The sequence below is a fragment of the Paenibacillus sp. FSL M7-0896 genome (assembly GCF_037975415.1).
GTDB lineage: Bacteria > Bacillota > Bacilli > Paenibacillales > Paenibacillaceae > Paenibacillus_AQ > Paenibacillus_AQ silagei.
Genome location: NZ_CP150250.1, coordinates 3,920,776 through 4,036,118, shown reverse-complemented (window position 1 = coordinate 4,036,118; position 115,343 = coordinate 3,920,776). Strand labels below are relative to the sequence as shown.

At 53.8% G+C, this 115,343-nt stretch carries 102 protein-coding genes (2 of these 102 only partly in view); 71 read left to right on the top strand and 31 right to left on the bottom strand.

The window, feature by feature from the left end:
• Nucleotides 1–403, top strand: the end of a protein-coding gene (locus MKY12_RS17270; RefSeq protein WP_339310123.1) for a DEAD/DEAH box helicase. Its footprint begins 1,127 nt before the window's first position; 403 of the gene's 1,530 nt are visible here — the last part of the coding sequence; its start codon lies off the left edge, out of view; the stop codon is at nt 401–403.
• Nucleotides 404–515: 112 nt separating this feature from the next.
• On the opposite strand, the gene dapA is transcribed toward MKY12_RS17270, so the two are convergent.
• A complete protein-coding gene (gene dapA / locus MKY12_RS17265; protein WP_339310121.1) occupies nt 516–1,421 on the bottom strand; it encodes a 4-hydroxy-tetrahydrodipicolinate synthase in 906 nt (301 codons plus the stop codon).
• A gap of 119 nt (nt 1,422–1,540) precedes the next feature.
• Between dapA and MKY12_RS17260 the strand changes: the two genes are divergently transcribed.
• The gene (locus MKY12_RS17260) at nt 1,541–2,437 is read left to right on the top strand and encodes a LysR family transcriptional regulator (RefSeq protein WP_209879570.1); all 897 of its coding nucleotides are present in this window, start codon (nt 1,541–1,543) and stop codon (nt 2,435–2,437) included.
• A gap of 130 nt (nt 2,438–2,567) precedes the next feature.
• On the opposite strand, the gene MKY12_RS17255 is transcribed toward MKY12_RS17260, so the two are convergent.
• Complete coding sequence (locus MKY12_RS17255) at nt 2,568–3,437, bottom strand: CYTH domain-containing protein (RefSeq protein ID WP_339310118.1); 870 nt, start codon at nt 3,435–3,437, stop codon at nt 2,568–2,570.
• A gap of 119 nt (nt 3,438–3,556) precedes the next feature.
• Nucleotides 3,557–4,447, bottom strand: coding sequence for a LysR family transcriptional regulator (locus MKY12_RS17250; protein WP_339310117.1), 891 nt, complete (start codon nt 4,445–4,447; stop codon nt 3,557–3,559).
• A gap of 169 nt (nt 4,448–4,616) precedes the next feature.
• On the opposite strand from MKY12_RS17250, the gene MKY12_RS17245 reads away from it, so the two are divergent.
• The 5 genes from MKY12_RS17245 to MKY12_RS17225 all read left to right on the top strand — a co-directional run bounded on the left by MKY12_RS17245 (nt 4,617) and on the right by MKY12_RS17225 (nt 10,179).
• Nucleotides 4,617–5,621, top strand: coding sequence for an ABC transporter ATP-binding protein (locus MKY12_RS17245; protein ID WP_339310116.1), 1,005 nt, complete (start codon nt 4,617–4,619; stop codon nt 5,619–5,621).
• A 2-nt stretch (nt 5,622–5,623) separates the two neighbouring features.
• Nucleotides 5,624–6,709, top strand: coding sequence for an ABC transporter substrate-binding protein (locus MKY12_RS17240; protein ID WP_339249014.1), 1,086 nt, complete (start codon nt 5,624–5,626; stop codon nt 6,707–6,709).
• 39 nt (nt 6,710–6,748) lie between these two features.
• On the top strand, nt 6,749–8,419 hold the full coding sequence (locus MKY12_RS17235; protein WP_339310115.1) for an iron ABC transporter permease: 1,671 nt from the start codon (nt 6,749–6,751) through the stop codon (nt 8,417–8,419).
• A complete protein-coding gene (locus MKY12_RS17230) occupies nt 8,416–9,786 on the top strand; it encodes an MBL fold metallo-hydrolase (RefSeq protein ID WP_339310114.1) in 1,371 nt (456 codons plus the stop codon). Before MKY12_RS17235 ends, MKY12_RS17230 begins: the two co-directional genes overlap by 4 nt.
• 243 nt (nt 9,787–10,029) lie before the next feature.
• A complete protein-coding gene (locus MKY12_RS17225) occupies nt 10,030–10,179 on the top strand; it encodes a hypothetical protein (protein ID WP_339310113.1) in 150 nt (49 codons plus the stop codon).
• A gap of 501 nt (nt 10,180–10,680) precedes the next feature.
• Here the strand turns inward: MKY12_RS17225 and MKY12_RS17220 are convergent.
• Nucleotides 10,681–11,139, bottom strand: coding sequence for a GyrI-like domain-containing protein (locus MKY12_RS17220; RefSeq protein WP_339310112.1), 459 nt, complete (start codon nt 11,137–11,139; stop codon nt 10,681–10,683).
• Between the two features lie 229 nt (nt 11,140–11,368).
• Between MKY12_RS17220 and htpG the strand changes: the two genes are divergently transcribed.
• Nucleotides 11,369–13,252, top strand: coding sequence for a molecular chaperone HtpG (gene htpG / locus MKY12_RS17215; protein ID WP_036724793.1), 1,884 nt, complete (start codon nt 11,369–11,371; stop codon nt 13,250–13,252).
• 198 nt (nt 13,253–13,450) lie between these two features.
• Here the strand turns inward: htpG and MKY12_RS17210 are convergent, their stop codons facing one another.
• Nucleotides 13,451–14,320 carry a LysR family transcriptional regulator gene (locus MKY12_RS17210; RefSeq protein WP_339310111.1) on the bottom strand — a complete coding sequence of 290 codons (870 nt, stop codon included), beginning with the start codon at nt 14,318–14,320 and terminating at the stop codon, nt 13,451–13,453.
• 162 nt (nt 14,321–14,482) lie between these two features.
• Between MKY12_RS17210 and MKY12_RS17205 the strand changes: the two genes are divergently transcribed.
• The gene (locus MKY12_RS17205; RefSeq protein ID WP_339310110.1) at nt 14,483–16,222 is read left to right on the top strand and encodes an ABC transporter ATP-binding protein; all 1,740 of its coding nucleotides are present in this window, start codon (nt 14,483–14,485) and stop codon (nt 16,220–16,222) included.
• On the top strand, nt 16,219–17,958 hold the full coding sequence (locus MKY12_RS17200) for an ABC transporter ATP-binding protein (RefSeq protein WP_339310109.1): 1,740 nt from the start codon (nt 16,219–16,221) through the stop codon (nt 17,956–17,958). The genes MKY12_RS17205 and MKY12_RS17200 overlap by 4 nt, the downstream gene beginning before the upstream one ends.
• A gap of 76 nt (nt 17,959–18,034) precedes the next feature.
• On the opposite strand, the gene MKY12_RS17195 is transcribed toward MKY12_RS17200, so the two are convergent.
• The gene (locus MKY12_RS17195) at nt 18,035–18,907 is read right to left on the bottom strand and encodes an AraC family transcriptional regulator (protein ID WP_339310107.1); all 873 of its coding nucleotides are present in this window, start codon (nt 18,905–18,907) and stop codon (nt 18,035–18,037) included.
• A 190-nt stretch (nt 18,908–19,097) separates the two neighbouring features.
• Between MKY12_RS17195 and MKY12_RS17190 the strand changes: the two genes are divergently transcribed.
• The gene (locus MKY12_RS17190) at nt 19,098–21,176 is read left to right on the top strand and encodes a beta-galactosidase (RefSeq protein WP_339310106.1); all 2,079 of its coding nucleotides are present in this window, start codon (nt 19,098–19,100) and stop codon (nt 21,174–21,176) included.
• Nucleotides 21,177–21,282: 106 nt separating this feature from the next.
• On the opposite strand, the gene MKY12_RS17185 is transcribed toward MKY12_RS17190, so the two are convergent.
• The gene (locus MKY12_RS17185; RefSeq protein ID WP_339310104.1) at nt 21,283–21,918 is read right to left on the bottom strand and encodes an NUDIX domain-containing protein; all 636 of its coding nucleotides are present in this window, start codon (nt 21,916–21,918) and stop codon (nt 21,283–21,285) included.
• Nucleotides 21,919–22,153: 235 nt separating this feature from the next.
• Between MKY12_RS17185 and MKY12_RS17180 the strand changes: the two genes are divergently transcribed.
• Nucleotides 22,154–22,684 (top strand): hypothetical protein, encoded by a 531-nt coding sequence (locus MKY12_RS17180; RefSeq protein ID WP_339310102.1) that lies wholly within the window; start codon nt 22,154–22,156, stop codon nt 22,682–22,684.
• Nucleotides 22,685–22,778: 94 nt separating this feature from the next.
• Here MKY12_RS17180 and kduD read toward each other — a convergent pair whose 3' ends face one another.
• From kduD to kduI, 3 genes are read right to left on the bottom strand one after another with little or no spacing between them, the layout of a single operon-like run.
• Nucleotides 22,779–23,534 (bottom strand): 2-dehydro-3-deoxy-D-gluconate 5-dehydrogenase KduD, encoded by a 756-nt coding sequence (gene kduD / locus MKY12_RS17175; RefSeq protein WP_339310100.1) that lies wholly within the window; start codon nt 23,532–23,534, stop codon nt 22,779–22,781.
• A gap of 37 nt (nt 23,535–23,571) precedes the next feature.
• The gene (locus tag MKY12_RS17170) at nt 23,572–24,327 is read right to left on the bottom strand and encodes a DeoR/GlpR family DNA-binding transcription regulator (RefSeq protein ID WP_209878561.1); all 756 of its coding nucleotides are present in this window, start codon (nt 24,325–24,327) and stop codon (nt 23,572–23,574) included.
• Nucleotides 24,328–24,361: 34 nt separating this feature from the next.
• Entirely contained in the window at nt 24,362–25,195 is an 834-nt protein-coding gene (gene kduI, locus MKY12_RS17165) for a 5-dehydro-4-deoxy-D-glucuronate isomerase (protein ID WP_036724811.1), read from the bottom strand.
• A 225-nt stretch (nt 25,196–25,420) separates the two neighbouring features.
• Here kduI and MKY12_RS17160 point away from each other — a divergent pair, with 225 nt between their 5' ends.
• The 4 genes from MKY12_RS17160 to ybaK all read left to right on the top strand — a co-directional run bounded on the left by MKY12_RS17160 (nt 25,421) and on the right by ybaK (nt 29,596).
• Nucleotides 25,421–27,091 (top strand): hypothetical protein, encoded by a 1,671-nt coding sequence (locus MKY12_RS17160; protein ID WP_339310099.1) that lies wholly within the window; start codon nt 25,421–25,423, stop codon nt 27,089–27,091.
• 239 nt (nt 27,092–27,330) lie between these two features.
• Nucleotides 27,331–28,755 carry an aspartate ammonia-lyase gene (aspA, locus tag MKY12_RS17155; RefSeq protein WP_339310098.1) on the top strand — a complete coding sequence of 475 codons (1,425 nt, stop codon included), beginning with the start codon at nt 27,331–27,333 and terminating at the stop codon, nt 28,753–28,755.
• A gap of 85 nt (nt 28,756–28,840) precedes the next feature.
• Nucleotides 28,841–29,113, top strand: coding sequence for a YolD-like family protein (locus tag MKY12_RS17150; protein ID WP_268748447.1), 273 nt, complete (start codon nt 28,841–28,843; stop codon nt 29,111–29,113).
• Between the two features lie 12 nt (nt 29,114–29,125).
• On the top strand, nt 29,126–29,596 hold the full coding sequence (gene ybaK, locus MKY12_RS17145; protein ID WP_339310097.1) for a Cys-tRNA(Pro) deacylase: 471 nt from the start codon (nt 29,126–29,128) through the stop codon (nt 29,594–29,596).
• A 52-nt stretch (nt 29,597–29,648) separates the two neighbouring features.
• Here the strand turns inward: ybaK and MKY12_RS17140 are convergent, their stop codons facing one another.
• Together MKY12_RS17140 and MKY12_RS17135 are read right to left on the bottom strand one after the other, a co-directional pair.
• Nucleotides 29,649–30,464: an aminoglycoside phosphotransferase family protein gene (locus MKY12_RS17140; protein WP_339310095.1), complete on the bottom strand. Its 816-nt coding sequence runs from the start codon at nt 30,462–30,464 to the stop codon at nt 29,649–29,651.
• 61 nt (nt 30,465–30,525) lie between these two features.
• Nucleotides 30,526–31,278 carry a YdcF family protein gene (locus MKY12_RS17135; RefSeq protein ID WP_339314894.1) on the bottom strand — a complete coding sequence of 251 codons (753 nt, stop codon included), beginning with the start codon at nt 31,276–31,278 and terminating at the stop codon, nt 30,526–30,528.
• Nucleotides 31,279–31,512: 234 nt separating this feature from the next.
• On the opposite strand from MKY12_RS17135, the gene MKY12_RS17130 reads away from it, so the two are divergent.
• The 6 genes from MKY12_RS17130 to MKY12_RS17105 all read left to right on the top strand — a co-directional run bounded on the left by MKY12_RS17130 (nt 31,513) and on the right by MKY12_RS17105 (nt 39,724).
• Entirely contained in the window at nt 31,513–33,111 is a 1,599-nt protein-coding gene (locus tag MKY12_RS17130) for a response regulator (RefSeq protein WP_339310093.1), read from the top strand.
• Nucleotides 33,112–33,134: 23 nt separating this feature from the next.
• Complete coding sequence (locus tag MKY12_RS17125; protein WP_339310091.1) at nt 33,135–34,904, top strand: sensor histidine kinase; 1,770 nt, start codon at nt 33,135–33,137, stop codon at nt 34,902–34,904.
• A gap of 37 nt (nt 34,905–34,941) precedes the next feature.
• Nucleotides 34,942–36,270, top strand: coding sequence for an ABC transporter substrate-binding protein (locus MKY12_RS17120; RefSeq protein ID WP_339310089.1), 1,329 nt, complete (start codon nt 34,942–34,944; stop codon nt 36,268–36,270).
• A gap of 240 nt (nt 36,271–36,510) precedes the next feature.
• Nucleotides 36,511–37,863: an extracellular solute-binding protein gene (locus MKY12_RS17115; RefSeq protein ID WP_339314892.1), complete on the top strand. Its 1,353-nt coding sequence runs from the start codon at nt 36,511–36,513 to the stop codon at nt 37,861–37,863.
• Nucleotides 37,864–37,947: 84 nt separating this feature from the next.
• Entirely contained in the window at nt 37,948–38,886 is a 939-nt protein-coding gene (locus tag MKY12_RS17110) for a sugar ABC transporter permease (RefSeq protein ID WP_039294669.1), read from the top strand.
• 1 nt (nt 38,887) lies between these two features.
• Nucleotides 38,888–39,724 (top strand): carbohydrate ABC transporter permease, encoded by an 837-nt coding sequence (locus MKY12_RS17105; RefSeq protein ID WP_173133509.1) that lies wholly within the window; start codon nt 38,888–38,890, stop codon nt 39,722–39,724.
• Nucleotides 39,725–39,768: 44 nt separating this feature from the next.
• Here MKY12_RS17105 and MKY12_RS17100 read toward each other — a convergent pair whose 3' ends face one another.
• Complete coding sequence (locus tag MKY12_RS17100) at nt 39,769–40,755, bottom strand: AraC family transcriptional regulator (RefSeq protein WP_339310086.1); 987 nt, start codon at nt 40,753–40,755, stop codon at nt 39,769–39,771.
• A gap of 176 nt (nt 40,756–40,931) precedes the next feature.
• Between MKY12_RS17100 and MKY12_RS17095 the strand changes: the two genes are divergently transcribed.
• Nucleotides 40,932–43,049 carry a glycoside hydrolase family 52 protein gene (locus MKY12_RS17095; protein WP_339310085.1) on the top strand — a complete coding sequence of 706 codons (2,118 nt, stop codon included), beginning with the start codon at nt 40,932–40,934 and terminating at the stop codon, nt 43,047–43,049.
• Nucleotides 43,050–43,494: 445 nt separating this feature from the next.
• Here MKY12_RS17095 and MKY12_RS17090 read toward each other — a convergent pair whose 3' ends face one another.
• Nucleotides 43,495–44,601: a glycoside hydrolase family 88 protein gene (locus MKY12_RS17090; protein ID WP_339310084.1), complete on the bottom strand. Its 1,107-nt coding sequence runs from the start codon at nt 44,599–44,601 to the stop codon at nt 43,495–43,497.
• 102 nt (nt 44,602–44,703) lie between these two features.
• Complete coding sequence (locus MKY12_RS17085) at nt 44,704–45,564, bottom strand: AraC family transcriptional regulator (RefSeq protein ID WP_339310082.1); 861 nt, start codon at nt 45,562–45,564, stop codon at nt 44,704–44,706.
• 163 nt (nt 45,565–45,727) lie between these two features.
• Between MKY12_RS17085 and MKY12_RS17080 the strand changes: the two genes are divergently transcribed.
• Entirely contained in the window at nt 45,728–47,335 is a 1,608-nt protein-coding gene (locus MKY12_RS17080; RefSeq protein ID WP_339310081.1) for a glycoside hydrolase family 43 protein, read from the top strand.
• A 9-nt stretch (nt 47,336–47,344) separates the two neighbouring features.
• On the opposite strand, the gene MKY12_RS17075 is transcribed toward MKY12_RS17080, so the two are convergent.
• Entirely contained in the window at nt 47,345–48,445 is a 1,101-nt protein-coding gene (locus tag MKY12_RS17075) for an endospore germination permease (RefSeq protein WP_339310079.1), read from the bottom strand.
• 176 nt (nt 48,446–48,621) lie between these two features.
• Between MKY12_RS17075 and MKY12_RS17070 the strand changes: the two genes are divergently transcribed.
• The 9 genes from MKY12_RS17070 to MKY12_RS17030 all read left to right on the top strand — a co-directional run bounded on the left by MKY12_RS17070 (nt 48,622) and on the right by MKY12_RS17030 (nt 58,354).
• Nucleotides 48,622–50,130, top strand: coding sequence for a spore germination protein (locus MKY12_RS17070; RefSeq protein WP_339310078.1), 1,509 nt, complete (start codon nt 48,622–48,624; stop codon nt 50,128–50,130).
• Between the two features lies 1 nt (nt 50,131).
• A complete protein-coding gene (locus tag MKY12_RS17065) occupies nt 50,132–51,355 on the top strand; it encodes a Ger(x)C family spore germination protein (protein WP_339310076.1) in 1,224 nt (407 codons plus the stop codon).
• Between the two features lie 6 nt (nt 51,356–51,361).
• Nucleotides 51,362–51,592: a hypothetical protein gene (locus MKY12_RS17060; RefSeq protein ID WP_339310074.1), complete on the top strand. Its 231-nt coding sequence runs from the start codon at nt 51,362–51,364 to the stop codon at nt 51,590–51,592.
• 186 nt (nt 51,593–51,778) lie between these two features.
• Entirely contained in the window at nt 51,779–53,317 is a 1,539-nt protein-coding gene (zwf, locus tag MKY12_RS17055) for a glucose-6-phosphate dehydrogenase (RefSeq protein WP_339310072.1), read from the top strand.
• A gap of 65 nt (nt 53,318–53,382) precedes the next feature.
• Nucleotides 53,383–54,276 carry a phosphogluconate dehydrogenase (NAD(+)-dependent, decarboxylating) gene (gnd, locus tag MKY12_RS17050; protein ID WP_076078758.1) on the top strand — a complete coding sequence of 298 codons (894 nt, stop codon included), beginning with the start codon at nt 53,383–53,385 and terminating at the stop codon, nt 54,274–54,276.
• A gap of 50 nt (nt 54,277–54,326) precedes the next feature.
• Complete coding sequence (locus MKY12_RS17045) at nt 54,327–54,530, top strand: hypothetical protein (RefSeq protein ID WP_339310070.1); 204 nt, start codon at nt 54,327–54,329, stop codon at nt 54,528–54,530.
• Nucleotides 54,531–54,778: 248 nt separating this feature from the next.
• Complete coding sequence (locus MKY12_RS17040; protein ID WP_339314890.1) at nt 54,779–56,338, top strand: IS1182 family transposase; 1,560 nt, start codon at nt 54,779–54,781, stop codon at nt 56,336–56,338.
• A gap of 429 nt (nt 56,339–56,767) precedes the next feature.
• Complete coding sequence (locus MKY12_RS17035) at nt 56,768–56,962, top strand: hypothetical protein (protein WP_339310069.1); 195 nt, start codon at nt 56,768–56,770, stop codon at nt 56,960–56,962.
• A 99-nt stretch (nt 56,963–57,061) separates the two neighbouring features.
• On the top strand, nt 57,062–58,354 hold the full coding sequence (locus MKY12_RS17030) for an L-serine ammonia-lyase, iron-sulfur-dependent, subunit alpha (protein WP_339310068.1): 1,293 nt from the start codon (nt 57,062–57,064) through the stop codon (nt 58,352–58,354).
• A gap of 31 nt (nt 58,355–58,385) precedes the next feature.
• Here MKY12_RS17030 and MKY12_RS17025 read toward each other — a convergent pair whose 3' ends face one another.
• Together MKY12_RS17025 and MKY12_RS17020 are read right to left on the bottom strand one after the other, a co-directional pair.
• Entirely contained in the window at nt 58,386–59,441 is a 1,056-nt protein-coding gene (locus tag MKY12_RS17025; protein ID WP_339310066.1) for an ankyrin repeat domain-containing protein, read from the bottom strand.
• Nucleotides 59,442–59,479: 38 nt separating this feature from the next.
• The gene (locus MKY12_RS17020) at nt 59,480–60,235 is read right to left on the bottom strand and encodes a DeoR/GlpR family DNA-binding transcription regulator (protein WP_036724867.1); all 756 of its coding nucleotides are present in this window, start codon (nt 60,233–60,235) and stop codon (nt 59,480–59,482) included.
• A gap of 264 nt (nt 60,236–60,499) precedes the next feature.
• On the opposite strand from MKY12_RS17020, the gene MKY12_RS17015 reads away from it, so the two are divergent.
• The 6 genes from MKY12_RS17015 to MKY12_RS16990 all read left to right on the top strand — a co-directional run bounded on the left by MKY12_RS17015 (nt 60,500) and on the right by MKY12_RS16990 (nt 67,815).
• Entirely contained in the window at nt 60,500–61,651 is a 1,152-nt protein-coding gene (locus MKY12_RS17015) for an iron-containing alcohol dehydrogenase (RefSeq protein WP_339248982.1), read from the top strand.
• 29 nt (nt 61,652–61,680) lie between these two features.
• Nucleotides 61,681–63,156: a rhamnulokinase gene (rhaB, locus tag MKY12_RS17010; RefSeq protein ID WP_339310064.1), complete on the top strand. Its 1,476-nt coding sequence runs from the start codon at nt 61,681–61,683 to the stop codon at nt 63,154–63,156.
• 11 nt (nt 63,157–63,167) lie between these two features.
• Complete coding sequence (gene rhaA, locus MKY12_RS17005) at nt 63,168–64,424, top strand: L-rhamnose isomerase (RefSeq protein WP_339310063.1); 1,257 nt, start codon at nt 63,168–63,170, stop codon at nt 64,422–64,424.
• Nucleotides 64,425–64,511: 87 nt separating this feature from the next.
• Nucleotides 64,512–65,357 (top strand): rhamnulose-1-phosphate aldolase, encoded by an 846-nt coding sequence (gene rhaD, locus MKY12_RS17000; RefSeq protein WP_339310062.1) that lies wholly within the window; start codon nt 64,512–64,514, stop codon nt 65,355–65,357.
• A gap of 121 nt (nt 65,358–65,478) precedes the next feature.
• Nucleotides 65,479–66,573, top strand: a complete 1,095-nt coding sequence (locus MKY12_RS16995; protein ID WP_339310061.1) for an NADH:flavin oxidoreductase — start codon at nt 65,479–65,481, stop codon at nt 66,571–66,573.
• 225 nt (nt 66,574–66,798) lie between these two features.
• On the top strand, nt 66,799–67,815 hold the full coding sequence (locus tag MKY12_RS16990; protein ID WP_339310059.1) for a hypothetical protein: 1,017 nt from the start codon (nt 66,799–66,801) through the stop codon (nt 67,813–67,815).
• A 402-nt stretch (nt 67,816–68,217) separates the two neighbouring features.
• Here the strand turns inward: MKY12_RS16990 and MKY12_RS16985 are convergent, their stop codons facing one another.
• Nucleotides 68,218–68,694, bottom strand: coding sequence for a hypothetical protein (locus MKY12_RS16985; protein ID WP_339310057.1), 477 nt, complete (start codon nt 68,692–68,694; stop codon nt 68,218–68,220).
• A complete protein-coding gene (locus MKY12_RS16980) occupies nt 68,687–69,472 on the bottom strand; it encodes a MerR family transcriptional regulator (protein WP_339314888.1) in 786 nt (261 codons plus the stop codon). The genes MKY12_RS16985 and MKY12_RS16980 overlap by 8 nt, the downstream gene beginning before the upstream one ends.
• Before the next feature lie 169 nt (nt 69,473–69,641).
• Here MKY12_RS16980 and miaB point away from each other — a divergent pair, with 169 nt between their 5' ends.
• From miaB to MKY12_RS16925, 11 genes are all read left to right on the top strand, one after another.
• The gene (gene miaB / locus MKY12_RS16975) at nt 69,642–71,192 is read left to right on the top strand and encodes a tRNA (N6-isopentenyl adenosine(37)-C2)-methylthiotransferase MiaB (protein ID WP_339310055.1); all 1,551 of its coding nucleotides are present in this window, start codon (nt 69,642–69,644) and stop codon (nt 71,190–71,192) included.
• Between the two features lie 24 nt (nt 71,193–71,216).
• Nucleotides 71,217–71,669, top strand: a complete 453-nt coding sequence (locus tag MKY12_RS16970; RefSeq protein ID WP_076086829.1) for a YlbF family regulator — start codon at nt 71,217–71,219, stop codon at nt 71,667–71,669.
• Nucleotides 71,670–71,808: 139 nt separating this feature from the next.
• Complete coding sequence (locus MKY12_RS16965) at nt 71,809–72,579, top strand: NUDIX domain-containing protein (protein WP_036699096.1); 771 nt, start codon at nt 71,809–71,811, stop codon at nt 72,577–72,579.
• Between the two features lie 48 nt (nt 72,580–72,627).
• Nucleotides 72,628–73,179 carry an isochorismatase family cysteine hydrolase gene (locus MKY12_RS16960; RefSeq protein ID WP_209878497.1) on the top strand — a complete coding sequence of 184 codons (552 nt, stop codon included), beginning with the start codon at nt 72,628–72,630 and terminating at the stop codon, nt 73,177–73,179.
• A 56-nt stretch (nt 73,180–73,235) separates the two neighbouring features.
• Nucleotides 73,236–74,687: a nicotinate phosphoribosyltransferase gene (locus MKY12_RS16955; RefSeq protein ID WP_036724857.1), complete on the top strand. Its 1,452-nt coding sequence runs from the start codon at nt 73,236–73,238 to the stop codon at nt 74,685–74,687.
• A 381-nt stretch (nt 74,688–75,068) separates the two neighbouring features.
• Nucleotides 75,069–76,301 carry a glycosyl hydrolase family 8 gene (locus MKY12_RS16950; RefSeq protein WP_235191857.1) on the top strand — a complete coding sequence of 411 codons (1,233 nt, stop codon included), beginning with the start codon at nt 75,069–75,071 and terminating at the stop codon, nt 76,299–76,301.
• A gap of 345 nt (nt 76,302–76,646) precedes the next feature.
• Nucleotides 76,647–77,153 (top strand): hypothetical protein, encoded by a 507-nt coding sequence (locus MKY12_RS16945; RefSeq protein WP_339310051.1) that lies wholly within the window; start codon nt 76,647–76,649, stop codon nt 77,151–77,153.
• A gap of 540 nt (nt 77,154–77,693) precedes the next feature.
• Nucleotides 77,694–78,704: a 2-oxoacid:acceptor oxidoreductase family protein gene (locus MKY12_RS16940; RefSeq protein ID WP_036724606.1), complete on the top strand. Its 1,011-nt coding sequence runs from the start codon at nt 77,694–77,696 to the stop codon at nt 78,702–78,704.
• A 26-nt stretch (nt 78,705–78,730) separates the two neighbouring features.
• Nucleotides 78,731–81,037 carry a thiamine pyrophosphate-dependent enzyme gene (locus MKY12_RS16935; protein WP_209878488.1) on the top strand — a complete coding sequence of 769 codons (2,307 nt, stop codon included), beginning with the start codon at nt 78,731–78,733 and terminating at the stop codon, nt 81,035–81,037.
• A gap of 244 nt (nt 81,038–81,281) precedes the next feature.
• The gene (locus tag MKY12_RS16930; RefSeq protein ID WP_339310050.1) at nt 81,282–82,493 is read left to right on the top strand and encodes an MFS transporter; all 1,212 of its coding nucleotides are present in this window, start codon (nt 81,282–81,284) and stop codon (nt 82,491–82,493) included.
• Nucleotides 82,493–83,092 carry a DUF1349 domain-containing protein gene (locus MKY12_RS16925; RefSeq protein ID WP_339310049.1) on the top strand — a complete coding sequence of 200 codons (600 nt, stop codon included), beginning with the start codon at nt 82,493–82,495 and terminating at the stop codon, nt 83,090–83,092. Before MKY12_RS16930 ends, MKY12_RS16925 begins: the two co-directional genes overlap by 1 nt.
• Nucleotides 83,093–83,197: 105 nt before the next feature.
• On the opposite strand, the gene MKY12_RS16920 is transcribed toward MKY12_RS16925, so the two are convergent.
• Together MKY12_RS16920 and MKY12_RS16915 are read right to left on the bottom strand one after the other, a co-directional pair.
• On the bottom strand, nt 83,198–83,413 hold the full coding sequence (locus MKY12_RS16920; protein WP_081751113.1) for a hypothetical protein: 216 nt from the start codon (nt 83,411–83,413) through the stop codon (nt 83,198–83,200).
• A gap of 109 nt (nt 83,414–83,522) precedes the next feature.
• The gene (locus tag MKY12_RS16915; RefSeq protein ID WP_143803890.1) at nt 83,523–84,038 is read right to left on the bottom strand and encodes a MogA/MoaB family molybdenum cofactor biosynthesis protein; all 516 of its coding nucleotides are present in this window, start codon (nt 84,036–84,038) and stop codon (nt 83,523–83,525) included.
• Between the two features lie 185 nt (nt 84,039–84,223).
• Here MKY12_RS16915 and MKY12_RS16910 point away from each other — a divergent pair, with 185 nt between their 5' ends.
• The 5 genes from MKY12_RS16910 (at nt 84,224) to MKY12_RS16890 (ending at nt 88,136) form a co-directional block, all read left to right on the top strand.
• Nucleotides 84,224–85,225 carry a GTP-binding protein gene (locus MKY12_RS16910; RefSeq protein ID WP_339310046.1) on the top strand — a complete coding sequence of 334 codons (1,002 nt, stop codon included), beginning with the start codon at nt 84,224–84,226 and terminating at the stop codon, nt 85,223–85,225.
• 95 nt (nt 85,226–85,320) lie between these two features.
• Nucleotides 85,321–85,668, top strand: a complete 348-nt coding sequence (locus MKY12_RS16905) for a four-helix bundle copper-binding protein (RefSeq protein ID WP_036699084.1) — start codon at nt 85,321–85,323, stop codon at nt 85,666–85,668.
• 205 nt (nt 85,669–85,873) lie between these two features.
• The gene (locus MKY12_RS16900) at nt 85,874–86,818 is read left to right on the top strand and encodes an ABC transporter ATP-binding protein (RefSeq protein ID WP_339310044.1); all 945 of its coding nucleotides are present in this window, start codon (nt 85,874–85,876) and stop codon (nt 86,816–86,818) included.
• 20 nt (nt 86,819–86,838) lie between these two features.
• Nucleotides 86,839–87,525: a hypothetical protein gene (locus MKY12_RS16895; protein WP_339310042.1), complete on the top strand. Its 687-nt coding sequence runs from the start codon at nt 86,839–86,841 to the stop codon at nt 87,523–87,525.
• Nucleotides 87,526–87,671: 146 nt separating this feature from the next.
• Nucleotides 87,672–88,136, top strand: a complete 465-nt coding sequence (locus tag MKY12_RS16890) for a hypothetical protein (RefSeq protein WP_339310040.1) — start codon at nt 87,672–87,674, stop codon at nt 88,134–88,136.
• 327 nt (nt 88,137–88,463) lie between these two features.
• Here MKY12_RS16890 and MKY12_RS16885 read toward each other — a convergent pair whose 3' ends face one another.
• The 3 genes from MKY12_RS16885 to MKY12_RS16875 form a co-directional block, all read right to left on the bottom strand.
• Complete coding sequence (locus MKY12_RS16885) at nt 88,464–89,783, bottom strand: winged helix DNA-binding domain-containing protein (RefSeq protein ID WP_339310038.1); 1,320 nt, start codon at nt 89,781–89,783, stop codon at nt 88,464–88,466.
• Nucleotides 89,784–89,966: 183 nt separating this feature from the next.
• Nucleotides 89,967–92,060, bottom strand: a complete 2,094-nt coding sequence (locus MKY12_RS16880) for an ABC transporter ATP-binding protein (RefSeq protein ID WP_339310036.1) — start codon at nt 92,058–92,060, stop codon at nt 89,967–89,969.
• A 22-nt stretch (nt 92,061–92,082) separates the two neighbouring features.
• Entirely contained in the window at nt 92,083–93,831 is a 1,749-nt protein-coding gene (locus tag MKY12_RS16875; RefSeq protein WP_339310034.1) for an ABC transporter transmembrane domain-containing protein, read from the bottom strand.
• A 519-nt stretch (nt 93,832–94,350) separates the two neighbouring features.
• On the opposite strand from MKY12_RS16875, the gene MKY12_RS16870 reads away from it, so the two are divergent.
• Nucleotides 94,351–94,653 (top strand): hypothetical protein, encoded by a 303-nt coding sequence (locus MKY12_RS16870; protein WP_339310032.1) that lies wholly within the window; start codon nt 94,351–94,353, stop codon nt 94,651–94,653.
• A 133-nt stretch (nt 94,654–94,786) separates the two neighbouring features.
• On the opposite strand, the gene MKY12_RS16865 is transcribed toward MKY12_RS16870, so the two are convergent.
• Complete coding sequence (locus MKY12_RS16865) at nt 94,787–95,302, bottom strand: ADP-heptose synthase (protein WP_076085194.1); 516 nt, start codon at nt 95,300–95,302, stop codon at nt 94,787–94,789.
• A gap of 119 nt (nt 95,303–95,421) precedes the next feature.
• On the opposite strand from MKY12_RS16865, the gene MKY12_RS16860 reads away from it, so the two are divergent.
• Nucleotides 95,422–97,170 (top strand): ABC transporter ATP-binding protein, encoded by a 1,749-nt coding sequence (locus MKY12_RS16860; protein ID WP_339248944.1) that lies wholly within the window; start codon nt 95,422–95,424, stop codon nt 97,168–97,170.
• Between the two features lie 105 nt (nt 97,171–97,275).
• On the opposite strand, the gene MKY12_RS16855 is transcribed toward MKY12_RS16860, so the two are convergent.
• Both MKY12_RS16855 and MKY12_RS16850 read right to left on the bottom strand, forming a co-directional pair.
• Nucleotides 97,276–97,719 (bottom strand): DUF441 domain-containing protein, encoded by a 444-nt coding sequence (locus MKY12_RS16855; protein WP_036724588.1) that lies wholly within the window; start codon nt 97,717–97,719, stop codon nt 97,276–97,278.
• A 21-nt stretch (nt 97,720–97,740) separates the two neighbouring features.
• Nucleotides 97,741–98,727, bottom strand: a complete 987-nt coding sequence (locus MKY12_RS16850; protein WP_339310029.1) for a YpdA family putative bacillithiol disulfide reductase — start codon at nt 98,725–98,727, stop codon at nt 97,741–97,743.
• A gap of 199 nt (nt 98,728–98,926) precedes the next feature.
• Here MKY12_RS16850 and MKY12_RS16845 point away from each other — a divergent pair, with 199 nt between their 5' ends.
• The 3 genes from MKY12_RS16845 (at nt 98,927) to MKY12_RS16835 (ending at nt 100,939) form a co-directional block, all read left to right on the top strand.
• On the top strand, nt 98,927–99,523 hold the full coding sequence (locus MKY12_RS16845; protein ID WP_036724591.1) for a metalloregulator ArsR/SmtB family transcription factor: 597 nt from the start codon (nt 98,927–98,929) through the stop codon (nt 99,521–99,523).
• 120 nt (nt 99,524–99,643) lie between these two features.
• Nucleotides 99,644–100,111, top strand: a complete 468-nt coding sequence (locus MKY12_RS16840; protein ID WP_339310028.1) for a DUF3939 domain-containing protein — start codon at nt 99,644–99,646, stop codon at nt 100,109–100,111.
• 156 nt (nt 100,112–100,267) lie between these two features.
• Nucleotides 100,268–100,939 (top strand): HAD family hydrolase, encoded by a 672-nt coding sequence (locus MKY12_RS16835; protein WP_339310027.1) that lies wholly within the window; start codon nt 100,268–100,270, stop codon nt 100,937–100,939.
• 115 nt (nt 100,940–101,054) lie between these two features.
• Here the strand turns inward: MKY12_RS16835 and MKY12_RS16830 are convergent, their stop codons facing one another.
• The gene (locus tag MKY12_RS16830; protein WP_235191851.1) at nt 101,055–101,300 is read right to left on the bottom strand and encodes a hypothetical protein; all 246 of its coding nucleotides are present in this window, start codon (nt 101,298–101,300) and stop codon (nt 101,055–101,057) included.
• 162 nt (nt 101,301–101,462) lie between these two features.
• On the opposite strand from MKY12_RS16830, the gene rsgA reads away from it, so the two are divergent.
• Nucleotides 101,463–102,566 (top strand): ribosome small subunit-dependent GTPase A, encoded by a 1,104-nt coding sequence (gene rsgA / locus MKY12_RS16825; protein ID WP_339310026.1) that lies wholly within the window; start codon nt 101,463–101,465, stop codon nt 102,564–102,566.
• 443 nt (nt 102,567–103,009) lie between these two features.
• Here the strand turns inward: rsgA and MKY12_RS16820 are convergent, their stop codons facing one another.
• On the bottom strand, nt 103,010–103,636 hold the full coding sequence (locus tag MKY12_RS16820; RefSeq protein ID WP_339310024.1) for an FMN-dependent NADH-azoreductase: 627 nt from the start codon (nt 103,634–103,636) through the stop codon (nt 103,010–103,012).
• Between the two features lie 329 nt (nt 103,637–103,965).
• Between MKY12_RS16820 and MKY12_RS16815 the strand changes: the two genes are divergently transcribed.
• The gene (locus tag MKY12_RS16815; RefSeq protein WP_179090468.1) at nt 103,966–104,103 is read left to right on the top strand and encodes a hypothetical protein; all 138 of its coding nucleotides are present in this window, start codon (nt 103,966–103,968) and stop codon (nt 104,101–104,103) included.
• Between the two features lie 142 nt (nt 104,104–104,245).
• Here the strand turns inward: MKY12_RS16815 and MKY12_RS16810 are convergent, their stop codons facing one another.
• A complete protein-coding gene (locus MKY12_RS16810) occupies nt 104,246–104,485 on the bottom strand; it encodes a hypothetical protein (RefSeq protein ID WP_036699054.1) in 240 nt (79 codons plus the stop codon).
• Nucleotides 104,486–104,668: 183 nt separating this feature from the next.
• On the opposite strand from MKY12_RS16810, the gene MKY12_RS16805 reads away from it, so the two are divergent.
• The 9 genes from MKY12_RS16805 to mutS form a co-directional block, all read left to right on the top strand.
• On the top strand, nt 104,669–105,313 hold the full coding sequence (locus tag MKY12_RS16805) for a hypothetical protein (protein ID WP_339310022.1): 645 nt from the start codon (nt 104,669–104,671) through the stop codon (nt 105,311–105,313).
• Between the two features lie 228 nt (nt 105,314–105,541).
• On the top strand, nt 105,542–106,552 hold the full coding sequence (locus MKY12_RS16800; protein WP_339310021.1) for an ABC transporter substrate-binding protein: 1,011 nt from the start codon (nt 105,542–105,544) through the stop codon (nt 106,550–106,552).
• A 14-nt stretch (nt 106,553–106,566) separates the two neighbouring features.
• Nucleotides 106,567–107,346 carry an ABC transporter ATP-binding protein gene (locus tag MKY12_RS16795; RefSeq protein ID WP_076085221.1) on the top strand — a complete coding sequence of 260 codons (780 nt, stop codon included), beginning with the start codon at nt 106,567–106,569 and terminating at the stop codon, nt 107,344–107,346.
• Nucleotides 107,343–108,179, top strand: a complete 837-nt coding sequence (locus tag MKY12_RS16790) for an ABC transporter permease (protein WP_339310019.1) — start codon at nt 107,343–107,345, stop codon at nt 108,177–108,179. Before MKY12_RS16795 ends, MKY12_RS16790 begins: the two co-directional genes overlap by 4 nt.
• A 95-nt stretch (nt 108,180–108,274) precedes the next feature.
• A complete protein-coding gene (locus MKY12_RS16785; RefSeq protein WP_339310017.1) occupies nt 108,275–109,264 on the top strand; it encodes an aromatic acid exporter family protein in 990 nt (329 codons plus the stop codon).
• Nucleotides 109,265–109,400: 136 nt separating this feature from the next.
• Nucleotides 109,401–110,420, top strand: coding sequence for an HD-GYP domain-containing protein (locus tag MKY12_RS16780; protein ID WP_036699042.1), 1,020 nt, complete (start codon nt 109,401–109,403; stop codon nt 110,418–110,420).
• A gap of 260 nt (nt 110,421–110,680) precedes the next feature.
• On the top strand, nt 110,681–111,238 hold the full coding sequence (locus tag MKY12_RS16775) for an outer spore coat protein CotE (protein ID WP_076085230.1): 558 nt from the start codon (nt 110,681–110,683) through the stop codon (nt 111,236–111,238).
• A gap of 408 nt (nt 111,239–111,646) precedes the next feature.
• Nucleotides 111,647–113,404 carry a hypothetical protein gene (locus MKY12_RS16770; RefSeq protein WP_339310016.1) on the top strand — a complete coding sequence of 586 codons (1,758 nt, stop codon included), beginning with the start codon at nt 111,647–111,649 and terminating at the stop codon, nt 113,402–113,404.
• A gap of 1,445 nt (nt 113,405–114,849) precedes the next feature.
• Nucleotides 114,850–115,343 carry the beginning of a DNA mismatch repair protein MutS gene (gene mutS / locus MKY12_RS16765; protein WP_339248927.1) on the top strand. 2,365 nt of this gene lie beyond the right edge of the window, so only the first 494 of its 2,859 coding nucleotides appear in the window; its start codon is at nt 114,850–114,852; its stop codon lies beyond the right edge, outside the window.

Below are 115,343 nucleotides of genomic sequence, written 5' to 3'. Positions count from 1 at the left end.
TCCGATGTCTAAGAGCAATCTGGCATTGCTGGCAGACCGTCCTGGCAAAGCGCCGGTCAAACCGTCGCAGAAAGCCAAGACGAATCCGCCCCGCAAGCCGAAGTCGGAATGGTTTGCGCAAGGCAAACAGCAGAGCGGCGGCAACACAGGTGGCGCTAAAGGCGCTTCTGGAAGCGGTCAAGCAGGCAGTGGAGCTAGAAGCGCATCGGGCAGCAGTTATGCTGGCGGTGGAGCGAGAGGTGCTTCGGGGGGCCAGGCTAATGCCAACGGGCGTCCAGGCGGCAGCCAGAGCCAGAAATCGTCCAGCGGTTCATACGGCCGTTCAAACCCTTCGGGCAGCAGACCTGGCGGTCAGAGCGGACGTCCGTCCAGCCGTCCAGCGGCTAAAGCGGGCCGCTCGTAATTCGATTTTGTAAGGTGCAGTAATGCTTGACCTTATCTAACATAAACACCCGCCATTCTCAGTATCTCACTGAAAATGGCGGGTGTTTGTCTGCTCCATGGCCTCTTAACGGTTATATCGCTTCTTGTCTGCCGCTGACAGCTTCCTCTGCAAGGTAGGCGCCCAGTTCCTCGCGCAGCGCGGTGCTAATGGAAGTCATTGGCAAGCGGAGCGTATCCGAGGAGAGCTCTCCGAGTTCGCTGAGCAGCCATTTGATCGGGGCTGGGTTGGACTCCTTGAACAGCAGCTTCATCAGCGGCACTAGCTGATCATACGCAGCCTGTGCAGCCTCAATCTGACCGGCTCTGTACTGCTCGTAGATGCTTAGGAAGCGGCCGGTATGTACATTGGCTGAGGCCAGCATGCCTCCGGCGGCCCCGTAGCCCAGCATGTCGAAGAAATGCAGATCGTCGCCGCAGAGCACAGGCTTGCTGCCGCTCTTGGACAGCTCGGAGACGAGCAGGGGGGAGCCGGAGCAGTCTTTTAACCCTACGACATTGTTCATCTCCAGGATCGTACGGGCGGTGTCCAGCGTCATGCCGACTCCAGTGCGGCCCGGGATATCGTAAGCCATAATGGGCAGACCCACTTCTGCCGCCTTGCGGAAATGGGCGATGATGCCTTCCTGGGACGGACGGCTGTAATAAGGGACAACCACCAGTGCGGCATCGGCACCTGCGTTCGCCGCCAGCTCAGTACGGGCCACGGTAGAGTAGGTATCATTTGTACCTGTGCCCACCACGAGCGGGATAGAGCTGGACTTCAGAAGTTCCCGTGAGGTATCCACGAGCGACTGTAATTCCTGTATATTGACTGTCGGCGATTCTCCAGTGGTTCCATTGACGACCAGACCATGAATATTGTTCTTGATGATGTTGTTCACATAACGCTGATACGATTCCAGATCAAGCTCACCAGCAGCATGGAACGGGGTGACCACGGGAACATAAATTCCATAAATCTGTTCTTCTGTTAACATGAATATCGTCCTCCAAAAATGTAAAATCCGTTTGTTCTACTGTACCATGGATTATTGCATCGTTGTTAGCTATAATAAATGATGTAGGTTATCAATAATATTGATGTTAGGGTGAGACGATGGACTTAACGTATATGCGGACCTTCCGCGAAGTGGCCAAGCGGCAGAGCTTCACGCGTGCGGCTGAAGAGCTGGGCTATGCACAGTCCAGCGTCACGACGCAGATACAGAAGATTGAGAAGGAATACGGCGTGCCGCTTATCGAACGGCATGGCCGCGCCTTGCGCCTGACACCGCCGGGAGAAGAACTGCTTAAGCTGTTCGTGGAGATTCTGGATCTCTATGACCGCTCTAAGGAAACAATCGCCCAGCAGATCGGCGGAACGCTTACGATTGGAACGATTGATTCGCTCGCAGCCTTCTATTTGCCGCCGTTCCTGCAGCAGCTGCGGACGATGTTCCCTGGTCTGAATATTCATCTGCAGACCGAGCAGGAGGCCAATCTGATCTCTAAAATCAGGGACGGAGAGGTTGATATCGGTCTTCTGCTGGACCGCAGCACGGTGGATAGCGCACTTACGCGAACGATTATCCGTGATGAGCCGCTTGTCCTCGTGGCACCAGCCAGCCATCCGCTGGCCCGGCTGGAGCAGGTGACCCTCCAGGATCTGAACAACTGCGAGCTGATTGTCTCCGAGGAGAGCTGCATTTACCGCAGCCTGTTCGAGAACCTACTCCGGGACCACGGGATCGTGTTCCGGATTGGTTTTGAGCTGTCGAATCTGGAGGCGATTAAGCGTTGTGTACGCAATGGCCTGGGCATAGCGCTGCTGCCGCGGATTGTGGCGGAGGAGGAGATCGAGCGGGGGAACCTGTCCGAGCTGTCTTTTGCCCACCCGGAGATTCATTTCGATCTGCAACTGCTGCTGCATCCGAAGAAGTGGAAGTCCCTGCCGCTCCAGTCGCTGATTCAGATGCTGCTTGAGGATGCCAAGGCGAAGACTGTTGCGCTGTAATGGTAACGTACCGGGCAGCGGGGAGCCGTCTCGTAACAAATTCATATCAGCAGAAGAGCACTGCCGTATCGCCCTCATGAAGGGTGCGGCAGTGCTCTTTTTGAGTTATAAGCTAATATTGATGATTACTTTAATACCTTTCCAGAATCAGCTGGGTCTTGAGGCCATCAGCAGGAAGAAGCCAGCCCTCGGCGTTCAGCAGGCTCATCAGCCCGGCACGTAACCCGGTTACACTGGTGCTATCGGTGGTTTTGAACGAAATTTCCACGATATTCTGGATGCCGCTTCCCGCCTCATCACGCACTGGCCATACCTCAAGAGTGATCTCCTGATTGTTCCAGGTGCCTGTATACCGCTCGAAGGTCAACGGGCCATGCGCCCGGGAGGCTGCCAGCTTCTGCTTCCCCCAGTTCGATGCAGACCAGTTCTTCAATTTGCCCGGCAGCTTGTCCAGCAGCAGCTTCAAGGCTTCTTCCTCAGAAGGGAGTACGGCTCCGGTAGCTTTGGTGCTGACCTTCTTGGTATTGGAGAAGCTGAGGGTCTGCTTACCATACCCCCAATCCACCTCTGCTTCATAGTTGTCATCTGAAGCGTCGAAGCCCTCCTGATTCGCCAGGGTGAGCGCTGCCTGGATATTTCCGTTCACGACAGGATAACGTTTCTTGTAGGTCAATTCATAATCGGATTTGTTCTCTTTTTTGCGCAACCGCACATCCCACCCCTTGCTGTTCAGCTCAAGCGTGTCGGTATCGAAATACCCGACTCGAATTGCCTGTGGAGTAGAATTCAGGTCGAACGTATCCACGACCTCGCTGCGCGGTGATCCGCTGCTGTCCAGTACAAGATCAGGGTCTGCCAGAAACTTCACCTCATAGGCTGGAACGGCGTTAGCTGCGGCTGAGACGCGCTCCGGCAGCAGAATACCCTGTCCGGCCATTCCACCCCCTACTGTCACAATACTCAGCATGAAGGACAGGGTAAGCTTTTTCCATTTTCTCAAGCATCATCACTCCTATGATCAGGTTTGAGTACATGACCCACTTTACGGGTTGAGTATATGGGAGCAGTTAAAGTGAAAGGGGAATTGCGTTAATCCTGCATAGACTTACTCAATGACGGCTAACAGTTTTTGGTGGCCAGCAGGCTGCTCCGGAAGCTCTCCATCTGCACTGAAGGATGCCGGTCCTTGTTATGCACGGCATAGATATAACGCGGTGACATCTCCCCTTGAATAGGCAGCACTTGAATTAGACCTTGCTGCTGCTCCCACTGTACCGCCATCCGGGACATCACGGAGATGTGGCCGCCCAGCTGCACGAGCTGCTTGATGGCCTCCAGTGAATCGACCTCAATCGTATTGCGCAGCTGCAGCCCTTGCTGTCCGAACCAGCGCTCCGTCAGGCGGCGGGTACTGGATTCGCTTCCGTGCAGCGCAAAGGGAGTCTTACTCATCTCCTCCATAGTAAGCTGAGTCTTGCGGGCGAGAGGATGCTTAGGAGAACAGATCAGGACGAGGTCATCTGTAATCAGCGATTCAGCCTGCAGAGCAGGCTCCGTGAAAGGCTCGGAGGAGATCACACCTAAGTCGATTTCGTGGCGGATCAGCATCTCCCGGATGACCGGGGAGGGCTTCACAGACAGAGCCATGCGGATGCCGGGGAACTCCTGGGAGAACGCATGTAATATGGATGGCAGCAAATAGGTTGCAGGTACATAACTGGCCCCAATCAGCAGCGTTCCCCGGTAGAGGGTGTCGAATTCTCCGGCTACCCGGCGGGCCTCACGGGCAAGCGCATTAATCTTCACGGAATAATGAAGGAGGGCTTGTCCTGCCTCGGTGAGAAAGGTTTTGCCGCTGCGGGCCTCGAACAGCCGGACCCCGAGCTCTTCTTCAAGCGACTTCATATGAAAGGTTACGGTCGGCTGCTTGATCCCGAGTACCTCGGCTACGCTGGTCATATGGTGCAGCTGGTCGATCAGTTCAATAATTTGCAGTTTCATCAGATTCATGGAGTTACCTCTTCCAATCGTTAGTGGGATATCCCCCACCGTAGATTTTATCTATGAACGTTAACAGAATTCATATATAAAGTTAATTACGTGTTTACATGAAAAATAAACAACCTGCGAATACAGACGTTAGACTGAGGACAGCTCAAGAAGACAGGCAGGGATCGAAATGAATATTCAGATAAAGGGGATTCATAAAAGCTTTGGCGGACAACCGGCGCTGCTGCCTGCCGGGCTTGAATTGAAGCACGGTAAGTTCACTACCTTACTGGGGCCTTCCGGCTGCGGCAAAACCACGCTGCTGCGGATGTTAGCGGGCCTTGAGCGCCCGGATGGCGGGGAATTATACGCTGACGGGAAATGTTATTTCTCCGCTGCGCAGCGGATCGATGTTCCGGTGCACAAGCGGAATTTCGGGATGGTGTTTCAGGATTTTGCACTCTGGCCGCATATGACGGTGTATGAGAATGTGGCTTTCGGGCTGAAGGCCTCAGGGCAGCGTGCGCAGCTGCGGAGCAAGGTACTGGAGACACTGGAGATGGTCCGGCTGCAGGGGATGGAGAACCGGTATCCGCATCAGCTGTCGGGCGGTCAGCAGCAGAGGGTTGCTTTTGCCAGAGCGGTAGTTGTCCGTCCGGGTGTGGTGCTCTTCGATGAGCCGTTAAGCGCGCTTGATGCCGTACTCCGGGAAGAGATGAGAGTGGAGATGATGTCGCTGGTGCGGGACATGGGTCTCACTGCACTCTACGTGACCCACGATCAGATCGAAGCGATGTCGATGTCCGACGAGATTGTCGTTATGAAAAGCGGGCGGATATTGCAGACTGGAACTCCTGAAGCGGTATACGAGACACCGTCAGAACCGTTCGTGGCCTCATTCATCGGCAAGTCGAACTGGCTTACGCCGGAGCAGGAGATGGTGCGGCCTGAGCATATCGGCTGGAGCCGGACGGCGGGCGATGATCTGTGTTATTCCGCTGTTGTACGAAGTGTCAGTTATGCCGGAGAACGTTATGAGATCCGTGCGGAGGTGGAGGGGGCCGGAATATGGACAGCCTATCTGAACAACCGGATTCCTGTAGGAGAAAGGGTTCAGCTCTATGTCTCACCGCGGCGGATATGCCGGATGAATTCGAATTCAAATGAAGAAGAACCTAAAAGGAGCGAATCATAACCATGAAATGGAACAAACCGCGTAAACAAGGGGCAGTGCTGCTGTTATCTGCTGTGATGAGTATGAGTCTGGCGGGTTGTGGTACGGGCAACAGCACCAGTGCCGGCGGGGCCAGCACGAGTACACCTGAGGCAACTGGGGCAGCCTCGTCAACTCCTGAAGCTACAGAAGCTGCGTTAAGCGGCAAGCTGGTGCTGTATTCCGCCGGACCGCAGGGCCTGGCAGACGATATTGTGAATGGCTTCAAGGCCAAGACAGGTGTCACGGTGGAGATGTTCCAGGGAACGACCGGCAAAATCCTGGCCCGGATGGAAGCGGAGAAAGCAAATCCGGTGGCCGATGTGGTGATTCTGGCTTCCCTGCCTTCCGCACAGGCTCTTAAGGCGGAGGGGCTGACGCTGCCCTATCCGGAAGCGGCCAATAAGGACAAGCTGATTCAGGACTGGTCGGATGCAGAAGGCAATTATTTCAGCTCAAGCGCATCAGCACTGGGAATTGTCTATAATACGAAGCTGGTAGCGAATCCGCCCAAGACCTGGGCAGAGCTGGCAGATGCGGAGTGGAAGGATGCCGTTAACATTCCTGATCCGACACTGTCAGGCTCGGCGCTGGATTTCATCACAGGTTATCTGAGTGTGAACGGCGAACAGGGCTGGGAACTGTTCAAGAATTACAAGGCGAACGGTGTTGCCATGGCTGGAGCGAACCAGGAGGCGCTTGATCCGGTGATTACAGGAGCTAAGAGTATTGTGGCAGCAGGAGTAGATTATATGGCCTACAAGGCCAAAGCCAAAGGAGAGCCGCTGGATATTATCTATCCTGAGGAGGGTACGGTGGTAAGTCCGAGACCGGCAGCCATTCTGAAAACGAGTCCGAATGTGGCCAATGCTAAAGCATTCATTGATTATCTGTTGTCTGATGAAGCTCAGCAGCTGGTAGCGGATGCGTATCTCATACCGGGCCGCGAGGATATTGAAGCTTCGAACCGGACCAATCTGAAAGACATCCCGCAGCTTAAGGCAGACTGGACCTGGATGAGTGAGCATGGAAATGAGACGGCTTCGAAATTCGCGGAAATTTACAAATAAAGGCTTAAGGTTGAGGTGAAAGCAATGAGTCCAGTCTCCATGGACAGTAACCGGATACTTCGGAGAGCGGGCTTGCTGCTCTCCTTCTTTTTGCTGGCGGTCAGCATCGGCATTCCGCTTCTGCTCATCTTCTGGCAAAGCGTTACCCCGGATCAGCGGCTGGACTGGATGGCCCCCCTCCGTACGATCACCGGACAGAGTCTGTCCGGGGTGCTGCTGAACTCGGTATGGCTTGGTATATGCGTAGTGGCAGGAACTACGCTGCTTGCGATGCCGCTGGCCTGGATGATGGCCAAGACCCGCATGGGGCTGCACCGCTGGATTGATGTTATTCTGCTGATTCCGTTCATGACCCCGCCGTATATCGGCTCCATGGGCTGGATTCTGTTCATGCAAAAAGGCGGATATCTTCAGCAGTGGCTTCCGGGTGCGGGTGCGTTAAGTGATTCTTTCTTCAGCTTCTGGGGAATGGTCTTCATTATGAGCATGCATCTGTTCCCGTTCCTGTATCTGCTGCTTCGGGATGCGCTTATCCGCATAGGCGGCAATCTGGAAGAGGCGGGAGCGGTGCACGGGGCAAAGGCAGGCTACCGCTTCCGGCGGATCATCATGCCGCTGCTGCTGTCGGCCTATGGCATGGGGGTGATGCTCGTCTTCGTCAAGACGATTGCGGAGTTCGGAACACCGGCTACCTTCGGCCGCAAGATCGGCTATTATGTCATGACCTCGGAAATTCATAAATACATTTCCAGCTGGCCGATTGACTTCGGCAAGGCTACATCGCTCGCATCCGTGCTGTTGTCGGTCTGTCTGGTCATCTGGTACATGCAGTCGGCGGTCAGCCGCCGGTTCACTTACCGTCTGGTGGGGGGCAAGGGACAGCGCTCCAAGATGTATTCCCTGCGCGGCGGTGCAGGCTGGCTAGCGGGCCTGTATCTGGCTGTCCTGCTGCTATTATCCATAGGCATCCCCTACTTCTCGATTATCGCCGCCTCGCTGATGAAGCTGCGCGGTTCCGGGCTGTCGCTGGACAATCTGACGCTGGATCATTACAGGGAGCTGCTCTCCTGGGGATCGGCGAGCCTGAAGGCGATTGGGAACAGTCTGGGGCTGTCGCTTGCCGCAGCATCGGTGGCTGTCGTGCTTGGAGCCGGCCTTGCCCTGGCCATCGGCAGGTCTTCGGGGCGGCTGCAGCGGATCATTGATCTGCTGAGTCTTTTGCCTAATACGGTTCCGGGCATTGTAATGGTGGTGGGGCTGATTCTGCTCTGGAATGCGCCATGGATGCCCTTCACGCTCTACAACACCTACGGGATGGTAGTGCTTACGTATGTGGTGCTGTTTCTTCCTTATACCGTGCAGTATGTGAAGTCCAGCTTCTCGCAAATTAACGGGTTGCTGTTTCAAGCGGCCCAGGTGAGCGGAGCAGGCCCGTTCTATATCTTGCGGCGGATTCTGCTTCCGCTCATTATGCCCGGTATGCTGGCAGGCTGGATGATGACCTTCACCATATCTGTACGGGAGCTGGTTGGATCGCTGCTGATTCTGCCGCCTTCGATGCAGACCTCGGCTACGTATATTTTTGCCCAGTTCGAACAGGGGCAGGTATCGCTTGGCATGGCAATGGCGGTGGTATCGGTTGGCTTGACGGTGCTGCTGCTGCTCGGCATTGAACTGCTGAATTCCAGAACAAAGTGGACCGGATTATGACGAAGCTGACCATATGGGGCGGAGCCGGTGAACACGGGCGTTCCGCTTACCTCCTGAGTGGAAGGGGCTACCGTCTGCTGCTTGATTGCGGCGTCAAAAAAGGCGGAGCCGGACAATATCCCCTCATCGAACCCGGGCAGGCGGCCTTGCTGGACACGGTACTACTCTCCCATGCCCATGAGGATCATTCGGTAGCACTGCCGCTGCTATATGCGCAGGGTTACAAGGGTGAGGTATGGACAACGCGGGAAACGCGGGCGCAGCTGGATGCCTATTTCCGCTCCTGGCGTTCGAATATTAACCGTGAGGGCCATGAGCTGCCATACACTGAAGCAGATGAACAAGCGATCCGTTACCGGTATCTGGAGGAGGAGGGCAACTGCCTGTCCTGGTTCAGACTGATTCCCGGGGTTCAGGTCATGTGGGGACGAAGCGGGCATCTGGCGGGATCTGTATGGTTCCTGATCGCTGCGGAAGGGCACTCAATGTTCTATTCCGGCGACTATACGGCGGAATCCCTGTTACTTGCGGCTGATTCACCAGCTGAGGCGATACAAGCAGCCGGAGGCATCCCGGATGCGGACCAGAGGCTGAGGGTATGGTCGTGCGGCCAGCGTCTTGATCTGGCGGTTGCCGATGCAGCCTATGGAATGGACGAGGAGAGCCAGTCTGATAAGCTGAGGCAGCTGGAGCAGGCCATCCGCAGGACTGCGGCACGGGGGGGCAAGGTGCTGCTCCCGGTTCCGGCAGGCGGACGCGGCCAGGAGATGATGTTGTGGGCCGCCAAGCTGTTCGGTGATCTGCCGATGGTAGTGGAGGCGAAGCTGATAGAGGGGATGGGGCGGCTGGCAGCCTCGCCGTTCTGGCTTAGGAGTGCTGAGCGAACAGGAGGGTATTCCGCAGCGGATCACATAGCAGACTTTCTTGCCGCCCGCCGCTGGACGATGCCGCAGAGCGAGGTGGAACGGGAGGAGCTGCTGTCAGGCTCCGGCCCTTCCCTGTGGTTCGTGCCGGATGGCATGATGCAATCGTCCTTGTCCCGCTGGTACTATGCGAGGTGGGCGTCCCATTCAACCTATTCCGTGCTGATCACCGGTCATGTAGCGGCCGGTACCTTCGGATACAAGCTGCTGCATGAACCGGGACAGCATGGAGTATGCGAAGTGCTTAAGCTGCGTTACAAGGTGCATCAGGGCCGGGAAGATGTGCAGCGTATGCTGAAGTCTCTTCCGGTCCGGCACGCCGTACTGGTTCATGCCGCGAAGCCGGAGACCGACAAGCTCCGTGAAGCCTTGATTCAGGGCGGGCAGCTGACGGGCTGCACGCTGCATTCTATGGCGGCGGGGGAAACGCTGGATTTGGGTTAACTATGAAAAGATGAAAGAGGCTGTCTCGTAAGCGGAATTTTGCTTATAGAGATGGCCTCTTTTCTTATTTTTTAGGAAATTATGAATTTCTTCGGATGTCTAAAGGGGAGCGGATGGAATGTATATGAAAAACCGAATACAATTTGCTGGGGGGCGGCGCGTGGACTAAATGTATGCGGAAAACCGAACACATTGGGCAGGCGCGAGGCGTGAGGTCCAAATGTAGGCGGAAAACCGAACACATTGGGCAGTGCGGAGGCGCCCGGTCCAAATGTAGGCGAAAAACCGAACACAATGGGCAGTGCGGAGGTGCGGGGACCAAATGTATCCGGAAATCCGAACACAATCGGTGCTGCTGTGATGTGGATGGGCCTCATGCTCCGCAGTCCGTAACATTGTAGAGAAATCCTGCAAGAAGTGCAGTAATACTGCCCAATAGAAACGACTGATGCTGAAATCCTGCATAAAATGCAACAAAGCCAGCGCTAACTTGCTCCAAGCACCGGAATTCCTGCAATTGATGCAACAATGTACAATAGCCAGTAACATTTTTAGAGAAATCCTGCAAAATGTGCAAAAATGCTGCTACCCAAGCAAGCGGTCGGTGAGAGAAGACGCTCTAAATTGGTGAGAGATGGGCGGAGCACCGCCAGGCTCGTTAGGATCATTTTGTCCGCCCCCCACTTAAACAGCGGAGCGGGCAGAATGATTGTGGAAAAGCGGAGCGTTCGCCTTTGTGTCCGGATTTTCACCGCTAAAGGGGAATGAAAAAATCTGGACACAACAGCGATGGGAACAACGTTCTGTTTGCGGAGCGTCTACACAAGCGCCTATGTTGATCCTGCCTCGTTCATGGCATTTGGGACTTCCGCTTTTCAAAGCGCCTTCCTGCCTTTATTCAAATACAGGAAAACAAAGCTCACAAAGATGCCTGCTGACCATGTCTTCCGTGTATCTCTCCATAACCGGCCGCCCGGGATCAAGCTTATGGCCGCTGCGTGACAACGCCGGGAGAATCTCGGCCCATGCTTGTCCGACAGCTTCAGCCGTATGCTGGAGGGTTACCACTGCGTAGACTCCGCCGGGAAGCTCACCGTAAGGTACTGAGGCCTCTTCGGGAGGATTCTCAGGCAGGCTGATGCAGGCATCATATCGGCAAAGCTCCGGCCCTGTAGTTGCAGGGTTGTCCTGCGGAATGCCGAACAGCACCGCCGAGCCTTGAAGCAAGCCTTGTTCCCGCGCCCAACCTTTCAATTGATCCATCGCCTGAGCGTTGCCGGGGCCGTAGGGGCCTGTCTGCCGTACATAAGCTATACGTGTTGCCGGAATGCTTTCGAGCTGAATGTTCATCATTAATCATTATCCTTTCTGTGGTTAAGTGGTCAAATGAAGTACAACCCGAATGCTAACATGGACTAAAATAGAATGCATTTCTTTTTTTGTGGGCTTCCTAGGCGGCAAGATGTTGACATCAAAAACTAGAATATGGTATATAAAAGGGAGTGTTAGCACTCAAGTGAGTGGAGTGCTAAACGATGCTCCGCAATCCGAAGGTTACTTTTGAAAGGAGATTTATTTATTCATGGCTAAAAAAGAGTTTAAAGCTGAATCCAAAAGACTGCTGGAAATGATGATTAACTCCATTTATACGCAGCGCGAGATTTTTCTGCGGGAGCTGATCTCCAATGCAAGTGATGCCATCGATAAAATCTATTACAAGGCACTGGCCGATGATAGTCTGGTGTTCAATAAAGAGGACTACTACATTAAAGTAAGCGCCAACAAGGATAGCCGAACGTTAACCATTGCCGACACCGGCATCGGGATGACGCAGGAAGAGCTGGAGAACAATCTGGGGATTATCGCGAACAGCGGCTCGTTTGCTTTTAAGAAGGATAATGAAGCCAAGGACGGACACAACATCATCGGACAATTCGGGGTCGGCTTCTATTCCGCATTCATGGTGGCGGACGATGTGACCGTAATCAGTAAGGCGCTGGGCAGCGAGCAGGCGTTCAAATGGGAATCCCAGGGTGCGGACGGCTACACGATTGAGCCATGTGAGAAGGATACGGTCGGTACCGAAATTACGCTGAAGATCAAAGAGAACACCGAGGACGATAACTACGACGAATTCCTGGAAGAATACCGTCTGAAATCAATCATCAAGAAGTATTCGGACTTTATCCGCTTCCCGATCAAGATGGACATTACCAGCAAACAGCCTAAGGAAGATGCTGAGAATGAATTCATCGATGTCACCGAAGAGCAGACGGTCAATAGCATGGTGCCGATCTGGCGCAAGAACAAGAAAGAGCTGACCGAAGAAGATTACAACAACTTCTATGCAGAGAAGCGCTACGGGTTCGACAAGCCGCTGAAGCACATCCACATCAGTGCGGACGGCGCAGTGGTCTACAACGCGATTCTGTTCATTCCGGAGAATACTCCGTTTGACTACTATACCAAGGAATATGAAAAAGGCCTGGAGCTCTACTCCAACGGCGTGCTGATTATGAACAAATGCGCCGATCTGCTGCCGGATTACTTCAGCTTCGTCAAGGGGATGGTCGATTCCGAGGATCTGTCGCTCAATATCTCCCGTGAGATGCTGCAGCATGACCGCCAGCTGACGATGATTGCTAAGAACATTAAGAGCAAGATCAAGAGCCAGCTCCTGAGCCTGCTGAAGGATGAGCGTGAGCAGTATGAGACGTTCTATAAGTCTTTTGGCAGACAGCTGAAGTTCGGGGTCTATAACGACTACGGTATGGAAAAAGAAACACTGCAGGACCTCCTGATGTTCCACTCCTCCAAGGAGAAGAAGCTGGTGACGCTGGCTGAATATGTTGAGAGAATGCCGGAAGACCAGAAATATATCTACTACGCTTCGGGTGAATCGGTAGAGCGCATCGAGAAGCTGCCGCAGACCGAAATGGTGCTGGACAAGGGCTATGAGATTCTCTACTTCACTGATGATATCGATGAATTCGCAATCAAGATGATCATGGCTTATAAGGAGAAGGAGTTCAGAAATGTCTCCAGCGGCGACTTGGGGATTGAAGAGAGTGCCGAGGATAAGCCATCCGAAGAGGAAGAGAACGAGAACAAGGGATTGTTCGAAGCTATGCAGGGCATTCTGTCCGGCAAAGTGAAGGCAGTCAAAGCCTCCAAGCGGCTGAAATCCCATCCGGTCTGCCTGTCCACTGAAGGCGAGCTCACGATCGAGATGGAGAAAATCCTCAAGGCCATGCCTAACGGCGGCCAGGATGTGCAAGCGGACAAGGTGCTGGAAATCAACATTCACCATGATGTCTTCAAGTCCCTGAAAGCGGCTGCCGAAGGCGACAAGGAGAAGCTGGGTCTGTACACCAACCTCTTGTATAACCAGGCGCTCCTGATCGAAGGACTGCAGGTTAATGATCCGGTGCAGTTCACGAACGATATTTGTAAAATCATGGTCTAACACCGGCGCTGCCGCCGGGCTGTTGACCTTGACTGATTAAAAGACCCCGCGACTGGCTGCTTAGGCCGGCGCGGGGTCTTTTTGGAAAGAATTTATATGTTTTGTGGGGTTATTTAGTGCATATATGGAAAGCGTCCTGCGGCAGGATGACCGGCGCAGATAATGGACATCCTCCAGAAGGAAGGGGCCTGAGCGTGTTCACAGTGACTTGAAGGTCTCGATGAACTTGGTAGCCATAGACGACAAATACTTATCCTTCATCCATACGGCGGCCACGCGGGTGCGCAGGGTCTCGCAAAGGATCTCTTTGTAGATCAGGTTGCTGTGATTAGCCAGCTCGAACGCCGACTTGGGCACGATGCCGATCCCGAGTCCTGCATTGGCCCAGAGCAGCGTGGTCCGGGCATCATCATTCATACAGAAGATCTGTGGCCCAAAGCCGTGCTCCAGGCAGGTCTCGCGGATGAGCTGCTCGAAGCGGCGGTAGATAATCAGCGGTTTGTCCTGCAGCTCGCCAAGCTGAGCAGCACTCTGGCTAGGGGCCCAGTCATAATCAGCGGCCATCACCGCGATCATCGGCTCCGAATGGAAATACAGGCATTCCAGATTGCTGGTGTTGAACGGGGTGCGGATAATGCCCACCTCAACAATGCCCTTGTTCAACAAGTCGATAATCATGAACGTATTGCCTTCATGAATCTCAAAGGTTACGCCCGAATACCGCTTATGGAACGCTGTCAGCGGCTCGTGCAGCAGGGTAGCGCCTGATGAAGAGACCGTTCCAATGGTAAGGCTCCCCTTTAGTCCTTTGGCATAGTCGCTGATCTCCCGGGCGGTGGAGTCCGTTAACTCCAGGATCTGCTGGGCCCGGTTACGCAGAATGATTCCGGCATCCGTCAGCTGGATGCTGCGCGGTCCGCGCTCCACCAGCTTGACTCCGAGCTCCTCCTCCAGCAGCTTGAGCTGCTGGCTGAGCGGGGGCTGGGCCATTTGCAGCTTCCTGGCTGCGGATGTAATTTGTCCTTCCTCGGCAATGGCCAGGAAATATTTTAATTGGCGGATATCCATAGTACAGCCTCCGTTCCTACAGGTTATGACATACGTTATCCATATGGGATAGATACGAAACCAATATTATGAATATGTAAGCGGGTATGACATAATCATAACGGGTCTTTTATTTTTTTCAAGAAGGATTACATACTACGCTTAAGTTAGGTGAGGATGAATGTGCGCAAAATTGCAGTATTCTTAAAACCGTACAAGAAAGAAGTGACAATCGGGCCGATTTTCAAGCTGCTGGAGGCGGTTCTCGAGCTGCTGCTGCCGACGATTGTAGCCCTGATCATCAACAACGGAATTGGCAAGCAGGATAGCAGCTACGTTTACCGGATGGGGTCCCTGATGGTGCTGATGGCTATTCTGGGCTTCGGCTGCTCCATGGTATGTCAATATTATGCGGCGCGGGCCTCACAGGGGTTCGGCACCACGTTGCGCAACAAAATGTTCAAGCACATCTCTTCGCTGTCGTATGCCGAGCTGGATGTCATCGGCACGCCTTCGCTGATCAACCGGATCACTAACGACGTTAACCAGCTGCAGGTGGCAGTAGCTATGCTCATCCGGCTGGTCATCCGTGCGCCATTCATCTGTATCGGGGCTATTATTATGGCGATGATTCTGGATTTCCGTCTGTCGCTGATCCTGATTGCCGCTACTCCCGTATTCGCAGTAATTCTATACTTCATCATTACGCGCAGTTCACCGATGTACCGTAAATATCAGGCTAAGCTGGACCGTCTTGCGCTGGTGCTCAGCGAGAATCTCTCTGGCATCCGGGTGATCCGGGCCTTCGCCGAGAGCCGCCGCGAGAAGCAGCGCTTCAATGAAGCCTCTGAGGATCTGACGCAGACGGCCATCCGTGTCGGACGGATCTCCGCTTGGCTGGGACCGATGACGACACTGGTAGTGAACGCAGCAATTATTGCTATTCTATGGGTAGGCGGCATTCACATTGAAGCCGGGAGTCTGTCGCAGGGTGAGATTATTGCATTCATTAACTATGTAACCCAGATCCTGCTGGCTCTGATCGTAGTCTCCAATCTGGTCATTTTGTTCACCAAAGCTTCGTCGTCTGCCAGCCGCATCAATGAGGTGTTGGCGATGACAGCTTCGGTTGTTGAAGTGCCTGCTCATGCCCCTGCTGCGAAGCGGGACGGTGCAGCACCGGTGATTTCCTTCCGCAATGTCTCTTTCGGCTATAACACGACCGGTGAACTGGCCCTGGAGAATATCTCTGTAGATATCCTCAAGGGGCAGACGGTTGGATTAATCGGCAGTACCGGTTCAGGCAAGAGCACCTTCGTGAATCTGATTCCGCGCTTTTATGACGCTGTGGAAGGAGAAGTTAGAGTCGAGGGTGTAAAGGTACGGGATTACCGGCTGGAGCAGCTGCGCAGCAGAATCGGCATTGTGCCGCAGAAGGCGGTGCTGTTCACCGGCACGATTGCCGAGAATATCCGCTGGGGGAAGGCGTCTGCTACCCGGGACGAGATCATGGCCGCAGCGGCGGTTGCCCAGGCTGAGGAGTTCATCACCCGGCTGCCGGAAGGACTGGATACGCTGGTGGTACGCGGCGGGCATAACCTGTCCGGTGGCCAAAAGCAGCGCCTGACCATTGCCCGCGCTGTCGTCGGACGTCCGCCGATTCTCATCCTGGATGATTCCTCCAGTGCGCTGGACTTCGCTACGGATGCGTCACTGCGCCGCGCACTAAGCAAGAACAGTACAGATATGACCGTACTGCTTGTATCCCAGCGGGTGAGCACAGTAAGGCAGGCCGATCAGATTATCGTCTTCGATGAAGGCCGGATTGCCGGAATCGGTACGCATGAGGAACTGCTGGAGAGCTGCGCAGTCTATCAGGAAATCTGCATGTCACAGCTCTCAAGCGAGGAGGCTTTACAATGACCAGTACAATGACCTGGAAACGTCTGTTTCAATATACCCGTGAGTACCGGAAAATAACGTATGGAGCTATCTTCTGCGCCATCCTGAGCGTGGTTGCCAGCCTGATCGGGCCGCTCCTGATTGGCCGCGCCATCGACCATATGATCGGACCGGATCGGGTGGAGTTCCCGGAAATTCTGCGCCTGCTGCTGATTCTGGGCAGTGTATATCTGGTCGGCAGCTTCTTCGGCTGGCTACTCACTTATTATACGAATAAGCTGGCGTTCCGCACGGTCTATGACCTGCGCCGCGAGCTGTTTGACAAGCTGGACGCCCTGCCGCTGAAGTTCCATGATAACCATCCCCAGGGCGACAGCATCAGCCGGTTCGTGAACGACATGGATGCCGTCTCTGACGGGCTGCTGCAGGGCTTCTCCACGCTCCTGACCGGACTTGTCACCATCGCCGGAGCCATCGGGCTGATGCTCTATATCAGCCCTGTAATGACGCTGGTGGTGCTGCTGTCTGCCCCGGCAACCTTCTTCGTTGCCCGCTTCATTACGATGCGCTCCCAGCAGCTGTTCCGTGAGCAGGCCAAGATTCTCGGGGGGCTGAACGGCTATGTCGAGGAAATCGTCGGCGGGCAGAAGGTGGTGCAGGCTTATCATTACGAGGACCGCTCCTTTGCAGGCTTTGCCGAGCGGAATAATGAGCTGTACAAGACAGGGACAAAATCGCAGTTCTATGGCTCGCTCTCGAACCCGACTACGCGGCTGGTTAATAATATCACCTTCTCGCTGATTGCGATGATCGGAAGTGTGCTTGTTATCGGAGACCTGTTCTCCGTAGGGGATCTGTCCAGCTTCCTGATCTACTCCAGTCTGTTCGCCAAGCCGTTCAATGAGATAACTGGTGTGATCACACAACTGCAGTCCGCCACAGCTTCGGCGCAGCGGATCTTCTCAATACTCGATCTCCCGCAGGAGGCCCCGGACCAGCCGGATGCCTACGTGATGGAGAACAGCCGGGGAACGATCACCTTCGACAAGGTAAGCTTCGCCTATACACCGGAGCGCCCGCTGATCAAGGATTTCAGCCTGGAGGTGAAGCCGGGCACGCGCGTGGCGATCGTCGGCCAGACCGGGGCAGGCAAGACCACGCTGGTCAACCTGCTGATGCGCTTCTATGAGGTAGACAGCGGAACGATTCGGATTGACGGCGTAGATATTACCTCCATCACCCGCGACAGTCTGCGGCGCAATTTCGGCATGGTGCTGCAGGAGACCTGGCTGTACGGGGCTTCCATCCGCGACAATATTGCTTACGGCAAGCCGGGGGCCTCCGAAGCGGAGGTGATTGCAGCCGCCAAGGCCGCGAATGCGCACAGCTTCATCAAGCGCCTGCCTGAAGGCTATGACACCAGGATCAGCACCTCGGGCGATAATCTCTCCCAGGGTCAGAAGCAACTCCTCACCATTGCCCGCGTCATGCTGGTTGATCCGCCGATGCTCATTCTGGATGAGGCGACCAGCAGCATTGATACGCTGACAGAGGCGCGGATACAGAAGGCCTTCCTGGCGATGATCACCGGGCGGACCAGCTTCGTCATTGCCCACCGGCTGTCCACGATCCGCGAGGCGGACCTCATCCTGTTCATGAAGGATGGAGATATCGTGGAGAGCGGAACGCATGATGGGCTGCTGGAGAGCGGAGGCTACTACGCCCGCTTGTACAACAGCCAGTTTACGGCGGTGTAGGAATACGGTTAATTTTAATAGCTGCGGCAGCACTTCTCTGGAAGTGCGCCGCAGCTATTTTTTAGCCCGGCGCAGATCAGGATTGATCCTTGCCCGGATGTAGGCGGCTGCGCATCACCCCGGGAGTCACTCCATGGGCCTTGCGGAAGACCCGGATGAAGTAATTGGTCTCCATACCAAGGTTGAGGGCGATGTCCTGCACGGGGCGCTCCGGGTCCTCGGTCAGCATCTGCATGGCGCGCTGCAGCCGCAGGTTCTGCAGATACTTGTGGGGAGTGACCCCGTATTCCTGCAGGAACAGACGCTGGAAATGCTGGACGGAATAACCGACAGCCGCCGCCAGATTGGTGATCAGCAGCGGCTCGGTGAAATGCTCGTTGATCAGGCTGACGGCTTTGTTCAGCGCCTCGTTGCGGACGTTTTCGTTCTCCAGCCGGGTCGCTGCACCTGTGGAGACTTCACTTCTGCGCAGCATCAGCAGCAGCCGGTACAGCGTCACCGACAAGTCCTGCATCGACTGCTCCTCCTGACGCGCCGAGCTGTTCCCATTCACCGTGTGCCAGATCCCGCCCAGCATCTCCCAGCACGCCTCGAACCGTTCGAGGCGGAACGGGGCTGGCGGCAGCAGGCTGAGACCCTCCAGAACGGAGGCAGACTGGCTGCCGTGGAACCCGATGAAGCCGACATGCCACGGCTCGTGGGATAACGGATAATATTCATGCCCGCGGTCAGGCGGAAATGCATAGGCCATCCCAGGCTGCAGCACTGTTTCGGTGCCGTCCTCCAGGTCACGGAACCGCCCGCTGCCGCTGCGGATCAGGAAAATCTGATGCACCGGGAATCCGGCAGGACGCACATGGTGATACTGGATATGACGGCCGACAGAGTACGGATATAGAGGGAAAGCATTCAGGTCACGCGGCATTTCAATCAGAGAGAAGGGGAGCATACGAACACCTCATATTCATTTTGTGCTATGCAAACGCTATTATTATCCTACCATTGATCATAGATTATCCTTTATTATAAATAGTATAAATCGTTATAAGCAAGAGGGACAGAGCCACAAAAGAAATTGTATCAGTGAAAAGTCCCATCCTGACATCTACCATCACACATAAACGAGAGGATGAAATCATATGAGCAGCAAAGTTCCTGCAATCAGCAGCAAGGCTCCTGTAATGCTTCATGGCGCCGACTATAGTCCCGAGCAATGGCTGAAATATCCGGGGGTGCTGGAAGAAGATATCCGTATGATGAAGCTGGCAGGCTGTAATGTCATGTCTGTCGGGATTTTCTCCTGGGTCTCCCTGGAGCGCGAAGAAGGGGTATTTAACTTTGAGTGGATGGACCAGCTGCTGGACCGTTTTGCGGCGAATGGTATTTATGCGTTCCTGGCTACTCCGAGCGGTGCGCGTCCGGCATGGATGTCCGAGAAGTATCCTGAGGTGCTGCGGGTGGAACGGAACCGGGTGCGCAACCTGCACGGCGTCCGTCATAATCACTGCTTCACTTCTCCGGTCTACCGTGAAAAAACAGCGCTGATCAACTCCAAGCTTGCTGAGCGTTATGCGCATCACCCGGCAGTGATCGGCTGGCATATCTCTAATGAATTCGGCGGCGAATGCCATTGTAATTACTGTCAGGATGCCTTCAGAGACTGGCTCAAGGCGAAGTACAATAATGATCTGGATGAGGTGAACCACGCTTGGTGGGCTACCTTCTGGAGCCATACGTATACTTCTTGGGAACAGATCGAGTCCCCTGCTCCGCATGGTGAAATGCAGGTTCATGGGCTTAACTTGGACTGGCGCCGGTTCGTAAGCGATCAGACGATCAACTTCTGCCAGCATGAGATTGACGCGGTGCGGGGCTGTAACCCTGACCTGCCGGTGACCACCAACATGCATATGATTGACGGCGTAGACTACCGTAACATGGCGAAGATTCTTGATGTGGTATCATGGGATGCTTACCCGGACTGGGGATATACCGAGGACGATGATGACGCCCGTCTGGCCGCTTGGACAGCGATGCACCATGACATGTACCGCAGCTTCAAAAAGAAGCCGTTCCTGCTCATGGAAAGCACACCTTCCCTCACGAACTGGCAGATTGTCAGCAAGCTGAAGCGTCCGGGGATGCACAAGCTGTCCTCACTCCAGGCAGTAGCGCATGGTTCAGATTCTGTACAGTACTTCCAGTGGCGTAAAAGCCGCGGCTCCAGCGAGAAATTCCACGGCGCGGTGATCGACCATAGCGGACACACGGAGACCCGTGTCTTCAGGGATGTAGCTGAGGTAGGCCGTACCCTGGCGGGACTGGAGGATGTTGTAGGTACAACAACTCCTGCTGAGACAGCCATTCTGTTCGACTGGGATAACCGCTGGGCGGTGAAGGATGCCCAAGGTATCCGCAATTCCGGCCTGAAATATGAAGAGACTGTGCTTCAGCATTACCGGGGTCTGTGGGAGCTGGGAATTCCGGTGGATGTGGTAGGCTCAGGCGATGATCTGTCCGGCTATAAGCTGGTGATTGCTCCGATGCTGTACCTGATCAGCGAAGAGAACGGGAAGCGGATTGAGAAATACGTTGAGCAAGGCGGAACCTTCCTGGCCACCTATTGGTCGGGAGTGGTCGGCGAGACCGATCTGTGTCACCTGGGCGGTTTCCCTGGACCGCTGCGCAGAACGCTGGGCATTTGGGCCGAAGAGACAGAAGGACTGCATAGCCGCGATCTGAACGGTTTAGTAATGGACCCAGGCAACAGCTTGAAGCTGAGCGGGGAATACGATGCGCATGAGATCGCCGAGCTGATTCATCTGGAAGGCGCGGAGGCGCTGGGCCATTACCGCAGCGACTTCTACGCCGGACGTCCTGCACTCACTGTGAATAAGCTGGGAGCGGGTAAGGCTTATCATCTGGCAACACGTGTGAAGGACGCGCAGTTCTATGTGGATCTGTACGCCGCAATTACCGGAAAAGAGCGGATCAGCCGCACGCTGAACAGTGAGCTTCCGACCGGAGTAACCGCCCAGCTGCGTTCCGATGGTGAGTATGAGTATGTATTCGTACAGAATTTCAGCGGTTCCGAGCAAGTAGTGACGCTGGACGGACAAGCCTATACTGATGTAGAATCCGGCGCAGCGGTTCCGGCCGAGCTGAAGCTGGCAGTGAATGGACTGGCAATTCTGAAGCGTGCAGCGGCCAAAGCATAAGTGAAGCAGCTAAATCGCGTAATATAGTTACAAGTATCAGCACAGATAGAGTGAGTTACAAAAGAAGGCAGAACCCTATCGACGGGTTCTGCCTTTTGAGTATGCTTTAGGTTGTGGCTGGACCGTACAACCGCTCAATCCCCTCAATCACCTGCCTGAAGTATTCACGCTCATGCGGGACAAAGTGCGTGAAGTTCACCAGCTCGTCGATGTCCGTTCGTTCACCGTTCCCGGTGACCTGGAAGCCCTGCACATGAAGCTTGCTGTTTGCTCCCGAGATGAAGCTGCGGAAGTCAGCGAAGCGGGCCTCTACGATTCCAGCCACTTCTTCCAGCTGCGGGGTGAATTCACTTAGTGCATAGCGGTTCTCGTAGACAAATACATGCGCCCGTTCACGGTCCATGAATCCGGCGGAATCCATCTGGTAGGGGATGACCCCCAGCGGCTGCAACTCGTCAAAAGCAATTGAAAGTCCCAGTTCCTCCTGTACCTCGCGGATACCGTCCATAACGGTCTCGTCAGCCAGCAGATGTCCGGCGGCAGTGATATCGAGCAACCCGGCATAATCTCTCTTCTGCTGACTGCGCAGCTGGAGGCAGATCCTCAGCCCGCTGTCATCCTTGCGGATGAACCAGCAGTGGAAGGTCTCGTGCCAGAGACCTTGGCGGTGAACCTCGTCGCGGGGAGCCATCCCCGTCCGGTTCCCTTGTTCATCAAACGTAGTAAGTATTTCCTGGACCATAATAGTTGCTCCTTCACAAAATGCTAATTGATCCCGTGCACGATACCGCGCAGGGGTTGACGATAAGTTATAAACAGCTTACCATAAATAAGGAAATACAATAATATCCAGTAAATTAGAGGATAGAGCCCTAGAGCATATGATGGATGAACGGGGGCGCCATGAAGGCTGTGGCTTCGGCTTCGCTCTGGCCGGATTCCTGTTCTATATGTATAACAATTGAGGAGGAACATTATTGACGCTGGTAACGATGGACCGTATTACTTTCGAATCCCTAAGCGCCGAGCGGCTCGGCTGGGCCTGTATGGAGCCGACCTTCCAGCAGATCCGCGCGAAATCTCCGGAGGTGAAGAATGAGGCGATCTCGCATCTTGGAAGAGGACAGAAGGCACTCTGTATGTTCCGGATTCTGTATGGCCATAGTTCTAACTCTGCCGAAGAATACTATGGGTGGATTTGCTATCTGCTGGATCAGCCCGGGCATTGGGAGGGGGTGCTAGAGGGACTGCAGTTTTTTGGAGACTCTGCACTTATTCAGCTTCTGGAAGAATCTAAGGGGATATTCGCAGCGAGGAACCGGCGGGTAGGACGAGGCTGGGGCGAGGCGGCGATCCCAGACCTGAACACAGATAGTGAGCTTCAAACTGCGGTAAGCGGACTCTACACCCGGTATCAGCAGATCACAGCAGGCAGCCTGCGGATCATCGCGGAGTACATCCGTGCGAATCCGGAACAATTCGTGGTCTTCAGCGACCCGACAGCCTGATCCTTATAAGCGGCAAAAGACCCCCCGAGCTTCAATCGAAGCCCCGGGGGTCTTTCTCTATTAAATCTTGTAATGGCCGTATACTAGCCTATACTTATCTAGCCAACCAGCCGCCATCCACATTCAGAATGTGGCCGTTCAGGTAGTCGGATGCTGCGGAGGCCAGGAATACGGCAGGGCCCTTCACATCTTCAGCAGTTCCCCAGCGTCCGGCTGGAATACGCTCAAGGATGGAGTCGGAGCGGCCCTGGTCTGCACGGATTGGAGCGGTGTTCTCGGTAGCCATGTAGCCCGGAGCAATCGCGTTGATGTTAAGGCCCGAGCCTGCCCATTCATTGGCGAAGGCTTTGGTCAGACCGGCTACGGCATGCTTGCTTGCGGTGTAGCCCGGCACGTTGATGCCGCCCTGGTAGGAGAGCATGGAGGCGATGTTGATGATTTTACCGCTCCCCCGTTCCAAGAAGTGACGTCCGGCAATCTGCGACAGCAGGAAGACAGTGTTCTGGTTGAGGTTAATGACATCGAACCAGTCTTTCTCACTGTGGTCCTTGGCCGGAGTACGGCGGATCATGCCTGCACAGTTGACGAGGATATCCACTTTGCCGGTGAAGGCAACGGCTTCGTCGAACATGCCTTGAAGCTTGGAATGGTCGCTGAGGTCTGTGGCGATACTCAGTGCTTTGACGCCAAAAGCTTCACAGGCTGCTACGGTCTCGTCACTGGAATTAAGAGATACGGAGACTACGTCTGCACCGGCTTCTGCGAAGGCGATGGCAATGCCTTGTCCAAGACCTTGCGCTGCGCCTGTTACGATTGCTGTCTTACCTGCCAAGCTGAATAAAGATGACATATGATTATTCTCTCCTTTGAGCGATTTGATTGTGAAATTAGCCGCATTCAATGTTGACGCCGGCCTTGCGGAACAGCTCTGCGGTCTCCGGGGCAAGCCCGCTGTCTGTCAGCAGCACATCGACCTCCTGCAGGGAGGCGAAGGTGCGCAGCGCGGTCTGTCCGAACTTGTGATGATCGCAAGCGGCGAACACCTGACGGGCGGTGGAGACTAACGCCTGTTTGAAATCTATAAGATCGCCGGTATAGATGGACAGGCCGTGTTCAATATGAACGGCTGTGGCCGAGAGAAAGGCTTTTTGAATATTAAGCTTCTGTACATAGGACACGGCTTCGGGACCGGCCAGCATATTGCGGACACGGTAGCCGCCGGGTACGACCAGACGGATGTTATCTCTCTGGACCAGCTCACTGATGATGTAGACATCATTGGTAATGACCGTAAGAGGCATATTCGTAAGCCGCCGGGCAATCTCAAGCGTTGTGCTTCCGCCGTCCAGGGCAATGATGTCATCCGGAGCGATATGCGCCAGCGCACGCCGGGCAATCTCCGTCTTCTCCTCGGCGTATTTATCCAGCGGATTGCGCAGGGGCAGAATGCCGAACTGATCGCTCTGTGCCAGCACGGCACCGCCGTGGACGCGCATAATCAGTCCCTGCTCCTCCAGCTTGCTTAAGTCCTCGCGGATCGTTTTGCCCGTGACCTGGAGCTTGTCGCTCAATTCATTCACGGTTACATCCTTCTGGTTCAGCATAACTTCCATAATCATCTCGTGCCGCCGTATCGGGTTCATCCGCCTGCCTCATCTTTCCGTAGTTGATTTGCTACTATTGTAATTCTTTCATCCCTACGGGGTCCATATCATCATACCGCTTGTTGTCTCCGGCCATGCTCCAGATGAAGGTATAGTTATGCGTACCGACACCGCTGTGAATGGACCAGCTTGGCGAGATGACAGCCTGTTCATTGTGCATTACGATGTGGCGGGTCTCGGTCGGCTCGCCCATCAGGTGGAAGACGATGGAATCGTCCGGCAGATCGAAATAGAAGTAGGCCTCCATCCGGCGCGGATGCGTGTGGGATGGCATGGTGTTCCACATGCTGCCCGGCTTCAGCTGAGTCATCCCCATTACAAGCTGTGCGCTCTGCACGCCGTTCGTGTGGATGAAGCGGTGAATCGTCCGTTCGTTGGAATTCTCCAGACCGCCCATGGCTCCGGATTCGGATTCAGCCAGCGTAGTCTTCGTAGTCGGGTAAGACTGGTGTGCCGGAGCGGAATTCAGATAGAATTTTGCCGGCTTGGCGCTGTCCGCGCTTTTGAAAATAACATCCTTCGACCCTTGGCCTACATACAGGCATTCCTTGAAATCAACCTCATATTCAGTACCGTCCACAACAACCGAACCCGGGCCGCCGACATTGATGATTCCCAGCTCGCGGCGTTCCAGGAAGTAAGTTACGCCAAGCTCCTTGAGGTCCGTAGTCAGAGTTACCTCTCCGTTCACCGGATTCGCTCCTCCAACGATCATGCGGTCTTCATGGGTCAGGACAAGCTTCAGCTCGTCTGGTGCAAAGATAACCGGGATATGGAACTCCTTACGCAGGCGCTCAGTGTCAAACTGCTTCACTTCATTCGGATGTGATGCAAAACGTCTTTCCATCGAATATTCAGTCTCCTTAGAAAATATATTTTCGTTCGTATAGGTACAACTTAATCCATTTACGTTCATTTATCAAGCATAATCTTTTTTAGTATGTTTATTTTAGTTTATTTGTTCGGGAATAAGATTGCCATCTGAACTGAAAGCGTGCACAATAGAGCTGGAGTACAGGGGAATTATTCAGGATTGAAAATATGGAATTCATACCTACGGAGGGTGAACGAGATGGCAGATATGCCTCAGCAACAGACGACTTCTAAAATACGCCAGCGGCAGATTATATCCGCTATCGCGGTGGAGGCGGAGCGCCGCCCGCTGCTGTACAGCGGACTCTGGTTCCATGATGATGTGCGGAACAACTTCTATTATGCGTCTTATCTGTTTGCCGCTGCGGTGGATGACACCCTGGAGCTGCCGTTTGGCAAGGAGGATGCCAAGCGGAAAGCCGAGTCTGTACTATTAGAAACCGTTAGGCTCCAGAACCGGATGCCGGGGACCCCCCTGTATGGACATTGGCCGCTGGGGCTGCATCCCACTCCGGGAGAGGCTGCACCGCATGAGCTGCCGGTTGAGATTATGGGCAGCCTGATGGTCTGGTTCAACCGGCAATATTGCGACCGGTTCAGCGCGGGACTGCGGGTGGCGTTCCATACGGCTATCGGCCATATCTACCGCAGCGCCTTCTTCCGTAAGCAGGTAGCGACCTTCGGCCATCATGAAGCCAAATATACGGCCGCCAAGCTGATCTTCGGAAAGCTGTTCGAGGATGATCTGCTGAGGGAGGACGGGCGGCACAGTCTGGAGCTGACGCTGGCGCATATCCGGGCGAAGGGAATGCCGGAATATGGCAGCCTGCCGTGGTTCTGGCACTGGGTGCAGGCGTTCACCTGTGCCTGGGAGCTGGAAGAGGACAGCAGCCTGAAGTCTACACTTGGGGAAATGCTGGACTACCTCTGGAGCGAACGGAGCCTGTGGTACCTTAAAGGCGCCTGGGCAGGCGCCCATTCCCGGGGCTGGCCGCATGATGTTCCGGCAGACGGCAATCTGCTGCATGATTATGTCCAGTTCGGCGATTTCGCGCTGCCGGAGGAGATGCCGCGCACCGAATATGCAGGGTTCCTCTATTATGAAGCGCCGGAGGAGGTGCGTTCCGCTGCCCTGAACCGCCGGTTACCGGCAGAAGTCTGCAAGAAGACTGAGAAAGTAGTTGCCGGTTCCACGGAGCGCCAGCCGGCGCTGCATTCTTACGCCTATATCTGCAAGGATTACGCGGCAGGCGGGATGTGGGAGCGGGTGGAGGAATTCGACAATGAGCAGCTGCGCTGGGCCTTCTCGCTCCCGGTTCCGGCGGCGGGCGTGAACCGGCTTTATTTTTTCCATCCGGGTCAAGGCTATCAGCCAGGAGATCCCCGGCACCAGAGTCCTTATATGGAGGTGCTGTATCATCAGAACACGATCCTGTCGCTGTTCCCGGTGCCCGAAGGAGAGGATACGGCCATCGTCGGGGTGCTTCCGTTAGGCGAATGGATCAGGCAGCCCAAGGCGCTGCTTGGCTATGCGGGCAATGTGTATTTTGCCGTCTATGTATCACAGGAATATGAACTGCTGGAGCGGCCATCCTATCTGGAGGTAACGTCCAAGAACATGCCCGGAGCCGTCGTGGTTGAAGCGCTAAGCACAGATCAGGCGGCGGAGCTGGGGATACACTGTCTTGAGGAATTTGCCGCAGCCGCTATACAGCGGGCACCGGAATTTACGGAAGGAGAGATCCTCTCGGCAGCGTATACGGCTTGGAGCGGGAATGAGCGCCTACAGCTCAGGATAGACAATAAGCATACGGGAATACAGGCGTTGATTAACGGGAAACCGGTATCATTTGAACATTATAAGGTCTAAACGGGACACTTCGCTCCCTGGGGACATTAGGATTTTTTCGGATTGGAACTATCTTAAATTTTAAGCTACAATGACATAGAGCCCGGGGGTCAGCAATGGCTGCCGGGTTCTTTGCGCTACCCGCATTGGCCTTAAGCATGGCGCAGCAATGAAGGTAATATCTTTGGTGCTGCAAGGAAAGAATAAGTTGACTAATTTGCAGCAGAGGATCTACTACTGAAGACATGGGGGAGAGCAGGATGACAGAGACGGAATATCGGCTGGAGAAGGATTTTTTGGGCAGCAAGCAAGTGGAGCATCAGGCCTATTACGGGATACAGACCCTCCGGGCGGTGGAGAATTTCCCGATTACAGGCTACCGTGTGCATCATGAATTAATCAAGGCGATGGGGATTGTCAAAAAATCCGCTGCGCTCGCCAACATGGAAATCGGCCGCCTCTATAAGGGCCTGGGTGAGGTCATCGTCCAAGCGGCAGACGAGGTGATCGCGGGGAACTGGGATGAGCAGTTCATCGTTGATCCGATTCAGGGCGGCGCAGGTACCTCGCTGAATATGAATGCCAATGAAGTGATTGCGAACCGTGCGCTGGAGCTGCTGGGCAAGGCCAAGGGGGATTACCTGCAGCTCAGTCCGAACACTCATGTGAATATGGCGCAATCGACGAACGATGCTTTTCCGACGGCGATTCATATTGCCACGCTATCGCTGCTGGAGCAGCTGCTGATTACGATGCGGACGATGCACGGTGTGTTTTTGCAGAAGGCGGCTGAATTCGATTCTGTGATTAAAATGGGGCGGACCCACCTGCAGGATGCGGTGCCGATTCGTCTCGGACAGGAATTCGAGGCGTACAGCCGGGTGCTGGAGCGTGATATTCAGCGGATCGAGCATACGCGCGGTCATCTGTATGAGGTGAACATGGGCGCGACCGCCGTAGGTACCGGACTGAACGCCGATCCCCGGTACATCAAGCGGGTCGTCGAGCTGCTGGCCGAGATCAGCGGTCTGCCGCTGGTCAGCGCGGAGCATCTGGTGGATGCTACGCAGAATACGGATGCCTATACCGAAGTCTCGGCCTCGCTGAAGGTCTGCATGATGAATATGTCCAAAATCGCCAATGACCTGCGCCTGATGGCCTCGGGCCCGCGTTCCGGCTTCAATGAAATTACGCTGCCGGCCCGCCAGCCGGGATCGTCCATCATGCCCGGTAAGGTGAATCCTGTGATGGCCGAGGTGATTAACCAGGTGGCTTTTCAGGTGATTGGCAATGATCATACGATCTGCCTCGCTGCTCAGGCCGGTCAACTGGAGCTGAACGTTATGGAGCCGGTGATGGTGTTCAATCTGATTCAGTCGATCAGCATCATGAACAATTCCTTCCGGGTGTTCACCGACTATTGTCTGGCAGGGATTGAAGCCAACAAGGAGAAGCTTGCGCGTGAGGTGGAGAGAAGCGTCGGTATCATTACCGCCGTGAACCCGCATCTGGGGTATGAGGTCGTCTCGCGGATTGCCAGGGAAGCCATTCTGACCGGAGAATCGGTGCGGGCCTTGTGTCTGAAGTACAATGTGCTTAGCGAGGAAGAGCTGAACCTGATTCTGGACCCGTATGAAATGACCCATCCCGGCATCGCGGGGGCAGCGCTTTTGAATCATGAATAATAATCGTGATTTGTGTAAAATCAGGCTTGCTCTCATGGTATAATAGACACGAGCATTTACACCGGGCATTATCCTATATTCTGTAATGGCTTACTGGAGGCAAAGTGTGGCGAAGGCAAAAGTGGCAAAACGTCCCACCCGCGACGAATTCGTGCTTGAGGAGCTGGGCAACCAGCTGGTAGAGGCGAAGCAGGAGGATTCCGAGATTCTGCTGACGGTCTGGGGGAAGGAAGAAGAGGTGCGCGGGGTGATTGTAGAGATGGATTCGCGTACCGGCAGGGTGCATGTCAGAAATAACGAAGAGATTATCAAGGTGCCGTTCATGGACATTATGCAAATCAATTATCCCCGGGATTAGGGGGAGCGGCAGATGAACAAAACGAATGCCATGCGCATACTGGATGCAAGGAAGATAAGCTACACCATTCATAGCTACGACAATGAGGACGGGCTGATTCACGGAACAGCGGTTGCTGAGAAGATTGGCCTGCCTCCTGAGGTAGTATTCAAGACACTGGTCGCACACAGCGGACCGCAGCCGTATGTCTATGTGATCCCGGTTGCTGAGGAGCTGGATCTGAAGAGAGCCGCCAGAGCCGCGGGAGTGAAGAAGATTGAGCTGCTGCCGCTGAAGGACCTGCTGAAGCACACGGGATATGTTCGCGGGGGCTGTTCCCCTGTCGGGATGAAGAAGCTGTACCCTACGTTCATTCACAGCAGTGCGGCGGAGCTTGAGACAATCGCGGTCAGCGCAGGCCGGATCGGCGTTCAGATGGAGCTTGAGCCGAAGCTGCTGGGCGAAGCGGTGTCTGTGGTTGTTGCAGAGTTGATTAAAGAGTAAATGTAACGAATAAAGCCGGAACTCCTATGTGTGTAGGGTTCCGGCTTTTGCTTCAAGCAGTAGTCCATTCGCTGTAATGGTCAGCTATGAATTGCAGCTCGCGCTCGTAGTGGGCCAGGTGGCCTTCTTCCACCATTTGGACAAAAGCAGGATTGCCCGCCTCGGCCTCCTTCTTCAGCGTATCGCACATAGCCGTGAGCCGCCGGGTCAACCAGTCGTGCAGATCTTCCGGGACAGGGAGTCCATAGGCTTCAAAAAACAGCTGAATCCGCCGCTGCCGGTCTGCTGCATGGAGGTCTGCCTGGTAAGGTACCGTGGAGCCTGTCAGATAGTCAGGAGCAAAACCGGCGAGCGGAACTGAGGTGTAGAGGCTATAGGCAATGTCCCATAGGCGCGGGCCTGGACCAGCCATATCGAAATCAATCAGCGCCACAGGCGCACCATGCTGAAACACCACGTTGTACAGCGCCGCGTCATTATGGCAGATCACTTCATGTGCGGCAGGATCGGCATAGGGAAGCTGCCACTCCGTATGTATACTATTCGGTACAAAGCCCTCTGTTGCATCATGATAGCTGCGTAACAGGCGTGCCAGGCCCGTAAGGGTCTCTTCAGACCACATGTACGGCTCCAGCTCAGGATAAGCGTTGCCCGGAACCTCGCCGGGAAGAAAGGATAGAATCTCGCGCCCTGCTTCATCTACGCCTAGGAATCTGGGTGCTCCTGCGAAATTCTGCTGCACCAAATGCTGTAGAAGTGCATGAATACTTGTGCTCCAGCTCCCTGTGGGACGGCGGACGGTGTCTGCCTTGCGGATGATCTCATTTACATTTCCGCCGGTTAATTTCTCTTCCTCGTACGGGTTCATTGGTTAAAGGTACCTCGCTTTCTTTGATGAGCGTACAGCCGCGTGACGCCAACTGCAGGGGTCAAGGCAGCAGCTTCGCAGCGATTAACCCCAGATACTCCTTCAGCGCCAGCCCGGTTGTGGAGACGGCTCCGGCGGACGGAGTGAATTTGCTTACATAGAGTGACATAGGACGGCTGGCCTGGAAATCTACCGGAAAAGCCTGCGGCGTAAGTCCGGCATGTCCGAACTGGACCATGCTGCGCGGCATATGGAAGCCCGAGGTCACCAGAACGGGACGGCTGAAGCCATGCTCCTGCATGAGCTTTGCGGTGTTGACCGCATTCTGCTCTGTATTGAGCGAGCGGTTCTCCGGCAGGATGTCCTCTGCGGGGATGCCGAGGCCGATGAGCTGCCGCCGGGCGATATCCGCTTCATTGCCGCTGTCGGCGAATACCTGTCCCCCGGAGAAAATAATCGGCAGGCCGGTCTCGCGGTACAGCCGCGCAGCTGCCAGCAGCCGGTTCGCTGCCGGACCGGACATATTGCCCTGCCCGTCCAGATCCGGGGTGCCGGAGGTGGCCCCGCCGCCGAGGATTACGATCACATCCCCCTCTGCGGAAGCAGGCTGAGGGTACTTCCGCTCCAGGCTTCCGATCAGCGTGTCGCTGACAGCAGAGGTCATCGACAGATAGAGCAGGAGCGTGACCGCCAGCAGCACGATTGCGGGACGGCGGCTGCTTCTCCACAGCCAGACCACCATTGCCAGCAGCAGCAGGACGAATAACCCGGGCGGGAGGACAAAGCTGTATACGAATTTAATGAGGTAGATCAAGCGTTCACCAACTTTTTCGAGGATCATATCAGATATTGTACCACGAGTCCGGCGGGAGTTCCCAGCTTCACAATTGTCTTAAAAAACTGCGCTTTCCTCTTAAAAAGCTTCACCCGGCTGCCGGAGGTGTCATGATACAGTATAATTGGATGCATCTCTTCAATAATGAATACAGACTGAAACAGCCGCAATCCTGTAATAATATATCAATGACAACCATGCGGAGGTGCAGCAATGAACAGAACCATACGGGTGCTGCTTGCGGATGACGAGCCGGTTATTCTGCGCGGGCTGAAGAAGCTCATAGCCTGGGAGAGGCTCGGGCTTGATATAGTAGGGGAAGCATGTGACGGGATAGAGCTGAATGCGATGATCGACAGCTGTCATCCCGATCTCATTATCAGTGACATCAGCATGCCGGGTTATTCGGGTATAGATATTATCCGTGAAATTCATCATTCCGGGCGTCCGATCAAAGTGGTCTTTATCAGCGCCTATCAGGAATTTAGTTATGCCCAGCAAGCGGTACAATACGGGGCGCTGGATTATCTGGTCAAGCCGGTGAATACGGGACAGCTGGAGCAGGTAGTGATCCGCGCAGTAACGGTGATCCGCCAGGAGTCCGAAGAAGAGCGCAACAAGGAAATGCTCAAATCCTATGAGCGGAAGAACCTGTCTGTTACGGTTGAGGAGCAGTTGGAGCAGCTGACCGACGGCAATAAGGCTGCGGCAGCTACGCTTGCCCGGATGGGCAACACGGCGATTACCCGCTATGCCAGCGTATGTGTCATTGAGACGGATGAATACAGCGGCCAGCCTTCGCGCTGGGAGGAACGGGAACGCAAGCTGGTGGAATTCGCATTGCTGAACATCATCAAGGAGACAGTGGACAGCAGGGGCAACGGGTATGTGTTCCGCAAAGGAGAGCGTTTCGGGGTGCTGCTCCAGCATGAGCATCTGAATGAACCGCAGCAATTAATGGAGGATCTGCATCACAAAATCAACAGCTTTCTGAAGCTGCAGGTGTCGGTAGGCATCGGGCGCCCGGCCAGCGGCATTGAAGAGGCGGCGGATTCCTACCAGTCAGCGCTGAAAGCGCTAAGATTCAGATATTTCGCCGGATTGAACCGGGTAATTCCCTATCCCGAAGAGTCATTGGAGGCCGCTGTACCTGTATCTGCACTTGCTGCCATCCAGGGCAGCCTGCCGGAAGCGCTCAAATCACTCGACAAGGAGCGGCTAACGGCATTAACGGGCGAGCTGCTGGAGACCGTGCGGCTGCTCTCTGGAGATAGCCGGAACCAGGCGGTGTCCTATGTGTATAATGCCGTGATCCAGCTTGAACAGGATATGGCTGACTTCGGCGCGGATGCGGGGCTGTTGAATCAGGGAGAGAAGCCGCTGCTGGAAAAGCTGGCGGATGCCCCGACCTTCGGCGCACTGCAGCAGGAATTTGAAGCGGTCCTGTCCAAAATGTCCGAGCAGCTGATCTGCCGGATCTCCAGCAAGGAAATGCCGCAGCTTGCGCAGGTGAAAACCTATGTGGAGGAGCATTATGCCGAGAATATTACGCTGGAGTCCATAGCCGCCATGGTGTATATGAATCCCTATTATTTCAGCAGCTTCTTCAAGAAGCATACCGGCCAGAACTTCAAGAATTATGTTACCGAAGTGCGGATGGGTCATGCCCAGCGGCTGCTGCTGCAGAGTGATCTGATGGTCTACGAGATTGCCGACCGGGTCGGCTACAACAACGCGCGGCATTTCAGTGACATGTTCAAGAAGCAATTCGGCAAGCTGCCGCAGGAATACAAGCAATCGGTCAGGAGCTAAGCGGATTGGAGGGGGATCATAGAGTGACAAGACGATGGCCTGTGCCGGTCTGGGGACGGGGACCGAAGAGTATTTTTGTTAAATTTTCTGCATCCTTCCTGCTGGTCGGGCTGATTCCGCTCTTTGCGCTGAGCTTCTTCTCCGTCCAGACCTTCTCGGGTTATGTGGAGCGGTATACCACCAGCAATCTGCAGCAAATGGTGCTCTATATGAGCTATAATCTGAATTCAGCATTCAATCAGTATAATGAAGTATCCAAATTAATGTATACAGGGCGTTATGAAGGGTTCATCGAGAGCTATTCGCAGAATCAGACACAGAATGTGAATGAGCTGGAGAGAATCAACACCATTCCGATAGAATCCTTCCTGAAGACGATTCTGTTCAGTGATTCTTATATATCCAGTGTCCAGTTTATCCGCCAGTCTGACGGTAAGCTGTATGTTCAGGAGCGCGGCAACCGGTCGCTGAATATGGAGACGGTTCCAAGTGCGGAGTGGCTGTCCGCCATGGCAGGTGATCCTGCGAAGGTGGCTATTTTCCCGACCCATCAGGACAGTTATTTCTATGGCTCGGACCGCCGGGTGTTCACGATCGGGCGCAGCCTGATTGATACCTCCGGGCGTGTGACCAAAGAGCCCAAGGTAGTCGGAACGCTGTTCCTCGATATTGATACCTCGTTATTCCAGCAGTTCTTCCGTGAGCTGAGTCTCGGGGAGAAGGATGAGCTGTATCTGCTGGACGGGGAGGGGCGGACGTATTTCACCAACCAGCCTGCCGGTGCGGCGGGAGCCGGGGCTGCTGAGCTAACTAACAATGAGATGATTGTGCTCAGTGAGCCGATCCCTTTTTTGAATGGCCAGGTTATCGCCAAAATACACCGCGGCAACCTGTTCGAGCAGCTGCTGTCGGCCCGGGCAACGGTATATATCGCTATCGGCATGTGTGCCTTTGTGATGGTTGTAATGGGGGCCTGGTTCTCCAGACGTCTCGCCGCTCCCATCCGGGAGCTGATCCGGCAGATGGCGGTGGTGGAGTCGGGCAAGCTGGATATCCAGCTCTCGGTGAACAGCAATGATGAGATGGGCAGGCTGGCCCACGGGTTCAACCGGATGGTGGAACGGCTGCAGGTCTACATTGATGAGGCCTATGTGGCCCAGATCAAGCAGAAGCAGACCGAGCTGAATGCACTGAAGAGTCAGATCCGGCCCCATTACCTGTACAACACCCTTGAGGTGATCCGGATGAACGCGGTGGATAAGGAAGCGGGCGAGGTGGCGGATATGATTCTGGCGTTATCCAATGAGCTGAAGTATGTCATTGATTACGGGGAAGACCGTGTAAGCCTTGCCAGCGAGCTCGCCCATCTGCAGAATTACTTCTATATCATTTCTGTGCGGTATGAGAACCGCTTCGAGCTGCATCTGGATATTGCCCAAGATGTTAACCTGGACTGGCCCATCCTGAAGCTGTCCCTGCAGCCGATGGTGGAGAATGCAGTTCAGCATGGGCTGCGGGGGCAGGGAAGAGGAACCGTTGGCGTTACGGTCGAACGGAGAGAGCAAGTGCTGGCGATAACGATATATGACGATGGCGTGGGGATGAGCAGGGAGACGCTGTCCCGCATGAATAAGATTCTGGAAGACCCGGAGGCCCCAAGCAAGAATGTTGGCATGAAAAATGTGCATGAGCGCATCCGCTCCAGCTTCGGCGAGGAGTATGGCCTGTCTGTGAACAGCAGAGAGCATGTCGGGACCTCTATTACGCTGACATTCCCGGTTATCACAGAATGAGGAGGTCACAGGGGTGCAAATGCCGAGGATATCAGGTGTGAAAATAACAATAGTGTCGCTTGCGGCCGCGCTGATCCTGTCCGGCTGTGGAGGCAAAACCGGATCAGGCGGAATCGGAGGGAGCCAGGCGGTTGATCAGGGGAGCCACCCGGATACACCATCCCAGAGCGGTAAAATAAGCTTTACTATAGGGTATGCCTCCGGTGATCCGGCGACGAAGCAGGCTATCGAGGATACCATTAAGGCCTTCATGCAGGCCAATCCGGACATAATCGTCCAGGATGTCAGTGAGACAAGCTCCTCTGCTTATTTGGATTGGCTAAAGGTTAAGGATGCCGTGGGCGAGTTCCCCGATCTGGTAGAGATGAGGGATACTGAGGCCTTCGCCGATGCGGAAAAGATCGTTCCGCTCCCCGATGAACTGGCGGAATTATTCGATCAGCCGCCGCGGATCGGCGGCAAGGTGTGGAATGCCCCGCTGTTTGTCTCTGCTCCGCAGGGTATTATTTATAGTAAGAAGGCTTATGCCAAGGCAGGCATTAAGACGCTTCCGGCAACCTACGAGGAGTTTCTGGAGATCCAGAACAGACTGCGGGCAAGCGGGATCACCCCGCTCGTTGTAGGCGGCAAGGATATTTTTCATATGGGCTTCTGGATTAATAAATTTCTGATAGATGAGGTATATGCCGCTGATCCCGGCTGGAACGCGAAGCGGACGGCCGGAGATGTTAGCTTCGCCGATGACAATGTAGTCCGGGCCATGACTGATTTCAAACAGCTGTTCAGGAATGATGTGGATACAGGCTGGCTGGGCACAGGGGATAACCAGACGGCGTTGATTCTGGTATCCGGCAAGGCGGCCCAGCTGTTCTCCGGCTCCTGGATGTTCTCACAGATCCAGGAAGCCGATCCGGGCTTCGAATTCGGCTTCTATGCTGTGCCGGACCGTCAAGGGAAGCTGAATGTGGTCGGTCTGCAGTCGCCCTCCGGCTGGTCGCTGTCTGCCCAGGCGGCCAAGGAGCCGCTCAAAAAGCAGGCGATCGAAGACTTCATCCGCTTCTTTTTCTCACCGGAGCCTTATGGCGCATTCCTGAGCCGGATTCATTCGGTTCCTTCGACCAGGCAGGAGTTCAGGCGGGAAGCCGGTGAACAGATGCAGGTGGTGCTTGATCTGATGGCTGATCCCGCCGTTACCAAATCCCTGATGATCAACAACTGGTGGGGAGATAACCTGATTCCTCCGCAGTTCCGTAACTGGTTCTACAAGCTGCTGCAGGAAATGGTTGTTAAGGACGGGGATGTACTGGAATATATGAAGCGGGCCGATACTGAATATGACAGGCAGGTAGCGGAATACTGGCAGTGACATTACACTATAGCCCGCACAAGAACGGAGGTCTCTGGGACCTTCGTTTTTTGCTGTGAATTAAGAATTTACATGTTGCACATCTTCTTAAATTTACCGCACCTCCCTCTTAAATTAGTTCATTCTAACCCCGAGGGCTGAATGCTATTCTTGGAGCATAAGGAAACGCTTACGGGCGATGATGCGCACATCGGGCCGCCAGCTTCCGGGCTGTATACCCAAGGGGAGGTTACTCAAGATATGAAGAACACCATTACGAAATTATCCGTCATGCTGCTCGCAGCAACCACTGTACTCACCGCATGCGGCGGAAATAACAATAACAAGGCCAGCGGCGGCAACGCAGCCGCGACTGAAGCTCCGGCAGGGAATAACTCAGCTACTGATGCTGCGGAGAAGGATGTCAGCTTCACCATCGGTTATGCGTCGGGTGACCCGGCGACCAAGAAAGCCATTGCCGATACCGTTAAGAAATTCATGGAAGCGAATCCTAACGTCACCATCAAAGACTTAAGTGAAACCTCATCGGCGGCTTATCTGGACTGGCTGAAGACGAAGGATGCGGTTGGAGAATTCCCGGATCTGGTGGAAATGCGTGATACCCAGGTATTCGCGGATGCGGGAAAAATTGTCGAGCTTCCGGCCGATCTGCTGGATCTGTTCGAATCGCCGCCGCAGGTGGACGGCAAAGTATGGAACGCTCCGATGCAGGTCAACGCGCCGCAGGGAATCATCTACAGCAAAAAAGCCTACGCGGACGCCGGGATCACCGAGCTTCCCAAAACCTATGACGAGTTCATTGCCATCCAGGAAAAATTGAAAGCAACAGGTATCTCCCCGCTGGTAGTAGGCGGCAAGGATATCTTCCATATGGGCTTCTGGGTCAATAAATTCCTGATTGACGATGTCTACAGCAAAGACCCGGACTGGAACGCCAAGCGTACGGCCAAGACCGTCAGCTTCGCAGATCCTGCTGTAGTCCAGGCCATGACTGATTTCAAAGAGCTGTTCAAGAACTATGTGGACAAAGGCTGGCTGAGCACCGCAGATAATCAGACCGCGTCGATTCTGGTATCCGGCAAAGCCGCACAGCTGTATTCCGGCACCTGGATGTTTACCCAGATTGCTGAAGCTGATCCAGGCTTCGAATTCGGCTTCTACGCGATCCCGGACCGCGAAGGTAAAGTGAATGTCATCGGTCTCCCGTCACCGGCCGGCTGGTCGTTATCCGCGGATGCCGCTAAGGATGCCGATAAGACGGCAGTGATCAAAGACTTTATCCGCTTCTTCTTTGCACCCGAGCAATACTCGGTCTACCTGGCTTCGATTAATGCCATCCCGTCGACCAAAGAGAAAGTTACCTATGAGACCAGCGAGCAAATGCAGGTTGCCCTGGATCTTATTGCGGACACGGGTGTCACCAAGTCTCTGGCCATCAACAACTGGTGGGGCGATAACCTGATTCCTCCTCAATTCCGCAACTGGTACTATAAGCTGCTCCAGGATATGGTGGTGAACGATGCCGACGTAACCGAATATATGAAAAAGGCCGACGCCGAATACGACAATCAGGTCAAAGCCAATTCGCTGTAAATAAAAAGCGCCGGAAGGAAACCTCTGCTCCGGCAGAGGTTCCTCTTATCTAGACAAGCGCGTCCCAGGGAGGGGAGAGGAACCATGGCTACATCCATTGTGAATACAGACAAGTCTTTTATAGCCGCAGAGAAGCCAGGCAAGAAAAAGAAAAAATGGCAGTCCTACGCGCTGTTGTTCATCCTGCCGTCATTCCTTTTATACACACTGTTTGTCATTGTCCCTACAGCAGGCAGCGTCTACCTAAGCTTCACATCATGGGACGGGATCAGCAGTGATATCCGGTATATCGGATTCGCCAATTTCGTCGAGATCTTCCAGAGTCCGCGGGTGCAGAACGCCCTGAAGAACACTCTGGTTATGACAATTACGCTGGTTCTGCTTGAGAACATTGCTGCAATCGCGATGGCCTTAATGGTCGACAAGGTACGCTGGTTCCGCAATTTATTCAGAAGTATCTTCTATTTCCCGACCCTGCTCAGCGGGATCGTCATGGGTTTTGTCTGGGCCATGATTCTGAATTACAATTTCGGCGTGTTTAACCAGATCCTGACCTCCGTCGGTTTGGGCGACTATATCGTGGACTGGCTGGGTAATCCGAAATACGCTATGCTGTCGATTATTCTGTCCACGGTCTGGAAGGGCGCGGGCTATTATATGATCATCTATCTGGCCGGACTGCAGGGTATTCCGCAGGAGCTTAATGAAGCGGCCAGCATTGACGGCGCAGGCGGCTGGCAGCAGTTCCGGCATATTACGTTCCCGCTGCTGGCGGGTTCGATGACCGTGTGTATGGTGCTCTCTATGATCAGTGCGCTGAAGATATTTGACCAGATTGCCGTAATGACTGACGGCGGCCCGGGTTTTGAGACGGAGACATTAACTTATATTATCTACAAAGTAGGCTTCGGGGAGCTGAGACAAGGGTTCGGCACGGCGCTGGCTATGGTTCTGTTCCTGATTATTCTGATCATTACGGTCATCCAGGTTAAATTCCTGCAGAAACGGGAGGTGCAGCTCTAAGATGACGATGCAGACCAAGCGGAGAATCACTGAAATTGTCCTGTTTGTCATTACGCTCCTGGTAGCGGTTATCTTTTTCTTCCCGATCTTCTTTAATCTGATGTCCGCATTCAAAAGCAACGCCGAGATTATGCGCGATGCGGTTGCTCTTCCGAAGACACTGTATTTAGACAGCTTCAAATATCTGCTCACAGAGACCGAATTTCCGCGTGCGATACTTAACAGCCTGATTCTGACCGTTGTGGCGATTGTTGCCCAGGTGCTGATTATTCCGATGGCAGGTTACGCGATTGAACGCCGAAATGCCCGCTGGACGCGGCTGGTCTTCATCTATTTCCTGGCGGGGATGATGATTCCGTTCCAGGCGTATATGATTCCGCTGTTCAAAGAGCTGAGAATACTCGGCCTGTACGGCAGTCTGGCGGGACCTATCATGATCTATGTCGCCGGTGCTGTAGGCTTCGGATGCCTGCTCTATACCAGCTTCGTCAAAGGTATTCCACGGGAGATTGAAGAGGCCGCAGAGATTGACGGGTGCTCCCGCTACGGGATTTTCTGGAGGATCGTCTTCCCGCTGCTCGGGCCGGTTACGGCAAGTATGGTGGTGCTGAACGGTCTGGGGATCTGGAATGACTTCCTGATGCCGATGCTGGTTCTGCCTTCAGGCCAGGCTAAGACAATGGTTGTAGAAATCTACCGGTATATCGGGGAATTCTCCTCGCGCTGGGATATGATTTTTGCCGGAACCGCCATGTCGGTCGTGCCTGTGCTGATCGTATTTATCTTCCTGCAGAAGTATTTCGTTAAGGGGATTGCCTCAGGGGCCACCAAGGGGTAAGAGGTCTGTGTCTTCTGGGGGAGAATAAAAAACTCCGCAGGCCATTATATAATGGTTTGCGGAGTTTTTGTTATAATTCCCTGCGCAGTAGCGGATAACGCTTTGCCGTCTGTCTTCCCCGGTTCCTCCGTTAGCTGGCGGTAGCCCATGGGCGGCAGGCCGGTCCAGCGCTTGAACTGCTTGCTGAAATGGGAGACATCACGGTAGCCGAGCCTGTAGGCGATACTCTCCACCGACAGGCTGTTATCCAGCAGGAGCAGCTTGGCATGGCGGATAATCAGGTCAGAGAGATACTGCCTCGGCGGCAGTCCGTAGATTTGCCGGAAGGCGCGGTTACAGTGACTCGGGCTATAGCCGAGCTTTGCGGCGATGTCTTCGATGCTTCCGCCCCGGCTGCCGGTTGCCGCAGCGGTGAATACGGATTCCTGGAGCAGTCCTTCAATGGCATTCGCCAGGGCAACGGTTTTCTCCGTAACGCCCGGCAGGGTGCTCCGGGCAGGGGAGGGCAATGCAGCCAGCACCCAGCTGCTGAGTGCGGTGAACAGCTGCAGCGAAGCATTGAGCGTCACCAGCCTGCCCCGCTGGGTATCGCTGGCATCAGGGAGGATCGTCGAGCTGATAATGGCATCGAGCGAAGAACGGATCGCCTGCAGCTCCGGAGTGTCGCCGCTGAGGCTGACGGTGTCCATTGTCATCAGGGAGCGGCGCAGGACCAGATCATCAATGTCGAAATGCAGGCAATAATAGGTCATTTCATCCTCTGAAACCGTACCCAGGCTGGAATGCAGGACACTTGGGCGGATGAACAGAATGTCGCCGCTGTGCTGGATGTAAGACTGCCCGCCTACGGTCATTTGCTGCGAACCCTGCAGGACGATATTGATCTCGAACATCGGATGGGTGTGCGCCGGATATTGCCACTCCTTGTTCACCTTGCGCCAGTGGGCAGCGAATATATGGAAGGCAGCCTGTATATCCGGGGACATACGGCCGTCCATGGAATGCTGTGTTCCGGGATCTAATGCGTTCATACTCAGGCCTCTTTTTCACTAAAAGTTGGCTCTATTATAACATAGGCCGCCGCGTCCGATTGATTTGTCCAAATAATTGGCGGCTTTACGCCTGTTGCATAAGCCGGGCCGGAGCTAACATAGAGCTATGATCCCGGAACTGCCGGGACACAGCCTGGAGGGAGTGCATTTACGTTATGCCAACAAATCAGTTTTTTAATGCCCATCATTCACCAATTGGTTCTTTTTCCAGCTTCACTTTAGGGTTTAAGGGAGCGTCCGGTGGTTTCGACCTGGAAGTGGGTAGGCCGCCGAGACAGAATGTATATATTGGCCTGGAACGCAAGGATGGCCGCGGCTTCGATACCTTGCCTTTCCATGAGCAGGGCAGTGACGATGAGAGTAAGCGCTATGACATCGAGAATCCTGATCCGAACCCGGATAAGCCGCAGGTTCTGTATCATTATGCGGACGAAGAGATCACCCGTGATTTCCGGCTGGGTACGGACAGCTGGCAGGCGGGGGATCTGACCTTCCGCATTCTGTCACCAGTGCGGCCGGTGCCGGACCCGGAGACGGCCTCGGATGCAGAGCTGAAGGAAGTGCTGTTGCCAGCCGTGCTGGTAGAGCTTGAAGTCGATAACACAGCGGGCAGTTCTGCGCGCCGTGCTTTCTTCGGCTTCCAGGGGAATGACCCGTATAGCGCCCTTAGAAGATTCGATGGAGGCAAGGAGGATCTGACGGGTGTCGGCCAGGGCCGGTTCCTGGCGATCGCCGCGAAGCAGGGAAGCATCAAGTCCGCCATGCACTTCACTATGGAGGATATACTCACTGCGGAGCTGGAGGAGAACTGGACCTTCGGGCTGGGTCAAGTGGGTGCACTTATCATGGATGTGCCTGCGGGTGAACGGAAGGTCTACCGCTTCGCAGTCTGCTTCCACCGGTCCGGCTATGTGACCTCGGGGATGGATGCCAGTTATTACTATAACCGTTATTACAGCAATGTAGAGGCGGTAGCGGAATATGCGCTGTCCCATTTCGATCAGCTGAAGCAGCAGGCCATGCAGGCTAACTCCATGCTGGAAGGAACAGGGCTCAGCGAAGATCAGACCTTCATGCTTGCTCACGCCATCCGCAGCTATTACGGCTCCACCGAACTCTTGGAGTACAAAGGCCAGCCATTCTGGGTCGTCAACGAAGGCGAATACCGGATGATGAACACCTTCGACCTTACGGTAGACCAGCTGTTCTACGAGCTGAAGATGAACCCGTGGACCGTACGCAATGAGCTGGATATGTTCGTGGACCGGTTCAGTTATGTGGACACCGTCCGTTTCCCGGGAGATAGCACCGAATATCCGGGCGGACTTAGCTTCACGCATGATATGGGAGTAGCCAACGCCGTGTCGCGCCCGGGGTATTCCTCCTATGAGCTGTACGGCATTGACGGCTGCTTCTCGCATATGACTCACGAGCAATTGGTCAACTGGATTCTCACTGCAGCAACCTATGTGGAGCATACGGGCGACCGCAGCTGGATGGAGCGCAATCTGACGGTACTGGAGAGCTGCCTGCAAAGTATGCTCAACCGGGATCATCCAGACCCGGCGAAACGCAACGGTGTGATGGCGCTCGACAGCTCACGGACCATGGGCGGTGCGGAGATTACTACGTACGACAGTCTGGATGTGTCACTGGGCCAGGCGCGCAACAATATTTACCTGGCGGGTAAGTGCTGGGCAGCATATTTGGCGATGGAGAAGATTTTCCGCGATAACGGCAATACGGAGCTGTCACAGACTGCCGGCAGACAGGCCGAGCTCTGCGCAGCAACCATCGTGGGCAGTGTTACCGAAGGCGGCTATATCCCGGCAGTAATCGGAGAAGGCAATGACTCGAAGATTATCCCGGCCATCGAGGGTCTGGTATTCCCTTACTTCACCGGCTGTAAGGAAGCCTTGGAACGGGGAGGACGGTTCGGCGAATATCTCGAGGCACTTGACACTCATCTGAAGGCTGTGCTTGTGGAGGGAGTCTGCCTGTTCGAGGACGGCGGCTGGAAAATCTCCTCCACCAGCAACAACAGCTGGCTGAGCAAGATTTATCTGTGTCAGTTCATCGCCAGACAAATTCTTTGTCTGGAGTGGGGGGACAAGGGCCATACAGCCGATTCGGCACATGTAAGCTGGCTTACGCATCCGCAGCTCTCGGTCTGGAGCTGGAGCGACCAGATTATCTCCGGCGAGATCACCGGCAGCAAATATTATCCGCGCGGTGTGACGGCTATTCTGTGGCTGGATGAGCAGCGGGGGTAAGCATTCGGACGCCGCATAAGCGAAGGGAAGAATCGAACGCTGTATAAGTAGGGATAAGCATTCGAACTCTGCATAAGTGAGGGAACGTGTTAAACATTATAAGTGTTGCATGTATTACAACTTTGAATCCGAATCGTTGTGTATTCGTGAGGATTGTTGCAGGAAATGCAGGAATCTGCCTGCAAATCCGGCAAGGAGAGAAGAAATAGTGCTTTTTATTCAACATTGTTGAAATAAGGATACTGTTATCAGTAGCTAAGTTGCATTCTTTGCAGGATTTTGAAGCGCAGATGTGGATACGCAGGATTAAAGGGTGAGTTTTCAAGAATCATAAGTTTAAAAATACAAACAGCGAGCCTCCCGGATGCGGGGGTTCGCTGTTTGTATTATGTGCGAATCCCTAAGGATAGGGAGGTCCGCTGTTTGTTGTTATGCCATTACCAGACTAGAAAATACGATGCTTCCAGCCGTTCAGCTTGGCGACAGCCTCGACATAGTAATAGTCACCGTAGATCAGCGATACATCAATGAAGGAGTCGCCGCTGCCTGCACCATGGAGCAGAATCGCCTCATGCTCCGGCTGGTCCCAGGTGGCATAGTTCTCGGTCAGTGAACGCAGAATCCGCTCTGCCGCATTTGCGTACAGGCTTTTCTCGCCATGCGGCACGATGTCAGCCAGCTCCAGTAAGCCTGATGCCGCGATGGATGCAGCGGAGCTGTCTCTGAACATCCTCTTGTCGTCTGCCAGCCGGAAGTCCCAGTAAGGCACATGATCCTCCGGAAGGGCAGAGATGAAATAATGGGCAATCCGCTTCGAAGTATTCAGGAAACGTTCATCTCCGGTGTGGCGGTAAGTATTAATGAAGCCGTACAGTCCCCAGGCAGCCCCCCGGCTCCAGCAGGATTCCGCGGAATAGCCCTGACCGCCGAAATTCTCGATATATGCGCCAGTCTCGGCATCGAAGGAGAGGATATGCTTGGTCGATCCATCCTCCCGTACACCATACTGCATCGCAGTCTCCGCATGGCTGACCGCAATATGTCTATAGCGCGGATCGCCAGTCACCTTGCTGGCCCAGAACAGGAGGGAAATGTTCAGCATGCAGTCGATAATCACCCAGCCGTGTTTGTCCTCATTCCAGGCGCGGATGAACCTGCCAACCGGATTATAACGTGCAGCCAGGAAGTTAGCCGCCTCAAGACCCCGGCGCAGGCCATCTTCATCCCCGGTCAGAACGTTCTTGATTACGGCTGTAGGCAGGAACTGAAAACCAACATCATGATGCAGCTCCACGGTCGGCTTAACGAACCATTGCTCCAGTGTCTCATCCCAGGGCCAGGCCGCATCCTTATAGTGGTCCTTGCCGGTCATATCATGCATAATCCAGAGCATCCCCGGCCAGAAGCCGGTTGTCCACCAGTCGGAGGCGATATCATCGAACTTACCGTCTTCTCCGGCGAAATGCGGACATTTCCCGCCGATCTGCCCGATCATCCGCGTAACCTTCGTATCCAGCCGGTTCATAACTTCCTGCCAATATGCTGTACTCATCACTGATGCCTCCATTAATTAGAATATGGCCTCAGTATAGCGTCATATGGTTATAGAAAGTTGCACTTTGATATGAAGAAATATTGTTATATTGTCATTTACCTACAGGTTCCCTTTCCGGTACCTCAGCGGAGTGGTCCCGAGGACCCGCTTGAACAGCTGGTTGAAATAGGAGGCGTTCGGGAATCCGACGGCGATGCCGATCTGCTCTACAGGCATATCGGTAGTTCCGAGCAGCCGGCAGGCCTGCTTGAGCCGCCTGGCGGTAAGATAGTCGACCAGTCGGCCGCCTGTTTCCTGATGAAAGATCCGCGAGACATAGGATTTCGAGAGATGAGTCTCCTCCGCAAGCTGATCCAGATTCACCTCTTCCTGATAATGCGCCTCGATCCAGTTCATAATCTGCTCCGAATAGCGGAGATTCCGCCGTTCTCCGGTATGGATCAGTGACTGCCCGCCTGTCCCCAGGCAGCTGAGCAGCTGCAGGAGCAGCATCGTGATATCCTCAGGGTCTTCCTCAGACGATTTCATCCTTAACTCATTGTAATTCTGGTAGAACCATTCTATGGTTTCAATCCGGTCACGAAGATCAAAGCCGCAATACGGGTTGTCCCCCTGCCAGAGAGCAGCGAATAATGCCTTACGCTTGCTGAAGCCCTGCAGCAGATTCTCGGCCATATGAGGATCGAGATAGAAGATCGTGCGTACGAATGGACAAGCTGGTGATACTTCTGAATAGATCCGGTGCAGCTGATACGGCTGGAAAAAGAAAAGCATGCCCGGCCGGATATCATACATCTGCTGATTCACAACAATGCTGCCCTGCCCGCCGTGCACGAACATGATCTCACAGCACTGATGCCAGTGGTAATATCCCTTGTAATGGTCGTCGGTATAGATGCGGTAGTCCCAGATCAGAGACTGCCGGTTCGCAAACAGAACAGGTTCGAATAGCTGTTTCATAACATTCTATGACGCCTCCAACACGACAAAATACAAACATTTTATTATAACCCATTATAACTTTCTGCTCCCTCAGGCGCTACAATAAAAACGGGGGATTCTTCAATAGAATCCAAGAGGTACAATTCAATCTGTAACTTACATTAAGCAGGGGGTAACATTTATGGCTTCAACCATTGTCAATCCGGTGCTGACCGGCTTTCATCCCGATCCGTCTTTCCTCAGGGTGGGTGATGATTATTATATCGCAACCTCCACCTTCGAATGGTTCCCCGGTGTGGAGATTCATCATTCCCGTGATCTGGTGCACTGGCATACGCTTACCAGAGTGCTGACCGCGACCTCACAGGTGGACCTGCGCGGCAACGGATGCTCCGGCTCCATCTGGGCACCGGCAATTTCCTGGGATAACGGCTTATATTACCTGCTGTTTACGGATGTGAAGTCCCGCTCAAGTGCATATAAGGATCTGCATAACTACCTGATCACTGCTGCCAGTCTTGAAGGACCCTGGAGCCCGCCGGTACGGCTGAACGGCAGCGGTTTTGACCCGTTCCTGTTTCATGACAGTGACGGACGTAAATGGCTGCTGAATATGCGCTGGGATTTCCGGCAGAATCACAGCAATTTCTCCGGCATCGTGATGCAGGAGTATGACCCTGAGAGCGGCAGGCTGAGCGGCCCTATTCATGAAATATACCAGGGGACTCCTACAGGGGTAACGGAAGGACCGCAATTGTACAAGCGCGGGGATTATTACTATCTGCTGGTTGCCGAAGGGGGCACCGGAGTGAATCATATGGTCACGATGGCGCGCAGCCGCAGCCTAACCGGACCTTATGAGACCGATCCCGATTACCCGGTCATGACTACGGCTCATGATCTGACCTATGCCTTCCAGCAGGCAGGGCACGGCTCACTGGTGGAGACGCAGTCGGGGGAATGGTACATGGCTCATCTGTGCACCCGGCCGATCCCGGGAACGGGCAAGCTGAATCCGCTGGGCCGGGAGACGGCCATCCAGCGCTGCGTATGGACGGAGGACGGCTGGCTGCGCCTGGCACACGGCGGGAAGCTGCCGGCCTTGCGGACCGAAGCGCCGGAGCTTCCCCCGCACCCGTTCGATGCCTTGCCGGAGCGGGATGATTTTGACGGCCGTGTGCTGGGTTATCCCTACCAGAGTCTGCGCGTGCCGTTCGATGAATCATGGGTGAGCCTGCAGGAGCGTCCCGGATTCCTGCGGCTCCGCGGCCGGGAATCCCTGTCATCGCTGTTTGACCAGAGTCTGATCGGGAGGCCGATTCAGCATTTTGCCTGCACCGTGACTACCTGCCTGGAATACAAGCCGGACAGCTTCATGCAGATGGCTGGACTGGTGCTCTACTATGATGACAAGGATTACTATTATCTGCGCGTAACTGCGGATGAACTCAGAGGGGTAGCTCTAGGCGTTGTAATGTGCCAGGCCGGTAAATATGCGGAAATCTCCTCCATGCAGATCTCGGTGAAGGACTGGGAGCGTTACTATTTGAAGGCAGAGATTCATGGCAGAGATATTATGTTCTACGCTTCCCGGGACGGGGAGGTCTGGACAGCGATGTGTACACCGCTGGATTTCGGCACCCTTTCGGATGAGCATGGCGGCAAGCTGGGCTTCACGGGCTCTTATGCCGCGATCTGCGCGCAGGATCTGGATCAACAGGCGAGAGCGGCGTATTTTGACTACTTTGAATATATAGGCCTGGACGTATCAGCCCCACACAGCATATAACTCTACAGCTTAGGAGGCAGCGCGCCGCTGCCTCACTTTGTGTACTACGAGAATAAGCAGTGGAAGTGCGAGCGAATAGGTTAAATTCCAGTCCACCCAGTAAGGGGGGATTTCTTTGACATAGAAGATGATGTCCTTGGAGATGAGCTGTGAAAGTCCGTAGATCAGGAACGCGACAGGGAAGATTAGAGGGCGGTGGCTTTTCAGCTTGAATATTTGCGCCGTTCCGAGCACAAAGGCATAGAAGTAGAGTGCTGTTTTGAAATAGGTCGTGATAATCCAGGCGGTAGCCATCAGCGCTTCAAGCCGCTGCAAGAAGTTGGCGATATTGATTTTTTGGGCCAGGATATAGGCGGCATAGAAATTATGCTCGGAGAAATAGACGCCAAGAACGGTCAGCGAGAGAAACAGAATCAGGTTCAGACCTACGGAGCCTATGCAGAGCGCGATGAAGATATCACGGTTAATCTTACTGTTCTTGCGGGTGTAAGGGTAGATCATGAAGAATACGCAGATCTCTCCGAAGGGATAGAATACACCGATCATGATCGAATGCAGCATATCCGGCAGGGGTGTAGTCAGCATAGGATAGACACGCTCCAACTGGACTTGCGGAAATAGGAGCACCATCAGGGCCACCAGGAATAAGGCAAACAGCGGAAAGAACACCTGCGCTGCCCGGCCGACCGTCTCAAGCCCCAGACGCAGACCGTACACCAGCAGAACAATGCTCATGAACCGGATGACTCCGCCGGGAGTTCCCTCGTAGATCTGGGTACACATGAAATCCTCAATTTCCCGGACATATGTAGAGGCCGCGATGATGAAGAAGAACAGATAGTACCCGCCTACCGCGCTGCCTAGCCATTTCCCCAGCACCTGCCGGCTGATCTCAATAATATTTTGGTCCGGACTGATATTTGCTACTACAACAAACAGGAAGACTAGTGCAATCCCCGGCGGAATACTGAATAAGGCGGCGATCCAGGCATCCTGATGGGCTTCGGAAGTCATGGCTGCAGGATAGACCAGGGCCATATCACCGATAAAGGTGAAAAGACCGAGGATTACCAACTGTGCCGTACTGATCCGATCTTTTTCAATACTCATCTCTATCCCCCTTTACATGTGACCTCCAGGGCCTATGAACCCGGAACCCTCTTAGTATGGCATCCCCTTCCAGAATTATGTGAATCAAGTACGGATCTGATTTTGAGGAATAATTATCAAGCCATGCTACCAAACTAACCTGAATAGAAGGTTCACGGGAAGGAGGAGTGGCCCGGATGAAGAGTGCGGTGGAGGGGAAGTTATCCAGCCGGCTGGAGGTCAATAATGAACAGTTGTACAAGCTGCTGGGCGAGAGCACTGACCTGGTGAGAAAACAGCTGAAGCTGGGAGAGCATACAGAGCTGGCTATTTTTTATATTGATGGCCTGATAGATAATCAGCTGCTGCATAATTCGATTCTATATTCGCTTCAGGAGGGACGGACCTCGGCTCTTCTGGAAGAACAGGACCCGGATAAGAAAATAGAAATCTTAACCAGCCGTGTGCTAATGGCCGGTGATCTTACCGTGGTTCAGGATTACGCCAAGTTCGTACACGACCTGTTATCCGGCAACGTGATGCTGATGGTGGAGGGGACGGCATCAGCGCTGCGGATCGGGCTGCCCGGCTGGGAAGACCGGGGTGTAAGTGAGCCGAGCTCGCAGTCTGTGGTCCGCGGACCTATGGAGGGATTCAGCGAGAATCTGCGGACCAACACCGCACTAATCCGGCGCAAAATTAAAGACAGTCAATTGTGGCTGGAGACGATGCAGGTCGGACGCGTCACCCAGACCAGTGTCTCGATTATGTATCTCAGCTACATTGCGAATAAAGAGCTGGTGCAGGAGGTGAAGCGGCGCCTGAACAGCATTGATACAGATAGTATTCTGGAGAGTGGCTATATCGAGGAATTCATTCAGGATAAGGTGGCAACTCCCTTCCCCACGATCTATAACAGTGACCGGCCGGATACCATTGCGGCGGGCATCCTGGAAGGGAAGGTGGCTATCCTGGTTGACGGTACGCCTTTTGTGCTGCTGGCCCCAACCGTATTTGTCTCGTTTTTTCAGTCGGCGGAGGATTATTATCAGCGGGCGGATATTTCTACCCTGCTGCGGTTCATCCGGTTTCTATCTTTTTTTATCACCTTGTTTGCCCCTGCGTTCTATGTAGCCATAACCACCTTTCATCAGGAGATGATCCCGACCAATCTGGTGATCAGTCTGGCGGCCCAGCGGGAGACGGTGCCGTTTCCGACTTTTGTCGAAGCGCTGATGATGGAATTAACCTATGAGATTCTGCGGGAAGCAGGCGTACGGATTCCAAAAAACGTGGGCCAGGCTGTCTCTATCGTCGGTACGCTGGTTATCGGGCAGGCGGCGGTTGCAGCGGGATTCATCTCCTCAGCTATGGTTATCATTGTATCCATAACAGCGATCTCAAGCTTTGTGATTCCCGAAGCCGGGATGTCCATCGCCGCACGCATCATCCGGTTTTTCCTGATTGCGCTGGCCGGTTTCATGGGGCTGTACGGAATATTGTGCGGAGTATTCTTAGTGGTGCTGCATCTCGTCAGCCTGCGCTCCTTCGGCGTTCCTTATATGAGTCCGCTGGGGCCCTTCCGGCCGGCAGACCTTAAGGATTCGATCTTCAGGTTCCCCTGGCCGTTCCTGAGAACAAGACCGCAAGAGAATAGAACCCAGAATCTGTATCGCCAGAACAGATCCAAACGCGGAGGTTCCTGATATGACAAGCCGTATAAAGAGAGCCGTCGCTGCTTGCCTTCCCCTGCTGCTGCTTTCGCTATTGCTTAGCGGGTGCTGGGAGAGGAAGGAACTGAATGAATTGGCTTTTGTGCTGGCGCTGGGCTTTGATAAAGCGGAGAAAGGCTACAACGTAACGATGCAGGTGGTCATCCCCTCCTCTATCTCTTCTCAGAATGCGGGGGGAACAGGGGGGAGCGGGGTTCCCGTAGTTGTGTATAATTTTAACGTGCCAACGATCTATGAATCCCTCCGCAAGTTCAATCTGATCAGCTCCCGTTCCCCATATATGGGCCATATCCGGGTACTCGTGATTGGAGAAGAGCTGGCGCGCGAAGGGGTGGGTGAGACGCTGGATGTGATCAAAAGAAGCCGGGAGCCGCGCATGGATTTCTATGTGATGGTTGCGCGGAAGACGACCGCCGAGAATGTTCTGAAGGTGCTGACCCCGCTGGACCGGCTGCCGGCTACTAAATTATTCAGTTCCCTTGACAAGTCCTACAGGATCTCTTCCAAGACCGTCGCGGTCACGCTGGATAAATTCATCGAGGACCTGCTCTACCAAGGAGAGAATCCGGTGTTGACTGGAGTAGAGGTGCTGGGTGATCCAGAGGCGGGCAGTGAGAAAACCAATGTTGAGCAGACAGACCCCAGAACGAAACTTCGCTATGATAGTGTTGCTGTATTTAAAAAGGACAAGATGATTGGCTGGATAGATGATAACTTAACAATTGGCTATAACTATGTGACTGATAACGTCACCAAAAATACGGGGAACTTCAAAGACGAACACGGAACCCTGATCATTATAGAGGCGCTTACCTCCGCTACCAGACGGAAGGTGAAGATCATAGACGGAGAGCCGCATATTTATTTGAGCACGGAAGCTCTATGCAATGTGGAGGAGATTGAAGGTGATTATAAGCTGGATACGGAGGACCAGATCAAATTACTTGAAGAGGTGACAGAAGACCGGGTTGTAATACGGATGAAAGAAGCTGTAGAGGGAATCAGCAAGCAGTTCAATGTGGATATCTTCGGCTTCGGCCAATCGATTTACCGTAAGAGCCCCAAGGCATGGGAGAGGCTGAAGGAACGGAAGGGTGAAGGCTATCTCAAGACACTCCATGTCCATTACGAGGCCAGTGTGACGATCAACCGGATCGGTACGATTGATAATTCTTTTCTTGAAGATATTAAGGAGTGAGCCTGTATGCTGCTGGTGCTGATGTTTGCTCTGATTGCCGCAGGCTGTGCAGCCATGGATCTGTCCTCCCTGAAGGGCAGGCAGAAGACGCGTGATCGTGTGATCTGGGGTCTGCTGTGGATCGGCGGAATGACGGCCACGATATGCACGCTGCTCAAAATCCAGGTTCCCAGCCCGCTGCTGCTGATTATATTCATCTATAAGCCGATCAATGATCTGGTGTCTTCATGGTTCTGATCAAGGGTTCGGAACATCCTGGCAGGTCTTCTCGTTGAAGGCCTGCTATTTGGCATGTTTGGGTAATTATCGTAAATGTCGAATTGAGATTGACGAATTGATTTTATAGTCGTATGATGTGTTATAAAGTTCCTGAGTATTAATAAGTAACTATATAATAAAATAATAACAACGGGAGGAATGAAAGTGGAATCATCTACATTTGTACTTTTTGGCGCAACCGGGGACTTGGCGAAGCGGAAAATCTTCCCCGCTCTATACAACCTGTTCACTGATGGCAAGCTTTCCGGTCCTCTCTCAGTCATTGGGCTGGGCAGACGGGAGCTCACTAACGAGACGTTCCAGCGTCAGGTGCTGGATTCCCTGCGCACCTTCTCGCGCCGTCCGGTAGAGGATACAGCGGCGCTGCAGAATTTCCTGCAGGCTTTTGAATATAGTGTGCTGGATGTTGGGCGTCCTGAAGATTATGTGAAGCTGCTTGGGCATGTACAGCGCCGGGAGGAAAAGCTGGGGCTTCCGCAGAACCGGATGTTCTACCTGTCAGTCGGTCCCGAATTCTTCGGGGAGATTGCCGGTAATATCAACGCCAGCGGACTCGGGAATACCAAGGGCTGGAAACGTCTGATCATCGAGAAGCCGTTCGGACGGGATCTGCAGTCGGCGCGTGTACTGAATGAGAGCTTGAGCGCAGCTTTTGCAGAGGAGGAAATCTTCCGGATTGATCACTTCCTCGGCAAGCCGATGGTGCAGAACCTGGAGGTGCTGAAATACTCTAATCCTGTGCTGAGGGCCTTGTGGCAGAACCGGTATATCGCGAATGTCCAGATTACCGCCAGTGAGACGGTGGGTGTGGAAGAGCGGGCGGGTTACTATGATAAGGCTGGGGCGCTGCGTGACATGTTCCAGAACCATATGCTCCAATTGCTCATGATGATGGCGATGCAGCTTCCGAAGGGCAGTACACCAGAAGACGTCCGCAGCAAAAAACGGCATGTCATCCGTTCCGTCCGGCCCCTGCTGCCCGAAGAGGTATCACAGCATGTAGTGCGCGGCCAGTATGCAGCGGGGGAGATGCGCGGACAGCAAGTGCCTGCGTATACCGCTGAACCGGGGATCGCAGCCACTTCACAGAATGAGACGTATATTGCAGCACGCCTATGGATTGAAGATCCGCTGTGGAACGATGTGCCGTTCTACATTCGTACAGGTAAGCGCATGAAGGAGAAATCCACGCGGATTGTTATAGAATTCAAAGAGCCGTTTAATGATGTGCATAACAAGAACCGTAACAAGCTGCCGCTTGACCCTAATCTGCTGGTGATTGATATTGGCCCGCATGAGGGCATCTCTCTGACTCTGAATACCAAGAATCCGCTTCAGCACGGGAAGCTTGAGCCGGTTAGCATTAAGCATGAGCCGGGCAATCCTGATGTGCCGGAGGCTTATGAGAATCTGATCTATGATGCTATGCTCGGCGACGCTACGTTCTTTGCCCACTGGGAGGAAGTAGAGTTGTCCTGGCAGTGGGTTCAGCCTATAATCGAAGCAACAGCAGATGGCAGCCTGCCGCTGCACCTGTATCCTGCCGGATCTAACGGCCCGGCGGCGGCAGATCAGCTCCTTGGCGAGTTCCACTGGTGGCTGGATGAGCCGGAGAATGCAGAGCCTGCACGCGTTCACCGGACAGCCGGGATAGAGCCGGAAGTCATCCGGCCGGGAGCGTAAGCGGCGGTAACAGCAAGCGGATAGAGTTAGCTTATATATGACTACACAATTCGGAGGGATTCGTAATGAAAGTCGGTTTAATCGGACTTGGCAAAATGGGCTTCAATCTGGGCCAGAACCTGCTGGAGCATGCCCATGAAGTGGTAGCGTATGATGTGAATCCTGCTGCGGTGCAGGAACTGGCCGAACGCGGTGCGTCCGGGGCAGCAAGCCTGGAGGAGCTTACGGGCCGGCTTGATTCCCCGCGCGTTCTCTGGATCATGGTTCCCCATACTTTTGTAGATTCAGTCATTGCTGAACTGACGCCGCTATTATCCAAGGGAGATATCATTATTGAAGCCGGGAACTCTCATTATAAAGAGTCGATCCGCCGTCATGAGGAGCTGGGTGCCCACGGAATTCACTTCCTGGATGCAGGAACCTCCGGCGGAATGGAAGGCGCGCGCAATGGGGCTTGCTATATGGTTGGCGGCGATGAGGAAGCGTGGGCAGTGGTCGAGCCGCTGTTCCGTGACACTGCGGTAGAAAACGGATATCTGTACGCCGGCAAATCCGGAAGCGGACATTTCCTCAAGATGGTGCATAACGGCATTGAATACGGGATGATGGCTGCGATCGGTGAGGGCTTCGAGGTGCTGGAGAAAAGCGGATATGACTTCGACTTCGAGCAGGTGGCCCGCGTCTGGAACAACGGCTCTGTCGTCCGCTCCTGGCTCATGGAGTTGATCGAGCGCGCCTTCTCCAAGGATGCCAAGCTGGAAGACATCAAGGGCGTCATGCATTCCTCCGGGGAGGGACGCTGGACGCTGGAGACCGCCTTCGACCTCCAGGCAGCGACTCCGGTTATCGCCATGGCTCTGCTCATGCGCTACCGGTCGCTGGAGACCGACACCTTCACCGGCAAAGTCGTCGCCGCCTTGCGTAACGAATTCGGCGGCCATGCGGTGGAGTCGAAGTAAGCAGCGGCAATTAGGCTGAAGCGGTGATATCAGGGGGCTGTCCCAAAGCCATGAAATGGCTGTTTGGGGCAGCCTTTTCTATTTCGGCTTTGGCCGGATGCGGGCCTGGAAGCGGGCTATACGGGAAAATGAAGGGGATTAATCCCATTAAATTGGCCGGAAGTGGGCCGGATGGAGAAATGAAAGGGGCTGTCCCAAAAGCCATGAAATGGCTGCTTGGGACAGCTTTTTATTTTGGAGTAGGATCAACGTGAGCACTTGGGTGGACGCTTCGCGAACGGACCGTTGTTTGGGTCGCTGTGGTCTCCAGATTTTTTTCATTCCCCTTAGCGGTGAAAATCCGGAGACCAAGGCGACCGCTGCCGCTTTTGCGCGGGTCGTTCCGTCCTCTCCGCTGTTTAAGCGGGAAAAGGTTTTTCAAATCTTTCTAAAATCACAAAAAGAAACCTCTCTTTTGTTAAAATGGAGTTACCACACAACCATTTCAAAGGAGAGGTTTCTTTTGTACATTCAATATACCATGGACCAGCTTTGCTTGCCAATGGATCTGGAAGAAGATATCCCGGAAAATCACCTCGTTCGCGTCGTGAATGCCGCCGTCAATCGGCTGGACAACGCCATTTTTGACGCGGCCTATCCCGGCGGCGGCCGTGACAGCTACCATCCTAAAATGCTCACCAAAGTCATCATCTACGCTTACACTCAGCGAATCTATTCGTCTCGCCAAATCGCCAAAGCGGTCCGGGAGAACATTCCCTTCATGTGGCTGGCCGGACGGCAGCGACCCGACTTCCGCACGCTGAATCGCTTCCGTTCCCAGCGGATGAGAAAGGTCCTCGAAACGGTATTTACCGCCGTGCTTCAGTTTCTGGCTGACGAAAAATACGTGTCTCTGGAGCATTATTTTGTGGACGGAACTAAGATCGAAGCGAATGCCAATCGCTACACCTTTGTCTGGAGCAAAGCGGTCAGCAAACACAAAGCGAAACTGCAAGATAAGGTACAGGCCCTATTCGCTGACATTGAAGCAGCGGAAGAGCAGGAAGAACAAGAGAATCAGGGCAAAGATCTGGCTGAACTCAGCACGGGTTCGCAAATGGACAGTGAGAAACTCGAACAAGCCGTGCAAAAGCTTGAAGCTCAGCTTGCCGAAAAACCGAAAGACAAGCCCCTAAAAAAGACGGTTGGGAAGTTGCGTAAGGATTTGCTCCCTCGACTGCAGAAGTACGAACAATATCAAAAGCTGCTTGGGGACCGGAACAGTTTCAGCAAGACCGATCCCGAGGCAACGTTTATGCGGATGAAAGAAGATCACATGCGAAATGGCCAACTGAAGCCAGGTTACAATCTACAGATCGGGACCGAAAACCAATTTATTTTAACCTACAGTCTACATCAAAGACCGGGTGACACCCGCTGTTTAGAACCACATCTGGCAAAAGCAAAGCAATTCCTCGGAAAACTTCCAAAGACGGTCATTGCAGATGCCGGCTATGGAAGTGAAGAAAACTACGCCTATCTGGAAAAGAGCGGGATACAGGCCGTCGTGAAATACAGCACCTACCACAAAGAAAAGAGCAAAGCCTGGAAAGCCGACGTCGGAAAAATCGAGAACTGGACCTACGACGGATCCGAGGATCGCTGGACGTGTTTAGCTGGACACCCGCTGTATTTCCAACGAGAGAGCAAGGAAACCACAGAGAGTGGATACGAAATTAAGAAGCGTCATTACCAAAGTCAAAGCTGCGGAGGTTGTCCGCTAAAAGAAAACTGCACGAAGGGAAGCGGAAACCGGGAAATCGCAGTCAGTTTGGAGCGGCTTAGATACCAGAAACAGGCGAAAGAAATCCTCCGAAGCGAGGAAGGCTATCTATTGGCCGTACGTCGAATGACGGAGCCGGAAAGTGTATTTGGACAATTAAAAAATAACCGGGGCTTCCGGCGCTTTCTGCTTCGCGGCATGGAAAAAGTGACGCTAGAGGTCGGTTGGCTTTCGCTTGCTCACAACCTGCTGAAGCAAGCAGCGAATGACCAGAAACGCAAGGGAGCGATCCTCCAATAACGGAGAATCGCTCCCTTTCTTACAAATTAATCCTTTAAGAAGGCATGGAATTTTTCCCCACCAGTAGAGTATCTACTTTTGGGACAGTCCCATTAAATTGGCCGGAAGTGGGCCAGATGGAGAAATGAAAGGGATAAATCCCATTAAATTGGCCGGAAGTGGGCCGGATGAGAAAATGAAAGGGATAATTCCCATTAAAGTGTCCAATTAAGGTTGAGGTACAGTAGTTAGCCTACCGAGCAAATGAAGAGCACCAGTGCACCTGAATCAGACCATTACCCGCTACCTGAGCAATCAAGCCAATGGAGCAGTGCTTTTCCCACCCATGGAGAAGTACTGCTCTTTGTTGTACCTGCACAGAGAATCAGACAACCCGCAGGCGGCATATAAGTACAGAAGAAATATTGAAATAGACAGGAGAGGTGACCGGTGACGCATAATCAGGAGTTTACCGTCTATTTGATCACGAAGCGGGATATCCTACGCTTCTGTGTGATCGAAATTGTCATTGGCAGTATCACGTACTCGCTGGCGCTTAAACTATTTCATAATACGATTCTGGCAGGTGCCGGAGGCTGGGCTTGTACAGAAGGGCTGAAGCGGCTGGTGAAGCTGGGCGGGTGATGGGTAATAACGGGGATTCCCCGGATTGTCTATCTGATGTACTATATATAGAAACAGATTAGACATAGATAGACAGACAGAGGGAATGGTGATGCACAGATGGTTAACCTACTGGAAGTATTACACAAAGAAATTATGCCGGCAGAAGGCTGCACTGAACCGATTGCGGTAGCTTATGCCGTCTCGTTGGCGGCTGAGCTGGTTGAGGAAGAGATTACAGGAATCGAGCTGTTCCTCAGCGGCAATATCATCAAGAATGCGATGGGTGTGGGGATTCCTGGTACAGGCCAGACGGGCTTGCCGATAGCGGCTGCCCTGGGTGCGGTGGTGCGCCGCTCGGAGCGAAAGCTGGAGATTCTGTCCGGGCTGACCCCGGAGGAGCTGGCAAGTGCAGAGGGACTGCTGGAGCGTAAGCTGCTGGAGGTTGAGCTGAAGGATACGCCGGAGAAGCTATATATAGAAGCGAGAGTACACAGCAAGAACCATACCGCCACAGCGATCCTGGTAAAAGAGCACACGAATGTGCAGTATCTGGCGAAGGATGGCCAGCGGCTTGAGCCGAAAATGGACAAGGCCGACTGCGGAGACCCGCTTAGTCTGGACCCCGAGGTATACTCGGTCTCACTCGAAGATATCTATGCCTTCGTTCAGAATACACCATTCGGGGATCTTCGCTTCCTGCTGGAGGGAGCGGTTATGAATAAGGCGATCTCGGAGGAAGGGCTGCGCGGGGAGTATGGTCTCCAGGTGGGCCGGAAAATGAGCCAGCAATCCGCCCTCAATCTGTTCGGCGCGGATGTGGCGAACCGGATCATTGCCGCAACGGCAGCCGCATCCGATGCACGGATGGACGGCAGTGCCATGCCGGTAATGACGACGGCGGGCAGCGGCAATCAGGGGATTGCCTGTACCATGCCGGTCATTGCCCTGGCCGAGCTACTCGGCAAGGATGAGGAGACCCTGGCAAGAGCGATGGCGCTCAGCAATCTGATTACCATCCATGTGAAGCATTACATTGGCCGTCTGTCCCCGCTCTGCGGCTCAGGCATTGCCGGTGGAGTGGGGGCGGGCAGCGGCATTGTCTATCTGATGGGCGGGACGCTGGCGCAGATCAAGCACTCCATCCAGAATACGATTGCCTCTACTTCCGGCATGATCTGCGATGGTGCCAAGCCAACCTGTGCGCTCAAAATCTCAACGGCCACCAACGCGGCCATTCAGTCTGCCACTCTCGCCATGAACAATATCTCCGCGGGTCTCAATGACGGTGTCATCTTCGAGAAGGTGGAGGATACAATCAAGAATATGGAGACCCTGGTCCAGGAAGGGCTTGCCGCCACAGACCAGGCGATTCTGAATATTATGCTCTCCAAGGGAGCCGCTTCTTCATAGGGAGCAGGACAAGTGCTGGATGTCTCAGCATTTAGCGTTTGTAATCCGGCTGCGGCAACGAAACGGGCTGTGGATTGGCAAGTACCCAATTCACGGCCAATTCGCATAATCTGGCCGGCTCATCATTGCCGTTGCCATGGCGCAGGTAACCGGCTAATTCCGCTGCTTCCTTGAGCTGCGCAGGGTCCAGAGGTGTGCCCGAGGCGAAGTGCCGGAGCAGCGCATTCAGCATTTTACGGAAATCGGCATCCCAGTTGCCTCCGCCGTTATTCATGATTTCATGTGAGATCCGGCCGGTGATGCGAATGACCTCTCCCTGCACGGTGAGCGCATGTCCTGACGCCGGGATTAGTAATTCCCACAGCTCCTGGTGCTGATCCTGCCATCTTGTGCTGTTTACCTCGATCTTGGAAACGCCGTCATGCATCGCCCTCGCTGCTACAGGCTCCACATCGAACAGCTTGTACAGGGATTCGAGTGCATCTGCGGTTTCACTCAAGCGCTCTTTATTGAAATTGGATCTGGCGAATTCAAATGCTTTGCCGATCTTACTCACGGATTCCTGCATCTCCGGTGTGATCTCCGCTCCGGCATCAAGCAGGATCTGCGAGATTTCCAGCATGCTATCGATATCGCTATTCCGGCATTGTAATAAGGCTTTGGACAGCGGGGTGTTCCCCGACTTATTTACCGCATGGACATTTGCGCCATGGGCCACCAGATCCCGTACCGCCTGAGTCCGGTAATAGTTGACCGCAGCGTGCAGCGGGGTCTGGTTCTGATAATCCAGGGCTTCCAGCTCTGCACCAAGCTCCAGGAATAATGGAATATTGCCGGACCAGGTTCCAGCCTGGGAATACAGCGGGGTACGCTGGTATTTGTCCCTCGCATTAATATCGGCACCTTGCTCCACCAGCCAGCGGACCAGCTCATCCGGAATCTGCCGCATGCTGAGCGCGGGTTCTTTGTAATATCCCAAGGTTGCATCCCAATCACATTTTTCAAAAACAGCCTTTAGTGCATCGACATCCCCTGATTTAACCAGATCGCCGAAGTCGGCGGGTAAGGTTTTTCTCTTTTTGCCCATTTAAACATTTCTCCTCCCTAAAATGATCTCCCATGAATTTAGTACAGCACTTCCACATTCTTCTCGGACAAGAGCTTCAGCCATGCCTCCGAAGGCTTGCGGTCGGTAATCAGCACATCGATCCGGCTTAGCTCTGCGAGCCTGGCGAAGGCCGTCTGGTCGAACTTGGTATGGTCCGCGAGCAGCACAACCTTGTGTGCCTGGCGCAGCATATACTTCTTCAGCTCACATTCCGGTTCATTGGAGTCGGTGACCCCGCGGTCCATATCGAGGGCCTTGCAGCTGATTACGGCGGTGTCCACATTGTAGCGCTGGATGGTCTCATGGGCCACAGGGCCGACAAGCGACAGCGAACGGTGGCGGAGTGAGCCGCCTGTAGAAATAATGCTGTGGCTCGAACTTGCGAACTCATGGAGAATGTTGATCGAATTGGTGATGATCGTCAGATTACTTTTATTACCCAGCAGCTTCAGGAATTCAAACGAAGTCGAGCTGGGGTCCACCATTAGCGTATCCCCGTCATTAATCAGATCCAGGGCCTGGATCGCTATTGCGCGTTTGATATCCGTATTGAGTGCTCCCCGGGTCAGAAAAGGCAGGTCCTCATTGGTATGCCTGTTCAGCATGGCTCCGCCGTAGGTCCGGCTTACAATGCCATCCTTCTCCAGCTTCTCCAGATCTCTGCGAATCGTCTCCTCTGTTACCTCGAACATCCGGCTCAGATCGGACACCAGCACACGCTTGTCCTGATGGACAAGGTCGATTATTTTTTTGCGTCTTTCGGCAGCGAGCATACGTATCACCTTTCCAGAGTTGATAGTCTTAATATAGCCTGTTATTTCTGTGTTGTACAACACAATTCACCTGATTTGCTCTGAAACCCACAATAATGATTGCTTATTTCCCGTAAAACAAACAATAAACAAATAAAAACAACTTATTTAGTGTTTAAAGTGTTGACAACACAGATTAACGGCGATACGATGAGAAGGTCAACAGGGAGATGTGCGCTTACAGTGTTCATTAACTATTTACGTGCCCGGGAGGCTGGTTAAGCAATGAGTACTCATGTCTATTATGTGCCGTCGATTAACATGATGGGGAAGGGCTGTCTGAAGGACATCGCCCCGTACATTCAAGAGCTGAAGCTGAACAAGGCGCTTGTGGTCACAGACAAGTTCCTGATGAAGAGCGGAATCGCCGGAAGGCTGCTGGCTGTGCTGGATGCGGCGGGGATTCAGTATGTGGTATATGATGAAGTGAAGCCGAACCCTACCTGCAAAAATGTTCATGACGGCGTAGACTTCCTGAAGCAGCACGAATGTGACTATCTGATCTCCATCGGCGGCGGCTCGCCGCAGGATACGGCCAAGGCCATCGGCATTGTTTCCACCAACGGGGGGCATATTGCCGATTATGAAGGCGTTCACAAATCCAAGAATAAATCTCTGCCGATTGTCGCGGTGAACACGACGGCCGGGACTTCAAGTGAAGTGACGATCAACTACGTGATTACAGATGAAGAGCGCAAGATCAAGATGGTCATGGTAGACAAGAACAGTATCGCCACCATCTCGGTGAATGATCCGGAGCTGATGGTCGATAAGCCTGCTGCGCTGACGGCGGCTACGGGCATGGATGCACTGACGCATGCGATTGAAGCGCTGGTCACTCCAGGCGCATATCCGGTAACCGATGCTACGGCACTGGCTGCGGTGGAGCTGATCTTCGGCAATCTGGCACGGACGGTAACGAACGGACAGGATATTGAAGCGCGTGAGCAGATGGTCTATGCGATCTTCCTCGGCGGCCTTGCCTTCAATAATGCAGGCTTAGGCTACGTGCATGCCATGGCCCATCAGCTCGGCGGGGTGTATGATCTGCCGCACGGCGTGTGCAATGCAATGCTGCTGCCTTACGTGGAAGAAGAGAATGCCAAGCATGTGCCGGAGAAGTTCAGAGCGATTGCCAGAGCGGCCGGTATGCAGACTGAAGGACGCAGCGACAAGGAATGTGCGGATTACGTCATTGAGGCGATCAAGGCCTTGTCCAAGGAGGTTGGCATTCCTGCGAAGCTGTCCGAGCTGGGTGTAGCGGAAGTAGATCTCGATCTGCTGGCTGAGAACGCCATGAAGGATGCCTGCGCGCCCGGTAATCCTTTTATTCCTACCAAAGATGAAGTAATCGCGTTATTCCGCAAAATTCTGTAAATCACCTCCCATAGAATAGGAGATTCCCTATGACCTATCATATCGCCGTCGATATCGGCGCCTCCAGCGGACGGCTGGTGCTCGGACAGCTCGTGGACGGGAGCCTCCAACTGGAGGAGATTCACCGTTTCAGCAATGGCTTCACGGAGCAGGAAGGCTCCTGCTTCTGGGATATGGATTATTTATTGAATGAAATTATTAACGGTCTGCAGCAGGCGAAGCTAAGAGGCATTCACGAATGCACCCTCGGCATTGATACCTGGGCGGTAGATTATGTGCTGCTGGATGCCGAAGGCAAGCGGATAAGCGGGGTCTATGCCTACCGTGACCACCGGACCGACGGGGTGATGGAAGAAGTCGGGCGGCTCCTTCCGCCCGAGAAGGTCTACGCCAAAACGGGCATTCAGCAGCTTCCCTTCAATACGCTGTATCAGCTATATGCGCATGACCGGGAAGAGCTGAAGGTGGCCGATCAGATTCTGCTGGTGCCGGATTATCTCTACTACCGGCTCGGCGGACGTAAGATGAACGAGGTTACCAATGCATCCACGACGCAGCTATTGGATCTTGCGGCCCGTGATTTCGATGCCGAGCTGCTGGAATTCCTGGGTCTGCGGCGTGAACAGTTCGCTCCGTTGACCGAGCCTGGGGAGGATCTCGGCTTCATTACGCAGGAGCTGCGCGCGGAGTATGATCTGCCGGAATGCCGCCTGATCTGCGTGGCTACGCATGACACAGCATCTGCGGTACTCGGTGTGCCTGCTCAGAAGGACCGTGCGTCAGCCTATCTTAGCAGCGGAACCTGGTCTCTGCTGGGAGTAGAGCTGGATCACCCGATCAATAACAGCAGAGCGATGGCCGCTAATTATACCAACGAGTGGGGCGCTTACGGGACTTACCGGTTCCTGAAGAATATTATGGGCCTCTGGCTGATTCAGGAAGTGCGCAGACTGGACGGCGGAAGATTTAGCTTCGCGGAACTCGCAGAGCAGGCCGGTGAATGCCCAGGCTTCCGCAGCCTGATTCCCTGCAATCATCCGCGGTTTTTGAACCCAGACGATATGATTCAGGAGATCCGCCAGGCCTGCCTGGAGAGCGGCCAGCCTGTGCCGCAGACTACGGGCGAGCTGGCCCGCTGTATCTTTGACAGTCTGGCGTTATCCTACCGCAGTCATCTGGCTGAGCTGGAAGAACTCACCGGGGAGCTAACCCAAGTGCTGCAGATTGTCGGCGGCGGCGCTTACAATGGGCTGCTGTGCCAGCTGACGGCAGATGTTACCGGCAGGGAGGTGCTGGCCGGACCGACCGAATCCACAGCCCTGGGTAATCTGGCTGTGCAGATGATTGAGGCGGGGCGCATGGCAGATATCCATGAAGCCCGGCAGATCATCTCACAGTCCTTCGCGATTCAGTCTTATCTTCCACAGCCGGTTCCTCAGCTGGCGGAGCTGCTGGTCCGCTGGGAGCAGCTTCATCCGGGAGCGGATGTTCACAATACGTATTAGGAGGCAACAGCATGGATCAGAGCATCATTAACAGCTACAACGAAGCCAAGAAATTATATGCAGCCCATGGAATTCAAACGGATGAGGTACTGGAAAAGCTGGCGCAGATCAAAGTATCGCTGCACTGCTGGCAGGGCGATGATGTACGGGGCTTTCTGTTCAAGGATAAAGAGCTGAGCGGCGGCATTGCCGTGACCGGCAGCTACCCCGGCCGGGCCGGTACACCGGATGAGCTGCGTCAGGATCTGGAGAAGGCCCTCTCACTGATTCCCGGCAAGCATAAGGTCAATCTGCATGCGATCTATGCTGATACGAAGGAGCAGGTGGATCTGGATGAGCTGGCGCCGCGCCATTTCACAAATTGGGTGGAATGGGCCAAGGAGCAGGGCTTAGGCCTTGATTTCAATCCGACCTGCTTCTCGCATCCCAAGGCGGCAGACGGGTTCACCCTGAGCCATGCGGACGAAGAGATCCGCAGCTTCTGGATTAAGCATTGCAAGGCTTCCCGCAGCATTGCTGAGCACTTCGGCCGCGAGCTGGGCCAGCCGTGTGTAACGAATTTCTGGGTGCCTGACGGCTACAAGGATACTCCGGTAGACCGGCTGGCGCCGCGCATGCGCCTGAAGGAATCGCTGGACGAAATCTTCAGCGAGGAGCTGGATCCGCAGTACACTATCGATGCCGTGGAGAGCAAGCTGTTCGGTATCGGCTCGGAGAGCTACGTTGTCGGTTCGCATGAGTTCTACATGGGCTACGGCCTGACACGCGGTAAGGCCATCTGCCTGGATGCCGGGCATTTCCATCCGACGGAAGTGATCTCGAACAAGCTCAGCTCTATCCTGATGTTCAGCGAGCAGCTGCTGCTGCATGTCAGCAGACCGGTCCGCTGGGATAGCGATCATGTGGTCACGATGGACGATGAGCTGCTGGAGATTGCCCGCGAGCTGGTTCGCGGGGATCTGCTGCCGCGCACGCATATCGGCCTCGACTTCTTCGACGGCAGTATCAATCACCTGGCGGCTTGGGTAATCGGCACGCGCAATACGATCAAGGCGCTGCTGCGCGCTATGCTGGAGCCGGTAGAGGAGCTTCGGGCCGTTGAACGGGCCGGAGATTACACCTCACGGCTGGCCCTGGTGGAAGAATTCAAGTCCTACCCGTTCGGTGCTGTCTGGGATTACTACTGCGCTTCGCAAGGGACCCCGGTCCGTGAGGGGTGGCTGACTGAAGTGAAGCGCTATGAACAGGATGTATTGGCTTTAAGATAAGATCAGGCTGCTGAAATCACAATGACTGCTGAAATAATAAATAACAAGTACCCGCACGCTTAGGGTGCATATAGAAGGAGAGAGCATATGAGTACTTCCGTAATTGAATCCCAAGGGTATATATCCGGCGTCACCGCGCCTTTTATCGAGGAAATGTCCGAAATTACCCATCACATGTGGTCGCTGGGCTGGGATGAGCTGAACGGGGGCAACGTCAGTTACCTCCTGGATGAAGAAGAGGTAGCCAAGTATATCAATATCCGCGAGCCGCTGCGCACGATCAGCCTTACCTTCCCTGTAGCCGAGCTGGCGGGCAAATACTTCATCGTTACCGGATCAGGCAAGTATTTCCGTAATGTGATCAAGGACCCGGAGGCCAATCTGGGTGTGCTGCGTGTCAGCAGCAGCGGCGAGAGTGTGGAGGTGTTATGGGGATTGCGTAATGGCGCTGTTCCGACCAGTGAGCTGGCTTCCCACTTCATGAGCCATATCGAACGGCTGAAGGTAGATCCGGCGCACCGGATTGTGCTGCATACCCATGCAACAAATGTAATTGCCATGACCTTCACCCATGATCTGGATGAGCTGAAATTCACCAAGACGCTGTGGGAGATGTGCACAGAATGTCTGGTGGTCTTCCCGGATGGCGTCAGCGTCATTCCCTGGATGGTGCCGGGGAGCAGCGAGATCGGCCGGGCCACCGCTGACCGGATGAAGGAATACCGCGTGGTCATCTGGCCGCAGCATGGGATATTTGTTACTGGTGCGACGATGGATGCCACCTTCGGACTGGTTGAAACGATTGAAAAGGCTGCGATTGTCTATAACCTGATCGGCGGAAGAGAGATTCGGCAAAAGATCACCGATCAGCAGCTGGCAGATCTGGCTGCAGCCTTCCGAGTGACTCCAAAAGCCGGAGTGCTGGACTTATAAGACTTATCAAATCTCTTGAACTGGCAGTCATTTGCATTTGCCGCCGGGAACCGTCATACTATGCTTACTTAAAGTAATCATCAAGTAAGTAATCATCGTATGAAATGGAGGCTAGTGAATTATGAATGCTGCTGCATTGTTTGAACCTTTTGAATACGGAGGCTTGTCCCTCAGTAACCGTGTGGTGATGGCGCCGATGACCCGGGTGCATTCTCCTGAGGGCGTACCTGGCCCTGAGGTGGCGGCGTATTACCGCCGCCGCGCGGAAGGCGGGGTGGGTCTGATCATTACCGAAGGCACGGCCATTGATCATCCGGCGGCAGTCAGCCATCAGGATATCCCGAACTTCCATGGCGAAGCCTCCCTTGCGGGATGGGCGCAGGTCGTGCGTGAGGTGCATGCTGCCGGAGGCAAGATTATGCCTCAGCTCTGGCATGTCGGCATGGCCCGCAAGATCGGTGAGGGGCCTAATGCTTCGGCGCTGCCGATCGGTCCGTCCGGGCTGAATCTGGCTGGAGAGCAAGTCACAGAGCCGATGACTAAGAGCGAGATTCAGGCTATCGTCAGTGCCTTCGCCAAGGCAGCGAAGGCAGCCAAAGCCGTCGGCTTCGACGGCATAGAGCTGCACGGCGCCCACGGCTATCTGATCGACCAGTTCTTCTGGGAGAAGACCAACCGCCGCACCGATGAATACGGCGGCGATCTGGAAGCCCGCACCACCTTCGCGGTGGAAGTGATCGATGCCTGCCGCCGTGCGGTAGGACCGGATTTCCCGATCGTACTCCGCTTCTCGCAGTGGAAGAGCGGGGCCTATGACGCTAAGCTGGCGGAGACGCCGGAGGATCTGGCCCGTTTCCTGACCCCGCTCAGCAATGCCGGGGTAGATATCTTCCATTGCTCCACCCGGCGGTTCTGGGAGCCTGAATTTGCAGGCTCTGAGCTGAATCTGGCGGGCTGGACGAAGAAGATTACGGGCAAACCGGCGATTACAGTGGGCTCTGTCGGCCTGGACAGCGCATTCACCAGTGCGGTTATGGAGAAGAATGAGGATAACAACCTTGAGCGGCTGCTGCTCCGGCTGGATAAGGGAGAGTTCGATCTGGTGGCGGTAGGCAGAGCCTTGATCAGCGATCCGGCTTGGCCTGCCAAGGTACAGGCAGGCAAGATTAACGAGATTATTCCGTTCACCTCGGAGTCTACCAAGACATTGTATTAATCAATAGAGCTTGATCTGTAACACCCTGTGCCAAGCCATTAGGTTAGACTTCAAGTCTATCAGCTCATGGCTGCCTGCATGGGGTGTTTTTTTGCGGGTGAATCTTTGAAGATGTACTGATTGTTACTGTTTCTTATAATAATGCCAATATGCCAACACTCTTCTGTTTTCTCTCGAATATTGCTATTAATATAGCTGGATTTAGGTTGAGAGGGGAGCTGGAAAATGGCAATTTTATCTACAGGACCGATTGAGAATAATATTGCAAGCAATACGGGGACCCGCCCGACTCAAAGGGTAACACTCAAAATAGACGGCCGTAATATAACCGGATTCTTCGATATTCTTATTTTGGGTTATACCCTGAACGGCATACGCACCTTATATGTGCAGGAGGAGATCAGTGTGGCCCCCTCCCAAGTGGTTACCAAAATTTACTATGCGGACCTGGATGCTTTTGAATTCGTGTTCAACACGACAGGAACGGCAGTCTCCGAAGCGCAGGTATCTCTATGGGGCCAAAATGCCAACGGGCAGCTGGTGACAGCACACCGGCTGGTCTCCCAGGAGTTGCTGGGAGAAGAGGCAACAGGAGTCACCGGAGCCACAGGAGTAACGGGAGCCACGGGTGTGACGGGGGTAACGGGTGTAACGGGTGTAACGGGTGCAACGGGAGTAACGGGTGTGACGGGAGTAACGGGTGCAACGGGAGTAACGGGTGTGACGGGAGTAACGGGTGCAACTGGAGTAACGGGTGCCACGGGTGTGACGGGTGTAACGGGTGTGACGGGAGTAACGGGAGTAACGGGGGCGACGGGAGCCACAGGCGCACTGGCGTCATCTTATGCTTATATTTTCAATACGGCGGCTCAGACCGTGGCTACCGAAGCGGATGTTACTTTTGACAGCAATGAGAGTCTTGTCGGCTTCTCGCATACCCCTAATACAGCTCAGATTAATGTTGAGAATGCAGGAGATTATGCGGTAATCTTCATTGTCACCGCAGTGGAACCGAATCAGTTCACTTTGTATCTGAACGGTGCACCTGTAGGTGGCAGCGTCTATGGTTCAGGAGCGGGAACACAGCCTAACCCCGGGATGGTGATTATCTCTGTAGTCCCCGGCGATGTAATCACTTTAAGGAACCATTCCAGTGCCGCTGCAATCAATTTACAGACCTTAGCCGGAGGAACGCAGATCAACTCCAACGCATCAATTTTGATCTATAGGCTTGGGGGTTAAGACGTCCGGCGGCAAGCTGGTTGTAATAAATAAGTCCGGGACCTTACATTTTAGGCCGGGCTTTTTTGTCGTATAGGAAATTATATTATCCGTCTGTTGTGGATAAGGGGCATAGCGTGGGGAGAAGTACTCTTTGAATGATCCGGAGGCCGCATGAGTATATGAGGAGCTCAGAATGTATGCGGAAAACAGCATACATTTGCTGGTGCGTAGGTAATCTCATTCACCCGCAGGGTGATTTTGTTGCGCTGGAGATAACTCCTGAGTTGCGTGCCTCATACTTAAGCTCTAAGCAATAAGTTATTTTAAATCTGATGTTATACAAGACGCAATAGTCAGACTACTGACTTGCCCTCTCTTCCTGCCGCCGCGCGGTAGGACCGGATTTCCCGATCGTACTCCTTATCCCGGCCCCAGGCGGAATTTCTTCTCGCATACAGACTTCGCGCTATCCCCTCGGGATTTGTGGGTCGCTACTACCTCTCCGTCATACAGGATTGTGCAGCTTATCCAAGTGGCATCGGCATCCTTTTCTGCTTGTACCCTGGTAGAGGTTAACGGTATGAACATGTCTTTGGGGACAGCAAATTCCTCTCTGTAAGGGAGTTGGATAGAATCGAAATACACACTCTGCGGATGGTCACGGGCATTGACTTCCAACTCCAGATTAAGTGCTGCATCACTATCACTTTCAATTAGCACCTCTACGAGTATAGCGTCCGCTTCCGGTTCAACCGTTGCTGTTGACTCTTCAGCTTTCTTTTCAGGTATTGGATCTGTAGCTGTTCCACAGGCTGACAATAGGATCACTACTCCTGCCAGTACAGCCAGCATCCAAGGATTCTTAAGAATGCCCAGTGATTGTAGCCCTCTATTCATGCCGGTTCTCCTCTCTATGCCCAAGATAATAGCCGATCATCTCATCTATAAAAGACATCATTGCGCTATCCATGCCCATCACGACAGGAGTCGCACCATCAGCGGGCCGGATCATTTCCCAATATCTATCCAGCAGCGTCTCATTACCTTCAAAAAGGTCCAGCGCCATGTTATATAAACGGCCAGCCAGCGCTTGAGCTTCTGAAGAATAGGGGGACGAGGCCATCAACGATACGGCTTGCTCTAAAAGGCGTACAAGCTCCTCCGCTTTGTTGCTGCCGCCGCCCAGGATAGGGAGACGCTTAAGCAGCTCAACCTCCTCAACAGTTAGTGACGGCTCCTCCCTGAATTCGGCTGGAATGATTCCATCGCATAGAGGACGGTCATTCATAGCCGCAAGGACCTGCATTAAATCTTGCAGATGCTCTGTACCTTTGAGCCGGACGGTATGAAGAGTAGACCTGAGATAATACTGCTTGCGGCTTAACTCTTCTTTTTTTTGTTCGATCAGCTCGATCTGCTCATGCAATGATGCTATCCAATGGTCATGTTCATCCGCAGGGCTCTGATTCTGTAACAGCTCTTTTATTTGCTCTAAGGTGTAGCCGATCGATTTCAATAACAGAATTTTTTGAAGCCGGATTACAGCTTGGTTATCGTAGAAGCGGTAACCGTTCTCAGAGACCCTTGTGGGCTGCAGCAGTCCAATATGCTCATAGTGGTATAAGGTTCTTTTGCTGATATTCGCTGTCTTCGCTAAATCGCCAATACGGATCATAGTCACGACTCCCTCCTTATCATCACTATAAACGATAACGTATACGTTACAGTAAAGCCCCTAGCTCCTGAAATGTTCAGAATGGATTATCTTGGGAGCGGTATGATATAATTTTACATTAGAAAAGCACGGAAAATATGGGGACATCAGCAGAGGATGTGACTTTAGCATGGCGAAGGGGAGCAAGGATTACGGGCAGTATTTCGATTTCACGGATGCCAAGATCGTCAGCGAGACTGAAGGCAAGACCACTTACCGGATCAAAGGCAGGAACGTGCAGATCAATAGCCAGCCCGATTACAAGGAAGGCAAGCGGCGGGGCAAGGAAGAGATTGAAGTGCTGTATCATTTCGACATTCCGCCGGAGATGGCGGATTTCGGTGCAGGCAAGAGCTATCATATTACCACCTACGGCTGCCAGATGAATGAGCATGACACGGAGACGATGAAGGGTATGCTGGAGCAGCTCGGCTACCGGGCGGCTGAAGACCGCAGCGAAGCTGATATTATACTACTTAATACATGTGCGATCCGCGAGAATGCGGAGGATAAGGTATTCGGAGAGCTGGGCCATCTCAAAACACTGAAGCTGGAGAAGCCCGGCCTGCTCCTGGGGATCTGCGGCTGTATGTCCCAGGAGGAGGGCGTGGTCAACCGGATCATGAGCCGGTACGGCTTCGTGGATCTGATTTTTGGCACACATAATATCCACCGCCTGCCGGAGCTGATTAAGGAAGCGGTGTTCAGCCGCGAGCTGGTCATTGAGGTCTGGTCCAAGGAAGGCGATATCATAGAGAATCTGCCGAAGAAACGGGAGGGTCTGCGCGCCTGGGTGAATATTATGTACGGCTGCGACAAGTTCTGTACGTATTGTATTGTGCCGTTCACCCGGGGGAAGGAGCGGAGCAGACGTCCCGAGGATGTCATTGCCGAGGTGCGGGAGCTGGCCCGCCAGGGCTTCAAGGAAGTAACGCTGCTGGGGCAGAACGTGAACGCCTACGGCAAGGATTTTACGGACATTGATTATACCTTCGGCGACCTGATGGACGACATGCGGGGGATTAATATTCCGCGTATCCGGTTCATGACCTCGCATCCGCGTGATTTTGACGATAAACTGATTCACGTGCTGGGCAAAGGCGGCAATCTGGTGGAGCATATCCATCTGCCGGTGCAGTCGGGAAGTACAGCCGTGCTGAAGCGGATGAGCCGCAAATATACCCGTGAAGCCTATCTGGAGCTGGTCCGTAAGATTAAGGCAGGCGTGCCGGATGCGGTGCTGACTACGGATATTATCGTCGGCTTCCCCGGTGAGACGGAGGAGCAGTTCGAGGAGACACTGTCCCTGGTGCGCGAAGTAGGGTATGATATGGCGTATACCTTCATTTATTCTCCGCGCGAAGGGACTCCGGCAGCCGGGATGGACGATAATGTTCCGCCAGAGGTTAAGAGCGCGCGTCTCCAGCGTCTGAATGATCTGATCAAGGAGCAGAGCCGTCTGGGGAATGAGCGGATGCTGGGCCGGCGGGTGGAGGTATTGGTGGAAGGTGCGAGCAAGAATAATGCCCGGATGCTGGCCGGACGTACCCGTGACAGTAAGCTGGTGCATTTCGAAGGCCCGTCCTCCCTGATCGGCACGCTGGTGCAGGTGAGCATCACCGGCGCGAAGACTTGGTACATCCAGGGGGACTATCAGGCGGAAGCCGCAGCGGTCCTCTAATTATAGAGAAATGAGGCGAGAAGAATGAGCCAGGAAGAAGCACGACTGAATGAATATGGCATGCAGACCCACAATACCCGCGATTTAATTGTCCGGGAGGATATTATGGGCAAGGCGAAGGACTTGGCTGCACTCATCTCCACCAGTGAGGAGGTCCGTCATTTCCAGCAGGCCGAGCAGAAGATTCTGAATCACGAGCGTGTGCAGGGACTTATTGCTACAATTAAGAAGAAGCAGAAGGAGATCGTGGCGTTCGAGAGCTTCAAGAACCAGGCGATGGTCGCGAAGATTGAACGTGAGATTGAAGAGCTGCAGGATGAAATCGACAGCATCCCGGTTGTGAACGAGTTCCAGCAGAGCCAGAGCGATATCAATTATCTGCTGCAGATGGTGATTTCAGTGATTAGGGATACCGTCTCGGATAAAATCAATGTGGAAGCAGGCACCGAGGCGCCGCCCTCCACTTGCGGAGATTAATGCAGAATCACCCGGGGGCGGATGTGAATCCGTCCCTTTTACATATCTGCGGCCTGCTCCGGTTGATTTTGGGCGGACAGGTTTGGTACATTAAAAGATACGAACAACAAACAATAGCTGCGGCAAAGGATGATCTATAGTGACTGAGAACGCGGAACAAACCTATAACGCCAAGAAGTACCGCACTCCGGATGGCGTTCCGGCGGATATTGTCATGTTTACACTGACCAAGCGCGAGCGGAAGACCGTCACGAAGACGCTGCCGCTGCGCGAGCTGAAGGTGATGCTGGTCCGGCGCAAAAAATGGCCGTGTGCGGGCATGTGGGCCCTGCCGGGCGGCTTTTGCCAGGAGGATGAATCGATCTATGATGCTGCTACGCGCGAGCTGAAGGAAGAAACGGGCGTGGACGGCGGACATCTGGAGTATCTCGGTGTCTACAGCCAGCCGGGCCGTGATCCGCGCGGCTGGATTATCAGCCATGCCTTCTTTGCTCTGGTGGAGGAGTGGATGCTGGAGCAGCGGCAGGCCTCGGATGATGCAGGCGAGGTTGGCCTGTTCACACTGCAGGAAGCGCTGGAGGAGCTGGAGCTGGCTTTTGACCACCATGATATTATTACCGATGCCTACCTGCGGATTCAGCAGCAGATGCTGCAGACGACGATTGCCCGGCAGTTCCTGCCGCGTCATTTCACGCTGAGCGAGCTGTACCAGGTGATCCAGACGGTGGTGCCGGAATTCAAAGAACCGAATTTTATCCGCAAAATTACGTCAACACGCAGCCGTCAGGGTATATTAAAAGAAGTGAGCGATGAAGCAGGGAATCCGCTCAGCTCCAATCAATACTCCCAGCGCCCGGCACAGCTCTATATGTTCACGGACCATGAGCCGTTATTATCCATTTATACGTAAGCTGCCGGGAAGTGCAGGCCCATTAACCTTTTAGGAGGCTATCCTACCATGAGAGCACTGATTGTAATTGATTTCACGAATGATTTCGTTGACGGGAACCTGCCTGTCGGCCAGCCCGGCATCGATATTGCGCCCAGAGTCAGTGAATTGACCGAGCAATTCGTGCGCAGCGGGGACTATGTGGTGATGGCTGTAGATCTGCATGAAGCAGATGACCCGTACCACCCGGAGACCAAGCTGTTTCCGCCGCATAATCTGCGGGGAAGCGAGGGCCGTGAGCTGTACGGCAGCCTGAAGGCTGTCTACGAGGCGAACCGCGAAGCCATCTACTGGATGGACAAAACGCGTTACAGCGCCTTCTGCGGCACGGATCTTGCGCTGAAGCTGCGTGAACGGGGCATTACCGAGGTACATCTGATCGGGGTATGTACGGATATCTGTGTGCTGCATACGGCAGTGGATGCCTACAACCACGGCTTCGGGATTACGGTGCATGAGGATGCCGTCGCCAGCTTCAATCCTGACGGTCATGTATGGGCGCTTGGACACTTCCGCGGCAGTCTTGGGGCGAACGTTGTCACGGGCGCTATAGAGAAGTAGCACATCAGCAGAGACAGAACCCAATTACAACAGTGGAATGACTAGGAGATGAGGACTTGAGGAGAGAACTTGCTCTACATACAGACAAATACCAGATTAATATGATGTATGCCCATTGGATGAATGGTACACACAAGCGCCGGGCGGTGTTCGAAGCCTATTTCCGCAAGCTGCCGTTCGGCAACGGCTTCGCTGTATTTGCCGGGCTGGAGCGGATCGCCCAGTATATCGCCGAGCTGCGGTTCACGGAAGAGGATATCCGCTACCTGTCGGAGCAGGAGGAGAACTATGCGCCGGCCTTCCTGGAGGAGCTGCTGCAGTTCCATTTCCAAGGCAGTCTCCACTCCATGAAGGAAGGGGCCCTGGTGTTCCAGGATGAACCGCTGATCCGGGTCGAAGGCACGATTATGGAGGCGCAGCTTGTCGAGACTGCGATCCTGAACTTCATGAACTATCAGACGCTGATTGCTACCAAGGCGTCACGGATCAAGCAGGTGGCCCCGAATGATACGCTGCTGGAGTTCGGAACGCGCCGCGCGCAGGAAGCGGATGCCGCAGTCTGGGGCGCTCGCGCCGCTTATGTCGGCGGCTTCCATGCGACTTCTAACATGCTGGCCGGCAAAAAGTTCGGTATCCCTACGAAGGGCACCCATGCCCATTCTTGGGTGCAGAGCTTCCCGAGCGAGCAGGAGGCGTTCGACGCTTACGCGCGGGTAATGCCGGACGGCGTGACGCTGTTGGTGGATACATTCGATACCCTGCGCAGCGGTGTGCCGAATGCGATCAACACGGCGAAGAAGCTGGAAGCGCAGGGCAAACGGATGAATGGCATCCGGCTGGACAGCGGTGACCTTGCTTATCTGTCCCGCAAGGCACGCGAGATGCTGGATGAAGCCGGGCTGCAGTATGTGAAGATTGTGGCCTCCAATGATCTGGATGAGAACACCATCATGAACCTGAAGTCGCAGGGGGCGGCGATCGACACCTGGGGGGTCGGAACCCAACTGATTACCGCTTCGGATCAGCCTTCACTGGGCGGTGTCTATAAGCTGGTAGAGATCGAAGCGCCAAGCGGCGAGATGATCCCCACGATCAAGATCTCTTCGAATCCCGAGAAGGTATCCACTCCCGGCAAAAAGGAAGTCTACCGCATTATCGGCCAGAACGGCAAGGCGCTGGCAGATTATATCAGCTCCGCCGATGAGCCAGCACCCCGCAGTGGAGTGCGGCTGAAGCTGTTCAACCCGCTGCATCCTTATATGAAGAAGCATGTGGAGCGTTACGACGCGGTGCGGATGCTGGAGCCGATTGTAGTGAACGGGTTCCAGGTCTATACCCTGCCGGAGCTGGCGGAGATCCGCCGTTACCATGAGGAGCAGCTCGACCTCTTCTGGCCGGAGTACTTGCGCAAGCTGAACCCGGAAGTGTTCCGCGTGAATCTCAGCGAACAGCTATGGAACCGCAAGCAGCAGCTGATTGCAGAGCATATGATTACCGATGTGGAGTAACCGGACTGTAGTGCAGGAATAGAGATGTTGACTTAGCCCCTTCAACCGGATGAATTGTCTTTCGGCTGAAGGGGCTGTTGCTGCATCAATGGAGGAAGGCCGCTGGGCAGGCTTCTATTTGCTATCATAACGGGCACTTCTTACGTAGGACCATATGCTTATTGACATAGATTCTCTGGAATAATATATTAAATATGTTCCGATTTACAATTTTGGTAGAAGAAGATTATTTTTTTGGGACAAAAGTTTAAGCGCTTTAACTTTTGTCCGGCAGGCAGCATCCGCAATATCCAGTAAGGAGGTGAGCTTTTCCTACAGCTGTCCGTTTGTGAATACAATGGGTTCTCTTAAGTATCCACCCCAACCACAAGGAGTGAATGGATGATGAACAAGCAAGGGAAACGCAAGCTGCACTGGAAAAGTCTGATGCTTCTATGTCTGGCCATATTTATCCTGCCTGCCGGATCTGCCTTCGCCGCTGTGAACAAACCGTTCCCGCAGCACACCACCTATACAAGCGGAACCATTAAACCGAACAATGTCACTCAGACCGTCATGGATAACGCCGTCAAGACCAAATGGGATGCCTGGAAAGGCGCATATCTTAAGCCTGCCGGAACAGGCAAATATTATGTGAAATATAATTCAGCCGGGGAGACGGTCTCTGAAGCACATGGCTATGGCATGCTGTTCACCGTGCTGATGGCCGGCTACGACAGTAACGCACAGACCTACTACAACGGACTCTACAATTATTACACAGCACATCCAAGCGCCATCAACCCCTATCTGATGTCCTGGAAGCAGAACAGCAGCTTCCAGAATATCGAAGGGGAAGACTCCGCAACCGACGGAGATATGGATATTGCCTTCTCGCTGCTGCTGGCCCACAAGCAATGGGGAAGCAGCGGAACCGTCAACTATCTGCAGGCTGCGACGAATATGATTAACGCCATCATGGATAATGAGATTAATCAGACCCAGTGGACGATCCGTCTCGGGGACTGGGCGAACAGCGGCTCATACAATACGGCTACCCGCCCTTCAGACTTCATGCTCAATCACCTGAAGGCCTTCCAGGCTGCTACAGGGGATGCCCGCTGGCAGAATGTAACGAACAAGACCTACACCTTAATCAACAGCCTCTACACCGGCTATAGCTCAACCACCGGCCTGCTGCCGGACTTCGTGGTCTACTCCAGCAATACCTATAAGCCGGCTGCGGCTAATTTCCTGGAGGATGCCAACGACGGCAACTATAACTATAATTCCTGCCGCACCCCGTGGCGGATCACCACCGATTATCTGCTGACAGGCGATAACCGGGCCTTATCCCAGCTGAATCAGCTGAACAGCTGGATCAAGACCAAAGCAAGCAATACGCCGGGTAACATCAAGGACGGCTATAAGCTGAACGGAACCACCTTCGGCAGCTATAACAGCGGCGCATTCTATGCCCCCTTCGGCGTAAGCGCAATGACCTCCTCCGCCAACCAGAGCTGGCTGAACTCCCTGTGGAGCCATACGGCGAACAGCGCGGCAGAGGACTACTATGAAGACAGCATTAAGCTGTTCTCCATGATTGTCATGTCAGGCAACTGGTGGGCGTACTAAGCGTTACCTAGCAGCTTCCCGGTGTAAACTGGTGAAGCTGCTTTTTTAATGGGATTATGGGGAAGATTATCACTCTAGCAGTACTGGTTATAAATGGTTTGTTTCTTTGAGACGTTTATATTATGTCTACATCTGTCAGACTTTGTCCCTACATTGAATATGCAAGAATAGAGGAACATGACATAATGTGATATTTAATTCAACAAAATAACAAATAATAACAAAATAATCTTCAGAAAATATATATCATTTGACATCTTATGGACTATATCAAAAATATAGGGACAGATGTATTATTTAAGTTGTAATCGGCCGATTAACAATGGTTGGAAAGGCGGAAGAATTGTGAAAATTAAAAAGTTTCTGTCTGTTCTTCTTATCTCTGCTGTCGTATTGATACCATCGGCTTCCGCATTTGCCGAAGAAAATGTACAATCCATGGAAATTTCTCCAGCATCGGTTGGAATTGGGGATACTGAGTCTACTGCAATAAGTTTAATATTGAATGGAGAAGGTGGGGTCTTAGGGGGAGTTACCTATGATCTTTTTATTCAAAATGGAACAGAACAAGATTGGTTTAAATGGACCAACACTACGCCTAACTATGTACGAGCTAATGCCTTAGTTGGAGGGTTCCCAGGCAATGGGCCCACTAGGGCGGCAGTTATCATAAAAAAGGAGGGCTGGGGTGACACTGGTCCTATTTACCTCGATCAAGCAAATACAGCGGAAAGACAAAATTTTGCTAATATGGTCATTGCCCCAGGAGCTACTGTATACGTAAGAGTTGATTCGCCCAATAACCCGAATATGTCGGCATACCATTTTGTATTTTTTGCACTTCCACTTTAATATGTAGAATGATAAAGGGCATCTCCTTTAAAGGGGATGTTCTTTTTCATTTGCTAACTTACGTATTCTTCTACAGTATCAACAACACTAGATTATAAAGTTCATTCCCCCTTCACAAGGTAAAAAATACTACTTGTCTTATCAATTTCTTAAACATGCCAATGATACTGTACTAAGAGTACATGTTGTTCCAAAAGGGATAAAGATCATTGACGATGCTTCGCATTACACGAAATTCTGTGATATTTTTAACATCTTAATTTTTAATTTTATTGCTAAATTAAGGATGACATCTCATCCACAGTTTGCTTGGGAAAGTGCGGAATTACACAGAATTTTCACATTTTGTCGTTTTCATGGAAGCTTTCTTTCTATTGAAATAACACCGCACTGTCGCATATAAAGAAACCTGCCCGAATCTATAAAGAACTGTGATTTCCTGAGCGTGGAAAATGCAAGATATGTCACTTCGCGGCTTGCAAAATCAAGTTACAATCGTTGAAAAAGTCAAAAGGATGTACTAAGAAAGGGGTTATGTCGGTGGTACAATTGCCAATAGTAAATGAACTGGGATTCTTTGAGATTCGTCTGGAATCCATTGGAGGCCTGGGCGCGAACCTGGCAGGTAAAATGCTGGCGGAAGCAGGAGTGGTCGGCGCAGGGCTGAACGGCGTCAGCTTCTCATCGTACGGTTCGGAGAAGAAGGGGTCTGCGGTTAAGGCTCACATCCGCTTCTGTGATATGGATACCCATATCCGCGATACTTCACCAGTCGAGCGTCCGCATGTTGTCGGCGTATTTCACGAAGCACTTGCCAAGACCGTTAATGTAACCAGCGGAATTCATGAACACAGCACCGTTCTTGTGAACTCGGCCAAGACGCCGGAAGAACTCAGAGAGCTGCTGAAGATGAAGGCCGGCACGATTGCGGTAATCGATGCTACCAGCATCGCACTCAAGGAGAAGAATCGTGTTAACATGGCCATGCTGGGGGCGTTGTTCCGGCTCTGCCCGTTCCTGGATACGGATATCATGAAGGGCGTCATTGAGAAGTCGCTCGGCAAAAAATATCCGCAGGCCGTCCAGTCGGCCATCACGACCTTCGAGCGCGGCTATAATGAAGTGAAATTCATGCAGTTCGAGCTGGCTGCCGGCGACAGCATGCCGGAATATGTCCGTTCCGATATCTCGGCTCTCGGTTACGAGACTCAGCCGATGGGCGGTACGATCACCAACCCGGGCAGCAGCTTCCTGAAGAATCTCAGCATCTCCCGTTCCGGTATGCTTCCGGCATTTGAGATCGAGTCCTGTATCAACTGCGCACAGTGTGACACGGTATGTCCTGACCAATGCTTCGTGTGGGAAGAGCGCCTGGACCGCAAGGGCCGTTCGCAGATGTTCCTGCTCGGTATTGACTACCAGTACTGTAAAGGCTGCCTGAAATGCATCGGTGCCTGCCCGACCTCGGCATTATCCAGCATGAGGGAGAAGGAAGGCTATGCGGACAGCCATGCCGTGAAGCATCAGTTCGATCTGGTAACTCCAGTCTAAAACCCGGAAGAAAGGTGGAATACATTGTGGCTATTGATTATGAAAAAGAACTAGGCTCCGCCAAGGTGGAGCAGAAATTCCTATACGAGTCCGGCAATGAAATGGCGGCCTATGCCGCACATCAGATTAACTATCATGTCATGGGTTATTTCCCGATCTCCCCATCGACTGAGGTGGCTCAGTTCCTCGATACGATGAAAGCCAGCGGCCAACACGATATTATGCTGGTACCGTCCGACGGCGAGCACAGCTCCGCCGGGATCTGCTACGGTGCTTCGACGGCAGGCGGCCGTGTGTTCAACGCAACCAGCGCTCAAGGGTACATGTTCATGCTGGAGCAATTACCTGTACAAGCAGGTACGCGGATGCCGATGGTCATGAATCTGGTCTGCCGTTCGATCTCAGGACCGCTGAATATTCACGGAGACCATTCCGATCTGTATTTCGCCCTGAACACCGGCTGGCCGATCCTGATGTGCCGTGATCCGCAGTCGGTCTATGATATGAACCTGATGGCGCTGAAGCTGGCGGAACACGCCAAAGTCCGGCTGCCGGTGATGGTAGCCTCTGACGGTTACTTCACCTCGCACCAGAAGCGCCGGGTACAGGCTTTTGCCCACCGTGAGGATGTTCACAAGTTCGTTGGCGAACAACCGCCTGCCGGCTTCACCGATACGCTGGACCGTAATAATCCGGTCACTGTGGGACCTTACATGAATGAACCGGATTACATCAACAACCGCTATCAGCAATCCGTTGCGATGTACAATGCGGGTGAAGTCTTTGAAGAAATCGCCCAGGAATTCGCAGAGCTGACCGGACGCCATTATGAGATGATCGAGCAGTACCGGATGGAGGATGCCGATGTTGCTGTCTTCCTGATGAACTCGGCTTCGGAGATCATTAAGGATGTAGTGGATCAGCTCCGTGAGCAGGGAATCAAGGCAGGGGCAATCTCCCCGAACATGATCCGTCCGTTCCCGCAGAAGCAGATTGCTGAAGCGCTGAAGCATGTCAAAGCCATTACTGTAGGTGACCGTGCCGATTCGGTCGGCGGACACGGCGGTAACATGGTGAACGAGATTAAGGCGGCACTGTTCACTTACGGCAACACAACGACTAAGGTGATTAGCCGGATCTACGGTCTGGGCGGTAAAGACTTCTATGCCGAAGACGGACACCACTTCTTCCAGCTGGCTATGGATGCCGTTGTTGCGGACCGTGTAGAGATTCCTTTTGATTACTATGGCCACAATCCGGGGGCGCCGGAGAATGCGCCGAAGCGCCTCTTGAAGCCGATGGACTTCGATAAGCTGAAGACCGGCCTGATCACGGTAACTCAGAACGAAGAGACCGGCAAGCTGAGTGTCAGAGTTCCGCCGGTCCGTTCGCTGATGAAGAAGCCAAGACGTCTGTCTCCAGGACATGGGGCATGTCCGGGCTGCGGGATTTTCTCCGGGCTGGAGCTGTTCTTCAAAGGGATCGAAGGGGATATCGTAGCGCTCTACCACACCGGCTGCGCGATGGTAACGACTACCGGCTATCCGTATTCCTCCCATAAATCGACGTTCATCCACAATCTGTTCCAGAATGGTGCTGCTACACTGTCCGGCGTGGTTGAGATGTTCTGGGAACGCAAACGCCGCGGTGAGCTTGACGGGCTGGGGCTGAAGGAAGACTTCACGTTCGTTATGGTTACCGGCGACGGCGGGATGGACATCGGGATGGGACCTGCGATCGGTGCAGCGCTGCGCGGCCACAAGATGATCATCGTGGAATATGATAACGAAGGATATATGAATACAGGGGCGCAGCAGTCCTATTCGACACCGCTTGGACACCGGACTTCCACCTCAAGCATCGGCAAAACCCAGCAGGGCAAGGTGACCCAGCACAAGGATACAGCGCAGATTATGGCAGCTACCAACATTCCTTATGTCTTCACCGGCTGTGAAGCTTATCCGCAGGATATGCTGAAGAAGGCGGCGAAGGCCCAGTGGTATGCGCAGAATGAAGGTCTGGTCTACGGCAAGATTCTTATTGCCTGTCCGCTGAACTGGATGAGCGACGACAAGGACGGCACAGATATCGTTTCCCTGGCTGTCGAATCCTGCTTCTTCCCGCTCTATGAAGTAGAGCAGGGAATTACGAGTATCACCTACAACCCGGAAGACAAGGACAAACGGATAGAAGTATCTGCCTGGCTGAAGACGATGGGCAAGACCCGCCATCTGCTGAAGCCGGAGAATGAACCGGCCCTGCGCAGCTTCGAGGGTGAAGTTCAGCGCCGCTGGAGCCGCCTCAAGGCGAAGCATGAGCATCCAGACTTGTAAGGTGTAAGGTCTATTGGAGTCTTAGCATTTGTAAGCAAGCAATAGCTAAAGTTTGTACCCGCCCGGCAGAGTCACTCTGCCGGGCTATTTTGCAGCTGTAACCAGAACGGAAGAATATTATAAAATAATCATGCAAAGTGATATAGTAACGAGGGGAAACGCAAATGAAAAAGGTTGCATTCAAGAAGCTTGCAACTCTATCGATGGTGTAGTTCACCTGCAAGGGAAGGGATAGGAGGGAAACATGGCAACGGTGTTCTTAATCATTATTTATCTGGCGTTCATCAGCCTGGGACTGCCAGATTCGATGCTTGGCGCAGCCTGGCCGATTATCCGGCTGGATTTCGGGGCGCCGGTCGAGCTGGCCGGACTGCTGTCGATGATAGTAGTCGCCGGGACGATTATCTCAAGCTTGGCCAGCAGTGTGGTGCTGAAGCGGCTCGGGACGGGGATGGTTACTTTTATCAGCGTGGCGGTAACCGCTCTGGCCCTGCTCGGCTTCTCTTATTCCTCTTCCGTCGTGTGGGTGGCTCTGCTGGCCTTGCCTCTGGGTCTGGGGGCCGGTTCGATCGATACAGGGTTGAATAATTATGTGGCGACTCATTACAAAGCGCATCATATGAGCTGGCTGCACTGTTTCTGGGGGATAGGGGCTATGCTGGGGCCGATTCTGATGTCGCGTTATATTGCGAATGGCGAGTCATGGAGAATGGGATTTTTCGCGGTCAGCATGATTCAGTTCGCGTTAGTCGTGGTACTGTTCTTCAGTCTGCCGCTGTGGAAGCGGGCGGGCCAGGGCAGCAGACCGCAGCCTCAGGAGATGCCGGAGCAGGCAGAATCTCTACCCGCTGCTGCATCCCTAGCGGGCAGCAAGGTGCTTCGCATCCCGGGCGTGAAGCTGGCGATGCTCACCTTCCTGTTCTATTGCGGAGTGGAAGCTACGGTGGGGCTATGGGGCAGCAGTTATCTGGTGAACGTCAAGGAGGTATCCCCGGCAACGGCGGCCGGATGGGTCTCGCTCTATTATGGCGGAATCACGGCCGGGCGGCTGATTACCGGCTTCATTACCTTCCGGTTCAGCAACCGTACGCTGATTCGCGGAGGGTTGGCAATCTCACTCGCGGGTGCGCTGCTGCTGGCCTTGCCGCTTCCGGCGATATGTTCACTCGTTGCTTTTATTCTGATTGGCCTCGGCTCGGCACCGATTTTCCCCTGCATGCTGCATGAGACGCCCGCCCGGTTCGGAGCGGAGCATTCGCAGAAGATTATGGGGTATCAGATGGCCTTGGCCTACACCGGCGGTGCGTTCTTGCCTCCGCTCTTGGGCTGGGCGGCGGCGCGGAGCACCTTCATGATTCTCCCGCCGGCAATGATTGGGTATATAATAGTGATGATAGTAAGCTCTGAAGTGATCAACCGAATGATGAGCAGACGACAAGGAGAGGTGAGCCTGTAATGAGATTCATAGAATGGCAGGATGGAGCATGGAGCAATGAACCGGTGTCAAGCAGCACCGCGGACGGTCAACTGGTGGCCCATGCAGCGGAAGGCAGCGATTACTGGGAAAAGACGATGTACGGCTTCCAGCATGACAACGGTCATGCGCTGCTTGCCCCTTGGGATAAGGCAGAGGCGATAGAGATCAGCTTTGCGCTGGACGGGTTCACGGAGCTGTACGACCAGGCAGGTATTATGCTATGGCACAGCGGTGAGCAATGGATTAAAGCTGGTATTGAGCTGAATGACGGTGTTCCCCATATAGGTGCAGTCGTGACGGACGGTTACTCTGACTGGTCATTGTCCCCTGTGCCCGAGTGGAAGGGCGAAGTGATTACCCTGCGGGCTTCACGGATGAAGGATGCGGTAATCCTCAGAGCGCGAACAGAGAATCATCCCTGGCGGACTATCCGCGTTGCCCGGTTCCCCTATGAGACTGGCAGCCAGGCGGGACCCTTCCTGTGTGCTCCAACGCGGGCCGGGTTTCAGGTCACCTTCACACGCTGGGCGGCTACAGCACCCGATGCAGACGTTCATATAGACCCGCCAATCGTATAGACTTCCCGGAAAAGGCAAAACCGCCGCTGCGCGTATCTTTCACGCGCAGACGGCGGTTTTGTCTTTTACAATATACTATCTTATAGACGGGAGAGGCAGACTAGACTATCTTTTTCTGCTGCGCACCATTGCGGTAGGCCCGCACATTTCATCCCGGACAGAATAAGTGTAGATATGGTGAGGGACCGGAACACAGTGGTGGCGTCTGACGACCTCGACATGGTGGACCACCTGGACCACCTGGGGATGATAGTAATCTTCATATACAACCTGTGTAGGATCTGTAACCGTTTCAGCAGGACATTTCGGACAATTTCTCATTACACTCAGCTCCTTCGCAGTGGACTTATGCCAGTATACGCGTTATGCAGGAGCCTGCTTGTTCATTCGTCTAGATTCCGGCAAAATAGGTGTCCGGCCATGCTGCGTCTCACGAACGCTTGTAGATCTCGCGCATGACATGGCGCAGCTCGGGCAGGATTAGCCGTTCCATAGCCAGTTTGATTGCACCGGTGGAGCCGGGCATGGAGAAGACAGCGGTACTGCCGATTGTCCCGGCAATGGCCCGGCTGAGCATGGCGGCAGAGCCGATATCTTCGGTGAAGCTCAGCAGCCGGAAAATCTCCCCGAAGCCCGGCAGCGACTTGTCCAGCAGAGAGGCTACGGCCTCATAGGTGGTGTCACGGGGGGAAATGCCGGTCCCTCCGGTCAGAAGCACAGCTTCGATGCCGGAATGAACGGAGCTTTTGTAGACCAGCTCCCGGATATCTTCATAATCATCCTTGACGATGGTGCGGCCGGTCACGGTATAACCGGCGGCTTCCAGCAGACTCTGGATCAGCGGACCTCCGGTGTCCGTATCGATGGTGCGGGTATCCGAGACCGTTATGATGTAGCAAGCGACTGAATCCGGGGCTTCGCTCCGGTGTTCTTCGACGGATGATATACGAACCAGCTCCTTTTTGTATCTGCTGTGCAGCTTATATTTCCCATGATAGGGGATGGAAGCGGCAATAACAAGCTCCCCGGGGGAAGCTGATGTATGCCTCACCAGGTAGGGCCGCCTTGCACAGAGGCGGTCATTGTAGTACACTCGCTACCATAACCGATTGAGGCAGGGAGAGAGCAAACTTGGAACAGTCATTACCAGTATATATCTTGTCGGGATTTCTCGGCAGCGGCAAGACCACATTACTACAGCGTCTTTTGGATCATTGGAATCATCAGGGCCTCCGGCCGGCCGTGATTATGAACGAGCTGGGTGAGGTGAATCTGGACGGCTTGCTCGTGGAGCAGTCTGTGCCGATGGCAGAGATGCTGGGCGGCTGTATCTGCTGCACCAGCAGGGGGGACTTAAGTACGGAGCTGACCACGCTGGTCAAAAAAGAATCGCCGGATGTAGTTATCATCGAGGCTACAGGCGCAGCCAACCCGCTGGAGATTGTGGATGCAGTAACGGAGACTTCGCTATATCAGCAGGTGGAGCTGAAGGGGCTGATTACCGTCGTTGATGCCGCCCATCTGCTGGAGCTGTACCGCTCCCAGCAAGGGGCTACCTACCGTCTGATGCAGGAGCAAATCCGCTGTGCATCCGTCCTGATCCTGAACAAGACAGACCGCATTCAAGCCGCAGAGATTGCAGAGATCTCGGAGGTGCTGCGTAAGTGGAATGCGTACGCGGAGATTCTGCCGGCGGTACGCTGTGAACTGGAGCCAGAAGCGCTGCTGGGCAGTGTGGGAGCCGTTCATATGGAAGACCGGCCTGAGGGCGGGGAGCATATGGAGGGCGGAGCTGAAGGGGCGATGCATGCTTCGCATGATCATGTGATGGCTTACACGCATTATTTCCAGAATCCCGTGAACAGCGAGGAATTCGAACGGTTTGTGAAGGAGCTGCCACGCGATGTGTACCGGGCTAAGGGGATCATAACTTTTACCGATACCTCCAGCCGGTTTCTGTTTCAGTACGCCTACAGAGAAGCGGATTTCATGAGAATTACGCCCCAGGGCGAGGTGCCGGATGTTGCGGTATTCATCGGTGAGCATTTCTCCTCCGGTGAGCTGCGCAGGGAGCTTCTGCGCCTGGAGAGACGTCTGCTGACCAGACCCGCAGCGGTCAAACGAAGCCTATAGTTAGCAATCTGCAGTTCCTTATGAATGGTTCGTTCTTATTCTTGCAGGTTAATACATAGGCATACCCTATACTAATTGCAGGAGGTTGTAAGGCTATGACCCGAATTCAATATCAGGAATGCATTAATGCTTTGATTAAATGTATGGATGCCTGTAACTATAGCTATGTCTCAAGCCTCAAGGAATATGATCTGGCCGATCTGCGGGAGAGCATCCAGCTGGACCGTGAATGCGCAGACATCTGTTCCTTCGCTATACAGGCGATGACCCGCCGAAGCCCGTTCGTGGCCGAAATCCTCAAATTATGTGCTGACATCTGTGACCGCTGCGCGGACACAAGCAGCCGTCATAAGCATAACCATTGCCAGGATTGCATCGATACCTGCCGCAATGCAGCCATGGCCTGCAGAAGGGTCAGTGAAGCTGTTGAAGTCTACGCCTGACATCACCCTTTAGGACTAACATATATAGCATCGAATACTTAACAGGAACCAGGGCGGGTGCGGATTTTTTTCTGCACAGTTCTGGTTTTTTCAATGTGAATTTCATGGATCTGGGAAAATAAAAAGGAGAATAAAGCCATTCCGGCGAATGTTACATAAGAGAATAATCAGGCTGCCATTCGATGCGGCCCATAGGCATGCACGAATGGAAGGAGGCCTGGAAGCCACGAATGCAACATCTCTAATTACAATTACCGAAGGAAGCAAGCGCTATGGAAGCCGCCCGGTACTTACCGGAATATCGATGACAGTTCTTCCCGGAACGGCCACGGCTCTGATCGGCCGTAACGGGTCCGGCAAGAGTACGCTGTTATCCATCCTCGCGGGGCTGCTGAAGCTGTCCTCCGGTGATCTTACCTGCGACCGTCGGGCGATAACCACAGGTTATGCACCCGAGGCATTTCCCGGCTTGAAGCTCACCGCCGAGGACTATCTGCGCTATATGGGCCGGATTGCCGGACTCTCCGAAGCGGCTTCGGCGTCCCGGATCAACGAACTGCTGCAGCTGTTCAGTCTCGAATCGTACCGCAGTCACAAGCTGGCAGGCTTCTCCAAGGGAATGCTGCAGAAGGTCAACCTGATCCAGAGCCTGCTCATCCGGCCGCAGCTGCTGTTGCTTGACGAGCCCATGTCAGGACTGGATCTGCCGGCACAAGATACGCTTATCGAAATACTGCTGGAGCTGAAGGCGGAGGGGACGGCACTCGTATTGTCCGTTCATGAACCGCAGATCATCGAAGCTGTCGCGGATACCGTATATGTATTACATGAAGGACAGACTATCCGGACGATTCATGGAGCGGAGAAGCTGAAGAGTGCTCCAGTAGTGGATATCGTCTATACAGCACTGCCGGGACAAGCCCAGCGGGCTCTGGAAGCCTTGCCTGGAGTCATCCGAGTGCTGCCGGAGCCGGACTTCGCCGGTACAGCGTGTACAGGGTTGACTGTAGAACAGAAAATGTCAGATACCTGCCTGCAGCAGATTCTTGCTGCGGGCGGTTCCATAGTTTCAGTGAAGCCTCTCGGGGGATTAAGTGACCTGGCCGAGTGGATGGACCCCAAGGATCAGAGCGGGAGTGGACGCGGGTGAAAGGGCTAATCGGTTATTTTTTGCATAGTTATACAGTCTCCCAGCGGTTCTTCGGACCGGTTGCCGGTGTAATAATTGCGGTATTAATTCTCTATTCCTATAAGCCTAATCCGGTCATGAGCAGCTACTCGGCTACGGCAGTCTTTCTATTCATAGCCTGTGCGTGGCTCGGCTTAAGCTTCCTTAACCATGAGCAGGCGGTGCAGAAGCAGGTGGTTATCGTTCAGCTCCGCAGTGCCCGCCGCTACAGTATCGGCGGTCTGCTGACCCTGGTCCTGCTTACGCTGCTGCTGGATGTCATCATTGTTATGTACCCCGTCTTGACCGGAAGCTTCCATGAACCTGTCGGACTTCAGCGGATATTGCTTGGTTTGGCCGGACATGCTCTAATGGGGTTATTAGGGATTACACTCTCCTTGTACCTGCAATCCTCGTGGGTACCGCGGGCTGGATATGCGGCCGGAATGATGCTGATCCTCCTCATTCTATCTATTAGCGCCGGTAAAGTGGCTGATGTGGTGCCGGGGCCTGTTGTATCTATTCTCCTGCCCCCGGTATACCCGGTCATGGACAGGATGATGAATGCAGAGACTCTGCCAGTGTCCTCCGTGCTAGGAGCCTATGCCCACGCGTTGGCGTACATAATATTGCTTGCCGGGTTCTACATTTACCGTACCGGCCGTATGGACTATAACAAAACAAACTGAGCTGTGTCCTTTGACCTTGATGATTTACAATTTGAAAAAAGTGGCCGGAAGTCCAAATGTTCACCGCAGCAACGGCCATTCCGAAATAGAACGAAAAGTTCAATCTACACACAAATCAAATAACCAGATCAAGAACGGGAGGAACGATGAAGGATACACAAATACCGGAGAGTGAACAGTCCAAAGAGCTATTTGCCTATTTCGGGCTGGCTGTCTACTATTGCCAGGCGCTGGAGCAGCAATTAACGAATCTGCTGCTGCTGACGAAGCTGTCGCGGGGCAAGACGCCAACTGACGCCGAAATCGCAGAATTGTATCAACGCAAGCTTAGCAATTCACTCGGCCAACTCATCAAAGAAATCCAGCATCACTTCCCCTTCTCTGAGGAAGAGACGAGTCAATTGCAGGCCGTATGGAAGGAACGCAATCATATTGTCCATGATTACTTCAAGGAACGGATTCAAGAGACCTTCACCCCGGCCGGCCGGGCCCATATGATCCGTGAACTGAAACGCTTCAAGAACAAGGCGAGCCGGCTGGAGATTAAGCTGCAGGGCTATTGTACTGAGATGTACAGCAAGCTTGGCCTTGAGGAAGAGCATATCCAATAAGGTAATCAATGAAATATAGTTACACTTACAAGAAGACTCCCGCTTTCGCAGTAAGACTGCGAAAGCGGGAGTTTTCTTTGGTTATACGAGCTGAGCGTAATATTGGGCCGGATGTATGCGGAAAACCGAATACAATGTGCTGGAGAGGCGTTATGTGGGCTGACGGAGAGCCGCGAGGGGTAGAAGTGCCCCTGAATTCAGCGAATACGAGCCAAACGTCCAAATGAGGGGCACTAGTGCCCCTGAATTCGCCGATTGCCCCAGAGGTGGGCGGACGACCGCATAAGTCCTTCCATCCTCCGCCCGGAGGGTTATCAGATAATCGGATTAATTTGTTTTTACCGCATTGGCAGACAGGGCCTCCTCCAGCTCCTGCAGCCCGCAAGATTGAACGACATCCGGCGCGAAGCGGATTGAGGAGGCTCCGGTCGAGTGTTGCAGTGAAGAGAAGGCCCTGGTGAGAGCGGGGAGCATTGAGCGTTCAAGCGCCTCTCCGGCCTCCCACCACCAGCGCACGATGGTTAGTACGCCGGTCTTCTTGTTCATCACCGGTTCCAGCCGACCGATGAAGCGGTCGCCGTAGAGGAGTGGGAGGACATAGTACCCGTATTCCCGCTCGAGCACAGGCTTGTAGACCTCCCAGCGGTATTGAAAGCCGAATAGCTGGAGGATCAGCTCTCTGTCCCACAGCAGATTGTCCAGCGGAGCCAGTGCCGCCGCGAAGGAGGCTGCTCCTCCAGCACGACCGGCCCCACCCTCATTACCAGCCTGTGGCCCGGCTGTGGATTCATTCACACCCGCAGTATCATCCTGAAGCAATATAGCTTCAAGCTCAGGGACGTCTGCTGTGCGGATGTATAGCGGCAGCTTCAGGCCGTCCACCTGTACCTCGCGGAGCAGGTCCTTCTGCAGCAGCCGCTGCACGGACGCTGTCCGTTCCTTGCTCTTCAGGCCTGCGATGCCAAGCCAGCCGTCCCCGGACCGGTTCCATTGCAGGCCGATGCTGCCGATCCGGCGCAGCACATACCAATCGTGATGCTGCTCCAACGTCTCGTTAGGATCGCTTGCGCCTAGCAGTTCAGGAGGCAGCAGCTTGGCCGTGTAGTCGTAATAACGCCGGGTGTGCACCCGGTGATGGATGGATAGCTCGCCCCAGAAGTACATGCTCTCCATGGCGGCCCGGGAGAGTCTTGCCGGAGCCCAGGACCAGTCGATCTTCTCCGTACTCTCCAGGTCCAGTGACGAGAGTGGCCCTCGTGCATCCAGCTCCGCACGGACATGGGTAATCATGCCCGCCATGGCCTCGTTATGCTGATGCCTGGCGGCAGCTTCCCGGCGGCGCTGGAAATACGGCCAGTCTTCCGTGCAGTAGATCGACATGTTCTTATCCCAGCCGTCAATCAGCAGCCTGTCCTTATATAGCAGCTCATTGGCCATCTCGGGCACGAAGCCGGGGATTCTCGCCTGAAGCACCAGCTCGTGATTATGTCCGGCTATGCTGAGCGGATCATACTGGATACAGCCTACATGCCGGACGAAGTCATAGATGCTCTGCTTGCCGCCGGGCAATCCGTCCGGGACGAGCCGCTGATGGCGCAGCAGGAACAGCCGGGCTTGCCGCTTGCTAAGACTGTAGGTTATCATCATCTTCACCTCACCCATAATATGTATTGCTTCATTATACAGAACAAATGTTCTGATATCAAGTATAAGACACCCCCTGACGCCTGTAAGCATCAAGGGGTGTTCTTGTTACGAATTATTAACGATCTGAGCGGTACAAGCGCTTGCCCGCACGCGGACTTAAGCAGCCTGCCCTAAGCAACTGGATTAGAGCTGTTCCAGCGATGGACGGAGTACAGCGGAAGAAGCATGGCCCTCGGATAGGGGAGCCGGCTCGCCTGAGCCGTTCCCGGCTCCTGCACCCAACTGAAGCTGATACATGCGGAAGTACCTTCCACCCTGCGCCATCAGCTCATCATGGCTGCCGCGTTCGACAATCTGGCCCCGGTGCAGCACCAGAATCTGGTCCGCACTGCGGATGGTCGACAGCCGGTGGGCGATGATGAAGGTGGTTCGGCCTTTCTTCAGCACCTCCAGCGCCTGCTGGATAATGCTCTCAGTCTCGGTATCGATGTTGGACGTTGCTTCATCCAGAATCAGGATCGCCGGATCGAAGGATAAGGCTCTGGCGAAGGAGATCAGCTGCCGCTGTCCGGCGGACAGGGTGCTGCCCTTCTCAATCACCGGTTCATCGAAGCCTTGCGGCAGATGAGCCAGCAGTTTATCAGCCCCTACCTCACGCAAGGCGCGTTCGACACGCTCTCTAGAGATCCGCTCGTCACCCAGACTGACATTGGAGGCAATAGTTCCGGTGAAGAGGTACGGGTCCTGAAGCACGATGCCCATATGACTGCGCAGCCATTGCTTCGGCAGATCCTTGACCTTCTGCCCGTCGATCGTTATGCTTCCTTGCTGTGGATCATAGAAGCGGAACAGCAGGTTAATGATGGAGCTTTTGCCGGAGCCGGTATGGCCCACAAGGGCGACGGTCTCTCCCGGGCGCGCTTCGAAGGAGATATCGCGCAGGACGAAGTCCTTTTTATAAGCAAAGGAGACATCCTTGAACACGACATTTCCCTTGTAACGCGGCATCGATCCGTCAGTGACGGGCTCTCCAGGCTCATCCATCAGCGTGAACACGCGGCCGGCAGAGACCATCGAGCTGTCCAGATTCGCCAGCTGGTTGACCATCCCCGTAATCGGCTGGAACATCCGGCCCAGCACATCGACGAAGGCATACAGGACACCAAGCGATACGAAGGTCGACCCGTCCAGGCTGCCGAAGCCGAAGTACCACAGCACCAGTACGAAGGAGAGGCTGCGCAGCGAGTTCACCAGGTTGTGGGAGGTGAAGGCGTTCAGGTTGAGCATTTTGTTCTGATATTTCAGATAGTCGTCATTGAGCTGCTCGAATTCAGCGCTACTCTGCTTCTGGCGGCGAAAAATCCGGATGATCGACATCCCCTGAATCGATTCGTTGATAATGGCATTAATCTCACTGAGCCGCGACCGGATGATCGTGTTGTATTTGGTAGCGATTTTGCGGTACAGCACGATCCAGAGAATAATAATCGGCACGATGAACAAGCTGACCAGTCCCAGCTTCACATCGAGCAGGAAGAGGGCCACATAGACACCGGTGATATTAATGATTCCTGTAGCGAAGTTGGATAACACGGCAATGAAGAGATCCTTGACTGCTTCCGTATCGTTGGTAACCCGGGACACTACCTTACCGGCAGGCAGATTATCGAAGAAATAGACCGGCAGGCGCTGGATATGGGCATAGACATCGGTCCGCAGCTTGCGGATGACCTGATTGGCAGACGATTGCAGCCAGTAGGTTTTGCCGAACTCAGCAATAATGGAGATCACAAGGAACATGGCGTATAGAGCGACTAACTGATAGATACCAGGAAGCTCCGGCTTGTAAAAGGAAAACAGATCACCCGCCGACAGCTTGACGGCCGGATAAGCCGTCGTCTGCTCACCGTACTTAATCTGGAGCTTCCCGTCCGCGAAGCTGCGCTCGCCTTCGGCCTTCGCTACCGCTTCATTGATGAAGTAGAAGCTTCTGCCCGCCTGAAGCAGGCGGACCTCCTGGCCCTTGGTTTCGTCAGCGGCAAATTTGTCACCGCGTTTGTAATAAGTGTTGTTATATTCAGCGGCACCTTCCGGTGAGGCTGTCTGGAAATAGGGCTTCTCAATCGCAAGCAGATGATTATCAATCATGCTCTTGGCGATAAAAGGCCCCGCCAGCTCAGCCGCTACTCCGATGGTCAGGAGCAGAAGGGCGGCGATGAAGGTCTTTTTGGCGGTCAGTGCATATTGCAGCAGACGTTTGCCTGTACTCTGTGTCAACGGTGACACCTCCTGTATGGGGTTATTCATTCGTCAGATTATTCTCGACCTGCTGGCGGTCGAACTGCTCACGGTACCAGCCGTTCAGCTCCAGCAGCTCCTGGTGCGTACCCTGCTCTGTAATATGCCCGTCTTCGAGAACAACGATCAGATCGGCATGCTCAATCGCCGAGAGGCGGTGGGTGGAGATGAGCGTGGTTTTGCCGCTGCGCTCCTCGCGGATGTTCTCGATGATCTTCGCTTCTGTCCGCGCGTCCACAGCAGACAAGGCGTCATCCAGAATCAGAATATCAGGATTTGCGATGAAGGCGCGTGAGATGGAGACCCGCTGCTTCTGCCCGCCGGAGAGGGAGACGCCGCGCTCGCCAACCATTGTATCCAGCCCGTCGGACAAGGTACCGAGGTCATTCTGGAAAGCGGCGGCGGTAATCGCCTGCATGATCCGCTCGTCGCTGGCCCCGGAGTATCCGAACTGGATATTCTCGCGAACCGACTTAGAGAACAGGATCTGCTCCTGCGGCACGTAGCCCATCCAGCTATGAAGCTGGTCGAGGGCGATCTGGGTGATCGGCACACCGGAGATCAGAATCTCGCCTGTGCCCGCCGGGTATTCATGCAGCAGCTGCTTCAGCAGCGTCGATTTGCCGCTGCCGGTCCGTCCGACCACGCCAAGCGTCTGGCCTTGGGAGAGGGATAAGCTGACTCCGCTGAGATTATCGATGGTAGAGGTCGGATACCGGAAGGTCACATTCTTCAGCTCGATGGTGGTCGGCTGGGCTACCTTAACAGGCTGAGGCACATCCTTGACATCAGGCTTCGCATTCAGCGTCTCGTCGATCCGCTCCAGTGAAGCGCCGCCGCGCTGCATGATATTAATCAGCTCGCCGATCGCGAACATCGGCCACACGATCATCCCGAGGTACATGTTGAACGACACCAGGTCGCCGAGCGTAATCTGATTGCGGAATACGAGATAGATTCCGTAGGTCAGGGCAATGATATAGCTTAGACCCACGAACAAGCGGATCGTCGGCTCGAAGAAAGCATCGACCCGGGCGACCGCCATATTTTTGCGGTACACATCATCTGTAATGTCAGAGAAGCGCTTCTCATCGTGCCGCTCCTGCACATAAGCGCGGATGACGCGGATACCCGATACGGATTCCAGTACCTGGTCATTCATGTCGCCGAAGGCATCCTGCGCCAGACTGTAGCGGTCGTGGATCGCTTTGCCGTAGAACACCATGGCTACCGCAATCATCGGAAGCGGGATGACCGCAGCCAGTGTCAGCTTCCAGCTGACCAGGAACCCCATGGCGAACAGGACGACCGTGAGATATACGGTGGAGTCGACAAGAGTGAGCATCCCGAAGCCTACGGTTGCGGAGACGGCGCGGATATCGTTGGTGGCCCGGGCCATCAGATCGCCGGTGCGGTTACGCTCGAAGAAGGCGGGGGTCATCGTCATGAGATGATTCATGAACCGCGAGCGCAGCAGGCGCTCCACCAGATTCGAACCCCCGAACAGCTTATGCATCCATATGTAGGTGATCCAGTAAATGATCAGCAGCATAAGTACGATCAGGCCAATGTATTTCATCAGTGAACCTGCAGTGATGGCACCGGTGACGATTTCGTCAATGGCGTTGCCCAGCAGGCGTGGAGGCAGCAGTTCGAGCACACCTACCACGATAAGAAGAATAAGGCCTATAGTATAGCGCCTTTTTTCCCGGCGGAAGAACCAGCCGAGATTTCGGAGTACGGAGAACAAGATGAATCCCTTCCTTTCGTGCTTGGAGTAATTACTAAGTTGGCTTGGTTAACGGAACATTCATAGACACTTGGGCAGCGGATCACACTCTCACAGCACGCGAAAAAGCGTACCATCCGAAAACGGATGATACGCCTGTAATTGCGGTTATCATGTCCACGGTGCTATAAGCAGCACAGAGACATGTGAGAGATAAGTTAAGCCTGTTCTCATACGTTACGCATAATACGCATGAACCTCAGGAATTCTCCACTGCTCGGGCTGCTTCGGTATTCAGTTGGGTATAGTTTTCTACAATAGTGGCGAGGTATACCATATCAATGTTAAACACCGAGATCACCCTTTCTTCATTTTGGTAATAACTTGAAGACGTTTCGTTATGTTCCGAGTTTATCATCACACTTTAAGAATTGTCAAATTTAATTTTGTGGCGGAGACGGCATGTTGCCGTAATACCGCTTCGATTTGGTGAATTGAAGTTTTTTGGGTATGATTGGGGTAGAGGGGAGGAGTGGAGAGATGAACATATTAATTAGTCCGGAAGCAGCCGCCTGGTTCAAAAGAGAACTGAGCCTCCAGGAGGGTGCATATATCCGGTTGTTTCCCCGGTACAGCTCAGGCGGAGGCCTGCATCCCGGCTTCTCGCTGGGCATTGCCACCGAGCAGCCTGGACGTCCTGCTGTGCAGTTCATGGAGGGCGGCTTGACCTTCTATATGGAAGAGCAGGATCTGTGGTATATGGAGGGGTACAATCTGTCGATTGTCTATTCCCAGGCTGAGGATGACATCGAATATAAGTATGAGCCTGTGCCGGTGGCATAAAGGGAGAGCTGCAGCAAAGGGCAGATCCCGGCACTGCCGGGGATGCGGAACAAGCCCTTGCCGTGAGGCAAGGGCTTTTACATGGGGATATGCCCCAAGGCCAACGAAGCTGCCCGCCGCTCAGGTGACGCGATCAGTGCGAGCTGCGGAAGGTCTCTTCCTCCATGGCGAACTCGAAATCATCAATGTCATACACCTGGACGGGAACTCCGCCTTCGATGATGCGCTGGATCAGCTCGAACTGGTCGGTCAGAATCGGCACCTTCTCACGCTGGGACGCCAGCAGCAGCTCTGTCTCAATCGGATCGAATGCTTCTCCGTAGGAGGCATTGTCAACGCTGTTGATAATGGTGATCTGCGCGTGTCCGCCGAGGAGGATACCGGAGCTTTTGGCCCAGGGGACGTTCAGGCAGCGGTTGATCTTTTTGGCATTCAGCGGCTCCTCGAAATAGTTGATCAGCTCGCGGATTCTGAGTCTGACATGCTTGTCATCATCCGCCTGGCTCATCACCGGCTCATCGCTGTCCCGCAGCTCGTAAAGCTCCATAATTGTGGTATAAGGGACTATATATTCTACAGGGCTCCGCGGGATGAGAAGCTGGCCGTAAATCGCCATCATGACGGCTTCCGTCACAAATTGTCTGGGCATCATTATCCTCCTGAATTTCGGTACTGCAACCGTAACTGTTTAAAAATAATAAAACACTGCAGCGCGCAAATGTCAACTGCACCCTGATGAAGAATGAATTGGAAAGGACCTGACACGCTGTGAAACCTTGGAAATCTTATTATACCTTTGTTCGGCCGTATATGAAATGGATTGTGCTCACTCTGATCATCGGGATGGTCAAATTCAGCATTCCGCTGACGCTGCCGATGATTCTCAAATATGTAGTTGATGAGCTGCTGGGTAATCCGGCATTGACGATAGCGGAGCGGGTCTCGAAGCTGATGACGGTAATCGGCGGGGGCCTGATTCTGTTCGTGATTGTCCGCGGGCCGGTGGAGTATTACCGCCAGTATTTCGCCCAGCTGATTACAAGCAAGGTCCTCTTCGATATGCGCAATAAGCTCTACGGGCATCTGCAGCGGCTGTCGCTGCGTTATTACCAGAATACGAAGGTGGGCGAGGCCATCTCCCGGTTCATTAACGATGTGGAGCAGTCGAAGAACCTGGTTGAGGTCGGAATGATGAATGTCTGGCTGGATATGTTCACCCTGCTCTTCGCGCTGGGCTTCATGCTCTATCTGAATCCGGTGCTGACGCTGGTGGCGATTGCCATTCTGCCGCTATATGGGATTGCTGTCAATACGCTGTACAAGCGTCTCAAGGTGCTGACCAAAGACCGGTCGCAGGCACTTGCCGTCATTCAGGGCTATCTGCATGAACGGATTCAGGGGATTGCGGTCATCCGCAGCTTCACGATGGAGCGGGTGGACCAGCGGCAATTCGAGGAGATCAACGGCAAGTTCCTGCAAAAAGCGCTCGCGCAGACGCGTTGGAATGCCTTCACCTTCGCGATTATCAACACCCTGACCGATATTGCTCCGCTGCTTGTCATCGGATACGGGGGATACCAGGTCATCCAGGGCAATCTGACGCTCGGGACCTTCGTGGCCTTCTTCGGCTATCTGGACCGGATGTATGCGCCGCTGCGCCGCCTGATCAACTCCTCGACCGTGCTGACCCAGGCTTCGGCATCGCTTGAACGTGTGCTGGAGCTGCTGAATGAGCCGTATGATATTGTCGATGCTCCGGGCGCGAAGCCGCTGCTGAAGGCAGCCGGGAAGATCGAATTCAGCAACGTGTGGTTCAAGTATAGCGACGAGCACGAGTGGGTGCTGCGGGACATTAACCTGAGTATTGCTCCGGGCCAGACGGTGGCTTTTGTCGGAATGAGCGGAGGCGGCAAATCCTCGCTGATCAGCCTGATCCCGCGCTTTTACGATATCAGCGAAGGCAGCCTGCGCATGGACGGCCACGATATCCGCGGGCTGACCCAGGAGAGTCTGCGGCAGACGGTGGGCATGGTGCTGCAGGATAATTTCCTGTTCAGCGGCTCGGTACGCGACAATATCCGGTTCGGGAACCCGGAAGCGGGGGAAGAGGAGGTGATGAAGGCGGCGGTGTCTGCGAATGCCCACGACTTCATCATGCAGCTGCCGGAAGGTTATGATACCGAAGTGGGGGAACGGGGTGTGAAGCTGTCCGGCGGACAGAAGCAGCGCGTGGCGATTGCACGGGTATTCCTGAAGGACCCCAAGGTGCTGATTCTGGACGAAGCGACCTCCGCGCTGGATCTGGAGTCTGAGCATCTCATCCAGCAGGCGCTGCAGTCCCTAGCATCTGAGCGGACGACGCTGATTGTGGCCCACAGGCTGTCCACGATTACCCATGCCGACCAGATTATCGTGCTGGAGAACGGGGAGATCACCGAACGCGGCACCCATGAAGAGCTGATGGGACTTGCGGGGAGCTACGCCCGGCTATTCAACGTTCAGCGGCTGGATGCATAACGCGGATATACTATTCTTAGTCCAATAAAAGAGGCTGCAAGTCCACCCGCATAGGTGGGCTTGCAACCTGTTTCGTCTTGCCTTGGTCTTGCGGTGGATACCGGCTTACATCCGGCCAATCAGCAGCGACAGGATGCCGGCGGCAATCAGCGGTCCCACGGGAACGCCTTTGAACAGAGCCACTCCAAGGACGGTTCCGATGAGAAGCCCGGCGACGATGGTCGGCTGGCTGCCCATGAGCATGGCTCCGCGTCCGCCCAGATAAGCGACCAGGACGCCAACTCCGATGGCGGCCAGGGATTTCCAGTGCAGAAACGACTGTCCGACGGTCTGGAGGGAGATCTTCCCGCTGGCCAGCGGCGTCATGACCCCGATGGTCAGGATGATAATGCCGACGGTCAGCCCGTATTTCTCCAGCCAGGGAAAAGCCTGCTGAAGTCCCAGCACACGGATGAGCAGCAGAACGACCATTGCAATGGTTATCGGTGAGTTACTGCTGATGACACCGAGCGCTGCCAGACCCAGCAGCAATAACGAGGTTATATCCATAGCTTGGATACACTCCTTCTCTTAAGTAAGCCTTGTACTCACAATATGATCGGCAATCAGCTTGCCGTGCCCCCGCCCGCTCTCGATGAATACCTCGTTGGCATTCCGTCCGGAAGCGATAACCCCGGCGACATAGATGCCCGGTATATTACTCTCCATGGTAGCGGGGTTAAAGGCTGGCTTATCCATAGAGTCATCCATCTGCACCCCGGCAGAGGTTAGCAGGGCTCTGCTGGGACGGAAGCCGGTCATCGCCAGCACGAAGTCATTATCCAGCTCGGTAGGTTCCCCGTTCACAGAGGAGGTTACCAAGACAGAGGCCGGGGTGATCTCCGTGACGCGCGATTCCAGATGCAGCGTTATGCTACCCTTCTGCACCATACTCTCGAAGATCGGACGCACCCAGGGCTTGATATTGTCCGAGATACTGCTTCCCCGGTAGACCATATCCACCTTGGCGCCTACCCGCAGCAGCTCCAGCGCAGCGTCCACCGCTGAATTACTGCCCCCGATTACAGCCACCTTCATGCCGGAATAGGGATGAGCCTCGCCAAAATAATGCGTAACCTTCGGCAACTCCTCCCCGGGAATCCCGATCAGATTAGGCTGGTCGAAGTAACCGGTAGAGATGACTACGTTCGCAGCGCAGCGCTGCTGCTCCTCACCGCGCTTGTTGACCGTATGTACAACGAAGCTGCCATCCTCCTGCGGCAGAACGGACAGCGCTTCTTCATAAGCGGCAATCTCAAGCTGATGCTGCGCGGCCGCACGGCGGTAGTAGACCAGCGCCTCATGGCGGTAGGGCTTGTCATTCGGAGAGGTGAAGGGCACATCTCCAATCTCAAGCAGCGGGGTGGTGCTGAAGAACTGCATGTTGGTCGGATACAGGTAGATGGAATGGACAATGAAGTTCTTTTCCACAATCAGGCTGGAGAGCCCTTGGCGCTGGCATTCGATGGCTGCAGACAGTCCGCAGGGACCGGCGCCGATAATAATAACGTCTAGCATAATATCTATGTCCTCCTAAGGTAGTATTCTATTCAGTAAATGGTACCTTATATTTTTGTTTTTTGCCATGGCCGGCGAATTCCGCAAATTGGGGATTGATCAGATGTCAAGATGGGTATATAATTAGATATATATCTAAAGTATGAAATGGCAGTTCCCCCAGACTGCCTGACGAATATCCGTAGGAGCGTGATCCCGCTTGCAGTTAGACAAAATTGTCGCCTATCACAAAGCTTTATCCGATCCCACCCGGCTGCGTATTCTTCTGCTCCTGTCCCGGGGCGAGGTTCATGGTCACGCCTTAGCCGAGAAACTGAATCTGTCACAGCCTACGGTGACCCATCATGCAGCCAAGCTGCGTGAAGCTGCTCTCATTCAGGAGCGCAGAGACAAGAACACTGTATATTTCAAGCTGAATCCCGAGTTTATCCAGTCAGGCTCTGAGGCCTCGCTGAAATTTATTTTTGCAAAGGGGGTGGAGGAAATGGAGGAAGAGTCGCCTGAACACAGTCTGAAGGAGTCGGTGCTCCGTAATTTTTTTGCCAAAGACGGACGGCTGCGCCAGATTCCCGCACAATACAAGAAGAAATTAATCGCGCTGCAATATATGGTGGAGAAGCTCGAGCCGGGTGTGGTCTATTCGGAGAAAGAGATCAACGAGTTCATTAAGCCGTTCCACGATGATTATGCCACAATCCGCCGCGAGTTCATTATGCACCAGTTCATGTACCGGGAGAATGATAAGTACGAGCTTAACCCGCCGGAGCTGTGGACTCACTGGGAAAATGTCAAATAATGATCTAATAAATGGGGATTTTTTATGACAAGTGCGAAACTGCTGATTAATTGTTCAACTAACGAATAAAATGGTATTGTAAGCGTTATCTGACAAAAGCTTCGAAAGGAGACCTTCAGTATGATATTCAAACGTGCCAAAAAAAACTTGCCACCCAATCATCCAACCGTTACGTTGCCGCAGATCAAGCAGGCTGTAAGGCAATTTGAAGAAGATATGCCCGCTCCGATTAACCGTACCGCTCTGATCCAGGAAGATAAGAGTATTGACCTGAACCGGCTCAAACGATATTTAGGCGGAGTCCCGCAGCAGAAATTCTATATGTCCAGCGAGACCTTTGAGATTTTTGAAGAATCTGACAAGCTGGTGCCGTACTACCTCGACATGGTTCAATCGGCGGTAGACAATTATATCAGTGACACCGGCAAGCTGCCGCTGCTCGAAGACGCCTGGCTCCCTGAGGTTCATTACCGGCTGTTGTCGACCGAGCGTTATCTGAAGGAGACACCGCCGTTCCCGCTCTACATTACCGACGAGGAAATGATGCTTACGCATCGCGCAGAGCATTTTGAACATTTTGAATCCTGAAAGCTCTGCGTACCTGATTCCTCTATACAGGCCATTCTGACGAAGGAGAGGTTGTCCTTCCGGGCGGAATGGTCTTTATTTTGCTCCCCGGAGCGTAGTACAATAAGCATCTGGTGTTTTGACTGCAGAAATGGAAGACAGAAGGGGAGCGTATACATGAGAGAGGTACAAGCGTTGCTGTTTGATCTGGATAACACCCTGATGGACCGTGATCAGACCTTCCGCAGCTTCAGTATGAAGTTTGTTCAGGATTTCCTGGGACATCTTAGCGAAGAGCAGGCCGCGGAGGTTGTAGAGGATATGATTATCAGGGATGCTGACGGATACCGGGATAAGGATGGGTTCTTCGCGGAGCTTAGCGAGGTTCTTCCTTGGGAGAAGGCATTGACCACTGCGGACATACGGGCCTATTATGACGAGACCTATATCCGTCACGGGGCGATGATGAAGCATGCGCTGGAGACACTGGAGTATTGCCGGGACCGGGGATATCCGCTGGGACTGGTCACGAATGGCGGCACAGATATTCAATATGGCAAAATCGATCTGCTCGGACTCCGCGGCTACTTCCGCACGATCGTCATTTCGGGTGAAGCCGGGATCAGCAAGCCTGATCCAGAGATCTACCGGTTAGCCCTGGAACGTCTGGGTTCCACGGCAGAACAGACTGTATTCATCGGCGATCATCCGGTGAATGATATCTGGGGGGCGGCGCAGAGCGGGATGGATACGATCTGGCTGAAGCGCAACCACCCTTGGGATGAATCACTGAACGTGAAGCCTCTCGCTGTCATTCAGGAGCTGGAGGAGCTCCGGGATATTATTTAAGCAAGTTAGGCCCACTGTTGACAAACGGTATCCGGGCCGTATATTATTACAGCATATTATTTCGGAAGGAGACGATGTCAAATGGCAGTTTATACTAGCGGTTCAGGATTGGTTGCTACTGTTGTGGATACGTGTCTTCCGGGAAATGCGGCTGTGGAGTAATAATTGATCCCCAGCTTCGCAGGTAAGCTCTATGATGCCTTCTAGAGCCGCCGGGAACCGTATCGGTTCCGGCGGCTTTTTTGCGTGTGCAGGTCTGCTGCATCACGCCCGGATAGTGGATTCTGCTCTTCTCGCGCAGAGGAGCAGACTCACTACCCTGGAATGACTCTGCCCGCAGCGGACGGTCTTTGCTGTACAACAGCAAAAGCCGGACCGCGGCCGAGTCTGCCTCTGCCGCCGGAACCTTTGGGTTCCGGCGGTTTTTTGTGTGCGCATGTGGAGCCAATGCTGCCCGGAGATACATGGATGATGTGATAAGCGGAGGTATGAGAACGATAATAACCCATTCAGGAGGAAATGCATGAATATCGATATCAAGCTAGAACAGTACGGCTGGAATGAAGAATGGAACAGAAAATGGACAGATAAGCTGCGGCTGCTGGACGCCAGGGAGTATGCAGCGGGCCGGATTGCCGGAGATTTCGGCAGTAAATACAGGGTGATTACTGCAGCAGGTGAAATATGGGGGGAGCTGTCAGGCAAGTTCCGGCATTCGCTGAGCGGGTCCGGCGAATATCCGGCGGTAGGGGACTGGGTGGTCCTGGCGATGCAGGATGGCGGAGCGCATGCGGTGATCCATGGTGTGCTTCCCCGTCACAGCGTCATCTCGCGCAAGGTGGCTGGCCCGACTCAGGAGGAGCAGATTGTGGCTTCCAACGTGGATACCTTATTCCTGGTCAGTGCACTGAATGATGATTTCAATGTACGGCGGATGGAGCGTTATCTGATTATGGCCTGGAACAGCGGGGCGAATCCCGTCATTCTATTGACCAAGGCAGATCTGTGCACCGATGCGGAGCTGAAAATGGCCGAAATGCAGCAGGCGGCTCCCGGTGTCCCGGTCCATGTGGTCAGCGCCTTACTGGGCGACGGTCGGGAGGAGCTCCAGCCCTACATCGGCAGCGGCCAGACGGTAGCTCTGACCGGTTCGTCCGGCTGCGGCAAATCGACGATGGTCAACTGGCTCAGCGGCCGGAATCTGCAGCTCACCCAGGATGTGCGGGAAGGGGACAGCCGCGGACGTCATACGACCACACACCGCGAGCTGTTCGTCCTCCCGGATGGCGGAATCATCGTCGATACGCCGGGAATGCGCGAGCTGCAATTGTGGGAGGATGACGGCGGACTGGACCTGGCGTTCGGTGAGATCAGTACACTTGCGGCGGAATGCCGTTTCAGCGACTGTACTCATACACGGGAGGAAGGCTGCGCCGTGCTTGAGGCTGCCGCCAGCGGTGTGCTGGACGGGAAGCGGCTGCAGAATTACCACAAGACGCAAAAGGAGCTGCAATTCCAGAACAGCAAGGAAGCGAGACAGAAGCGCAAGACAGCCGCCGCCTCTGCCAAAAGCACCCCTCCCCGTGCCAAGGGCAACAGCTGGCAGCGGGTGCTGGACGAATATTGAGCGGCGCTGAAATCCCAAGGCGTTGTAGAAGCATGGAAGCGAGCATGGGAATAGGGATGAAAGTTTGCATGACGGAATAAACTTGCTAGATGCTGTGCATTGTGTAAGCAGGAGCTACGCCACCCTGGAGAGTAGTTGGAAAAACGTAGCTTAATTTGGTGACTTAAGAGCATTTTGGGAAATTAGGTGGATAAACGTCACTTGTTACTCCGCTAATACCTCGATTGGGAAGAGTTGAAGCAGATGTTCTACTGTGGAGCCAAGTTCCCGATTTTCTAAAAGCTTCAAACGTTAAAAAAAGCAGCGATTCTCCCATTATGGGGGAATCGCTGCTTTCCGTTTTTGGTTTTTTTTAGTGCTCAAGTTGATCCAACTCCGAAATAAAGAGCTGTCCCAAGTTTGGGACAGCCCGTTTTACGTATGCTGGTTAAAGTATTAGCAGATTAGAACGATGCTGCTGCTGTCTTAGCCAGTTGCAGACCGGAAGAGATAATGTCAGCGGATTTGTCCGGGTTCTGGTTGTGTCCTTCGATGATTACCTGTGTAGTTTCCTTGAAGCCCCAGAAGTTCAGGTTGCCCATGATGAAGTTAACGGCCATTTCAGCACTTGCTGCCGGGCCTTCGGAGTACACGCCGCCTCTGGCGTTAAGAACAGCTGCTTTTTTGCCAGTCAACAGTCCTACAGGACCTTCAGCAGTATACTTGAAGGTAGTTCCAGCCTGGTTCAGGTAGTCGATATAAGTGTGCAGTACAGCCGGAACGGTCATGTTCCAGAGCGGGAAGGCAAAGACTACTTTGTCAGCGGCCAGGAACTGGTCCAGATATTTCTTAACAAGTGCAGCGCCTGCTGCTTCTTCAGGAGTGGCTTCGAAGCCTTGAGCGGCTTTGTATACGCCAGTGATGAGTGTGTTATCGTAGTAAGGAAGCTGTTCAGCGAACAGGTCGAGTTCAGTAATCTGGTCCTGCGGATGAGTCTCCTTGTAGCTGGACAGGAATTCGTTGTAGAGCTGAACACTTACGGATTGCTCGGCAGGGCGGTTATTAGCTTTGATAAACAGTACATTCGACATTATGATTTCTCCTTAGATATCTATTTAATATTAACTATCGATAATATAGCATTTAATTTTTAGTTTGTAAATATCCGTCGGATAAAATTTTTATTCTGCCTATAGAAGCTGCTGTCCTTCGTCAAAGGTACCATATCTTCTATAACGGATTCTTAATTTGCCACTCAAAGGCCCATATGTAGTATGACTAATTTCGCAAACGGTGTAGGCGCAGCCAGGGACAAGTTTAAGGAATCAGCGGCCCGGTTATATAGGTGATATAAGGAGAAGAGGAAATGATTCCCTCTCCAGATCACGGGACTAAGCCCCCATTTAAAGGAGCGATTGACATGTCCATCGACCGTTTCATCCTGAAGAAGCTGGACAGCTGTCACGAAGAGCATACCCGGCGTAACCTGGTGAAGTTGTTCAAATTGCGAATTAAAAAGGCGGAGAAAGAGGAGAACCGGAACCTCCGGATTGGCTGAGTGACGGTATAATTACTGCTAAGCGCCTACCATCCTATAAACTAAGCGCATCCCCTCAACATGCGGGTATGTGCTTATTTGTTGTGTACCTTTATATTTATGCAAGGCATTTACTTATTCAGGCAAAAAAATATCCCTCTGTTTAATAGAGGGATAAGGCCAATGAATCATTTTCACTGTAACTGTGCAATATAGCTTCTGAGCCTTTAATTTCGATACTGATCAGGGAATTCAAACAGGTCTGCAGGGCGTTTTTGCCTTTTTGAATTTTGAGTTCAAGCGTACTGTTGAGCAGTCGAAGTACTTTTTGGGTCGGCTGTTTGTTTTCTGTTGTGAAATATACAGGGACAAGCTTGTTTTGAAAAGTGATGAGCATTCTCATTTTGAAAACCACCTCGCTAAAAGTATTTCATGGTATTGATCTTACCCTGTGTTTCTTAATTTTACCTTAAAATTAGCTTATGATAACATAAAGATTGCAAGTTTTATAGTTTTGCAGTTTTTTTGAAAGCCACTCATTTACAGTTATACTTACATGTATGCCTAAAAGGAAGGGATAAAGAATGTGAATAAGCAAGATTTTATCTGTCTGGCACAGTATTTGTTCCCGGGTGAGACCCGGCGTAGAGTGGTGGCAGAGCTCCTGCACACAGCCTCCGGCTCCAAGCGGATATGCAGAATGAAATTCAATGAGCGTGAATATGCGCAGGATGTATGCCTGCAAGTACATAAGGATAAGATCCTCCTGACAGGGTTAACGGAAGAAGATGATTTCGCCTACGAGCTGAAGGAGCCGGCAGAGATGAAGCGCGCCTGCTATTACCTGTTCAATTGCTTCGAGCGTGCGCAGCCCCGGAAGCCGTCCGCTCCTGCGGTATTCCTGTCCAGACGGAGTTATGAGGAGATTCATGAGAAGGCCGAAACATGGACGTTGTGTGTGCTGGCGGCTTCACTGGAAGCGGAGACAGGTGATCCTGACAGCTCTGCTGAATTGGCTAAAGTGCTTAAGAACCGGACAGCGTCCGGTGAACTGCGGTTATGTGCGAGGAATGGGGAAGGCTGGACCCTGCAGGAGATTTCTTACATTGAAGCTTCTTCGGGCGGATGGCTAATGCGCAGCAGCAGTGAGCAGGAAGACGGTTATATCATTGCGTTCCCGCTGACCCGGGCGGAGCTGTGTCAAGCTTTTGGGGAATGGCTGCTCTATTAAGATTGTTCTTGCAAAATAACCTCGGCGGGAGCACCGCCCCATTCTAACGAGTCCGGCTCGCTGGTCCGGTACAGCGTGAATACGGCGCTGCGATCATTCATAGAGCGGGCGGGGTTGACGAACCGAATATAATGTAAGCGCTTCATATATTGCACTTTAACCTTTCCCTAGACTCCCGCATATGCATAGAGCAAGGGCGAAAGACCCGGGAGGAAAGGAGTGGAGAGGATGAAAGGGTTCAAAAGACTGTCATTGCCGTTCTTGTTGATGCTTGTGCTTGGCTCTGTTCTTGCAGGCTGCGGCAGTAAATCCGCTAATGTCAAGGTGAAGATCGGCGAAGTTACCCGTTCCGTGTTCTATGCGCCTGAATATGTGGCCTTATCGCAGGGCTTTTTCAAGGATGAAGGGCTGGATGTGGAGCTGCAGACGATACCTGGCGGAGATAAAACCATGACGGCCCTGCTCTCAGGGGCAATCGATGTGGCGCTGGTCGGTTCGGAGACCTCCATTTACGTGTACCAGCAGGGGGCGGATGATCCTGTAATTAATTTTGCGCAGCTTACGCAGCGGGATGGAACCTTCTTGTTCGCGCGTACACCGGACAGCCATTTTACATGGGACAAAGTGAAGGGCTCGACCTTCCTTGGGCAACGGCAAGGGGGCATGCCGCAGATGGCGGGCGCATTCACACTGCGCAGCAAGGGGATTGATGCGGGGAAGGATCTGACGCTGATCCAGAACATTGATTTTGCCAATATTGCCGGTGCATTTGCTTCCGGGACCGGGGATTATGTGCAGCTGTTCGAGCCTCAGGCATCGATCTTCGAGAGTGAAGGCCGGGGCCAGGTGGTCGCTTCCTTCGGGGTAGAGAGCGGTTATCTGCCGTATACGGTATTCATGTCCAAGCAGAGCTACATGACTAAGAATCAGGACACGGTGCAGAAATTCACCAATGCGGTCCAGCGTGCCCAGTTATGGGTGAAGACTCATAGTCCTGAGGAGATTGCTGACGCGGTAATGCCGTATTTTGAAAAGATTGACCGGGGCATTGTGGTCTCTGCCATCAGCCGTTATAAGGAACAGGATACCTATGCGGTGAATCCGGTAATTGATGACAAGGAATGGAATAATCTGCTGGATGTCATTGACCATGCCGGTGAGCTGAAGGAACGGATTCCAGCCGCTAAGATTGTTAATAACAGCTTTGCAGAGCAGGCAGAGAGCACCATTAAGGAGTGAGGAGGCCGACCACTATGCTTCCAGTAGTCGAGTTGAAGGAAGTCACGCACGCCTATCTGGGAGACCGCGAGGCTTCGCTTGCTATAGAGGATCTGAATCTCAGCGTCGGCCAAGGCGAGTTCGTCAGCCTGGTCGGACCGAGCGGCTGCGGCAAAACGACGATTCTGTCGATCATCGCCGGGCTGCTGCAGCCTTCACGCGGTGAGGTGCTGCTCAGCGGACGTAAGGCCGCGGGACCTTCGCCGGAGGTCGGCTATATGCTCCAGCAGGACTATCTCTTCCCCTGGAGGACGATTGAGGATAACGCGCTGCTCGGGCTGGAGCTGACCGGAAGGCTCACCGGAAGCTCGCGTGCCAAATCACTGCAGCTGCTGGCCGATATGGGGCTGGAGGGCAAGGAGCAGGCTTATCCGGCACAGCTCTCGGGAGGGATGCGCCAGCGTGTCGCTCTGGTGCGGACACTGGCTACCGACCCCGGCCTGCTGCTGCTCGATGAGCCATTCTCGGCGCTGGACTACCAGATTAAGCTGCAGCTGGAGGATCTGGTCTCGGAGACGCTGATGCGCCGGGGAACCACGGCGATTCTGGTTACGCATGACCTGTCTGAAGCGATTGCGGTCAGCAGCCGGGTCATTCTGCTCCAGCCGAATCCGGGCAGAATCCGCAGGATTTTTGAGATTCCGGAAGCGATTCGCAGAACACCGCCGCTGTATGCGCGGGACCTGCCGGGCTTCGCCGGGCTTTTTCACGAGGTATGGAAGGAAATGGAGCTGGCAGGGAGGGAAGAGATGTGAATACAGAAGCGCAGCCCCATGAGACGGCTTCCCGTGCGCAGTGGCTCGAACAGAAGCATGCGGATTACAGGAAGAAGAAGCTGCGCCGCAAAAGTCAGGTGCTTATGGTCCGGAGCAGTCTGCTGCTGGTGTTCTTCGTGCTCTGGGAAGCCGGAGCCAGAATGGGTTGGATCGATGAGCTGCTGTTCAGTTATCCGACGAAGGTCTTCGGTCAGATCTGGGAGGACATGGTCAGCGGCAGTCTGTGGCCGCATCTGGGAATGACCGTGAGCGAGACCGCAGTGGGTTTTATTCTGGGCACCTTAATCGGGACGCTGCTGGCTGTCGTCATCTGGTGGTCACCTTTTCTGTCCGCCGTCCTGGACCCCTATATGGTCGTATTCAACAGTATGCCGAAGGTGGCACTGGGCCCGATCTTCATTGTAATGTTCGGGGCAGGCTTCACCGCCATTGTCATTACCACCTTATCCATTACTGTGATTATCACGACTCTGGTAGTGTACAACAGCTTTTGCAGCGTGGACCCGAATCTGGTCAAGGTGGTCCGCTCCTTCGGCGCCTCCAAAAGCCAGGAGTTCTGCAAAGTCATTCTCCCGGCGTCGTTCCCGGCGGTGGTCTCCACCCTCAAGGTGAATGTCGGCATGTCCTGGGTCGGCGTTATTGTCGGTGAATTTCTGGTTGCGAAATCGGGGCTGGGGTATCTGATCATCTACGGCTTTCAGGTGTTCAACTTCACCCTGGTGATGTCGAGTCTGCTCATTATTGCGGCTGTGGCTACGGCCATGTACCAGCTGGTGGTGTATGTGGAGAAGCTGCTGCTGTCTAGACGGTAAGAACCATGTCATATTGTGTCTCTTGGCAAAATCTTGTACCATGACTATATCTTTATTTGAATGATGAAGCTTAACGGTGTAGGAGAGATATTCACATGGGATTTCGTATTATTAAAACGGCGGCTGCAACTCTGCTGTCTATTCTGCTGGCAGCCGCCGCTGGTATCCCTAATGCGCAAAGCGCGGGACTGCTGGCCATTCTCGGGGTGGAAACGACCCGTAAAAGGAGTCTACGCACGATTTCGGCGCGCTTCTTCGCCTCATTGGTGGGACTCTTTTTGGGCTGTATTCTATTCTTCGCCCTGGGCTTTCATTATTGGGTACTCGGACTGTATGTATTGTTCGGCTTCCCGCTGATTGTCAAAGCCGGCTTCAAGGAAGGGATCGTCACCAGCTCGGTCATTGTGTTCCGCGTATTTGGACAAGCTGATATCACGGTTCATATCCTGCTGCAGCAGGTGGAGCTGCTGATTATCGGCCTTGGCTCGGCCGGCCTTGTGAACTTCATCTATATGCCGGAGACCGGCGGGATGATTGCAGGCATCCGCAAGGAGGTGGACGGCTACTTCTCGGTGATCTTCCGGCAGATGGCCAGGACGCTCCGTGATCCCGGCTACATCTGGGACGGGAAAGAGCTGATCGGGGCAGGGGAGGCTGTGCAGAAGGGACTGAGCGCGGCATCCAGGGAAATGGAGAATCATGTGATCCACCCGGATGAAGCCTGGAACGTGTACTTCTATATGCGCAAGGAGCAGCTGGAGTCCATCCAGAATATGATGCAGCTGCTCTCGCAGGTGTACCGCCAGCTGCCGCATGGGGATATGGTGGCAGAGCTGTTCGACCAGCTAAGCGGCGATGTGCTGGCTGAGGAATATACCGGCCGGACCGAGCGGCTGCTGGAGGAGCTGCAGCAGGAGTTCCAGGAGATGGAGCTGCCGGATTCGCGCGAGGAATTCGAGATCCGCTCCGCGATTCTGCAATTATGCCGCGAGCTTGCGCTGTATCTTAAGATTGCCAAGCGCTATAAGAGCCCGGTGGAGCTGCGTCCGGTTAAGGACAAGCAGCCTGCGAAAGGCAAAGCATAAGCAAATCCATGTAATTTAGGTGTCAGGTATTCACATTCCGGTGTAAAATAACGATAAGAAACATAAGCACCCAAAGTGAGCTTGTCTCTTAAGTGATGTCCAAAACCCAAGAATCTTGGTCTGGCAGGTGAGGAATATGAATAACAGCAATGATCAATATATCGGCAAACAGCTGGTAGCGAACCTTTTTAATCATAGCGGTGTATTTGTCTTGCCGGCATTGACCCTGCTCACCGGAGAGCATATCCGCCTGATTACGCAGCACAAGATCGTTCTGGAGCCGCAGGATGTGGTCCAGGTCGACAGCGCTGCATTCTATCAGCTGGCTGTGGATGATTGTACGGCGGCGATGGAGAGTATTTTTGAGCAGCTGCGTTATACGAAGACGAAACGTCTGCCGATGATTGAGCTCAGGAATGAAGTGATCCCGTTCATCCAGCAGGTGAGCGAGAAGAATGATTTCTTCGGAATATTGTCTGCGCTGCAGACTAAGGATGACTATACATACAGGCATAATGTGGCGGTGGGCATCATCTCTACGCTGCTCGGCAAATGGCTGAAGCTGAAGCCGGACGAGCTGAGCATGCTGACGATTGCTGCGACGCTTCATGATATCGGCAAAATTATGATTCCGGCCGAGATCCTCACCAAACCGGGTCCGCTGAGTGAGGATGAATATGCCCTGATGAAAAAGCACACGACCTATGGCTATGAAATGATCCGCGATACGGTGGGCACCAATCATATGCAGGCGCTTGTGGCGCTGCAGCACCATGAACGTATGGACGGCAGCGGCTACCCCTTCGGCGTGCTGGGCCACCGGATTACGGATTTCAGCAAAATCGTGGCGGTGGCGGATATTTTCCACGCGATGACTTCAGACCGGTTCTATCGAACAGCCGCGCCGCTGTATGAGGTGCTTAAGCAGATGGACGAGAACGTCTACGGCAAGCTGGACCCGTATATCTGCAGTGTGTTCATTAATAAGCTAATGCAGTCGATGATCGGCAATGAGGTGCTCCTGACGGACGGGCAGATCGGCAAAATCATTATGATTCTGGCCCATGACCCGCTGCGTCCGCTGGTGAACATCGGTGAGGACTTCATCGATCTCAGCCGCCACCGGCAGCTTGGCATCGTACGTGTACTTTCCTAGCAGGGGGCCTCCGCTCTTCCCGGCTTAAGATGTTGGCACAACAAAAAGTAGCGGTTTTCCCGGTTTGGGGGAGCCGCTACTTTTGTTTTTTTTCAGGTCAGGAGACTCATAATGGACTAAATCCGGCAATAAAATGAAGCAAAGGGCTTCAGTTACGGCATCTGAGGGCTTACCCAAATTTATTTCTACTCTAACAATCAACAAATGCCCAGAACGTGCATACACTTGATAGTGAATGATTGTATGGAGGAGGTTCAAAGATGTCATTAAGCCATAAACGTCAAACAAGGGAGATCATTACGAAGGCAATTTGCGGCAAAGGTCGTAAGTTCTCTACAGCAACCCATACCGTGACTCCGCCACATCATCCGACTAGTATTCTGGGGGCTTGGATCATTAACCACCAGTACGAAGCGGTTGCCGCCGGGAACGGAATCGAAGTAATCGGTACCTATGATGTGAACATCTGGTATTCGTACGACAAAAACAAGCAGACCGAGGTTGCCAAGGAAACGGTCTCCTATGTGGAGCTTATTCCATTGTCGTACCTCGACCCGAGACACCGTGCTTCCACGGCACAGGTCTCTGCGGAGGCAACGCAGGAACCCAATTGTGTGGAAGCCGGGGTATCGCCGGGCGGAGGCAGTGTGACACTCCGGGTGGAACGCGAGTTCGATGCGGAACTGGTGGCTGAGACCAAGCTCCGCGTGTTTGTCAGTGATCAGAGTGACGATCTGGAAGACAAGGATTATGATTTTGAAGGCGAGAACTATGATTACGATGATATGGACCCTGACGCTCTGGATGATGAGCTCTAGGAAGGAATGCGCCGCTGCCTGAAGTACTGTGTGGGTTATGATCCATTATATGATGAGAGGGCAGCGGCGTAGAGGGCGAATGCCCTCTTTTTTTTAAAATATATTTTTTTTTTTGAATGGTAAGGATGTAGGCTTCATGCTGTTGAGTATCCTTCAAGGCGAAATGAAGCGGAGGGGGATGCTGGAGCTGGAGAAGCGTCATTCATCAGGAATATTAAACAGGGCAGCGTTCGAATGTTCAAGTGTAGTGCGACAGGGTCTTTGTAAGGATGATTGTGTTATTCCATTTGATAATTTGGGGGTCAGGCTTCCTCAGCGTCTTATCGCTCAAAGGGTATTGTCCGGTAACCGGATGGTGCGCGAGGGGATACGGCCCTGAGGAATTTCGTATGGGCGGAGGCATTAGACATGAATGAAGGGTTGAACGTATTCCGGCAGCTGGCGCCAGAGCAGATCGAACGCAGGCTCCGGCGCTGCGGGATTGAGGCCGACTCCATTTCTATAGGCAGAGGGTCGCGGCGACAAGATACAAGAGACACCCAAAACCACTCGGATGGACAAGACCCCGCAAGCTACAGACAGCATTACCGCGTGCTTATTTTCAATCTGGCCGTGCTGGACTGCCAGCCGCTTGGAGCGGGAGCGGCTATGGGCGGGGGGCTTGGGGCTGGATGGTTGGGTGGGAGTGGCAGGGGAAGAGTTGGAGAGCAAGGGGAGAATGAGAGTGGTGGGGTAGGAGTTGGAGGGCAAGGCGGGAATGGGAGTGAGGGAGTAGGAGCTGGGGGGCAAGAGGAGTATGGGAATGGTGGGGGAGTAGCTGGGGGGCAAGAGGAGGATGGACGTGGTGGTGGAGGAGTCGGGGGGCAAGTCGAGTATGGGAGTGGTGGAGTTGGAGTTGGAGGGCAAGAGGAGAAAGGGAGTGGGAGGGTAGGAGTTGGAGGGCAGAGAGAGTATGGGAGTGGTGGAGCAGGAGCTGGGATGCAGGGTGAGTATGGGAGTGGTGGTGGAAGAGTTGGAAGGCAGGGTGAGTATGGGAGTGGTGGAGTAGGAGCTGGGGGGCAGGGTGAGTATGGGAGTGGAGGGGGAGAGTTTGGCAGTTTAGGTGGAGGGAGAAGTGAGTTGAGGGGGTCTGTGGGGGTTCTGCGGACCACTGCGGTACGGGCGCTGTATAGCCTGGGACTGGATAGCGGCGAGGTGGAGCTGCGGGCCATGGGCGGGCGGCGGTATATGGTGACAGGCATCACTCCGGTGCTGCCTGATCCCGCAGGAGCGCTGCCTGAGCCGTACCGGTCAGCATCCGCAGCGCTTGCGCGGATGCTTGACAGTGAGCAGCCGGGCCGGCCGGGGCTGCTCATGGGCATGGACCCGGAGTTCCTGCTGCTCCGGGAATCCTCGGGCCGCGTCGTGCCGGCGTCGCGGTACCTGCCCATGGACGGCGTCGCGGGCTGCGACGCCGGACCCCCGGGAACGCGCGGCGTGTTCCCGGTGGCGGAGCTGCGCCCCGCGCCGCGCGGGGAACCGCGCGCGCTGCTGGCGCAGCTGATGTCCGCCGCACGCGAGGCGGACCGGCTCATTGCCGACCGCTCGCTCTGCTGGCGGGCGGGAGGTATGCCGCTGCGGGGCTGGGCCCTCGGCGGCCACCTGCACTTCAGCGGCGTCACGCTGTGTGCGCCGCTCCTGCGCGCGCTAGATAACTATCTGGCGCTGCCCTTGTTCCTGCTGGAGGACATCCGGGCTGCGGCCCGGCGTCCCCGCTATGGCGTGCTCGGCGATTTCCGCCCTCAGCCGCATGGCGGCTTCGAGTATCGGACCCTGCCGAGCTTCCTGGTCTCCCCGGTCATCGCCAAAGGCGCGGTCTGTCTGGCTCACCTGATCGTGAGCCATTATGAAGACCTGCCGCTGCGCCCGCTCGACCGGGAAGACCTGCATGCCGCCTTCTACAGCGGCGGCAAATCTCCTCTGCGCACAGCCTGGCCTCCCCTGGAGGCGCAGCTGCGCGCACTGGGCGGCTACGCAGCCGCCGCCCGGTGGATTGATCCGCTGCTGCGCGCCATAGCGGAGCAGCAGAGCTGGGATGAGTCGCGGGATATCCGCGGCTCCTGGGTACGGAGCGCCCCGCCGGACTCCGGGGCGCTGCCTTCCGGGCGGGCGGATGCATATCAATAGAGCCCGCCGCCCGTCAAGTCCCGATAGCCGCCAGTTACAGCTTTCCCGCGCCGCTAGGTATGGGAAGCTCTAACTATGGCGGCGCTATTTTTTAACAAACAATCGTACTCATATACTCCGCTCAATTACTCTCAATTTCTCTAAATTTCTCTAAATTACTTAAGTTACTCAACCAATCATCCCCTTCAAACGTGCGCCCATTCATGAAACTTCGTTCGAAGTGAACATTCAGCCATAGGTGTATTCTGTACAACTAAACGCACTCCAAAAGAAGCTTTTTCTCTTCTAAGTGTAGTCTGTACAACTAAATTTGCCCGAATGGCGTGAACCCGAGTACAGATGGATTTTTAAATGTACAAACTACAACTAAACGGATCATTGGTAGGACATCGGACACTTTAGTTGTACGAAATGCAATTAAGCATACCACTGTAGCTTGTATATAAAGGGGACACAGAAGAACCTCAGGATGCGGTTGGTCAAACTGCTGTTCGTTACTTCCACTAATAAAAATCTGACGTATTCTTACCAGTGCAAGTTACTATTCTAATCCCGCTATCGCAACTATATGGGTCTGTTGAAGTAATTAACGAAGTGATTAACAAAGCTGATTATCTGAGTGATTGTATTTACTGCAGCAGAATCGCCGTTTGCCAGCGCCGAGATCCATTCTGATGTAGTTCGTACATTAGATTTCTGGGATTTGGTCCGAAAACTCTCCTTTTAAGGATTTCTAATGTACGAAGTGCAACAGATCCTATTTTTCAGACAATTACAGGGCCATCTAATGCACAAACTACAATAGAATAAAAAACCTGCCAGGAACTCTCATCACCATACCTGACTATGCTTGCCTGAGCCTCCGTCACCATATTTCGCACTCACACAAGCATCCGCATTTGCCACTCCGCACTCGCACTCGCGTATACGCATCTGGACCAAGTATTTTCACCTGTATTCCCACCACATATAGCCCGCACTCTGACCAAACATTCTCAGCCGCTCTTACTGCTCACCCACATCCCATACTGATTTTATTGACCAACATTCTTCCACATACACATTACACTCGCATCCCCCCAATTTACTCACGCTCCCCACATCCTTGCCCCGCCCCGCATTCCGCCTCACTCAGCCCCTAACACTCGCATCCCCCAAGTTACTCACGCTCCCCACATCCTTGCCCCGCCCCGCATTCCGCTTCACCCCGCCCTTACACCCGCCCCAACATCTCCACATTCCTCCCACCCCCCAACCAATATATCTCCCACACTCATTCCACACTCCCCCCACAAACCCCTAATCCCCAAGCGCCAGCCCGCCCGACATCCCCTTGAATACCCCCACCAACTTTTAGCAACCTTTGCGGGCGTGCCGGGGGTAACCCGGGGAGCGGAGTTTCTGCTATAATAGAGAACAGTATGAAGTAGGTATGGAGGTAGACGATGGCAAACTATACGCCGATGATTCAGCAGTATCTCAAAGTCAAGGAAGGGGCGAAAGACGCTTTCCTTTTTTTTCGTCTGGGCGATTTCTATGAAATGTTCTTCGAGGATGCCCTCTTGGCATCCAAAGAGCTTGAGATTACATTAACAGGCCGCGACGGCGGGGTGGGCGAGAAAATTCCAATGTGCGGAGTGCCGTATCATGCCGCCGAGGGGTACATACAGCGACTTATCGAGAAGGGCTACAAGGTGGCGATCTGCGAGCAGCTGGATGATCCTGCGGTGACTAAAGGGATGGTCCGCCGTGATATCGTCCGGGTCGTAACACCGGGTACGGTAATGGACGGCAAGATTATTTCGGACAAAAGCAACAACTACCTCGTCTGCGTAACAGAGGAAGACGGGATGATGGCGCTGGCCGCCTGCGATTTGACGACAGGTGAGCTGTATGTCACATCGGTACTCGCAAGCACCGAGTGGCTGCGCGATGAGAT

Excerpts from the sequence above, each read along its gene's own strand:
- MKY12_RS17245 (WP_339310116.1), top strand. The coding sequence starts at position 4,617 with ATGAATATTCAGATAAAGGGGATTCATAAAAGCTTTGGCGGACAACCG.
- MKY12_RS16930 (WP_339310050.1), top strand. The coding sequence starts at position 81,282 with ATGGCAACGGTGTTCTTAATCATTATTTATCTGGCGTTCATCAGCCTG.
- MKY12_RS17195 (WP_339310107.1), bottom strand. The coding sequence starts at position 18,907 with ATGCTCCCCTTCTCTCTGATTGAAATGCCGCGTGACCTGAATGCTTTC.
- MKY12_RS17080 (WP_339310081.1), top strand. The coding sequence starts at position 45,728 with ATGGCTTCAACCATTGTCAATCCGGTGCTGACCGGCTTTCATCCCGAT.
- htpG (WP_036724793.1), top strand. The coding sequence starts at position 11,369 with ATGGCTAAAAAAGAGTTTAAAGCTGAATCCAAAAGACTGCTGGAAATG.
- MKY12_RS17220 (WP_339310112.1), bottom strand. The coding sequence starts at position 11,139 with ATGATGAACATTCAGCTCGAAAGCATTCCGGCAACACGTATAGCTTAT.
- gnd (WP_076078758.1), top strand. The coding sequence starts at position 53,383 with ATGAAAGTCGGTTTAATCGGACTTGGCAAAATGGGCTTCAATCTGGGC.
- MKY12_RS17210 (WP_339310111.1), bottom strand. The coding sequence starts at position 14,320 with ATGGATATCCGCCAATTAAAATATTTCCTGGCCATTGCCGAGGAAGGA.
- MKY12_RS17065 (WP_339310076.1), top strand. The coding sequence starts at position 50,132 with ATGACAAGCCGTATAAAGAGAGCCGTCGCTGCTTGCCTTCCCCTGCTG.
- MKY12_RS17095 (WP_339310085.1), top strand. The coding sequence starts at position 40,932 with ATGCCAACAAATCAGTTTTTTAATGCCCATCATTCACCAATTGGTTCT.
- MKY12_RS17235 (WP_339310115.1), top strand. The coding sequence starts at position 6,749 with ATGGACAGTAACCGGATACTTCGGAGAGCGGGCTTGCTGCTCTCCTTC.
- aspA (WP_339310098.1), top strand. The coding sequence starts at position 27,331 with ATGACAGAGACGGAATATCGGCTGGAGAAGGATTTTTTGGGCAGCAAG.
- MKY12_RS16870 (WP_339310032.1), top strand. The coding sequence starts at position 94,351 with ATGAACATATTAATTAGTCCGGAAGCAGCCGCCTGGTTCAAAAGAGAA.
- kduI (WP_036724811.1), bottom strand. The coding sequence starts at position 25,195 with ATGGAAAGACGTTTTGCATCACATCCGAATGAAGTGAAGCAGTTTGAC.
- MKY12_RS16905 (WP_036699084.1), top strand. The coding sequence starts at position 85,321 with ATGACCCGAATTCAATATCAGGAATGCATTAATGCTTTGATTAAATGT.
- MKY12_RS16810 (WP_036699054.1), bottom strand. The coding sequence starts at position 104,485 with ATGAGAATGCTCATCACTTTTCAAAACAAGCTTGTCCCTGTATATTTC.
- MKY12_RS16985 (WP_339310057.1), bottom strand. The coding sequence starts at position 68,694 with ATGAATAGAGGGCTACAATCACTGGGCATTCTTAAGAATCCTTGGATG.
- MKY12_RS16840 (WP_339310028.1), top strand. The coding sequence starts at position 99,644 with ATGATATTCAAACGTGCCAAAAAAAACTTGCCACCCAATCATCCAACC.
- MKY12_RS16850 (WP_339310029.1), bottom strand. The coding sequence starts at position 98,727 with ATGCTAGACGTTATTATTATCGGCGCCGGTCCCTGCGGACTGTCTGCA.
- MKY12_RS16970 (WP_076086829.1), top strand. The coding sequence starts at position 71,217 with ATGAGCCAGGAAGAAGCACGACTGAATGAATATGGCATGCAGACCCAC.
- MKY12_RS16890 (WP_339310040.1), top strand. The coding sequence starts at position 87,672 with ATGAAGGATACACAAATACCGGAGAGTGAACAGTCCAAAGAGCTATTT.
- MKY12_RS17110 (WP_039294669.1), top strand. The coding sequence starts at position 37,948 with ATGGCTACATCCATTGTGAATACAGACAAGTCTTTTATAGCCGCAGAG.
- MKY12_RS16775 (WP_076085230.1), top strand. The coding sequence starts at position 110,681 with ATGTCATTAAGCCATAAACGTCAAACAAGGGAGATCATTACGAAGGCA.
- rhaB (WP_339310064.1), top strand. The coding sequence starts at position 61,681 with ATGACCTATCATATCGCCGTCGATATCGGCGCCTCCAGCGGACGGCTG.
- MKY12_RS16920 (WP_081751113.1), bottom strand. The coding sequence starts at position 83,413 with ATGAGAAATTGTCCGAAATGTCCTGCTGAAACGGTTACAGATCCTACA.
- MKY12_RS17030 (WP_339310068.1), top strand. The coding sequence starts at position 57,062 with ATGGTTAACCTACTGGAAGTATTACACAAAGAAATTATGCCGGCAGAA.
- MKY12_RS17240 (WP_339249014.1), top strand. The coding sequence starts at position 5,624 with ATGAAATGGAACAAACCGCGTAAACAAGGGGCAGTGCTGCTGTTATCT.
- MKY12_RS16855 (WP_036724588.1), bottom strand. The coding sequence starts at position 97,719 with ATGGATATAACCTCGTTATTGCTGCTGGGTCTGGCAGCGCTCGGTGTC.
- MKY12_RS17105 (WP_173133509.1), top strand. The coding sequence starts at position 38,888 with ATGACGATGCAGACCAAGCGGAGAATCACTGAAATTGTCCTGTTTGTC.
- MKY12_RS17115 (WP_339314892.1), top strand. The coding sequence starts at position 36,511 with ATGAAGAACACCATTACGAAATTATCCGTCATGCTGCTCGCAGCAACC.
- MKY12_RS16795 (WP_076085221.1), top strand. The coding sequence starts at position 106,567 with ATGCTTCCAGTAGTCGAGTTGAAGGAAGTCACGCACGCCTATCTGGGA.
- MKY12_RS17020 (WP_036724867.1), bottom strand. The coding sequence starts at position 60,235 with ATGCTCGCTGCCGAAAGACGCAAAAAAATAATCGACCTTGTCCATCAG.
- MKY12_RS16885 (WP_339310038.1), bottom strand. The coding sequence starts at position 89,783 with ATGATGATAACCTACAGTCTTAGCAAGCGGCAAGCCCGGCTGTTCCTG.
- MKY12_RS16815 (WP_179090468.1), top strand. The coding sequence starts at position 103,966 with ATGTCCATCGACCGTTTCATCCTGAAGAAGCTGGACAGCTGTCACGAA.
- MKY12_RS17160 (WP_339310099.1), top strand. The coding sequence starts at position 25,421 with ATGGCAGATATGCCTCAGCAACAGACGACTTCTAAAATACGCCAGCGG.
- MKY12_RS17250 (WP_339310117.1), bottom strand. The coding sequence starts at position 4,447 with ATGAATCTGATGAAACTGCAAATTATTGAACTGATCGACCAGCTGCAC.
- MKY12_RS17140 (WP_339310095.1), bottom strand. The coding sequence starts at position 30,464 with ATGAACCCGTACGAGGAAGAGAAATTAACCGGCGGAAATGTAAATGAG.
- MKY12_RS17150 (WP_268748447.1), top strand. The coding sequence starts at position 28,841 with ATGGCTTACTGGAGGCAAAGTGTGGCGAAGGCAAAAGTGGCAAAACGT.
- MKY12_RS16865 (WP_076085194.1), bottom strand. The coding sequence starts at position 95,302 with ATGCCCAGACAATTTGTGACGGAAGCCGTCATGATGGCGATTTACGGC.
- MKY12_RS16960 (WP_209878497.1), top strand. The coding sequence starts at position 72,628 with ATGAGAGCACTGATTGTAATTGATTTCACGAATGATTTCGTTGACGGG.
- MKY12_RS17075 (WP_339310079.1), bottom strand. The coding sequence starts at position 48,445 with ATGAGTATTGAAAAAGATCGGATCAGTACGGCACAGTTGGTAATCCTC.
- MKY12_RS16770 (WP_339310016.1), top strand. The coding sequence starts at position 111,647 with ATGAATGAAGGGTTGAACGTATTCCGGCAGCTGGCGCCAGAGCAGATC.
- MKY12_RS16780 (WP_036699042.1), top strand. The coding sequence starts at position 109,401 with ATGAATAACAGCAATGATCAATATATCGGCAAACAGCTGGTAGCGAAC.
- rhaD (WP_339310062.1), top strand. The coding sequence starts at position 64,512 with ATGAGTACTTCCGTAATTGAATCCCAAGGGTATATATCCGGCGTCACC.
- MKY12_RS17185 (WP_339310104.1), bottom strand. The coding sequence starts at position 21,918 with ATGGTCCAGGAAATACTTACTACGTTTGATGAACAAGGGAACCGGACG.
- MKY12_RS17045 (WP_339310070.1), top strand. The coding sequence starts at position 54,327 with ATGAAATGGCTGTTTGGGGCAGCCTTTTCTATTTCGGCTTTGGCCGGA.
- MKY12_RS16900 (WP_339310044.1), top strand. The coding sequence starts at position 85,874 with ATGGAAGGAGGCCTGGAAGCCACGAATGCAACATCTCTAATTACAATT.
- MKY12_RS16800 (WP_339310021.1), top strand. The coding sequence starts at position 105,542 with ATGAAAGGGTTCAAAAGACTGTCATTGCCGTTCTTGTTGATGCTTGTG.
- MKY12_RS16785 (WP_339310017.1), top strand. The coding sequence starts at position 108,275 with ATGGGATTTCGTATTATTAAAACGGCGGCTGCAACTCTGCTGTCTATT.
- MKY12_RS17070 (WP_339310078.1), top strand. The coding sequence starts at position 48,622 with ATGAAGAGTGCGGTGGAGGGGAAGTTATCCAGCCGGCTGGAGGTCAAT.
- rhaA (WP_339310063.1), top strand. The coding sequence starts at position 63,168 with ATGGATCAGAGCATCATTAACAGCTACAACGAAGCCAAGAAATTATAT.
- MKY12_RS17170 (WP_209878561.1), bottom strand. The coding sequence starts at position 24,327 with ATGAACCCGATACGGCGGCACGAGATGATTATGGAAGTTATGCTGAAC.
- MKY12_RS17200 (WP_339310109.1), top strand. The coding sequence starts at position 16,219 with ATGACCAGTACAATGACCTGGAAACGTCTGTTTCAATATACCCGTGAG.
- miaB (WP_339310055.1), top strand. The coding sequence starts at position 69,642 with ATGGCGAAGGGGAGCAAGGATTACGGGCAGTATTTCGATTTCACGGAT.
- MKY12_RS17230 (WP_339310114.1), top strand. The coding sequence starts at position 8,416 with ATGACGAAGCTGACCATATGGGGCGGAGCCGGTGAACACGGGCGTTCC.
- MKY12_RS17130 (WP_339310093.1), top strand. The coding sequence starts at position 31,513 with ATGAACAGAACCATACGGGTGCTGCTTGCGGATGACGAGCCGGTTATT.
- dapA (WP_339310121.1), bottom strand. The coding sequence starts at position 1,421 with ATGTTAACAGAAGAACAGATTTATGGAATTTATGTTCCCGTGGTCACC.
- MKY12_RS16950 (WP_235191857.1), top strand. The coding sequence starts at position 75,069 with ATGATGAACAAGCAAGGGAAACGCAAGCTGCACTGGAAAAGTCTGATG.
- MKY12_RS17090 (WP_339310084.1), bottom strand. The coding sequence starts at position 44,601 with ATGAGTACAGCATATTGGCAGGAAGTTATGAACCGGCTGGATACGAAG.
- MKY12_RS17015 (WP_339248982.1), top strand. The coding sequence starts at position 60,500 with ATGAGTACTCATGTCTATTATGTGCCGTCGATTAACATGATGGGGAAG.
- kduD (WP_339310100.1), bottom strand. The coding sequence starts at position 23,534 with ATGTCATCTTTATTCAGCTTGGCAGGTAAGACAGCAATCGTAACAGGC.
- MKY12_RS17260 (WP_209879570.1), top strand. The coding sequence starts at position 1,541 with ATGGACTTAACGTATATGCGGACCTTCCGCGAAGTGGCCAAGCGGCAG.
- rsgA (WP_339310026.1), top strand. The coding sequence starts at position 101,463 with ATGAATATCGATATCAAGCTAGAACAGTACGGCTGGAATGAAGAATGG.
- MKY12_RS16995 (WP_339310061.1), top strand. The coding sequence starts at position 65,479 with ATGAATGCTGCTGCATTGTTTGAACCTTTTGAATACGGAGGCTTGTCC.
- MKY12_RS17025 (WP_339310066.1), bottom strand. The coding sequence starts at position 59,441 with ATGGGCAAAAAGAGAAAAACCTTACCCGCCGACTTCGGCGATCTGGTT.
- MKY12_RS17190 (WP_339310106.1), top strand. The coding sequence starts at position 19,098 with ATGAGCAGCAAAGTTCCTGCAATCAGCAGCAAGGCTCCTGTAATGCTT.
- MKY12_RS16980 (WP_339314888.1), bottom strand. The coding sequence starts at position 69,472 with ATGATCCGTATTGGCGATTTAGCGAAGACAGCGAATATCAGCAAAAGA.
- MKY12_RS17060 (WP_339310074.1), top strand. The coding sequence starts at position 51,362 with ATGCTGCTGGTGCTGATGTTTGCTCTGATTGCCGCAGGCTGTGCAGCC.
- MKY12_RS16835 (WP_339310027.1), top strand. The coding sequence starts at position 100,268 with ATGAGAGAGGTACAAGCGTTGCTGTTTGATCTGGATAACACCCTGATG.
- ybaK (WP_339310097.1), top strand. The coding sequence starts at position 29,126 with ATGAACAAAACGAATGCCATGCGCATACTGGATGCAAGGAAGATAAGC.
- MKY12_RS17100 (WP_339310086.1), bottom strand. The coding sequence starts at position 40,755 with ATGAACGCATTAGATCCCGGAACACAGCATTCCATGGACGGCCGTATG.
- MKY12_RS16990 (WP_339310059.1), top strand. The coding sequence starts at position 66,799 with ATGGCAATTTTATCTACAGGACCGATTGAGAATAATATTGCAAGCAAT.
- MKY12_RS16925 (WP_339310049.1), top strand. The coding sequence starts at position 82,493 with ATGAGATTCATAGAATGGCAGGATGGAGCATGGAGCAATGAACCGGTG.
- MKY12_RS17085 (WP_339310082.1), bottom strand. The coding sequence starts at position 45,564 with ATGAAACAGCTATTCGAACCTGTTCTGTTTGCGAACCGGCAGTCTCTG.
- MKY12_RS16820 (WP_339310024.1), bottom strand. The coding sequence starts at position 103,636 with ATGTCGAATGTACTGTTTATCAAAGCTAATAACCGCCCTGCCGAGCAA.